We start from the raw sequence: 115343 nt of genomic DNA on the forward strand, positions 1-115343 counted from the left end.
ACATCTATATTTTAATACTCATATTGTCTTTTAATGCTTGTAAAAATAATTCCGAAACGGACAATAAGTTATTAGAACAAATACAAGGCGTCTGGTCAACTAAAATGGCAGTTTTAGATCCTGTTATTTATAAATTCGATCAGGATTCAATATATAATAATAACGGATATTATGATGGGATCTATGAAACCTATGGAAGTCGAGAGTATAAGAAATTTATACCTACTAAATTTTTAGGTAATTCAATCAAACTCTATGTAAAAGATTCAATAGTTAACTATTATGATTCTATCAATAAACCAAAACCATTTTTTAAAATTTTATCAATAAATAAAGAAGAAATGGTTGTTAAATATAATAGTGATTCTAGTCTTGACACACTTGGAAGAAGAAATAATAATACCAAAACTCCATTGGATTATGATCAAATTATTTATACGACAAGTGGTTGTTACGGGAGTTGTAGTATAATAAATATCGCTATTCAAAAAAATGGAACTATAATTAGCGGAAATGAAGCTTTTAATGGAAAAAAAGGCGTTTTTGAAGGTAAATTAGATAAAAAATTTCATCAATTTTTAGAGCAGAAAATTAATGACGCAGATTTACTTTCTTTAAAAGATAATTATGAAGAACAAATTACAGATCAATCAGAAGACTTATTACTTGTTATAAAGGAGAATAAAATTATAAAATCGATACGTGTTTATGCTTATCCTATAAATTTTTCTTATTCGAATTTGGAGTTAGCACTTAGTTATTCGGTTTCGTTAATGAGTAATAAAAAGAAATACCATGAATCTGAATACTTCCCGCTACTAAGTTTAATCAATATTAATGGAAAACAATTAAGCAAAGCACAAACTTTCTTATTTTGGACAGAATTAATGAAGCATCCTTCAAATAAAATATCAATAAAAAATCAACAAACTTATAAAATAGAATTTTATTACTATTATTTTGGTGAAGAATTAGGAGAAATTAATCCTTGTAAATTACTTAGTATAAAAGGAAATGGTCAACAATTTGAATTAACTTTTGAAAATAATCAAAAACATTATTACGATTTAGGATATAATTTTATACAACGATATATAGACTAAAAAAAGCTCCCTAATTAGAAGCTTTTTTTAGTTTATTTTATTTAATTCGATGAATATATTCAATTACTTTATCGTTAAAAATTTGTGGTTGATCGACATTCACGACATGTCCACAATCTTCGATAACAATCAATTCTGAATGTTTGGTATGTGCTTTTGTTAATTCCTGAATCGAAGGCAAAAACATATGATCTTCTGCTCCCATCACATATAAAGTCGGAATATTCAATTCAACTTTTCGAAACCATTTTAGCAACGGATTGACATCCGCAGTAAGTTTGAACCATTTCAAAAATTCTTTTTGATACAATTTTTTCGCTTCATTGATAAATAATAACCTTGATTCTTTGTGCGTATTTTTTGGCATGATAGCGAAAGCAAAAATTCGATACAAGATCAAATAAGGCAACATATGTTTGAACGTATTTCCAACATTAATCAAAAATTGACATTGGAAATTAATTTTCATAATAGCGCCTCCCATCACCATTGATTTGAATCGCTCCGAATAATCTTCTGCCAATTGTCGAATTACAATCGTTCCTAAAGACATCCCAACAAAATGCGTTTTATCAATATTTAAATGATCTAAAACATCAATGACATCTTTTGAAACTGATTTGAAAGTATAACGTTTTTCAAAAAGTGCTTTCAAGTTTTTCTTAGAACGTCCGTGTCCTCTCAAATCCATTAACAAAACATTAAAATGTTTGCGAAATTCACGCAATTGCTTGAACCAAATCGTAGAACTTCCTCCTGCTCCATGAACAAAAGTCACCCATTCTGTACTCGTTGGATGATTATATGTAGTGTATGCTAACAATTTTCTAAATAAGTTTTTGCAAAATTAAACTAAAAACTATGCCAAGCATAATAATTTCTACGTTTTAAGAAATTTTTAATCTTCATCATCGTCGTCATCTATAAAAGAACCTGCCTTTTTCAAGTAAAAAACATCGTTCATTACTTCAGCTTTCACATAATTTAGCTTTTCTTGCTCTTTCATTCGATCCGTAAATAAAGTTCCTGTTAAATGATCGTATTCGTGCTGAAAAATAACCGCTGTAAAACCTTCTACCGTTTCATCATGAAAATTTCCATCCAAATCATAATACTCCAATCGAAGAACCAAGCTTCTATACACTTTTCCGAAAATATCAGGAATAGATAAACAACCTTCACGACCGTGACGAACAATGTCCGAATACCAAGTAATTTTTGGATTGATAATAAACTCAAAAGGTTCGCCTTCTTTATCAAAACGTTGCACCCAAACCGCGTTGCGATTAATCCCAATTTGCGGAGCAGCAATTCCAACACCTTTACTCGCCTCATCTTGTACAGTCGCATACATACGATCGGCCAATAATTTGATTAACGGATCTTTTGGATCAATATCAATAGAAATTGATTTTAAGATTTTTGTATCTGCATCCGAAGTCGTTAATAAAACACGAAAAGGATCATAGGAATTCTTTTCTTTTATTAATGTCGTTTCTGCCTTTGTTAATGGCGTATAAACAATGTTTTTCATATTTTTTGATTGAGCAAATAATGCAGAAGAACAAATCAATAAGCTATAGGTTAATGTTTTTATCATTTTTTAAGTATCAATTTGTCTAAAGAATATTTTCCTGCGCCTGATAAAAATATAACTAAATAATTGATTAAATAGAATAATCCCAATTCTTTTTTACCAAAATCATGATCCGCATGTACGATAAATACCGCAACTAACATTGTAATGATTAGTGGAATCACTGCTAAACGAGTAAATAATCCAACTAAAACTAAAGAAGCACAAAGAATTTCTGCAAAAACCGTTAAACCCAAAGATACTTCTGGTCCAAGTCTAATTGGATCACCAAATTCAAAATTACCATTGACTAATTTTTGTAATTTTCCGAATCCGTGTGTAAACATAAATCCACCAGCAGCTAAACGTACTAATAACAATGATAAATCGATAAATGCAGGTTGATTTCCTAAAAGTTTAAATTTTGTGCTCATTTTTTTTAATTTTTTTCAAATATAAGTTCTAGTTTTTACGTTCACCTTTAAATAGATCAAGAAATCTACATTTTTGGATTAATTTTGGTTAATCTTTCTATTCAAGAATAAAAAAATACAACATATGTTAAAAAACATTGCTTTAATTACGATATTATTTTCAGGTTTTGCATTTGCTCAAAAATCTGAATTACAGCAAAATGATGTTTTAGGAAATCCAACTTTTATTGAAGAATCGATGCAAAAAGCACGTATTCGCATGAAGTTTATCGAAGGTTATGAAACCGAATATTACACAAAATCAACGTATAATAAAGATGGAAATCCAACAAAACGTGATTATTTTGATGAAGCTGGAAATAAAACTTTTGCTGAAACATTTAATTACAATGAATCAAATAAATTGATTTCGAGAGAAATGAAAAACAATGACGAAAGTTTAGTTTTCAATTTTGATTACGAATATACAACAGATGGTTATATCGTGACGAAAAGCGAAAATGATGTCAATGTTTCTAAAACGGAATATAAATTAGATCAAAATCAGAATGTAACTTACGAAAGAGAAACTAATTTATTGGAAGATTCGGATGTTTTTATCGAGAAAACGTTTCAATATCAAAATGGATTTTTAGTCAAAACATTGGTGAAATATAATCAAGGAAATTATACGTTGAATTATAAAAACGACGCGAAAGGCAATCCTATAGAGGAAAATTATGTGGACAAAGACAATAAACAAGTCAATAAATATATTCGCAAATTTGATGAAAACAATAATATTATTGAAGAAACTGTGATTGATGAAGCAGGAAAAGTAAAGAATATTTCCACGATTAAATATCAATATGATAATCATAAAAATTGGGTCAAACGAACACAATTCGTCAAAGATATTGATCAACCAATTTCAAATACAACAAGAACAATACGTTACTAGAAATACAAGAGCCAAGTTAATTTGGCTCTTTTTTATTTGATTATTTAACTAAATGTTTTTAAATTTATTCAAATCAATCATTTAACTTCATATATTATGATCAATAATGTGCAAGAATTTAATCGACTTTTTCAGTTATACCAAAAAGATAATCGTTTCAATTTGTACATTAATGATTATCCAAAAAATGAATTTTTGTATCAATTCTATTCAGATGAAATTGAAGATTTGAATATAGAATATGTTGATTCTACTTCAAATTCTATCAAGAAAATCCATAATTATCGCGCAAAATTAAGTGATTTTTTTCAGCCCGAAGAGCTTCCAACATTAGAGATTAAATCAATTTCTGGTTATTTTAGTCATTTTGATTTTTATTTTATGACCAATGAAAAAACCTTTGTGTTTAATTATATTCATCGCGATTTTTTATCTCAACTAATTGATATTCTTCTTGCTGAATTAGATTGTAATTTTATCAGCCGATTAAAGACTGAACTTTTAATCAATTTAGAGTACGATTAAATTTTTTGTTAAACTTTTTTCAGCGATATTTATTCGTTTTGAGAAGATTATTAAGATTTATTTTTTGCGAAGACTGATCCAAAATATAATGTTTTATGGGAGTCTTATTTTAATTGGACAACAATTGAAACAAGGAAAAATTCGATGTTACAAAGCCCAAACGCTTTTGGAAACACTTGACAGAGTATAAAATATCAATATTCAGAAAAATATACCTATCAATATAATTATGGGTAAAACTTATTTATCTCCATTTATCCATCTCGAAACGGACTGAGAAAATGTTAGAATACAATCCCAAACCGCTGTCTCCAAAGTTTGTCAAAGCATAATCAATCGAGATTCCTTTGTATTTGAAACCTACCCCAACATTTGGCTGAATTTGAGTTTTATCTTTTCCATCAAATTGCGAAATCTTCTGTAAATTGTTCAATCCTCCACGTACAAAAACCATGTCATCATAACCTAATTCAAGACCAACTTGTGGCGAAATCGAAAATCCTTTTCCAGAAATTGCGGCATTCGTTTGTTGAAATTCGATATTTATATCAACCTCTCCCAATAACGAAACTCGTTCATTAAAATCAAAACGCTTTCCAACTCCAAATTGCAATTTAGGCATTGTTAATTCGATATTCTCTCCAGGTAAATCATTCAAAATTGTTGGCTCACCTTCATTATTTGGTTCGTCAATCGTGATTTCTTTTACCTTTTGTTTATTGATACTCCACGCATTGAAAGTTGTTGTAATATCGCGCGCCATCAAACCAAAATACATTTTATTATCGGTACGATATTGCAAACCAAGATCTAAACCGAAACCAAATCCTTGCGCAAATTTCCCAATATGTCGATAAACGATTTTAGCATTTGCACCAAACTGAATATCTTTATTATTAAAGACATTTCCCGCATAAGACATTGTTAAAGCATAGTCTGCTGTAGAAAATTTAGAGATTTTATCGTAATTAATATTTCCTTGATTATCAATTAATTCTGTTGTATTCAAAATATCATCAACACCAAAACGTGTAAACGAAAATGCAATCGTAGAATTACTTTCTCTCAACGGAATTGCAACCGCTGCATAATCAAATTTCGCAATCGACTGAAAATATTCAGCATGCATTGCTGCAGCTTCCCAATCATAGGTAATTTCCGTTAATCCAGCAGGATTCCAATAAGCCGCATTAGCATTTCCAATATTCGCCACAACCGCATTACCCATTGCAAACGAGCGCGCATCTGCACCAATATTCAAAAACTCGTTCGAATATTTGCGTGTGGTTTGAGAAAAAGCAAATTGACTTGCTAGAACAGATAATATAAGGAATGTCTTTTTCAAAATTGATGAATTACGAATATAAAAACTCAAAAATAGTGGTTTTATTGTGTTTAAAAAGGATTCAGATTAATTTTTGTTTGTACTTTTGTGATGAAAAATTCATTTATGAAATTATTTACAATTCCAAATTTTCTAACACTACTTAATCTTTCATGTGGTGTATTATCAGCCATTTTCATGATTTCGAGCAATGCTCAAATCACAACTACCACAGTTACAATTGTGATGGTTTTGATGTTGATTTCATTAGTTGCTGATTTTTTGGACGGAATGGTTGCACGACTAATGAATATTGGTAGCCCGATTGGAAAAGAATTGGATTCTTTGGCAGATTGTATTTCGTTTGGTGTTGTACCAGGATTGATGTTATTTTCGATGTTTAATCATTTTTCAACTGATTTTATTTATGAAAATGAGAATTTAAAAATTGCTGCAATTTCATTATATGCTTTTTTAGTTCCTGCTTTTTCGGCGTTACGATTAGCAAAATTTAATTTAGATGAAGATCAAGCAACGTATTTCAAAGGTTTGGCAACACCATCAAATACCTTATTTATTTTCTCATTATTTTCTATCTATTACAATAATGGACAAATTATAAATCCATCTGTTGATCCGTATTTATTAATTGCCGTTTCTATTGTATTTAGTGTTTTATTAATTGTCGATTTACCATTATTTGCCTTAAAATTTAAAGGATTGAGTTGGGCAGAAAATTATTATAAATACATTTTCTTAATCATTACATTAGGTTTAGTGGCTTGGTTGCAAGTCGCTGCAATTCCGCTAATCATCTTATTGTACATCATCATCTCAATCATTTTCAGAAAAGAAATTACAAAATGAAATTAACTAAAAATATCTGTTTCTTTGATTTAGAAACAACAGGAACTAATGTTTCAAAAGACCGTATTGTCGAAATCTCTATCGTAAAAGCTTTGACAGATGGATCGAAAGAAGTAAAAACTTGGAAAGTTAATCCTGGAATTCCAATTCCACCAGAAACAACTTTAATCCACGGAATTTCTGACGAAGATGTTGCCGATGCGCCTTCTTTCAAAGAGCTTGCTCCTGCGATTATGGAAATGATTAAAGATTCTGATTTGGCTGGATACAATTCAAATCGCTTTGATATTCCGCTTTTGGCAGAAGAATTATTGCGTAACGGGTTTGATTTTGATTTATCAAAACATCGTCCAATTGATGTGCAAGTGATTTATCATAAAATGGAACCTCGTAATTTGAGCGCTGCTTATAAGTATTATTGTGATAAAGATTTGATTGATGCACATTCTGCGGAAGCTGATACAATTGCGACTTACGAAGTTTTGATGGCGCAAATCGAGAAATATGACGAACTTGAAAATGACAATAAATTTTTGAGCGAATTTTCATCTCAACGTAAAACGGCTGATTTAGCTGGATTTATTCAGTACAATGATAAAGACCAAGAAATTATTTCGTTTGGTAAATATAAAGGACAAGTTGTGACGGATATTTTTGCGAAAGATCCAGGTTATTATTCGTGGATTCAGAATGCTGATTTTCCTTTATATACAAAGAAAGTTTTTACACGAATCAAATTACAAAACGGTTTTTAAGCGATGAAAATTATTTGTGTCGGACGAAATTACGTCGAACATGCAAAAGAATTAAATAATCCAATTCCAGAATCTCCAATGTTTTTCATGAAACCAGATTCTGCAATTTTGAGAAAAGGTTTTCCTTTTGTGATTCCAAGTTTTACGAAAGAAGTTCATTTCGAAACGGAAATTGTGATTAAAATTGATCGAGTTGGAAAAATGATTCAGCCTCAATTTGCAGATCGTTATTTCTCAGAAATCGGTTTAGGTATTGATTTTACAGCGCGCGATGTACAACAAGAATTAAAAGAAAAACGTTTTCCTTGGGAAATTGCAAAAGCTTTTGATGGTTCTGCATTTGCTTCGGATTTCTATCCAAAAGAAAATTTTGATTTAGAGAATTTAGCGTTCAAATTAGATCGAAATGGAGAAAACGTGCAAACAGGAAATTCAAAAGATATGATTTTTCATATCAATACGTTGATTGCAGAATGTTCTAAATATTTTACCTTGAAAAAAGGCGATTTAATTTTTACAGGAACGCCAGCTGGAGTTTCTAAAATCAATTCAAAAGATACCTTAGAAGGTTATTTGAATGATGAAAAAGTATTCGAAATAAAAGTGTTGTAATCATTAAAAATGAAAAACATATTTTCATTTATTATTATATTTTTATTGTTTTCTTGTAAAAAAGAAAACAATATTGTTACACCTATAATTCACGAGAATGTAACAACAATGAATTCAATTTCTGATAATTACGATTCGATTACTACAAAAGTGAAGAAACTTGGTGATGAAGAAGCTTATTCAGAATTATTTTATCATTTAAAAGATTCAAATTTTGAAGGTAGAACAGATTCTTTAATGGTTTATTCAAAAATAATGGCAGAAAAATATCACTTTGAAAAAGCTTATATAGATTATTTGGATGCTATAACTGAGAAATATGGAATAGAAAATGATATTGGAAATTATTCAACAATTAATCTTTCACAATTAAAATCTAAAGAAAAGCAGGAAATTATTGATTGGCTTTCTAAAATGGTTGAAAAAGGAATAATTACAGAAAAACAATTTCAAGAAGTTAAAAAATAATAAAAGAGCGAAATTTCGCTCTTTTATTGTTTATACCACTACCTTTAATCAGAAATAAAATTAAAAATGGAAGACTATATAAAAATTGAAGAAAAACTACAAAATGATTTTGATTTATTGAAATCGAAAAAGAATAGAATTAGCAATATCAGGCTTATTGCATTTATTATTTCAGTTGTATTTTTCTTGCTTTATGTTACGTCGAGCAACAATTTATATTTGATTATTTCTTCTATTTTATTTATTGTTTTTATCATTTTAGTAGTTAAAACTTCTAAAATTTCTTCGCAACTTAATTATTCCATCCAAGCATTAGAAATTATTAATCAAATAAAAACTGATAATTCTATCGATCAATTTGTTGAAGATAATTCTCAGTTCAATAATGTTTACAACAAAGATTTAGATATTCTGGAAGGAAATTCGATCTTCAATCGAATCAATAAAACGCAAACTCGTATTGGTAATTTACAGCTCAAACATTTTTTATCGAATTTGATTTTAAACAAATCTGAAATTATTGATAGACAAAATGCTTTTGAAGAATTGGCTGAAAAAAGAAATTGGATTGTGACATTTTTGACGTTTACTAAGCGATTAAACATGAATCAATCTTCAATTTTTGTGTTCGAAAATCGTGTATTCAATACTAATTCAATAAAATTACTTCCAATCATCATTTCTGTTCTGAATATTTTATGTTTTATCGCTTTAGCAATTATTAGTTTTCCGAAAGAAATTGTTTTTTATTGGATTTTGGGTGCAGTTATTATTCCGAATGCAATTTCCATGTTTTATAAGCAACAACTTCGACGAATTGCGGCGTACACGACAATGAAAGCAGATGAATTGGATAATTTATATGAAGTTTTTCGACATATTGAAGAGGAAAAATTTGAGTCAAAACTAAACGCTGAAATTAAAAATAAGTTTGTACATCCTTTCAAATCATCGGATTTAATCAAGACAATTTCTTCAACAAAAGAAACTTTAGATGCAGCAAATTTCCCACTTGTAGGCTTTGTGTTGAATACATTTTTCTTGTGGCGATTACATTATTCGATCAAATTTGAAAATGAAATTCAAAAAACGGTTCATCAAATCAAACCTTGGTTAGATGAATTAGCCAAATTAGAAGCCTTCGTTTCATTTGCACTATTCAACGATAAACATACTTCATTTACATTTCCCGAAATCGTAGAAGAACCGTATGAATTAAAAATTATCAATGGTTTTCATCCTTTATTAGATGAAAAAATAGTTGTGAAAAATGATTTGGAAACCAATCGTCCAAACAATATTGCGATTATTACAGGTGCAAATATGGCTGGAAAAAGTACTTTTTTGAGAACAGTTGGAACAAATTTGGTTTTAGCGATGAATGGCGCAAAAGTGAGTGCAGAAAAAATGTCATTTTACCCAATGGATTTATTTACAAGTATCAGAACGGTTGATAATCTGTCATCTGGCGATTCTTATTTCAAAAATGAGATTAACAAATTGAAAATATTAATTGAACGTTTAGAAAATAATCAACCACAAATCATCATTTTAGATGAAATTTTAAAAGGAACAAATTCGGAAGATAAATTAATTGGTTCGCAGAAATTTTTAGAAAAATTAATCAAATCTCCCACAAAATTGATTGGTTTTATTGCGACACATGATTTGGAATTAACGAAAATGGAAAGTGAAAATCCGGATCATATTATTAATTATTGTTTCGAATTAAAAAACGTGGACAACAATTATTATTCGGATTATAAATTAAGAAAAGGCACAACCAAAATGATGAATGCCATTTTCTTAATGAAACAATTTAGAATTATTGATTAATCTTAAATTGTTAATTTAATTCTTTGATAAAATTCGCATCAATCGCATTAAAATCATCAACAATACAATTTGCTTTTGAAATATCTTGTTGTTTCGAATTTACACTTTTGTAACCCAAACAATACAAACTTGCTCGTAAAGCCGCTTCTACTCCATTTTTACTATCTTCGATAACAATACATTCGCTATGTTCGGACTTTGCTAAATCAGCGGCATGCAGAAAAATGGCTGGATCTGGTTTTGATTTCGGAAAGTTTTCGCCAGAAACTTTATGCGTAAAATATTGATTCAACTCAAAACGATTAAAAACACGATCGATTGTCGATTTTGAAGCCGATGAAGCCAAAATCAATTCAATTCCATTATTGTATAAATCTCTAATCAACCTCTCAACACCATCAATCAAATATAAATCTGGTTTTGTATCAAAAGCTTCATTAAAAATTGTACGTTTTCTCAAAACCAAATCGTTCACTTCATCTTTCAAATTGAATTTATCTTTCAAGATTTGATAAACATTTTTTGTCGATTGTCCTGTAAATGTGGCAAATAATTCTTCCGTAACCGGAATATTTAGTTCTTTATAATGTTCGAAATAAGCATATTTATGTACTGGTTCTGTATCGACGATTACGCCGTCCATATCGAAAATTACAGTTTTAATCATTATTATTTTGTTTCTACAAAATTAACTTTTTTAAGAAAATGATGTAAAAGTTTAAACTTTAGAATGATTTTAAATTAATCGATTATATTACTGATATAAAGGGTTATATCCGAAACCAAACAACAATACTTATGTTAAAACTTAACATTAAGATAACATTTGCACGCTTTTTGTAAAATTCTTGGCATAACAAAGTTAAAACTGAAAATTTGATAAAAATGAAAAAAGTATTATTAGTAGCTGTAATGGCATTAGGAATTTCTCAAGTAAATGCTCAAAACTATAAAAATGCTTTAGGTGTTGTTGTAGATTTAGGAGACGGAGAGACACTCGTAGGTCCACAATTCAAGCACTCTTTTGATGGTAAAAATGCGGGTAACGTACAAGTTATGTTTGGAGATAACATTACTGTTTTAGGTGCAGATTATACGTATAATCAACCTTTTTCTGGTGCAAATGGATTAGGATGGTATGTTGGTGTTGGACCTCAATTATCTTTTGTAGATGGAGGTAAATTTGAGGACAAAACTTATTTTGCAATTCGTCCGCAAGCTGGTTTAGAATACAAAATTCCTTCTGCTCCATTGGCTTTACATTTTGATTGGAAACCATGGTGGAACTTAACAAACGATTCTAACTTCGAAGCTGGTCGTTTTTCTTTAGGATTTAAATACACATTTAACTAATCAAACGTTAAAAATATAGTAAGCCACTCACTTGAGTGGCTTTTTTTATAAGTAAAATCATATAATCTATACATAAATTAATTTTATTCCTCTGAATTAATCGTTATTTTTGAAAGATTTTGGATTTTATCTAAGACCAATTATAGATTAACACTATTATTTGATTATTCAAGATATAATTCCGAATTTTAACTTAGTATTAGATTTAATAACATTTATAGAAGATGAAACAATTAATTGGGACAGGAGTTGCTTTGGTTACGCCTTTTCAACAAGATGGTACCGTAGATTATGCTGCATTAGAAAATTTAGTAAACTATAGTATCGATGGCGGTGTTGAGTATTTAGTTATTTTAGGAACTACTGCAGAAGCAGCAACACTTACAAAGGATGAAAAGAAACAGGTAATCGAAACAATAAAGAAGGCGAATGCTAATCGTGTTCCGATGGTTTTGGGTATTGGAGGTAACAATACGGCAGAAGTTATTAATGAATATCAAGAAACAGATTTAAGTGATTATATCGCAGTTCTTACAGTTTCTCCTTATTATAATAAACCAAATCAAGAAGGGATTTACCAACATTATAAAGCGATTGCAGAAAGTACAGATGCCAACATTATTTTGTATAATGTTCCTGGTAGAACGGGTTCTAATATCTCAGCAGATACAACAATTCGTTTAGCAAATGAATTCAAAAATATTGTTGCAATTAAAGAAGCTTCACCAGATTTCTTACAATCAACAGATATTATTCGTAAAAATACACGCGAAGATTTCAATATTATTTCTGGTGATGATGAATTCGCTGTACCAATGACTTTAGCTGGAGGTTCTGGTGTTATTTCTGTTATCGGACAAGGTGTTCCAACTGTTTTTACAGATATGATTCGTAAAGCAATCAACAAAGAAGTTGTTGCTGCTTACGAAGGTCATTACAAAGTTGTAGAAATTACACGTGCTATTTTCGAGGAAGGAAATCCTTGCGGAATAAAAGCTGTTTTAGATAACAAAGGCGTTTGTAAACCATTTACAAGATTACCTTTAGTTCCAGCATCAGCTAACTTGACAACAAAAATTAACCAATTATTATCAAACATCTAAAAAAATAAAGCTATGATAAAAGATACAATATTAGACGCATTAAACAAACAAATCAAATTAGAAGGAGATTCTTCTCAATTATATTTAGCTATGGCTTCTTGGGCAGAAGTGAAAGGTTTGGAAGGAACTGCAAATTTCTTGTACTCGCATGCAGACGAAGAACGTATGCATATGTTAAAATTAATTAAATTTATTAACGAAAGAGGCGGAAAAGCGTTTGTTCCACAAATTGAAGAACCAAAACAAGATTTCACAACATTGAAAGAAGTTTTTACTGCAATTTTAAATCACGAATGCTTTGTATCTGAATCAATTAACGACATTGTAGGCTTAACATTAGAAGAAAGAGATTATTCAACTCACAATTTCTTGCAATGGTATGTTTCTGAGCAAATTGAGGAAGAAAAATTAGCAAGAAATATCTTAGATAAGTTAGAAATGATCGGATCTGACAAGGGAGGTTTATATCTATTTGACCGTGACGTAGTTACGTTAAGCGTAGACGCAACAGCGGAATAAATCAAAACTTTGAGATTTTATTAAGAGGATAAGAAAAAAATATTTTATACTTTAGTCCTCAAATTTTATTAAATTTGCAGAATGTTTAAAAAACTAAGCTTAGTAGTTTTAATTGGCGCTTCTTTAGTGTCTTGTAACAAGACCTATAACAAAGCGATGAAAAGTACGGATAAAGACGAAATCTTTACATTGGCTACACAATTGTATCAAGATGGTAAATATGATTTGGCAAACGAATTGTATGAAAAAATTTCTACATCATTTGTAGGAACAGAAAAATCTGCGGACATTGCCTATAATATGGCACAAGGTAACTTTAACGAAAAAAGTTTCCGTTTAGCAGGACATCAATTCAAAAGCTTTGCAGGAGCTTATCCTATGGATAGCCGCGCAGAAGAAGCGTTGTTCAAATCTGCATTTTCTTATTACAAAGATTCGCCAAAATATGACTTGGATCAAACAAGTACATATACAGCAATCAGTGAGTTACAAGGATTTATCAATTCGTATCCAGAATCAGCACACGTTGCAGAAGCGAATAATTATATTACAGAACTTAGACAAAAATTAGAGTTAAAGTCTTTCGAAATTTCAAAAGTTTATTACAAAACAATGAAATATAAGGCTGCTGGAGTTTCTTTTGACAATATGGTTGATGAATATCCAGATTCTAAATTTCGTGAAGAAGCAATGATGTATTCATTACGTTCTAAAACAGAATTGGCGTTAAATTTCTCTCGTATCGAGAACAAAGATTTACGTTTACAAGATGCCAGAACGCAATATCTTTTGTTAACAAGATATTATCCGCAAACAAAATTTAAAGCAGAAGCTGATAAATTGATGGAGAAAATCGACAAAGATATGGTTGAGACTAAAAAACAATTAGCTGATATAGAAGTAGCTAAAAAGAAATTTGAAGCTGATCAAGCTGAATTAAGCAAAGAGCAAAATAATAAATAATAGTAAAATATATAAAATTCTTTCATTATGAATTTCAAGGATATCGGTGCAGCACCAACAACACAAACTTATGATCGTAATAAAATCGATGAGAAAACAGGAAACTTATACGAATCGATTGTAATTATGGGTAAAAGAGCAGAACAAATCAACCAAGAAATGAAAACTGAATTAATTCAGAAATTGGATGAGTTTGCTGCACATACAGATTCTTTAGAAGAAGTTTTTGAAAATAGAGAGCAAATCGAAGTTTCAAAATTCTACGAAAGATTACCTAAACCGACTTCTATTGCGGTTAAGGAATGGTTAGACAATGACGTATATTACAGAAATCCAAATGAGGATAAATAATGTCTGTTTTACATAGTAAAAAAATTCTTTTGGCAGTTTCTGCCGGAATAGCGGCCTACAAAGCCGCTTTTCTTGTTAGAGGGCTAATCAAAAAAGGAGCTGATGTTAAAGTTATTATGACGCCAGAAGCTCAAAACTTCGTTACTCCACTTACACTTTCCACACTTTCTAAAAATCCTGTCGAATGGGAATTTTTCGGTGATAAAGGGGATTGGAATAATCATGTGGAATATGCTCTTTGGGCAGATTATATGATTATTGCACCTTGCACAGCAAATACGTTGTCACATATGGCAGATGGAACATGTGATAATTTAGTTCTAGCAACTTATCTTTCGGCTAAATGTCCTGTATATTTTGCTCCAGCAATGGATTTGGATATGTACAAACATCCATCAACTTTAGAAAATATTGCTAAATTAGAATCTTTCGGAAATATTTGTATTCCTGCTGAAGCTGGAGAATTAGCAAGTGGATTAATTGGAGAAGGTAGAATGGCTGAACCTGAAAACATTATTGCGTTTTTGGAAAGTACAATCGAAGCTACTCTCCCACTTCACGGAAAAAAAGTAGTAGTTTCTGCTGGTCCTACATACGAAAACTTAGATCCTGTTCGTTTTATAGGTAATTATTCTTCGGGAAAAATGGGATTCGAGATTGCAAAAGCTGCTGCTAATTTGGGTGCAAAAGTTACCTTGGTTAGTGGTCCAAGTCACGAATCTGTTACAGGTTTTCCTATCGATCGAATAAATGTTGTTTCTGCTCGTGATATGTACGAAGCGATGCACGCTAATTTTGCTGATGCTGATGCTGTGGTAATGTCAGCGGCTGTTGCAGATTATCGTCCAAAAAAAATGGCTGAGCATAAAATTAAGAAAGAAAACGATGATAATTTAATTATCGAATTGGTGAAAAATCCTGATATTCTAAAATCGTTAGGCGAAATCAAAACACATCAATTATTGGTTGGTTTTGCATTAGAGACGAATAACGAAGAAGAATATGCAAAGAAAAAATTAGCCAAAAAGAATCTTGATTTTATTGTTCTTAATTCGATGCAAGATAAAGAAGCTGGTTTTCAGAAGAATACAAACAAAATTACAATTATTGATAAAGATTTATCGATGCAACAATTTGATGCAAAATCAAAAACAGATGTTGCAAAAGATATTTTGAATGTCATTTTAAATAAGTTATAAAATTTATTATGAAGAAATTAGCCTCAATTTTCTTTTCGTCGTGTTTAGCTATTTCGGCTTTCTCGCAAAATATTATTGCAGATGTAAAAGTCGATTATTCTCAGGTTCAGGGATCTAATACACAGGTTTATCAAACTTTAGAAAGATCATTAAAAACGTTTATTAATTCAACAAAATGGACAAATGATCGTTTAAAAACATACGAAAGAATTGAAGCTAGTTTCGTCATCAATGTAACGGAACGTGAGGGAAACAGAATGAAAGGTACTATTTTGGTACAATCTCGTCGTCCTGTTTTTAACTCAACGTACTATACGCCTGTTCTTAATTTATCTGACGATAATTTTACGTTTCAATACCAAGAATCTGAAGAGTTAATTTTCAATGATCGAAAATTCAGTGGAAAAAATTTGACAGATGTATTGACGTATTACATTTATTTAGTTTTGGGATATGATGCAGATACATTTGCGAAAGAAGGCGGAACAGAGTATTTCAAAATGGCGAAGAAAATTGCAGATTTCGGTCAAGCGAACAATAATTTCTCTGGTTGGAGCGAATTAGATGGAATAAAATCGCGCACAGCTTTAATTAACAATATTCTAAAATCGGATAATTCTACACTTCGAAATATTATCTATCAATATCATAGAAACGGCTTAGACATTATGTCTGAAAACGAAGTTCGTGGTAAAAATGCGATTGGAAATACGTTATTGCAATTAGAATTTTACCAAAGAGGAAATTATTCTCAATTTTATCCGCTAGAACTTTTCTTAACAGCAAAAAATAGCGAAATTAGTCAAGTATTTTCAGGCGGACAGGTTTCTACGGTGAATATCGAAAAACTAAAAGGAATTTTAAATTCAATCGCGCCAAAATACAACGACAATTATTGGAATAAATTGAAAAAGTAAATGTTAAAAACTCTTCGCGTTAATAATTTTGCCATTATCGATCAATTGGAGATTGATTTTCATCAAGGTATGACCACAATTACCGGTGAAACTGGTGCTGGAAAATCGATTTTGTTAGGTGCTTTAAAATTAGTTTTAGGCGAACGTGCCGATTTAAAAGCCTTGAAAAATATTGATGAAAAATGTATTATCGAAGCTGTTTTTGAGATAAAAAATCTTGAATTAAATGATTTTTTCGAAGAAAATGATTTGGATTACGAAGACGAATCTATTCTGAGAAGAGAATTATTACCATCTGGGAAATCGCGCGCTTTTATCAATGATACGCCTGTTAAAGTCTCTATTTTGCAAGAATTATCAGAATTATTGATTGATATTCATTCTCAATTTAATACACCTAAAATTTTTGAAGCTGATTTTCAACTTTCGATGTTGGATATTTACGGAGAAAATAAAGACTTATTGAAAGAATATAAGAAGGATTTTAACCACTATATTTCTACGAAGAAAAAGATAAAAGACGCTCAAAATTCGTTAGAAAATCAATCTCAAGATTTAGAATATAAATTGCATTTGTGGGAAGAACTGAACAATGCTTCGCTAAAAAATGAGGAATTAGAAGAGTTGGAAATCGAGATAAAATCTTTGTCAAACGTAGAAGAAATTATTTCGACTTTGAATGAAACTTACCAATTTTTGGAGCATCCTGAAATGGGAATAATTTCTCAATTGAATGAAGCAAGCAATAAATTGAATAAAATTTCGGATTATAATTCACAATACAATTCTATTTACGAACGATTAATTTCTTCTAAAATAGAATTGCAAGATATTTCTGGTGAAATGAGTAGTTTGATAGATTCGACTGAAATTAATCCTGAAAGATTACAAGAAATTACAGATCGTTACGATTTGATTCATAAATTATTGCGTAAACATAATGTGATTTCTGTTGAAGAATTAATTGCAAAACGTGACGAATTAGAAAGTCAAACTTCTGGTTTTGATAATTTGAGTGATTTAATTATTCACTTAAATAAAGAATTGAATTCAATTTCAGAAAAACTTGAAAAACAAGTAATTAAAATTAGAAAAAATAGAATTTCTTCTATCGAAATTATCCGAAAAAATATCTTGAATACGTTGTCACAATTGGGAATGGAAAATTCTCAATTAACCATTCAATTAAACGAAACAACAGATTTTACAGCAACTGGAAAAGATGAAGTTTTGTTTCTATTCTCAGCAAATAAAGGAATGGAACCGCGTATTTTTGAGAAATCTGTTTCTGGTGGAGAACGGTCTCGATTGATGTTAGCGATTAAAAAATTATTGGCAACTCATCAACATTTACCAACGTTGATTTTAGATGAAATAGATACAGGAATTTCTGGAAAAGTTGCAAATGAAACAGGAAAAGTAATGCAAACAATGGCAGAAAATATGCAGCTTTTAGTGATTACGCATTTGCCACAAGTCGCTTCAAAAGGAAATTATCAGCTAAAAGTTTACAAAGAAGTCGTAAACGAAACAACGCAAACAAACGTTATTGAATTATCTCAACAACAACGTTTAGAAGAAATTGCACAAATGATTTCTGGTTCAGAATTGACAGATGCAGCAATCAATCAAGCAAAAGAATTAATGAATTTGAATTAAAATTCTTAAATTATATAAAATCAAAAAAGCTCGAGAAAATTCTCGAGCTTTTGTTTTATATGATTCCGAAATTATTTTGTTAATCTTTCTAACGAATATTCAATCATTGCATCAACTGCTTTGTAAGAATCAGCACTAAATTCACCTAAAATTCTATTTGCAACAATTGCATTTATCGACAATGCTTCATGTCCCATCATTGCTGATAATCCATAAATTGCAGAAGTTTCCATCTCAAAATTAGAGATTCTTAAACCTTCGTAATTAAAAGTTGTTAAACGCTCATTAATATCAGCTGGATTTGGTTGCAATCTCAAATAACGTCCCTGAGGTCCGTAAAAACCACAAGCTGTAGCTGTTACTCCTTGAATTGTTTTTTCAGAAGCTAATTTATCTAATAACAAATCAGATCCTTTTACTAAATATGGACGCGCTTTATTCGGCGACCAATCAACATGTTTAATAAAAGCATCTTCTACCTCTTTATTCATCACCGCTTCACTCCCAACATAATAATGCAAAAGTCCATCTAAACCTAAACCGTGAGAACCAATAACGAAACTATCAACAGGAATATCCGCTTGCAAAGCTCCAGAAGTTCCCATACGAACAAATGATAATTTTCTGAAATCTTTTTTGATCTCACCAGTTTCCAAATCGATGTTAGCCAAAGCGTCTAACTCAGATAAAACAATATCAATATTATCCGTTCCCATACCAGTCGAAATAACTGTTAAACGTTTACCATTCAACGTTCCTGTATGCGTCACAATTTCTCTTTTGCTTGCTGTCTGCTCGATTGTATCAAAATGTCTTGAAACTTTTTCGACACGATTTGGATCACCAACAGTTATAATAGTATCTGCTAAATGCTCTGGTCTTATATTACAATGGTAAACACTTCCGTCTGCATTTAAAACTAATTCTGATGCTGCTTTACTCATGATTTTATAATTAAAAATAAGAGAACAATATACAATTTTTATCAGTAATAATTGTAAAGAAATTATTAACCACCTACTCTTTTCACTTTAAATCCTTTATCTTTCAGGAAAGCCATAATCTTATCGCGATAATCTCCTTGAATGATGATTTGTTCGTCTTTAAAACTACCTCCAACACCCAAAAATTGCTTAATTTCTTTTGCTAAAAGTTTGAAATCTTCTGTTTCTCCTTCGTAACCTTCTATAATTGTATTTATTTTCCCTTTTCGTTTCTCAAACTTACAAATCAATGGTTCTTTCTGAATCCATAACTCATGTTGTTCTTCATTTGATACTTCTTCTGGCTCAGGTATATGATCAGGAAAAAGATTTTTTAATTGATCTTGTAAATCCATAGTATTTGATGTAATCTTTGTAATAAATGGCGTTTTAAATTGGAATTCGTCCATTTGTACCATTATAATTACAAAGATAAAATTTTTATTGCAGTTGTTTTATAAACCAATTTGGAACTTTATCCGAAACTATTTCAAGTTCATTTCTCTTAACTTGTGCAAATAATCTCATTTCTTGAGTTGAATTATCAAAAATATAGCCTTTATCTACAATTTTTAAAGCTGGAAATAAATTCATTAAAGTAGAATGATATCGTTTAATCACCTTTTCATCTGGTACAGCGTGACCACCTTTTTCTACTCTATTTTCAATTCGAGAAATATTAATCAAAGGATCTTCAATACAGACAAAATACATATATGTTTTGAAACCACGATTTTTAGCATCCACTATTTCATCAATTTTAGAAGGATGACTCATTACCGTTTCAAATGAATAAGATTTACCTTTAATCAATAAGTGTTTTCGGATAAATGAAGTAATAAAAGATGCTTCGTAACTATGTGTAGACTTAGATTTATCAACCAAAACATTATTTCGAAACTGCACATCAATTGCTTTTCCTTCATTATTTGCTTTTTCGAATAATGAAATTGAAGCAGGCTCAGCTTTGAAATCTTCAAAATCTTTTTCGGTAAGTTTTAGTTCATATCGATCCAAATCAATAAAACCTTTTGAAGAAATTTCTTTCTCAATCAAATCTGAATTGATAAAATATCCAGCATTAAATTTTGATGAGATTGAATCGAATAAAGTAGACTTTCCAGATCCATTTGGACCAGCAAAAACGCGTAAACGTTTTATTTTAGACATAATTTAGCTCCTTTTTTCAATTCAGCTGGAACTTTTATTCGATCTATTGTTTTAATCACCTTAATTTCTCCATTAGGTTTTCTCTCGATGATTCGATTTCCTTGAACATATTGAACTGATAAATCTAATGCTTCTGAAACTCTAATAGCAGCTTGTGATGCAGATTTAGCTAAACGATTTAACGCTCCTGCTTCTTCTAATTTTAGTATATCTGATTCTTTGTTCATAATAATAGAAATTAAATTAACAATAATTATTCATCAATAAATGTACGCAAATTTAGTGAAACCATTGTAATAATAAAAGCTTGACTTCATTCAAAAGCCTAATCTTTTGAATCTAAATTATATAATTTTTATTAATAGTTATTTGATTAATTTATTCCTAACAGATTAACAATAATCGATATTCATCTTTATTTTCTTTCGGCGCGCGATGTACACAAGGCAAAACTTTTTGTTCTGGATGATCAACTGCCAATCGCCAAAGATTTCCTAATCCTAAATTAATTGGTTCAACACCTGGACGAATTTGATAATGCAAATCAAAGAAATATTCTTTCAAAAAATCTTCAAAACCATCAATGTATCCATCATATAATTCGAATAGTTTTTCTCTAATTTCTGGAATCAAAATTTTTTGTTCCACATCTTCATTTGCAACAATATCACTGGAAGCGCCATAGTAAGTGCACAAAAAAGTATCCGTAGGAATTAGCGAACGATCAACGTGAAATGAATAAACATCTGTCGAAATAAAATCAAATTCAGTATCGCGTTCATAACATTTCAGTAAGTTTAAAGTTGGCGAAGCGCCAAAAACAGTTAATTGTTGTAAATCATTGATCAAAATATTTCTCGCTTTAATTCCTTCATTAGATAAATCTAAATCATTCAAATCAGCAATAGAAATAACAGTAATATCATCCTTTAAAATCAATTGATTCACAATTTCCTCAAAATCACCTTCTAAATTTCGCCGCCAATTTATCGCATTATTTTTCCCAGAAAAAGCTGTATGTACAAGTTCATCAAACGAAGAAACGACAAGAACTTGTTGTTGATTAGAATTATTTTGAGTAATCATATAGCTGCAAAATTACTATTTATCAAAAAATAATTCAGCCTAAAAATTAAATTATTCCGAATGTAAATTCTCCGTTGCAAAAGTTGTATTTTTACCAAAGATTAAAAGACAATGGAAAAAGAAATTATCACCAAAACATTTACATATAAAGGCCACACCAAAACTTTTAGTGCAGAAGTGCAACCTTTACCGCCTTTCAACCCAGAAACGATGGATCGCGTGAAATATGAAGAAACCAAAGAAGCACATTATATGCTTGCCGAAGCGGAAGTTTATAACCAGAAAACAGAATGGTTTTTTAAAATTGAACAAGAATTGCAAAAATAATGAAACGACACTTACGCTAAGTGTCGTTTTTTGTTTAAGTTTAATCCACAAAATTAAAACATGAAACAAATTACTCTAGCATTATTTACACTTATTACGCTTTCGGCTTGTACTTCTAGCAAGACGGTTTTTCATAAAAAATGGACAACAAAACAAGCGCCAGAAAATTTTGTTGCTCGATTTGAAACAACAAAAGGAAATATTGATATCGAAGTTGAAAGAAAGTTATCGCCAAAAGCTGTTGATCGTTTTTATCAATTGGTTAAATACAATTTTTTCGAAGATGGAACTTTTTATCGTGTTGTTCCGAATTTTGTCGCCCAATTTGGAAATACAGACACAATTGTTTCTAATCAATGGAAAAAGTTTATTGTAGAAGATGAACCTGTTATTGCTGGAAATAGTAAAGGAGCTTTGAGTTTTGCGCGCGCAGGAAAAAACTCAAGAGATTTGGATTTGTTTATTAATCTGAAAGATAATCATCGTTTGGATACAATCAATTCCAATGATGTAGTAGGTTTTCCAAGTTTTGGAAAAGTGGTGAACGGAATGAATGTTGTAGAAAGTTTGTATGATGGTTACGCTGGACAAACAATGGAAGATGAAGAAATTTTTAACAGCACAAAATTAATGCGCGAAAGATATCCAAAGCTTGACAGAATATTGAATGCAAAAATCATTAAACTGAAAAAGAAAAACAAGTAAAACAATGTAACATAAAGTTTTAACATGACACAAAAATCAATTTAAATGTTTTGGCATGTACTTTGTAATACATAATACGTTTTTAAAACATATTTTGTGAAATGAAAAAATCAAAATTCTTTAAAGTCGCTGGAGAAGCAGCAATGGCAGCTCAAAAAGACAAATCTTTTTTTGAAAAAGTAAAGGCTTTTTTCAATATGTTAGGTGATTACAAAAAAGGAAGTTATAAACCTGACAACATGAATTTATTTCTTGGATTTGTAGCAACTTTATACATTATTTCTCCTATTGATATTATTCCAGAAGCGCTATTTGGACCTTTTGGTTTGATAGATGATTTTGGGATTTTACTTTTTGGAATGAAATATTTCAACAAAGAAATTATTAAATATCTTGCATGGAGAGATACGCAAAGAGCCTATGCAAATGTTGAAGATGCAAAAATTATTGAGTAGCTATAAATTAAATAGCTATAAAAAATCCGATTGAATTTTCAGTCGGATTTTTTATTTTTAGATTATTCAAAAAATGCTCTCTTTCTCATAAATAAAATTTATTATCTGACGATTATTCATTAGATTTGAGCAATACAATACTAAAAACTAAAACACCTGAATAATGGTAATTATTAATAATTTCGATGAATACAAAGCTTTCGAAGGTAAAGAAATCGGTAAATCTGACTGGCATATAATAAATCAAGAACAAATCAATCGCTTTGCTGATGCAACTTTAGATCATCAATGGATTCATACAGATCCTGAAAAAGCAGCTAACGAAGGACCTTTCAAAAAAACAATAGCGCATGGTTATTTAACGCTATCTTTAATTCCACATTTGTGGGATCAAATTGCGGAAGTGCGCAACATCAAAATGTTAATCAATTATGGAATTGAAAATTTGAGATTTGGACAAGCTGTTTTGGTTGATAGTGAGGTAAGATTAACTGCAAAATTGAAATCTATTACTAATTTGAGAGGAATTGCAAAAGTTGTCATCGAAGCAAATTTAGAAATTAAAGATAATCCGAAACCTGCTTATACGGCTGATGTGGTTTTCCTTTACCACTTTAATGATTAATTAAAGATCAATATAATTTACAAAGCTTCTATTTTTTATAGAAGCTTTTTCTTTTCATAAAATATCGAAGTATCTTGCGCTCGATTTCATATAACATGCAAAAAATTCAAAATAATAAAACCTTAATTTCTATTGTTGGACCAACTGCAATTGGTAAAACCAATTTGGCAATAGAAGTTGCAAAACATTTTCAATCCGAAATTATTTCTTGTGATAGTCGTCAATTTTTCAAAGAAATGAAGATAGGAACTGCTGTTCCTTCTGAGGAAGAATTGACTGAAGTGAAGCATCATTTTATTCAAAATATTTCTATTCACGAAAAATATTCGGTTGGTGATTTTGAGCGTGATGGCTTAGCTTTTTTGAATAATTATTTCAAAACAAATGACATTTGCGTCATGGTTGGTGGATCTGGTTTATATGAAAAAGCGATCACAGTTGGCTTTGACGAATTTCCTGATGTTAATCCTAAAATTAGAGAAGATTTGAATAATGAGCTTGCTGAATTTGGAATTGAAAAATTGCAAAAAGAATTGCAAGAAGTCGATCCAAAGTATTTTGAAGAAGTTGATATTTTCAATAAACAGCGTGTAACACGTGCTTTAGAAATTTTTAGATCTTCGGGTTTACCTTTCTCTAACTTCAGAAATCAAGATTTGAACAAACGTCCATTTAACATAATTAAAATCGGTTTAGAACTTCCTCGCGAAGAAATGTACGACCGAATCAATCGTCGAGTTGATATTATGATGAACGAAGGTTTATTAAATGAAGCAAAAAATTTATTTCCTTTAAAAGATTTGAATGCTTTGCAAACTGTTGGTTATCGAGAATTGTTCGACTTTTTTGAAGAGAAAATTACATTGGATTTTGCAATAGAAGAAATCAAAAAGAATACAAGACGTTTTGCAAAACGTCAAATGACATGGTTCAAAAAAGATGAAACTGTCAATTGGTTTTCTCCTTTCGAACAAGAAAATATCATTAATTTTATATCGAACAAAATATAAATTATGGAAAATTTTGTTGCCATCGATTTCGAAACTGCAAACAATTATCGTAATTCTGCTTGCGCGGTTGGAATTGTAACTGTGACAGATAATGTGATTACAGACGAGTATTACACGTTAATTCAACCACCACAAAATCAATATAATTATCATAATATTTTGGTTCATGGAATTCGTCCCGAAGACACAATTGATGCACCAAGTTTTGAAGACGTCTATTTTGAAATCAAACATCGTTTACAAAATCAGCTTGTTGTTGCACATAACGAATCGTTTGATCGTTCTGTTTTGAAGAATACAATGGAGTTTTATAGCCTCAATTACTCTCAACTTAACCTTGCCGAAAAGTGGGAATGTACATACAGAATTTTCAAACAGAAAGGAATTGTTCCTACAAAATTATCCGATTGTGCTCGCCGATTTAATCTTCAACTCAACCATCATGAAGCTTTATCTGATGCAAAAGTTTGTGCTCAATTATACTTATTAAAATAGTTTTTACTAAAAATTTATCTGATTAATCGTTTAAAAATAATTTTTACAAAAATTACAATAAATTCACATTCAGTAATATAACCATTTACAAATATTTGTAAGTATTTACAATTATTTACAAGTATTTAAAATTGATTAATAACAACTTTAATAATTCACTTTTCTAAGAAAATTTAATAAAGCAAAAATTCTATTCTAAATAAGTTGATTTTATGAAATGAATTGAGAATGCAAAATTTTGAAAATTAACTTTCAAAATTTTATAAAATGAAGTTTAAACTGAAATTTAGTTCTGATAAACCTTTACAAGTTGAAAAAAAAATTAATAATTTAAAAAATTGATTTCAATTGGATTTTTATCGAAGAAGTAAAATAATCACATTATGTATTTAACATAATAAAGAGGGTTACTCTGGGAACATTAATTTCAAAATTGAAAAATTGATTCCTCCCCTACTCTTTTTAAAAACATAAAAAAAGGTTGCATTTGCAACCTTTTCTTATAACATAATAACGCCTTCTATCTTCGAAACTTCTTTGTAATAATTGATTACTGTATCCGCATCAATCACATAAAGTTTAATCGAAATAGATGTATATTTTCTATTTTTTGAAGCTTTGTAATCAAATTCAGCATTCGTTCCTGCAAAAATATCTTTGATTTTTTTCATCGTTTCTTCACTTGAAGGATAAATGAATTTGAACAAATAATCTGTTGGAAATTTTTGTACATCATCTAATCTTTCTTTGAATTTTGCATAAAAATCTTGCTCATTGTGAGAGCTATCTGGTATTTCTTCGAATGTATAATCTCTATTTGTGTCCATATCTATTATTTTTTTGTTACAATGTCAAAAACAATACCACTTCACATTATTGATAAAATATAGAATTAATAAGACATTTTGACATATTATAAATCTTATAATTTCAATCTCATCATATAATCTATTTGTTCATCATCACCAAGTCTGAAAATATGTTGATCGAATTTTTCGAAACCATTCTTTAAATAGAAATTAATCGCTGAAATATTCTTTTCCTTCTGTAATGTGTTTTTCTTCAACTCTTTTTATTGTAATTTCTTCGTTCATTAATGCGAAACAAATTTTAATCCTACAATTGAACTAATTAATATAAAAATAAAGAATATTCTCCAAAAATTAGCAGGTTCTTTGAATACAAAAATTCCAATTAAAACTGTTCCAACAGCGCCAATTCCAGTCCAAACAGCATAAGCAGTTCCCAAAGGTAAAGTTTGTGTTGCTTTGATTAATAACGCCATACTTGCGACCAAACACACTGCAAAAGCACCGTACCACATATACATTTCTGAGCCTGTTGTTTCTTTGGCTTTTCCTAAAGATGATGTAAATCCAATCTCGAATAATCCTCCTAAAATCAATAAAATCCAATTCATTTTGTTAATATTTTACTGCAAAGATGAATTAGAAAAAAATAGTATTTTTTTACAAATGTTAAAAAATTATTCTCTTAAATTTCGGCGCGAATCCTACTTAATGTTACTTGGGAAATTCCTAAATATGACGCGATATAACCTAATTGCACACGATTAATCAAACTTGGATTTTCTTCTAACAATTTTTTATAACGATCAATCGCCGTTCCTAGTTGCCTAGAAACAAAACGCTCTTCAGTTTTTATCAATTCAATTTCAGCAAGTTTTCTTCCCCAATTTGCAATCTCTAAATTAGTTGCGTAAAATAACTGTAAATCAGAAGATTTAATTTCATATAACTCACAATCTTCCATTAATTCAATTGTTTCGTAACTAATTTTATTTTCGACATAACTTCGCATCGATAAAATCAAATCGCCTTCTTTCCCAAACCAAAACGTAATTTCTTTTCCATCGTCTATCGTATACGCACGAACAATTCCTTTTTTGATGAAATATAACTTTTTCTCAACTTTATCGGCATCAATAAGCGTGGTGTTTTTTGATAATCGAATTAGTTGAATTTTATCTGCAATCAACTGAATAGACTGCGAGGAAAGTGGTGAAATTTGATCTAAGATTTGTTCTATTTCCATTATTGAAACTTGTCTAGTAAAAGTAAACAAAAAACTCAACCTAAAATAGGCTGAGTCATTCAAATTAAATTAACACCTGAAGTCTACTTTGCATGTAGACCGCATTCTTTTTTACTATTGTCTTCCCACCACCATCTTCCGGCACGAAAATCTTCACCTTCGTTTATAGCACGTGTGCAAGGAGCACAACCAATACTTATAAAACCCTTGTCGTGTAACGGGTTGTAAGGAACTCTATTTTCTTTCAAATATTCGAAACAATCCCCTGTTGTAAAATCAATCAATGGATTGAATTTGAATAATTGTTTTTCTTCGTCAAACTCTATTTCGTGCATATCATGTCGATTATTCGATTGCTCCGCACGCAAACCTGTAATCCAAACTGATGCTTCATTTAATGCACGATTCAAAGGAATTACTTTTCTGATATAGCAACATTGTTTTCTTAAATCAACCGAATCGTAAAAAGGATTAATTCCATTTTCTTCAACAAAATTTTCTAACTCCTCTGTTGGTGGATAAAATGGTTTAATCTTCGCTTGATATTTAAATTCTGTTTTGTTCCACGTATTGTACGTTTCCTGAAAAACACGACCTGTATCTAAAGTAAAAATCTTAATATTGTCTAATTTTTGACTTAAAATAACATGAGAAATAACTTGATCTTCGAAACCAAAACTTGTCGAAAAAACTATTTTTTCTTTAACGTTGTTATTCAAAAACAATAATTTTTCTTCTAAACTAGTTTGTTCTATTACTTCCTCTAATATTTCTTTCAGTTGATTCATTTTGCATATATAATCTCTATAGTTTTTATAGAGTAATTATTTTTAACAAATGTATCAATTCCAACTTTGTAAACAAAACTAATCTCGACTAATTTTATAGATATAATGCAATATAGAATCAATAAATTATATAAGCTAATTTTATTTATACTTTAATCATTTTCGATAGTTAATTATCATATTCATAAAAAAGAACAAAATTAGTCCAAATTGCCACTAAACAGAGGTTTTCGAAGAGTTTAAATTATTAATTAACTCAAAAATCAATATAATTATTAGGATAAAAATATTTAAAATACCATAAAAATAAATTCTATCTAATCATCTTCGAGAACAAATTATGAATATCGCAAACGAAAAAAGCCAAACTACAAAGTTTGACTTTTTAATTTATATTTTTTATAATGATGAATTAACACAAAAATGGATGAAAATAACCAAACCCAATAACCGAAAAGAGTAAATCATACTCATGCACTTGCAAAATATTTAATCTTGTCAAATGATTAATTCCATAAAAAGACATTAAAACTATAGTTAGAATTGAAATATAAAAACCTACATTTTTTCGGTAAAATATCCATTAAAATAATAATGTAATATTTCCTAACCAACAAAAAAAGTCCAAATAAGGAAAAGTCATCCAACCGACATAAGCATATATATAACCTGAATATTCTTCGAGATCATTAAAAATGAAATGCACAGGTAAAGTCAAACTCACCAAATAATAAGTTAAAATACTTACATATAAAAACAGATTATTTTTCCAATTTAGCTTCAAATTCCTCTATTTGTTTTTCCAATTTTTTATTCACTTTTTTCAATTTGTTTTGAGGACTAAACATCGCATAAACCAGCAAACCTACTCCTACTCCCACAACAGCTCCAATTTTTTCGTTCTTATTAATCGCTTTCGAAATTGCAATTCCTACGGCAGCTCCAGTTGTAACGATTGAAACTGTATTTTCAAAACCTTTTGATTTTGTGTCCAAAACTTCTAATAAATTATTCATAGTTGATTATTTTTTTTTATAGTTGCAATAAATATTCCTAAATATAAATCATTCCAAATTATTTTAAAAATTGTTCGTATTAATTCAAGTGTTTATCTTTGTTCGGTAACATTTTTAGAATGGAAATACAAGACAAAATTTTAGCGCTTCGAGAAGAGCTTACTCAGCATAATTACAATTATTACGTTTTAGATAATCCGACAATTTCTGATTTCGAATTTGATTTGAAATTGAAAGAATTAAAACGATTAGAAGACGAAAATCCTATCTTTTTTGATGTCAATTCACCTACACAACGCGTTGGTGGAATGGTTACAAAAAATTTCCCGACGATTACACACGAATTTAGAATGTATTCGTTAGACAATTCATATTCAGTTGAAGATTTGCAAGATTGGGAAAAACGAATTGAGAAAACGTTAGGTGAAAAAGTAGAATTTGTTTGTGAATTGAAATATGATGGCGCTTCCATTTCTATTTTGTACGAAAACGGCGAATTGATGCAGGCTGTAACGCGTGGAGATGGAACACAAGGTGATGAAATCACGAATAATATTCGTACAATACAATCTGTTCCATTGAAATTGAAAGGAAATTATCCTGAACGATTTTATATGCGTGGCGAAATTACAATTCCGCTCAATAAATTTGCTTCAATTAATGAAGAACGCGCTAATAATGGTTTAGAATTGTATGCAAATCCTCGAAATACTGCTTCTGGATCATTGAAATTACAAGATAATACCGAAGTTGCTAAACGTGGTTTACAATGTTTCCCGTATTATTTTATTGGAAATAATTTGCCTTATTCTACGCAATGGGAAATGCTACAAGCCGCTGATGAATTAGGTTTTAAGATTCCGCATACGTCAAAATTATGTACTTCTTTGGAAGAAGTTTTAGCTTTTGTAGATCATTGGGATATCGAACGTAAAAATTTACCTTACGAAACGGACGGAATTGTGATCAAAGTGAATTCTTTTTCACAACAAGACGAATTAGGTTATACAGCAAAATCTCCACGTTGGGCAATGGCATATAAATTCAAAGCTGAAGCTGCCGAAACCGAATTATTGAGTATTGATTATCAAGTTGGTCGAACTGGAGCGATTACGCCTGTTGCAAATCTTGCGCCTGTTTCTTTGGCTGGAACGATCGTAAAACGTGCTTCTGTCCACAACGAAGATATTATTAAAAAGTTGGATATCCGCATTGGTGATATGGTTTATGTGGAAAAAGGAGGCGAAATTATTCCGAAAATTATTGGTGTCAATACTGATGTTCGCCAACCTGGAACCGAAGAAATCGAATTCATTAAAAATTGTCCTTCTTGCGGAACAGAATTAATTCGTAATGAAGGTGAAGCGCAGCATTATTGTCCAAATGAGAATGGTTGCGAACCGCAAATTATTGGAAAATTAGAACATTTTGTTTCTCGAAAAGCAATGGATATTGAGGGCTTAGGTGGTGGAACTATAGAAATTCTTTATTCTAATAATAAAATCTCAAATATCTCAGATTTTTATAGTTTAAATAAAAATGAGATTATTGGTCTTGAAAAATGGATTGATAATGATTATGCTGGATTAAAGTATAAAAATCAATTACAAGTAGACTTAGTTAAAGCAGTTTTTGCTCTTTCAAAAAAATGGGGAAATCTAACAATAAAAGATAGCGAATTCATAACTAAAAATGTTAAATCATTAAATGAGTTATTAAATATTGAAACAGAAAATAATAAAATTACAAAATTCATCTCTGAACTTAAAAATTCATTAACTAATATTGATTACCAAAATTACTATTCCTTAGAGAATTATGTTTCTCTAAATTTACTTTTAGATATTAAATTTCCAAATATCTTAAATCAAAATTCTGATTTATTTAGTAATAAAATTTACGATATTGATACTATAAAATATATTGACGAATTACTTGTTTGGAATAATAAAAATAATAAAGATTTCGAACAATTTATAATAAGTATTGCTGATAGAAATAGAATTGGTATTAAAGAAAAATCTGCAGAAATTATTTTAAACTCAATTGAAAATTCTAAAAATGTCAATTACGAAAGGGTATTATTTGCTTTAGGAATAAAATTAGTTGGAGAAACAGTTGCTAAAAAAATTGTTAAGAAATTCAATTCTATTGAACAATTAATAGATTCAAGTATTGAAGAATTAGAGTCTATTGATGAAATTGGAAACAAAATTGCATTAAGTATCAAAAATTATTTTTCTAATGAAAATAATTTAAATATTGTACATAAATTAAAAAATTACGGGTTAAAATTTGAACTCGACAATTCATCAATTCCAATATCTAGTATACTTGAAAATAAAACATTTTTATTTACTGGCTCATTAACCAAATTCAATCGAACTGATGCGCAAAAAATGGTGGAAGATCATGGAGGAAAAAATATTTCCGCAGTTTCTAAAAATTTAAATTATCTAGTAGTTGGTGAAAATGCCGGAAGTAAACTAAAAAAAGCAGAAGAAATAGGAACTGTTATCGTATTGACTGAAGACGAATTTTTAAATTTAATAAATTAAATAATGGATACTTATAATGATTTCGTTGCCATTGATTTTGAAACATCATACGGACATATTCCTTGTTCTTTAGGTATAGTTGAATTTTCAAATGGAGAGCCAATTAATGAATATTATACATTAATAAAACCAATAGATTTAAAATTTAATCCAATAAACTCTAGAATAAATGGAATATTTCTTGAAGATGTTTTTAACAAAAAAGAATTTGATGAAATTTGGAATGAAATAGAGCATTTTTTCATTGATAAAAATATTGTTGCGCATAATGCATCTACTGATATAACAATTCTTAATAAAACCTTAGATTATTATAAAATTCACAAACCAGATTTTAAATCATTTTGTACTTTAGAAATTTCTAAGTCTCTATTAGAATTAGAAAATTATAAACTTTCAACTCTTGCTAGTTATTTTCAATTTAATCAAAATAATTATCACAATGCATTAGAAGATGCTTATATATGTGGGCAAATTTTCAATGAATTTAGGGATAATGCATTTGAATATATAAAAAATGATAATAAAAAAAGAATTCGAAAACCTAAATCTAATGCATCTTCTATTAACACTATAAAAACCGATATTCTATTAGGCAAAACGTTTTTGTTTACAGGAACTTTGACTAAATTCAATCGAACTGATGCACAAAAAATGGTGGAAGATCATGGCGGGAAAAATATTTCTGCAGTTTCTAAAAACTTAAATTTCTTGGTTGTTGGCGATAAAGCAGGAAGTAAACTGAAAAAAGCAGAAGAAATAGGAACAGTTGTCGTGTTGACCGAGGACGAATTTTTAAATATGATTAACGACTAATGGAATCAGGATTAATTGCTGTCATTATATTCGGAATTGTATTATTGATTTTGATTCCATTTATCTATTATGGATTGCGAATGGCAGGCTACAACAAATCTGCAATGATAGTTTCGCTTGCGATATTTTTTATTGTGATGATTCCGATCGTGAAATATGGTTACAGAAGTCAAATGTATTCTAATGATGATTTGAAAACCGATTTACACCAAGCTGGAATTGGGTTTAAAGGAAATTTAAAAATTGTTTCGACAGATATTTCTGGAATTAAAAACATGAAACAAGAAACAGTTTTGATTATGGATTCTGCCGATGTCAATACAATTATTAATCGAATAGAAACTGATCCTCGCTTCAAAATTTCTCCAGAAACACTGAGTTTGAAAGAAGAATTAGGCTCGAATGCAAAACATAAAACCAATAGAAATTATCGTTTCAAAGATAATTTTATTTTAGAAACTTACGGAATGTCTGATGATTACACGATTCGATATTCGGAACTGAAATTTAGAAAAGGAAATGACACAGTTTTCTTCAAAAAAGAAGAAGTGTATTAAAAAGATAAAATCCGTCAATTGACGGATTTTTTTATTCAAGATTATTTATTTCTGAGATATTAAAACTATGACTTTTTGAATTTTCAATTTTCCTTTTAATAATAGTGGAATCTACTTTCAATGTGTCAAAATTGAATGTTCGAGGTTCTAAATAATATAATTCTAAAATGGAATCTTTTCTATTAATTGTTCCATATTTATATTGTTTATTAGTAATAGTATCAAAATATATTGTGTCATTTTTCAGATAATATTTACCAACTTCTCGTGAAGGGAAAAAACAAAACGAATTTACAATATAAATACTATCTGATTTAAAATGATAGCTGATACCGCAACTTGCGGTTCCTTCACTAAAAGCAAATAATTTATCCTTACCATAAATTGTATTATCAGTAATTATTCCTGATGGATATAGAAAAACTAAAGTCAAAAAAACAGTGCTAATAAAAACAGGTATTCCTTTTTTGAAATTTCTTTCAGCATCATCAAAATATTTATACTACTTTAGTATTGTAGAAATAATTAATCCTACGAATAAAATAAGCTCTATTAAATATAAAACAATCGCGAAAATTCCAGTTTCATGAATCCAAAAATGTTGTGTATTAATTAATAGAAACAATAACACTAAAGAACAAAAATGAAATGGATATAGTTTGAACATAAAACAAGTTAATCAAATTGTAATATAGCTATTATAAATCATTTATTTATAATTATTTTCCATCTTAATTAATTCATCAAATTCAACTAAAGTATTTTCACTTTCAGTCTTATAATTTTTAGATTTTCCTATAAAATGAATCAATTTTCTATCTTCAAAATAATAACGAGATTCTTCTATTATCGATTTTTTATCATCAAATTCTTTCCAATACAAAGGAAAATTATAAGTTGTATCTTGTTCAAAAACGAAAGATAATTTATCATTCAACAAATAATATTCAGCCAAATACTGTCCAGATTCTCCAAACTTTCGTACTATAATTTTTTCTAATTTATCATTTAAAAAGTAATAATTTATAAAACCTCCTTCAGTAGAGTCATCTGTTTCAACTTCTTTTATTTTTGACCAAATTTTAATTGAATTAATTCGATTAAAATTTGATTTAATTGGATCTAATTTATTTTCAAAATCTTTTGAAATAATAACTTCAGAACTTTTATAATCTTTTTGTTTTTGAGCAAATACATTAAATGAACTAAAAATAATAAACGAAATTAATAAAAGAGTTTTCTTCATTGTACTAAAATTATTTCCATAAAATTCAATAAAATATACTAATTTTCAATCAATAATAATAGTGAATTTTATGCAATTTAGAGTCACTCGTCATACCAATCAAATCAACGAAATAAAAAAATTCTATACTAAAGTTTTAAATTTTGAAATCCTTGGAGAGTTTCAAAATCATAATGGATATGATGGTATTTTTATTGGAAAACCAGATTTAGACTGGCATCTAGAATTTACAACAACTCACGAAAATATCAATCATCACTTTGATGAAGACGATTGTTTGGTATTTTATCCAACAACGCAACAAAAATATAACAAACTCATTGAGCGTTTAGAAATTCATCATATCAAACCAATAAAATCGAAAAATCCGTATTGGAATGAAAATGGAATTTCTTTCTTAGATCCTGATGGATTTGTTATCATTGTTTCACCTTTGAGAATTAAATAATTTGAAAAAATTCAAATTCTTAATAATCCGATGAATAAAAAATTAAATCCTTGGTATAAATTACAACAAGGTAAAATTAAAACTCCAAAATGGTTGTTTACAAGTGATGATTGGAAAACGTGGGATTAAACGTCTTTTTAATACAATATTTAGTCTTAATTTTACACCAAATTAATCGCCGTGAATCGAGAAGAAATAGGAAATCAACTGCTAAATGAAGTTTTACAAATTCAACTTGCCAATAAACCAATCAATTCTAAATATTTAGATTTAAAACGTTTGGTTGAAAATATTGCATTTGAGTTAACAAAAAACGAAGCTTTACAGTTTTCTAACTTTTTCTCGAAGCTATCTTTTATTTGTAATCAATACCAAGTTTCTACTAAAATTCATTCGTTTCGTAAAACTGCTCAACGAATTCTGAGCGAGAAATACGAACCGACAGAACACGAATATTTTACACATTATAAATATATTGCAGATTTTATTTCTTCGATTTATGAAGTAATGATTCCAGCAGAAATTATCTACTATTTTCCTGAAAAAGAATTTTATACAAACAAAATTCTTACTCGAAATCGGGTTAAAAAATTGCGTGTTCAAGTGATTGAAATCAAACGAGATTGTTTGATTTGCGATCATGAAGATAATGAAACAGAAGAAAATATTACAGTTCAAATTGATGAGGATGGCGTAAATGAAAACTTTACTTCTATTGAGGATTTTTGGGTTGGTGCACAATTAAATTTAGTCAATTCGACGATTGATGAAGAAGGAATTTATCATCCACGTTTTATCATTCTCGAACCAGATTATTTGGTTGATATTTCGGCAATTGCTGAATGTTTTCAGGATTATGGAACTTCTGAATTGCATTATATTCAGAAAAAATTTGAAGAAGCGCCAAATAGTAAACACATTCGATTAGGAAATTTTGCCAATTCAGTTGTCGATCATTTTTCAACAGAAAACATTGAAAACACGGACTTTAATGAGATTTTCAAGAATGATTTCAAAAATTATCCATTAGAATATACGGCTTGCAACGATTTGACGAATCCACAAGACTTGAAAGATTATTATCTGGAAGCAAAAGGTCATTTTGACCGTATTCAAAAAGTGTTGACCGAGGATTTTCCTCAATATGATATTTCGTTGGATCGTGCATTAATAGAGCCTTCATTTTTGTGCGAACAATATGGTATTCAGGGTCGTTTAGATTTATTAGACATTAATCCCGAAGGAAAAAATAAAATTATCGAGCTGAAATCTGGTGGTGCACCTTTTCCTGATGATGGAAAAAGTGTCAAGCCAAATCATGCGACGCAGCTCTTTTTATATTACCAAATTATTGGTGTTTTATATGATTTAGAGTTTAAAGATGTCACAAAAAACACCGAAGGTTATATCTTCTATTCGAAAGTATATCAAGGAAATTTACGTTTTGATGTGCCAACTTTAGCGCGAGTTCAACGTATTTTTGATTTACGAAATCGAATAATTATCAATGAAAATCGGTTAGCAAATCATGCATTAACCGATATTGAATCAACTATTTATTCGATTAAACCTGCCAATTTTATCAAACGAAAAATTAATCCTCGTTTCAAAGAAATTTTAGAAGAACAGTTGGATAAATTTATCTATCCGATCAAAAATAGTTCACCGTTAGAAAAAGCTTATTTTTATTCGTTTACGAATTTCATTGCGAAAGAACAATATATGGCGAAACTTGGTTTGGGACAATCCACTTCTAACAACGGTTTGGCGAGTTTGTGGCTGAATACTTTCGAAGAAAAAAATAATAATTTCGAGATTATTTATGATTTAGAAATTGTAGAAAATCATATTTCTGATCCAAAACGAGAAATTAAATTAAAAAGAACCAATCCTGCTAATGATTTTATTTCGATTCGAGAAGGTGATATTTGCATTCTTTATCCTCGGAATAATTTCAAAGATTCTGTTTTAACAAATCAGGTTTTTAAATGTACGATCAAAAGTATTTCGAGAGAATTTATTGTGTTACGTTTTCGTTATCAACAACCAAATACACGATTTTTTGATTCGTTTGATTCAACAGGAAAATGGGCTTTAGAGCGCGATTTCATGGATTCTTCTTTCGTTTCGATGTACCGAAATTTATATGGATTAATTCATTCTTCTAAAGCAAAAAAAGATTTGATTTTAACGCAATCTGTTCCAAAAAGTGAAATGGATTATGATTATTTTAATTCAAATCTTTCGGATGAACAAAATCGAATTCTGAAAAAAGCACTTTCTACAAAAGATTACTTTTTGTTGAATGGACCTCCAGGAACAGGAAAAACATCGATTATCATCAAAGAATTGGTGAAAGAAATCTATGAAAAACAGGATTGTAACATTTTGCTTTTGGCGTATACAAATCGTGCAGTTGATGAATTATGTGAATCGATAAATTCGGCTATTTCTGATCAAATTGAACAAAAATTCATTAGAATTGGGAATGAATTATCTACTTCTCCTGAATTTCATCAAAATTTATTGAATAAAATTATTGAACAAAAAGATGCCGATTTAGAGCAAAAAGGAGAAAAATTTTCGAGAAAAACAATTCAAGATATTATTCGTAAACAACGCATTTTTGTTTCGACCGTAGCTTCGATTTCAAGTAAAAATGATATTCTGAAGTTGAAGAAGTTTGATACCATTATTATTGATGAAGCTTCGCAAATTTTAGAACCACAAATTGTTGGGATTCTACCAAAAGCAGAACGTTTTATCATGATTGGTGATCACAAACAATTGCCTGCAATCGTTTTACAAAATCCTGAATTAGCGAAAACAAATAACGAATTATTAGAAAATATTGGTTTAATTAATCGTAAAAATTCTATTTTCGAGCGTTTGTATGAATTTTGTGAACGAAATAATTACGAAAATGCGTTTGACCAATTGACTTATCAAGGAAGAATGCACGCTGAAATCGCAGATTTTCCGAACAATTATTTTTATGATGGAAAATTAAACGTAGCCTTTGATATTCCAAATTTAAATGATGAAATAAAACAAAGTTTAAATCGTCAACGTGCAGATTTACATTTTGAACATTATAATCAATCAAATAATTTACAAAACTTTATCACGAATCATCGTTTTGCATTTATCAATGTTGACGAAAATCCTTATTTGCCTTCAACGAATGTACAAGAAGCCGATTTGATTGTGAAGTTTGTGCAAGAAATTATTCATTTATATGAAATCAATCAAAAACCATTTGATCCAAAGAAAACAATTGGAATTATTGCACCTTTCCGTAATCAAATTGCATTAATTAAACAGAAATTAGAATTAGCAAATATTCCAAATCATGAACAAATTACAGTTGATACTGTTGAGCGTTACCAAGGAAGTCAGCGCGATATTATTTTGTATAGTTTTGCGGTAACATATCATTCACAATTGAATGCGTTGGTGAATATGAATGACCAAGGAAATGTTGACCGAAAACTAAATGTGGCGTTAACACGTGCAAAAGAGCAATTATTTTTGATTGGAAATCAAACGATTTTGAAAGAAAATCAATTGATTAAAACATTAATTGAGTATTTAGAAAATAAATCTTCACATAAACTTATAATCTAATCAAAATCACTTCATAATTCATTTAAGATTCAGTAAATTTGTGCAACTATTTTTGTAAAATTATGTTGTATCAAAGAAGTAGCGCATTATTCAAAGACGCGCAAGAATATATTCCAGGAGGTGTAAATTCTCCTGTTCGTGCATTTAAATCTGTTGGAGGAACGCCAATTTTTATCAAAAAAGCCGAAGGTGCTTATATTTATGATGAAGATGGACGTGCTTACGTAGATTACATCAATTCTTGGGGACCAATGATTATTGGACACACAGATCCGCGTGTTTTGAATGCGACTGTTGAGCAGATGAAAAATGGTTTTTCTTTTGGTACACCAACTGAATTGGAAACTGAAATTGCGAAATTAATTACTTCTGTTGTACCAAACATCGATATGGTTCGTATGGTAAACTCTGGTACAGAAGCTTGTATGTCTGCAATTCGTTTAGCAAGAGGTTATACAAATCGTGATAAAATTGTAAAGTTTGAAGGTTGTTACCACGGACATTCAGATTCATTTTTGATTAAAGCTGGTTCTGGTGCTGCAACTTTCGGAAATCCAAATTCGCCAGGTGTAACGCAAGGAACTGCAAAAGATACATTGTTAGCCGAATACAATAATTTGGAAGATGTAAAAGCTTTATTCGAACAAAATAAAGACGAGATTGCTGCTATTATTGTTGAGCCAATTGCAGGAAACATGGGATGTATTGTTCCTGAAAAAGGTTTCTTAGAAGGATTAAGACAAATTTGTGATGAAAATGGAGCTTTATTAATTTTTGATGAAGTAATGACTGGTTTCCGTCAAGCGATGGGTGGTTCTCAAGAACGTTTAAACATCAATGCAGATATCGTAACATTTGGTAAAGTAATTGGTGGTGGTTTTCCAGTAGGAGCTTTTGCTGCTCGTCGCGAAATTATGAATCACCTTGCTCCTCTTGGTCCTGTTTATCAAGCGGGAACTTTATCTGGAAATCCAATTGCGATGCGTGCTGGTATCACAACTTTGAATATTATTAATAATGATAGAGCATTATTTAATCGTATTGATAATGCAACAGAAACTTTAGATAACGAGATTTCTAAAATATTTGCTGAGAAAGGAATTCCTGCACATATTAATCGTTTAGGTTCGATGATGTCTGTGTTCTTTACAGAACAAACAGAAATCAAAAACTTTACAGATGTAACGAAATGTAATCACGAAAGATTCAATAAATTTTTCCATCATTTGTTGACAAATGAAGTTTACATTGCTCCTTCTGGATACGAAACTTGGTTTATTTCTGATGCAATTAAAGATACAGAAATCAATAAAACATTAGATGCTGTGAGAAGCTTCGAAGGTTAATAATAAACAAAAAATGCAGTAGTTTTCTACTGCATTTTTTATTAAAATAAATCATCATCGATCATTTTAGCTCCTTTTAAGGTTGCCATATAACGAAGTGCTTTGATGTATTTTTCTATTAATTCAGGATTATCTATTTTGAAAAATATACAAGTATTCAGCCCGTTATACATTGTATTTGAAATAACAACAATTTGATTTTTTGTATCTTTTTTGGATACATCTTTTATTCCACTCCAATTAATTTTCGTATATGCTCCATTGTCGGAATAAGCATGAATTATATCACCGTTAATTTCTAATCTCCTTGCTCCTTCCTGAACTGTGATAGAACTAACGTCATAAACTTCCGCTTTTTTTGTATTCAACCATTCGAGTGTTTGTTCTTCTGTTTGAGCATTTACCCATACAAAGCTGAAAAACAAAAGAATTAATATCAATAAATTTTTCATTTGATATAATTTATACTTTTTAAATATGCAGCATCTGTTTCTTTCGGAATATCCATCCAAACCCAATCAGCTTCATAGTCAGGATCCCAAATTCTTATTTTAACACCAATCAAATTGTCAAGTTTATATTGCAAAACAAAATCCTTTCCAATAAAAATTTTATCATCTGTAATTTTATAACCATCATAGATATAAACCTCTTCGTTCGAGTTTGGAAGATAAAAAAAAGCGGTTTTATTATGAGGATTTAAAACTAGTGTTTTATTTCTCAAATCATCAGGCAGACTGTACATTTTACCATTTTGATCTTCTAACCGAATAAGCCGCCAATTATTTTCAGTCAAAATTTTAATCTTCTCTTTTAAGCTTAAATCTTGTGCTTTCGCACTTCCAACTCCTAAAACGAACACAAATAGTATAATTATTTTTTTCATAACGAAATATTTATAACCAGTTTATTTGAAGTAAATTTCTTTCAATTATAAATGAAATAAAATACCTCAAATGAAGTATTTTTACTTATTGGTTTTCATCAATTTACTCTATTGACTGTATCATGAAGATATAATAGAAATCTGTCTTAAAAATTTAAAGAAAATTACAGAAAAAATATTTTGATTGAATATGCTCAATATTTATTACAAAAAGGAGAGTTGAGAAAGAAGTATCTTGAATTTAGAAAAAAGAAAAAAAAAGAAGCAGAATATGATTATTGATAAAAACTGTCAATTTAGACAGTTTTTTATCAACTAAAATCTCCTATATGTTCCATTTCACTTTCGAAACTTAGCACTTTTGTCGCATATTTTTGCAAACTCTTTTGCTTAATTTCTGATAAAAAATTATTCTTGAATTTACCTAAAGTCAATTCATCATTCACAAATAATTGCAACGAATAAGAAACCGCTCCTGGTTCTACATGAGAAGTTATTTTTCCTAAACGAGCGCCAATAAAACAATTTGATTTCAAATAATCATTAATATGCTCTTTCTGAATCCACTCAAACCAATCGTCATGCACCTCTTGTTCAACAATAAAAGTTGTATTATATAATATCATTATCTAATTTTTTGCAAAGATACAAAGGTTTTCGCATTATATTTTTCTTGAAAAAGAAAGTCTAATCAAGATTTTATGTTTAAATTTACCTATTATTCATAACAAACAAAGATGAACAATACGCAACAATTTATACAAGATAATAAACAACGTTTTCTTGATGAATTAATCGAATTACTTAAAATTCCTTCAGTTAGTGCTGATCCAGCCTACACACAAGACGTAAATGATGCTGCCGAAATGGTGGCAAAATATTTAAAAGAAGCAGGTGCTGATAATGTTGAAGTATGCGAAACAGAAGGTTTTCCTGTTGTTTACGGAGAAAAAATAGTTGACGCTTCAAAACCTACTGTTTTAGTTTACGGACACTACGATGTACAACCAGCTGATCCTTTAGAATTATGGGAATCTGGACCATACGAACCAGTAATCAAAAAGACAGAAATTCATCCTGACGGAGCAATTTTCGCACGTGGTTCTGCTGATGATAAAGGTCAAATGTTTATGCACGTTAAAGCTTTTGAGGCGTTAAACAAATCAAACGAATTACCTTGTAACGTTAAATTTATGATCGAAGGTGAAGAAGAAGTTGGTTCTCCTTCATTAGTAAATTTCGTTAAAAACAATAAAGAGAAATTAAAAAATGATGTGATTTTGATTTCTGATACTTCTATGATTTCAAACGAACAACCTTCTATTTCAGTTGGTTTACGTGGTTTATCTTATGTAGAAGTTGAGGTAAAAGGAGCTAATCGCGATATGCACTCTGGTGTTTATGGTGGGGCTGTTCCTAATCCGATTAATGTTTTAGCAACAATGATTGGAAAATTAATCAATGAAAAAGGTCACATTACAATTCCAGGTTTCTATGAACCAATTCTTGAATTAACTGAAGATGAAAGAGCTGATTTAGCAAAAATTCCATTTGATGTTGAAGAATACAAAAAATCTATCGGTATAGCTGATATTCAAGGAGAAGAAGGTTTTTCTACAATCGAGAGAGCGTCTATTCGTCCTACGTTAGATGTAAACGGAATTTGGGGAGGATATATTGGCGAAGGTGCTAAAACAGTTATTCCTTCTCATGCGTATGCTAAAATTTCAATGCGATTGGTTCCTGGACAAGATCCAGAAGTTGTAACAAAACAATTTGCAGATTATTTCCCAACTTTAGCGCCTTCTTCTGTAGAAGTTAAAGTAAAACCACATCATGGAGGTAAACCTTATATTTTACCAACAAATCATCCTGGTTTTATCGCTGCTAAAAAAGCGTTAGCTGAAACTTTTGAGAAAGAAGCGTTAGCCGAAAGAGCTGGTGGATCTATTCCAATTGTTGCTTTATTCGAAGAAGAATTAGGAACAAAATCTGTTTTAATGGGATTCGGATTAAACTCTGACGTTATCCACTCTCCAAACGAACATTATGGTTTATTCAATTTCTACAAAGGAATCGAAACTATTCCATATTTCTACAAATATTTTAACGAACAATAATTTTCGACAAAATAACTTCTGAAAAGCGAATCAAATTGATTCGCTTTTCTTTTTGGTTTATAGTAGAATGATTAATTTTGAACTTTATTTTTATCAATGAGTAAAAAATTCTTAATTGCGGGTGCAGGAATTGCGGGTTTAACTTTAGCAAAAGCTTTGCAAGACTTAAATTATGATTACGAAATCTTCGAGGCTTCGTCAGAAGTTCGTGGAATTGGGGCTGGTTTTGGTTTGGCTTCTAATGCAATGAAAGCATTTGAAATTCTAGGTTTAGCAGAAGAAGTTGCTCCTTTGGGGCATATGTTAGAAGATTTTGAAATTCAAGATTGGAAAGAAAAAACGATTCTGAAAGCCGATACAGAACGATTAAGAAAAAATTACAACAACGAAAATTTTGCCATTCATCGTGCAGATTTACATCATTATCTAGTCTCGAAAATTGATTCGAATAAAATTAAAACGTCAAAAAAAATAAAATTATTTGAACAAAGTTTTGAGAAAGTTGTCCTTCATTTTGAAGATGGAACTTCTACAGAAGGTGATTATTTAATTGGTGCTGATGGGATAAATTCTACAATTCGTCAACAATTGTTAAAACAGTCGACACCTCGTTATGCGGGATATATTTGTTGGCGTGCCATTGTGGAAGATAAATCGTATAACTCAAAGAAAAGTATCGAAACATGGGGACCAAATGGTCGATTTGGTTTGACTCCTCTTATCAATCATCAAATATATTGGTACGCTTGTGTCAATACAAAACTAAATTCTGAAGTTTACAACTACGCTTTAAGTGATATTAAAAATCAGTTCAAAGATTATTCGGGACAAATCAGAAATACTTTACAAAAAACGAATCCAGAAAGTATAATTGCTACGCCAATTATGGATATAAAACCGATTAATAATTATGCATTTAATCGTGTTTTATTAATTGGAGATGCAGCACATGCAACCACACCAAACATGGGGCAAGGCGCATGCATGGCGGTTGAAGATGTTTGCGTTTTGTATGATGAATTAATCAAAAAAGATACTGATATTTTGTTAGCTTTTGAACATTATAATTTACGTCGTTTGAAACGAACACATTATATTATCGATACTTCTCGTTTGGCTGGAAAAGTTGCTCAAGTAGACAATAAATTTTTGATGAATATACGAAATTTTGCTTTCCGAAATTTACCACAATCTTTGATGCAAAGTCCTTTAGAAGACTTATTGGAAGAAGATTTTATGAAGATTTAGTTTATTCCATTATTAATTTATCTAATAAGTTTTTCATTATTTCTGTTCCGTTTTCTTGGTAAACAAAACCATGATTACCCTTTTCTAATGATTCTAAATGCCAATTTTTGTTATGTTTTTTTAAATAAATTGATTCCACTTCCTCAAATTTAAAAACGTTGTCATCTTTAGCATTCAACATATAAAAAGGTTTTTTGATTTTAGAAAAGTCAATCTCTTCAATTTTTAATTTTGGATCTGCAGAAAAAGCATAAAAACCTTTAAACAAATTCGAATGATTTGTTGCAAACCAAAAAGTTGCTGAACCGCCATTTGACATTCCTCCAAGATAAATTTCTTTCTTGTTTATAGAATATTTTTTTTCAACTTCTTTTACAATCGATAAGACATTTTCAAAAGCTTTTTTTCCAAATGGATACAGAATAATAGCATTGTATTCATCTGCCAAAGAAAATATAGATTCTTGCTCTATTTGATAATTATTATGAGTAAAATTTTCTGTACTCACCACTCCTCCATGCAAATAAACAATCATTCTTGAAGGCTTTTTAGACGAATAACTTTTAGGAATTAAAACCAAATAAGGAACTTTGATAGAATCTACATTGTTTGTATATAAAGCAAATCCTGCATTTGGCTGATCTGTTTTTATTTTTTACTCTATTGTTACTTATACTTTTTAACCAATCTACATTTAATTTTTCTTCACGAAGTTCTTTTTCTTTTAACTTCTCTTTCATCACAGAAACTAAATTATTCCATTTAGGATCAGAATAAATCTTAGAAAAATTTTCATCATTAGAAAGATAATCAACTTCTTCTTTGGTAGAACCTAAACCTTTTTGAACTCCCATTTCTAACCAATCTAATGCTTGATTTGGTTTATTACAATTTACTGACGAGATTGCTCCATAATAAAAATCATAAGGGTTTCGATTTTCATTATTCAGAATTTGTTCAAAAATTTTATGTGCTTCACAATATTTTTTATCTTTTAACAATTCTTGAAGTATAATTGTTTTTTCCTCATAAGATTGAGCATTAATAAAAGTAAACAAAAAGAATATAATTAGTAAGAATATTTTTTTCATAATCATGTTTTTTTAGTGATGTTAATTATAATTCAAAATCAATATAATTAATCCAAACTTGTACTTTATCCATATTTTTATTGAAATTTTCTTTCATAAAAGATGGATTGTAATCTACTTTTTGACTGTATATCAATTTATTATTAGCATAGACTTTTAATTTTTTGTTCAGATTAATCATTTCAGGAGAAATATATAATCGAAATGATTTTACAGAAGATGTTTCAATATCAAATCTATTTTTGGAATAATTTACTTTGATTAAACCTGATTCACGAGGAAAATTAAAAGCCATTTTATCCACATCTTTTATTTGTAGACTATCATTATCATCATATTCTAACCATTTAGTTATTTTGAAATTATAGTTTTTTTGCCACTCTTTTTTAGATGAAATTGTATCCAGTTTTGTGATTTCTATCCAATCAACTTTTCCGTATTTCACATCATCTGTTTCCCAAATTAATTTATTCGGAAATGGATTTCTTTTTCTATTCAACAAATCATCAAACAAAATTTTATACGCAGGCTCTGAACCATTAAATTCTGGAAACCAATGCGGATAACCATTGTATCGATAATCTTTATAATCAATATGTAATGATTGCATCAATGCAGTTAAATCATCATTAGCTTGTGGTGGAAAATAATAATCTAAATCAGTAGAGAAATTTATATAAGAACGATTCAATGCATTTTGAATAAATGTTCCTCCTGTTCTTACAATTGGCTGCGTATTAAAGCCATAAAAACCTGCAAAATAAGTTGGTTGTTTTACTAAATAATTAAACGAACCAGTTGCTCCATTAGAATGTCCCGTTAAAAACATTTTATTATCATCTACATTAATTGTTGATTTTATTTGTCGAACAATTTCTGGAACCATATAAAATCCTTTTTCTGTCATCCAATTATAACGTTTATCAGCTTTAGGAAAAACTAAAATAAAATCATTCTGATCCGCATATTTAGTATAAAATCTATTCCAACCTTTCAAATCTTCATCAGTAGAAAATTTTTCAAATTCACTGAAAAATACAGCTCCATGAAGGAAGATAAGCATAGGATATTTTCTTTCTGGGTTATAATTTTTAGGTAAATGAATAAAATAAGATGACTTTAAAGTATCATTAATTGGAAAGAAAATAGAATAATTTTGTTCTTTTTTCGGTAAATAAGATGAAGAATTTTTCAAACTTTTATAAAGTTTTTTCTTATCTTTAATCTCTAAATTTGTTGATTTCTTAATTCTAAAAAACTCATCATTTGTCAATTGAATACTGTCATAAAATCTTTTAGATTTTTTATTTGAGGTTACTTCTAAATTCTGCCAACGTTTATCATTTAATAGATTTTTGAATTTCACTTTCGAATCTTTATCTAAAATAAAATACCAACCTGGGTATAGTTTCGGATTTCTCTGAATTAACTTTTCTAAAAAATAAAATGTTTGATTTGCTTGACCAATTATGTTAGAAAGTTCAGCCGCATCATATAAATCAAAATTATTGATACTGTCTTTATGTAGATTGAATGCTTTTGTATAATAATCTAAAGCTAATTCCTTCTTGTCTTCTTCAACTAACTTTTCAGCTTTTGAAATTAAACTAGAATATGTTTCTTGACTAAAAATTTGTGTGGATAGAAATAAGATAAGTATAAAGATATAATTTTTCATGGGTTGAATTTTGTGTAAAAATACCATCAACACCCCTAATAAACTTGTAAAATTGGGACATTTTAATCTTTATAAAATCTCCAAAAAGTATCTTCCTCTCCTATTAATTCTCCATTTTTATAAAATTGATTGGGTGATTCAGAAACAAATTTTTTATACAAACGATTAAAATGAGATTGATCCGTAAAATTTAATTTATGCGCAATCGACGTAAATGTTTCATCAGGATTATGTAACAATTTCTCTTCAACCGTTTTTCTAAATAAAACGATTTCATGAAAATTTTTAATGGAAACTCCAATATTTTCTTTGAAAACCCTATTGATATGTTTTCGACTAAAACCTAAATAATCAGCAAGTTGATTAACTGTAAAATCATCATAATGTTTTAAAAATATAATCTATTGAATTTTCTATAATTACATTTTCAATTCTAGTTATTTTATTCAATAAAATAGGCTCAATTATTGAAATAAATTCTTCAGATTTTATGTAATTAAACAAATGATTACACTCTTCTTCATTGAAAAAATCTAAATCATCTATAATACTTGAGAAATCTATATTAATCAGAAATTGATTGATTCCAAAAGGTTTAAAAACAATTACAAAACGTTCAACAGAACCAATTTGTTGAATCTGTAAAACATCTGATCTTAATGGAGTAAAAATTTGAAGAGGAATTCCATTTTGTTTGTAAACAGAATTCCCGTTTATATATTGATGTGATTTGTAAACAGAAATCGTATTATTAAAATGTGGAAAACAATCATATACAGTTAATGTATTATCATGTTTAATATCAACATAATAATAATCAATATACTTTTTTAGTAGTTTGTTATTAGGTTTAAAAGTTCTGAACATTATTTTAAATAATCCCCTACATCAACAGCACATTATCTTCTAATTCTTGCTTCGAAATCTGAAAATGTTTATCAAATTCTTGTTCAAAAGATTCTAAATCCATTGTAATTTCCCAATCACCAAATTCATTTTCGAACAAATCAGTCATATGTTCTTTTAAATCATCTAATTTTTGTTGAATAAATTCATTTTGCTGAATATCTTCTGCATCTTTCTTATCTAATACAACTTGTTGATTAATTTTTCTAAGAATCAAAGTATTAATAAATTCTTCATGTGTATTCATAAAATCCTCAATCGTACCTGTAAATTGTGTCATTTTTAATATTTTTTCCTATCACTTTTCGAGAATAAATATAGAACTATTTTATTAACAAACAATTAAATTTAAGATTTCTATAAATGAGTTTTAACATAAGAATTAACGTCTACTAATTATTGAAATTGGTTGTTTTGAGATAAATTTGAATATATAAATATTGAAAAAATGGAAAACTTTAAACTATCAAACGGGATCGAAATTCCTGCAATTGGATTTGGAACATGGTTATTAGAAGGTGAAAAAGTTATAGAACCTCTAAAAATAGCATTAACAAAAGGATATACACATATTGACACGGCAGCAATCTACAAAAATGAAAAAGAAATTGGAACAGTTTTGAAAGCTGAAAATGTAGATCGTAGCAAATTATTCATTACATCTAAATGTTGGAATTCTGAGCGTGGATACGAAAAAGCAATGGCTGCATTTCAGCAAACATTAACGGATTTACAGACAGATTATTTGGATTTATATTTGATTCATTGGCCAGCAAATGAAACGCAATTTCCTGATAATTGGGCAGAATTGAATGCTGGAACTTGGCGAGCTTTTGAGGAAATTTACAAATCTGGAAAAGCAAAAGCGATTGGTGTAAGTAATTTCAATATCAATCATTTAGAAGCTTTATTTGAAACGGCTGAAATCAAACCAATGGTTAATCAAATTGAGATTCATCCAGGACATTCGCAACCAGAATTAGTCGATTTTTGTAGACAAAACGATTTGTTAGTTGAAGCATGGAGTCCACTAGGTTCGGGAAGAATTTTGGAGAACGAATTAATTGTTTCTTTGGCTGATAAATACAATGTTTCAGTTGGTCAGATTTGTATTAATTATTGTTTGGCGAAAGAAATTTTACCACTTCCTCGCTCCTCTTCAGAAAAAAATATTGAAGCAAATTTAACTTCAAATAATTTTAAATTGAGTGCAGAAGATGTAAAAGCGATAGATGAAATGCCAACTGATGGTTTTTCTGGATTGAATCCTTCAATGGTTGAATTTTAACAAGTTAAACAAATTCACTAAAATAAATTTTAAAAACCTCTGTTTTGCAGAGGTTTTTTCGTTTTAAATCTTCAAAAAATCAATACTTTTACTTTTTAAATGATAAAAAAAATTATTCGATATGAGCCAAAATCCTGAAAATCCATTCAAAACTTATTTTGATCAAACCCTTGAAAGATGTGGTTTTGATGAAGATTTGAAAGCTGGTATTTTATTTTTTTTAGGTGAAAGTATTATTGCTGCGAACACTAATCAATTGATGAATATGTTTGCGGAAGAAGAAAAGATTCAACAAGAATTTCGTCGTTTGTTTACGTTGTATGCTACGCCAAATGCTGACATCAATCCGTTTGAAGCTTTGGATACAGAACCAATAAAGCAAATTATTTATACATACAACGAAATTTATGTCAATGTAATTAGAAATAAATCATTTGATTTTGATAAAGTTATCAATGATAATTTAAAGTCTGAGTTTAAGTTAGATTTTATTAAAGAATTTGAAAATAAACAATATAAATTAGTTACAAATCATAACTTAAATACTTCTTTTTTCAAACAGATTGGAGCGTATCTTAATCAGTTTGAATTGAGTTATGAGGATATTTATTTGGCTGGAATTAATTATTATCAAACGAATCAGAAAGTAGATTTTGAAGGAATAAATGTATTGAATCTAAACATTATTGATAGTTTTTCGCCTTTGTACACAACATTGTTTCATTATCCATTATTGTACACATATTATCCAGCGAATCTGAACGCAAATCATTTGTTTAGTTCGATTTTGCAATTCCTTTATTTACATACCAACACGGATATTGCGAAACATATTCACGCTTTTCACAACCATATTTTCTATGAAAATAATCCAAGAAGAGTTCGTAAAGGTTGGGAATTCGAAGAATTGGAACGTGGCGTTTTGATTTCGCAAACTTTTCATAATGCGTTAAATATTCGTAAGTCTCCTATTTTCGGAACTCGTCCTGATTTTTTAGCTTCGAATAATTATTTATTAAATGAATTGAAAGATCAAAATATTCCGTTGGAGAATTTTAAGGCCTTGATGACCAAAACAATTGAAGAATATTACGAAGCAGATATTGAAGAAGTAGTTGCTGGAAAGCTAAATCATGCTGAATTTTTACAACTTTTAGCAATTATTTTCTACGAAACTTCTGCTAATGCAATGATTATTAAATCATGGAAAAACTAACAATTAATCAAGAAAATCGAATCAAATTAGAAGAACATTTTGGCGAAATTTTGCCAAGATTACCTTTTGAAATGGTTTCATTTTACGAATCGAGTAATTCGTGGGAAGGACAAATTGAATATAATTTGAATTTGAACACGGGAGAATTGACGTACAATACCATCGAAAATGTAAAACATCAAATCGAAATTTTGCCTGAAATGATGCAACGCATCGAAAGTGAAATTATCTTGATGTTAGAAAATTTATAAACTAATATTTTAAAATCTTTTTCTCGATACAAAATTCTTACAGAATTTCACTCGAAATGACGATTTTAATAAAAAGTAATATCATAAGTTAATTAAAATCTCACAAATGTGAGATTTTTTTTTTATCTATTCATCCAATCCATCCAACTATTAATCTGTGTTTTACTGATAAAAATAGCTTGTTCAGTTTCTGATTTTGGTTGAAGATGAATTTCAATTTTTTGACTTGAATGTTTTATTATTTCAGTAATTGCATCAATGTGAACAATAAACTTTCGATTGATTTTGAAGAAAATAGTCTCATCCAATTTATTTATAATATCCTTTATTGTGTCATCATAAATATAGGTTTGATCATCTTTCGTTTTTATAAAAAGATGTTTTCCCGAAGCAAAAAAATAAGCAATTTCGTGTTCTTCTACCGAACGTAATTTGTTACCATTCGTTACCAAAAAACGATGCATAATCTCGGACGGTGAATTTTCTAAAACAGCTATCGATTGTAATGTTGGTGAAATATCAAAACTTGTACGAATTGTTTTAAATTTTTGCAATGCAATATGCAACTCCTCTACTTCAAAGGGTTTCAGAATATAATCAATTGTAAAATGCTTGAAAACTTTCATCGCATATTCATCATAAGCAGTGATAAAAATAATTGGCGTTAGAATCTCAACTTCCTGAAAAATCTCGAAACTTTTCCCATCACCCAAATGAATATCCATGAAGATTAAATCAACCGAATTATCTCTAAAAAACTCCGTTGCTTGCTTTGTTGAGCGCAAAATTGTAATTGAAGAAATATCAACAATCGATTGCTCCTCTAACAGATTTTTTAGATAAGTAACCGCCAATAATTCGTCCTCTACAATTGCAATTTTCATGAATGCAAAAGTATAAAAAAACCGTCTAAATGATGAATAAAGACGGTCTAAAAATGTTATAAATGAGGATTATTGAGCTTAGCTGCTTGTGGAATTTCTATTGTATAACGAACATCATTTTCTTGTAAAATATACTCTTTACCTGAAATTTGATGTATAATTTGTTTTTGATTTGCTCGACGTAAATCGTACCAACGTTGTCCTTCTAACGCAAATTCTCTAAAACGTTCATCTAAAATAAACTTCATCAATTCAGTAGAATTCATCGCAGAAATTTCTGTTTGTAATTTTGCAAAACCAGTTGCTGTATAACGATTTTGTAAAACTGAAAATAAAGTTGCTTTTGCTTGATCTAACTTATTTAATTTCAAATATGATTCAGCTTTGATAAAATATAATTCAGCTACGCGGAAAGACGTTTTGAACTCTGAATTTCCACCTTTGATAACTTTATATTTTGATCCACTTTTCTCAAAATAAAGCGGAAAACGTAGATCATTTTCTGTATCATAACTACTTAACAATTCTGGTGAAGCATATGACATATACTGAATTGCAGGATTCAATGTATTGTCTAAAGCTAAAATAGATTCGGCAGATGTATAATGATTTGGAACTTGTTTTGTTGTGTTCAGATTCACTAAATCACCTTTGATTTTTAATGTAGAATCAGAAAAATCAATTGCTTTTTGCCATTCATTTTTATACAAAGCGATTCTTGCTTCTAAAGCATTTAAAGCTGCATTTGAGAATCTATAATTTAATCCAGCTAACTGCGAATCCATTTTCATCAATTTAGTAGCTTCTTCTAAATCAGACTCAATATGATTATAAACTTCTTGAACAGATGATGGCTTAAGCGTTGCTTCTAAATCTACTTTTAAATTTAGAGGAACTCCTTTGTCTGTACTTGCTGTTGCTGAATTATATGGTTTTCCGTATAAATTCACCAAATCAAAATACGCATACGCACGTAACGCATAAGCTTCTGCTAATAATTGATCTTTTTCAGCAGAATTTTCCATTGTTTTTGGCCCTTCGTTGATGATTTGATTGGCATAAAAAATCACCGTATAAAAACTAACCCAAGGAAATTGAATTGATATTTGATCTGGATTTGTATCCTTCCATTGTGCAATTTCTCGGTACGAAATAAAGTCATTTGAATATTCATTCAATGTAACCTCATCGGTGCGTAAAGCTGTCAAAGACTTGTGTGTTGGATATTTTGAATAAGCATTCGTTAAAACCATACGGTAATCTTCTACCGTTTTTGGAATCACTTTTCCATCTGGTTCAATATCCAAATAATTGTCACAACTAACTACTGTAAAGCTAACAGCAACTATGCTTAATAATAAAAATATTTTTTTCATTTGATTTAAAATTTAGAAAGAAACATTAAGGCCTACTGTTACAGATTTAGCAATTGGTTGTGCATAAATATTTCCGTAAGTTTCTGGATCAAAATAACCTTTGTATCCATTACTAAATACAAATAAATTACGTCCTTCTAAGCTAAAACGAGCGCTTTTGAAACCGACAACCTCAACATATTTATTTGGTAAAGTATAACCTACACGAATACTACTGATTCGCATATAACTAATTTCTTTCGCCCAAATGTCTAATAAATTGTACGCGTTTGCATTGTTTCCTGCAAACCATTTATTCGCCATCCAACTATCGTTATCTCCTTTAATTGGGCTTGTAATTCCTGGAAGTGTAGAACCTGCCTCGAAAATATCTTGCGTATAATTACGACCTGGATCCAATTCCATTCCACGATAAGAAGGTGTTTTCATCACCGTTTGTTTTAAATTGAATGCTGCAGAAATCGTTAAATCAAAATTGTGAATTTTGAAATTATTGATAATACCTCCTGTAAATTTAGGATCGCGATCTCCGATATAAGTAAATGATTTACGTTTTTCTTCGCTTGTTAATTTAGAATCCACAATTTCTCCTGGTAAAAAATCTTCATATAAGTCATATAAAGCAAAGAATTCTTTTGCAGAAACTTTTTCATCTCCTTTCCAAAACATTGGATTTCCGTGTTCATCAAATCCAGCTGTTTTTAAAGCAAAAATTGCATTTACAGGTAAACCTTCTCGAGATGGAATTAAACTATTTTCACGTTGTTGCTCTTTAAGAACTTTACTTTTGTTGTGCGCAAAATTAATTGTTGTCGACCATTTAAAGTTTTTCTTATCAATGTTGCGTGTTGTTAAAGCAATCTCAAAACCTTTGTTTGTCAATTCTCCCCAATTCACCATTGTATATTCAAAACCTGTTTCTAATGGTGTTTCGCGCATACTAATCATATCTGTTCCTTTACGATTATACACATCAACAGCAAGGTTGATACGATTTTTGAAAAGACCTAAATCTAACCCAACATTTGTATTCGTTGTTTTTTCCCAACGTAACAAATCATTCGGTAAATTAATCGCATTGATAATATCTTCTTTATTACCTGGTAAAATTGTTGCATCATTATATTCACCAATAAAGAAAGGTGAAGTATTACGATCAATATTTCCTTGTAAACCATAAGAAGCACGTAAACGAAGATTCGAAATAAAATCGATGTTCTCCATAAACGATTCTTTTGAAACTAACCAAGAAGCAGAAACTGCCCAAATTGGTAAGTATTTATATTTTTTATTAACACCGAATAAATTTGTTCCATCATAACGAACACTACCAAAAATTGTATATTTTCTGTCTAATGTATACGAAGCCGTTGCAAATGTAGATACATAAGCATTTTCTTCAGTCGGCATTTCTCTGTACGTTTCGTAACGTTTTTCTGCTGCAAAACTTGAATTTGGGAAAACGATTGGCGTTCCTGTTTTAGTTATTTTATTGTAACCAAAAGCACGTGTTAAAGTCGTTTCGTTTTGTGTATGACGAATTTCTGTTCCAGCCATCAAGTCAATTTCGTGACGATTGTTAATCGTTGTACTATATGTACCTTGAAGCTTCCAGTTATATTGAAAAAATTCGTTGTCCCAATTTTGTTTAACTCCTCCGTCTGGTAAGAAATACAAATATTGTCCAGATTTATAATAACGCGTTCCTTCTTTCATTTTACGCGTAAAATAAGTTTCTTGTTCTGCGTATTTTCTGTTTTGTTACTATCGTACTGAATTCCGAATTGAGATGTTAATTTTAAACCTTTTGCCAATTGATAATTAAGATCAATAATACCTTTTAACGAACGGTTTTTTAATGTATAATTTGTATTTTCTCTTTCTTCGATAAAATTAAATGGAACAGAACGATCTTCAAATCCATCAATATCGTTGTCATAACGATAAGAACCATCTGCATTAAATGGAGATAAATATGGATTCGCATTTCGTGAATAATTAATTGGATTGATAGACGCATCTGCATCTGTTACAAAAGATTTTTTATCACTTGAAGTTGCAAAAATAGAAATCCCTACATCTAATTTATCGTTAAGTTTATAATTGTTTTTTAAAGTAAGATTATAACGTTCAAAACCAGTTCCGATCGTAGTTCCTTGCTCATCATAATATCCTAATGAGAAGTAATAATCAGAACGATCATTTCCTCCAGAAATACTTAAACCATATTGTGTATTAATTGCATTACGATACAATAATTTTCCCCAATCGGTTGTGTTATTTCGTAAAGAATTAATTTGATTTTGCGTGATAAGATCTAAAGAATTAAAACCTCCATTTCGTAAAGCATTTAATTGACCATTCTTTTGCAAAATTCGCATTACTTCGCCTTTATCAGTACGATACGTTAAATCATCGCGACTAGCAAGCATTAATTCAAGATCAACTTTCTGAGAAGCATTTAGTAAATTTAAACGACCAAAATCTGGACGAGCTGTTACAAATGTATTCGCAGAAAAATTAACCGTCATAGCGCCTTTTTTACCGCGTTTTGTTGTAATCGAAATTACACCATTTGCAGCTCTTGCACCATAAATAGCTGTTGCAGCAGCATCTTTAAGGATTGTAATATCTTCGATATCGTTTGGATTTAATCCAGCGATAGAAAAGTTTTGCAATTGATCGATGTTATCTTTATCGTTAAAGTTTGGCACATCATTTCCTTCTAATGGTAAACCATCAATCACCCATAACGGATCTTGTGGACCAGAAAGAGAAGCCGTACCACGAATTCTAATTTTACTTGGTGAACCAGGCGAACCAGTTTCTGTAGAAACAGCTACACCAGCAATTTGTCCGCTTAACAATTGATCAACACTAGCAACACCAGCTTGTTGAATATCATCCATTTTTACAGTTGATACTGCCGATGTTAGTTTCCGTTTTTCAATTTTTTGATAACCTGTAACAACAACTTCTTTTAAATCATTATTTTCTGGAAGAACTTCACCTAAAGTTGATTTTAAGCTTACATGATATGTTGATAAATCTGTAGAAAGTTCAACTAATTTAGAATCGTAACCTAAATAACTAATTAATACAGATTTTGTACCTGCAGGTACTTCTAATGAAAAGAAACCATCTTCATCTGTAACAGTACCAACCGTTACACTTTCTATAATTCCTTTTTGATCTGTTTTTGTCGAAATTGATTGAGCTTCAATTTTAACAGACGCACCAGCAATTCCAACCAACGATTTTTCGTCTTGAACCGAACCTGTAATCACTCTCTTTTCTTGAGAAAACGCAATACTTGCCGCAAAAAGTGGCAAAAGAATGAGTGTCTTTTTCATTTCTATATCTTACTTTAAAGCTTCTTTAATACGAATAATTAAATCAGCATAATGCGCTTTTGTAGACGCATCTCCATTATTCTTTTTCTTGTTTAACAAAGTCAACACACGTTGCAATTCTGCTCTTTTATAGGTTGTCACTTCCGACACCCTTTTCATAGAAGAATAGTTAATGTTACGCGCCATTTTTTCTTCGTCTAAATAATTACAGATAGTTGGTACTTGTAGGTTTTGGTCAATTGTAAGTCCTGCTACAGTTGTTTTTTCAAATAATTTGTTTGTTGAAACGATTAAGGCATCAACGTAATTTTTTTGAGTCATTTTTTCAAGAATAGTTAAGTTTGATTTTTTATCAAAAGCTGCACTTCTTACTTGATCAAATAAATTTTCAACTGTATAAATTTTTTCATTAGATTTTAATTCTTGGTGTTTCAATTCATTTTCTAACATGCGCAATAAGCGATCGTCAGTAAATAAATTATAAATCAATCCATATTGCATTTCTCTCGCTAATGTATACGGCGTTTGCTCGTAAGGTCCCATTGGCGAATTTTTGATTGCATACGTTTTATCTAAAATATCATTAAAGAATAACCATTTTGGTAATTGAATCACATTTTCGTTTAAATAATTAACTGCTTTACGTTGCATATCTGCAGGAACTGGTTCGTATGCTTTTTTATCAATTCCGAAATAAGTGTTGTTTAAATAAATCCCACCAACATTTGCTAAAACATGATTAGAATATAAATCCCACTGCCCTATTGTTTGGTAATAAAGTTTCCCTGTGTTGATATAGCTTTTTCCATCTTCGTACGTCCATTTCAAGATATTTTCTGAAACACGTTTTAGATTTTTCATTCCATATTCACTTGCCAAAACAGCATCATCACCTAAATCTTCTGATTGAGAACGCGGATCAATTGTACTTAAATAGCTTTGTTGTTCACCATAAAAATACATTGGATCATCTTCGTGCTTTTCAATCATTTTACGAAGCGATGCTTTTTCTGTTTCTTGATTTGGAAACCAACGATATCCCCATTCGATTGCATATTTATCATACAAACCGATTTTTGGCGTAATTGCTGTAACACCATCTTCTGGCTGTGCCACATAATTATAACGCGCATAATCCATAATAGACGGTGCAGTTCCACCCATTTTATCTGTAAATTCTTTCGAACGTAAAGATTCTACTGGATAAGAAAAAGAAGCGCCCATATTATGTTTCAGACCAAATGTATGTCCTACTTCATGAGAAGACACAAAACGAATTGCTTCTCCCATATGTTCATCACTAAATTTATTTCCTCTTGCTTTTGGATCAATTGGACCTGTTTGAATACGCATCCAATCATGCAAAGAAGTCATTACATTGTGCCACCAAATAATATCCGCCTCTAAAATTTCACCACTACGCGGATCAACCACAGAAGGTCCCATTGCATTTGACTTTGGTGAAGCTGCATACGTAATTACTGAGTAACGTACATCATCAATATCAAAATCTTTGTCATCAGCAGTTGGTTCTTTTGCTATAATCGCATTTTTGAAACCAGCTTGCTCAAAAGCAACTTGCCAATCATGTACACCAGCAATAATTTTTTGACGCCATTGTTTTGGTGTCGAAGGATCGATGTAATAAATAATTGGTTTCTTAGGTTCTACTAATTCACCTTTTAGATATTTTTCCTTATCCTCGTCTTTTGGTTCCAAACGCCATTTTGTAATAAAGCGTTGATCTTCCATTTTGTGTTGAGCATCATTAAAAAACCAATGTTTTTCTGTGAAATATCCCACACGATTATCTGCTAACCTAGGTTGCATAGGAGTTGTCGAAAGTAAAACAATATTACTTGTAACACCTAAGGTAACGGCCAAATCTACCCCTCCTTCATTTACACTTGTCGTTAACTGAGACTTAACCACAATGTTTTCTGGAAACGTTTTCACATTTTCCACATACGATAGATTTGCCTTTACCGAACCTCCTAAACCTATGTTCGTTAATACATCATTAAAACTTTTTTGATTTCCATCAAAAATTTTGTTCACTTTAATCGCAACAGCTGTCGAATCGTTATTTTGAGCTTCTATATCAAAAACCTCAATAATCGATTCTGAGAAATTATCCTTTACAGAAGCTGTGATTGCGTCATTTTTAGGCGAAGAAACTTGTGGAACAATTGTTTTTACCCACACTTTTTTAGCTACTTTATCATGATAAAAAGAAATCACTTTGTTTTCGTAATTCATTCCTTTGTTCAAGCCCGCTTCGTTAACTTCCATTGGAACTTGAGACAATTTATTCACAACCAAAAATTGGCGTCCAAATAAACTATCTGGAATTTCGAAATAGATATCAGTTTTTACTTGAATGGTATTAAACAAACCTTTCTTGTAGCTTCCTTTCTTGATTAATTCATCTATTTTTTTAACTTTCGTTACAGTAGAATCCTTTTTCTCTGTTTTATCTTTTTCAGCTTTTTTATCCTCTTTCTTTTGTCCATAAACAACAGCCGAAGACATTGCCAAACCAAGATATAGTGCTAATTTATAATTCTTTCTTTCCTTATTATGACTCATTCGAACATTAAATTATCATTAATTATGGCATAAACTTAAGCGCAGTTTTCTTATAATAATAGTTTTTTGGAGTGAGTGGTTAGTTTTTTGGAGTGAATGGATATTTTGGTTCGATATAGGGTAAAAAACAAATAAATCCTTCATTTTCTACTTTTGTTGAGAAATTATCAACTTGATAAAAATGATAGATTTTTTGTAAATAGTTTAAACCAAATTTCTCATTTTCTGTTGCTTTATTTTTTTTCTGAAAAGTATTTTTGACAATAATCAAATCAGATTTTACAACAATATTTATCGTCAAAGGTTGATCAATTGTAGCAATATTATGTTTTATGGAGTTTTCTACAACAATCTGTAATGCTAAATATGGAATGTTTTTTTCTAAGCTTTTCGAATCTTCAATTTGTAAATCAAAAATCAATTCTTCCGAAAATCTACTTTTATGCAAATCCATATATTGCGCAATAAAATCTAATTCCTTTTTTACAAGCACTACATTCTCTTTTGGCGGAACAATAAGATATCGGTAAATTTTAGAAAGATTCATCGTGAATTTCTGCGCATTCTCTTTGTTCAAACCAATTAACATGTAAAGTGAATTCAACGAATTGAATAAAAAATGTGGATTAATTTGATTCTTTAATTGTTGTAATTGTGTTAGAGTATTCGCGTTTTTAATCTTTTCATTTTCAATTAATAATCTATTTTTTTCTTCAATTATAGATGCTTTTTCTTTATATGTTTTTGATGTTATTTTATTGAATAACAAAAAGATAATTATAATTAAAAAAACAGTCCCTAAGAAAATAAAACCTATATAAAATTTAGTTCGTTCTACATTTTCATCAATGATATAACTCAAATGATTCACGACAATATATCCATCAAAATTTTTGGTGTGTAAAGGTTTTATATAACGCTTAATATCCGTATCTTTTATAAATTCGGACGAAGCATCATTCAACGTATACAAATCTTGTGAAAAATTAGAATTAATTGTACTAGTTATCGTATCGTTTGGCTGGATATCTGTAAAATCGAAAACATTTTTCCCAATAAATTTTTCATCAGGATGCGTAATACAAATTCCATCTTTATTGAAAACATACATATAATTGGACGAAGTTGCATCAACTGTCGTAAAAAAATTATACAAATCAAACAGATTAATCGTCGAACCGTAATACATATTTTGTCCATTAGACAACTTAATAGAATCGTAATTTACCCAATACAACGTGTCTTTATAATCCAATAAAAAATTATCAATCTGTTGATTTTTTGTAGTATATATCGATTGAAATTCTTTAATATTTGGTTGATTGATAGCTTTTGAAAGGATTGATTCATCAGGAAAATAATTTGTTTCTGGAGAATGAATAGAAAACCAATCATGGCGAATTAACTTTCGATTTGAATTTAATTCATTCAAAACCAAAAAATGATCTGCTACATTTTTTTCATTTGTCTTTTTAACAACTTTTTTTAAAACTTCTTGATATTCTTCGATGTTTTTAAACTCAAATTCAACTGCTTCATATTTCCTCAAAAAACTTTTTTTGACAAACTCATCATTATTTTTTTGACTTTCTTTATTAATTAAAAAACTCAATATAACAAGAGCAAAAACAGCAATAACACTTACAATAAGCGCTATAACATAAATGGATTTATTGGATAAATGGACTTGAAATCGAAAAGACAAACTAATTTTTTTGCAAAACTAAGGGAAGCTTTTTAATCTAAAAAATTAGAGAACATTTATCATAAAATGATAATTTTCAAACAATTGACAATATTATATAAACTAAAATCTCCCAAAAGGGAGATTTTTTTATCTTTTTAATCTTATAAGCGTCATTTAGAACTTAACATTAAAACAATTCGATTAAAGCTTGACGAATCGTATCATAAATATAATTTAGATCATCAGTCGAAATACAATAAGGAGGAACTAAATAAATAATATTCCCTAAAGGACGCAATAATATACCTTTCTCTAAAAAGTAAGGATATAGCTTTTCGTGTATATCACTAAAATAAGATGTTTCTTCATTTGTATTCCATTCCAACGCCAAAATAGTGCCGCATTGTCTTATCACTTTTACTTTAGGATGATCTTGAATAGACACAACAAAATGTTGATGTTGATGTACAATATTTGCTATTTGCTGTTGTATAGAAGTCTGTAATAACAAATCAAGACTTGCTAACGCAGCGGTACACGCTAATGGACTTGCCGTAAAAGAATGCCCGTGAAATAACGTCTTATTCAAATCATCAGCATAAAAGGCTTGGTAAATTCTATCTGTACAAGTTGTAACGCCCAAAGGCAAAGTACCACCTGTTAAACCTTTCGAAAAACACATAATATCTGGAACTTCTGTCAAATGATTTACTGCAAATAATTTACCTGTACGACCAAATCCTACAAAAATCTCATCTTGAATCATTAAAATATGATATGCTCTACAGCAACTCATCAATTGATCTAAATATTCAGCCTCATGCATCAACATCCCCGAAGCTCCTTGAACCAAAGGTTCGTAAATAAAACACGCTACTTTAGTTGCAACTTCTTTTATTTGCGATTTAATCGCTTCTATATTTTCTGCATTCGGCGTATCAATAAATATAACATCAAAAAGCTTTTCACTAAAAGGTTCTGTCCAAATTCCTCTTCCACTTACAGACATCGCGCCAAAAGTATCACCATGATAGGCATTTTTGAACGCTAAAATCACAGGTCTATCTTCTTTTTTATTGAAATGATATTGTAAACACATTTTTAATGCTACCTCAATCGCTGTTGATCCATTGTCGCTATAAAATGCTTTCTTTTGATTTTGAGGTAAAAGAGCCAACAAACGTTCAGACAATTCAATTGCAGGTCGATGCGTAAATCCTGCAAAAATAACATGTTCCAAAGTTGTTAGCTGTTCGTGCATTTTTTGTGCAATATACGGATGCGCATGTCCATGCAGCGTTACCCACCACGATGAAACAGCGTCAATATATTGTTTGTTATTTTCATCGTAAATATAACTTCCTTCTCCTCTTACAATTGGAATAATATTATTGGCTTTTTTCATCTGCGTATAAGGATGCCAATTCACCAACTGATCGCGTTCTTTTAATGTGTACATGTCTGAGTTGTTTCTTGTTTAACCATTGGTATTAAACCTAAATTTTCAAACATTTTCATATCCTCTGTTACCCCAGGATTAGGCGTTACCAGTAAGGTTTCACGCTCTCCTGTAAAAATCGAATTCGCTCCAGCCATAAAACACCAAGCTTGTTCAACTTCTGTCATTTCTATTCGACCAGCACTTAAACGCACAATCGAAGAAGGCATCACAATACGAGCTGTAGCAATCATACGAACCATATCCCAAATATCTACTTTCGGATTATTTTCTAAAGGTGTTCCTTTTACTCTTGCTAAAGCATTTACAGGTACAGATTCTGGATGTTTTGACATTGTTGCCAAAGTTAATAGCATAGAAATTCGATCTTGATGCGTTTCTCCTAAGCCAATAATTCCACCCGAACAAACTGTAATCCCAGCCTTTCGCACATTTTGTATCGTATTGATTCGATTATCAAATTTACGAGTAGAAATAATCTCATCGTAATAAGCTTCGGAAGTATCTAAATTATGATTATAAGCATGTAAACCTGCTTCTTGCAAACGAATTGCCTGCTCTTCTGTCAACATTCCTAATGTACAACACACTTCTAATCCCAATTCATTTACACCTTTAACCATTTGGATTATTCGATCAAAATCTCGATTATTTCGTACTTCTCGCCAAGCAGCTGCCATGCAAAAACGTGATGAGCCCGCTTCTTTTGCTTTCTTTGCATGTGCTAATACTGTTGCAGTTGGCAACAAAGCTTCTACTTTAATATCGGTATGATAACGCGCTGCTTGTCCGCAATATGAGCAATCTTCGGGACAACCACCTGTTTTTACAGATAACAAGGTGCATACTTGTACTTCTCTTGCATTGTGCCATTCTCGATGTTTTTTGGATGCGTGATATACTAAATCTAATAATGGTTGATGATAGATTTTTTCGATTTCTTCTTTCGTCCAATCATGGCGTGTTTCGTTTGATACTTTCATTGTATTTTAAATATTAAATTGATGCTTAATTGTTTCTGCTATATTTCTCACTTCGCTTGAATTTATTGAATTGAGTTTTGGTATAATGATGATAGAAATATCCGGAGACAAATGATTTTTTATAACACGAGAAGTGTCTTCATCAAACTCTCCATTAAACACAAAATATTCGATAGCGATATTTCTTAATTTCAGTATTTCAATCGTTAATAATGTATGATTAATACAACCCAAATAATTCGTTGCAACCATAACTACTGGAAGATTAAACTGCTGAATAAGATCAATCATAAAATCTTCTTCATTAATAGGAACAAATAATCCTCCTGCTCCTTCAACAATAAGAGAATTGGTTGTTTTGGGAAATTCAAAATCATTTAAATTGATTTCAATTGCTTCTTCCTTTGCAGATTGATGTGGCGAAGCGGCTTTTTGCAAACAATAACGTTCTTGATGAATTTTCAGTTCTGGAGAAGTTAACGATTTTACCAACAAACTATCTGATGAATCTAAATCTCCCGATTGTATTGGTTTCCAATAATCAGCTTGTAAAGCTTCAGTTAATATTGCTGAAACCATCGTTTTCCCAACTCCTGTTCCTATTCCTGTAACAAATAATTGTTTAGACATTTTCTTTTATCTTTTCTATTAATTGATTAATTTCTTCTTGTGTGTTAAAAGCATGCAAACAGATTCTTAAGCGCTCTCCTCCTTCTACTACTGTAGGTGGAAAAACTGCAAAAGTGTTTATTTCAACCTCTTCTAATTGATTTTGGATTTTGGTTAATTGACTCCTAGACTCAAACTTTAGAATTTGAATTGGACTATTTTTATTTGAAGAACTCGTTAAGCCACTATTTCTAAAATGTGAGATATTATATTGTAAACTTTCTTGAAGCGATTTATTTTCTTTGATAAACTGATAACCTTTTCGTAAACCTGTCACATGAAAATCAGCAATAGCTGTGGTGTAAATAAAAGGTGAAGCATAATTAATGAGATAATCAATCACTAACTGATTAGCTAAAATCGTGGCACCGCTCATTCCCATCGCTTTTCCATAAGTTACAACCGTTGCAAACACTTTGCATTGTAAACCGAATTGATGAACCAATCCGTAACCAAAAACACCAAAAGCATGAGCTTCATCTACCACTAATGCTGCATTGTATTTATTGGCTAATTCAACCAGTTCAATTAATGGAGCACAATCACCATCCATCGAATACAAACTTTCTACCGCGATAAAACAACGCTCTTTTACTCTTTGCAATAGTTTCTCTAAATGATCTAAATCGTTATGTTTAAACTTTGTTTTTTTTGCGTTGGATAATTTAATCCCGTCATGTACTGATCGATGTATATTTTCATCAACTAAAACAATATCATGTCGAGTTAAAAGTGCAGAAAAAAGTGCTAAATTGGCATTATATCCAGATGAAAAAAGTAATGCAGCTTCCACTTTATGTTCATTTGCTATTATCTGTTCCGTTTCTCTTAGGTAATTGGAATTCCCACTAATCAAACGTGCTCCAGTAGAACCATAAAGTAAAGATGGTTGTGCTATAAACTCATTTAAAATCTGCTGATGTAAGATTTCATTTTTAGCTAATCCCAAATAATCATTACTATAAAAATCAATTCCAGAAGAACGAACTTTTAATGTTCTTTTAATTCCTTTTTGTTCTCTTTCGAATAGAGATAATTGCAATGAATTAAAAAATTTCGACATTATTCAATTCATTTTCAATTGCAGAAATCCAATTCATAAATAACACTTCTTCTAGTTGTTTCACTTGATTTGCATAGATATTCCATTCACTATGAAATTCTTTTAATTGTGAAATCATTTCTTCAAGATGACCTTCTTCTTCAACAATAATAGATTTTACCATCACTTTTTGTTGATGCGCCGTCAAAATATCTTGATATATTGGATACAATTCATCTGCCCTCACTTCTATAGCGTAAGTCACAAACAAATAAGCTGCGTATTTTAAATCTTCCCCATCAAGATTAAATTCTTTCTTCAATAAACGACAAACCTGAATATCTAATTGATGTAAATAATACATTGTTGCTTTTGGTGCTAAAAGATAAATAGGCTCATAATTGACACAAGCATCTGGAATTAATTTTATAATTTGCTTTTTCAAATAATAAGCATGGCGATGTTCCTCAGCTGCATGTTTCAATTGGATAAGATTGACAAAAGTTTTGTGTTCACATGCCGAAATTTTTCTTGCTCCTGCATTTTCCATATACGAAAGTGTATTAAGCCACTTTACATGTAATTTTGGTTCTAAAACAATATGATTTAATAATTTTTTCAATTGATTTTATTTTTGACCAAAATTATAAGTCCAACGGATCATATATACACTCCACTTTTATAATAAATAATAGTCCGGTTATATTAAACCTATTTTAGAATCTCTGCAAAAAGTTTTAAATCATCACTATAAAGAAGTTGAATGATGAAAACTATTATTACAGAAAAATTCATTATTCATCTATTAATTCTATCTTTTACGATTAGATTTTTCTAAATAGCTACTTTAATCTTATTTTTGCAAAAATTTTTAAATTGAGTACTCGAGAAAATTGGATAAGTTGCAAGAATTGTAATGGACTTGGAAAAAAAAGTCAAGGAGTTTCGAAAAGGAAACTATCGCGTTATGAATTAGCTGTTGCTCAATCTAAAAAGAATGAAAATTTTATTACTCCAAATAAACCAAAAAGTTCGATGCAGATCTGTACTGTCTGCTCAGGAACCGGTTTGACAACTACAAATGAACATCCATCACCCAACGAAAAAAAATATCCTCATATTGCAATTGTCGGAGCTGGAATTGGTGGAATTGCATTGGCATTAGCGTGTTTACATCGTCAAATTCCTTTTACACTTTTTGAACGTGATCGAGCTTTCAACGATCGTTCCCAAGGTTATGGACTAACGTTACAGCAAGCTAGTAAAGAATTAAAAAAATTTGGAATCCAAACTTTAGAGGAAGGAATCGTTTCTACATTGCATTTAGCACATACTATAGAAGGAAATGTGATTGGCGAATGGGGAATAAGAAAATTGCAAGATAAAGAAGCGATTGAAGCTAAAAACAAGAATAAACATACCAATATTCACATTGCGAGGCAATCTTTACGCTTAGCTTTTTTAAATCAATTAGGTGGCAATAATCAAGTTTTATGGAATCATCAATTAGTCGATTTTAAAGTTGATGATAAAATAGAATTAACATTTGATGTTGATGGAATTCAAAAACACTTTAAAGCTGATTTACTTATTGGTGCAGATGGCATACGAAGTACAGTTCGTCGATTGGTTATAAATGAGGAAAATAGTCCATTACGTTATTTGGGTTGTATTGTTATTTTAGGCATTTGTAAACTGGATGCTTTAGCAAATTTAGAAAATCATTTATTGGATGGTGCAACGGTATTTCAAACAGCAAATGGAACTGAACGGATGTATATGATGCCTTATGATAAAGATTCGGTTATGTGGCAATTTAGTTTTCCAATGTTAGAAAATGAAGCGATAGCTTTGAGTAAAAAAGGTTCAGAGGCTTTAAAGATAGAAGTCGCTAAAAGAACGCATTGGCACTCTCCTATTCCTGAAATTATTGCAGCTACAGAACCCAAACAAATCACTGGATACCCCGTTTATGATCGAGATTTATTAATGTCAAATTTACTAGAAAATGCTGGCTCTGTCACTTTAATTGGCGATGCAGCTCATCCTATGAGTCCTTTTAAAGGACAAGGTGCAAATCAAGCTTTATTAGATGCTTTATTGTTAGCACAAAAAATAACATCAGCTTATAATAATATTCAAAATAAACAGATTAATTTACGTGAAGAAGTTTTACAACAATATGAAAAAGAGATGATGGAACGAAGTAGCGTTAAAGTGAAAAAGTCAGCAGATGCCGCAAAATTTTTACATTCAGATATTGTACTTCAAGAAGGTAACGTAACGTTTGGTTCTAAGTGGTCTTCTACTTTATAATTAATTATTCTAGATTTACTCATTCATAATCAATAAAAAAGGAGTTTTTACCTTTTGATAAAAACTCCTTTATATAAAACAACTACACAAATTATTTCAGGAATTTCTGTTGATATTCTTTTCTATATGCATAATAAAATACAACTGGAAGAATTGTAAAGGATAAGATTAAACAAATAATTAATCCTCCTACAATCATAATTGCCAAAGGCTTTTGAATTTCTGATCCCATTCCGGTAGAAAGTGCTGCTGGTAATAATCCCATCGATCCCATAAGCGCAATCATCACAACAGGGCGTATTCTACTTTTAACACCATTGACTATTGCTTCTTTTAATTGCATTTTATGCTTTAAATTATCTCGAATAACACCAATTAGAACAATTCCATCAATCGTTGCTACTCCAAAAAGAATAATAAAACCTATTCCCGCAGATATACCAAAAATGGTTCCTGTTACCCAAAGCGAAATAAATCCTCCAATAAAAGCAAAAGGCAGTGTTAATGCAGCTATCGCTGTGTCTTTTACATTTCCGAAATTGGTATACAATAATAATAAAATCAAAACTAACGAAATCGGAACGACCATTGCTAATTGTTTTGCTGCACGCTCTTTACTTTCGAATTCACCAGCCCATTCCATGTAATTTTCTTTCGGTAATTTAACTTCTTTCGCCACTACTTTCTTCGCTTCATCGATTGTACTTCCTAAATCACGACCTTCTATACTGAATCCTACACCGATATATCGACTATTTCCTTCTCGATAAATAAAAGCAGGTCCTGTTTGATAACCAATTGTAGCTATTTCCTGCAAAGGAACATTGTTCCCGTTACTTGTCGGAATCAAAATATTTCCAATTTTCTCAGGAGTATCTCTATAAGCTTCCTGAAAACGAAGAATAACATCAAACTGTCGATCATTTTCATAAAACTTAGTAGCTGCTTGTCCACCAATTGTCATTTCAATTACTGCCTGAACATCCGCTGTACTAATACCATATTTCGCCATTTTTGAATCACTCAATTCTATTCTAAGTTCAGGTAATCCAATATTTTTGTAAACATTGATATCCGTTATTCCATTTACTTTTTCGATAGATGAAGCTACCTTATTTGCATATTTTTCTAAATCATACAAATCATCACCAAAAATCTTAATAACTAATGAACTTTTTACACCTGCTACATATTCTTCAACATTATCTTGAATGGGTTGCGAAAATCCAAATACAATTCCAGGATAATGATTCAGTTTATCTCGCATCTCTTGAATAATCTCTTCTTTTGAAACCTTGCGCTTCCAATCTTTTTTATCTTTTAATTGAATATTAAACTCAATATTGAAGAATCCTGTTGGATCTGTTCCATCATTTGGTCGACCTGTTTGTGTTAAAATAAAATCAATTTCATCACAATCTTTCTGCATCAACTCTTTCATCTCTTTTGTTAATCGAGTTGACTCTTGTAAATTGACACTATTTGGTAAAGTTGCACGAATGTAAATTGCTCCTTCATTCAATTTCGGAAGAAATTCTGATCCATAATGTGAGAACTTAAACAAACAAAGAGCTAAAATCCCTAAAAAGATTCCTATTGTTGCTTTTTTATAACGAAATGCAGTTTCATATAATCCAAAAATAGTTTTCTGAAAAAATCGAGTAATAAAGTTCTCTTTCTCCTCCATATTTTTCTTAAAAAGCAACTTACACATTGCAGGAACATAAGTTAGACTCAATATTAAAGATCCTAATAATGCGTATCCTAATGTAAATGCTAAAGGAGAGAACATTTTACCTTCCACTTTTTGGAATGAAAATATCGGTAATAAAGCAACAATAAGAATAAGTAAGGCAAAGAAAATATAAGAAGCTACACTTCCTGCGCTTTTCTTTATAACACCCATTTTACTCATTTTCGCGAAACGTTCTGCTCCTACTTTATGTTGCATTGTAGCTAAAGCAACAAAAACTGTTTCTACAATTACCAAAGTTCCTTCTAACAACAATCCAAAATCCAATGACCCCATTGAAATTAAATTCGCTGGTAATCCTTGTATTTTCAACATAATAATTGCGAACAAAAAAGAAAGCGGAATAACCGAAGCTACAATAAATGTTGATTTCCAATTATATAAAAAAACAAAAACAATTAATGAAACCAATAAAATACCTTCAATAATATTTTTAGAAACCGTATGTACTGTATTATCCACCAATTTGGTACGATCTACAACTGTTTCAATTTTTACATTATCTGGTAAAGTTCTTGTATTTAATTCTTCAATCTTTGCTTTCAGATTTCCAATGACTTCTGATGGATTTTCTCCTCGTAGCATAATAACGATACCTTGAACCATATCATCATTTTCATTATAACCAACTTGTCCCAATCTAGGTTTATTTGAAACAACAACATCTGCTACATTTTTGATAAGAATTGGTGTAGAACCATTTAGAGCAACAGTAATATTTCCTATATCCTCTATCTTATCTAACAAACCAACACCACGAACTACATAAGCTTGATCTCCTTGCTGAATAACATCTCCACCTACATTTATATTTGATTTAGAAACTGCTTCGTAAACATCTAAAGGCGATAAATTATAATTTTTTAATTCGGTTGGATTGATTTTAATTTCATATGTTTTTTCTTCTCCACCAAAACTTACAACATCTGCAACTCCTGATACAGAAAGTAATTCACGTTCAATTACCCAATCCTGAATTGCTGTAACTTCCTTTATTGGCAAATCACTTTTGATCACATAACGAAAAATCTCTCCTGTTGCACCAGAAGGCGGCTCGATATCGGCATCTGCACCTTCGGGCAAATCAACGCCGTTCAACTTATTCGATACGTATTGTTGTGCATAAAAATCATCTACTCCATCTTCGAACTGAACCGTTACCACAGACAATCCAAAAAGTGAAATAGAACGAATATTCGACTTATGCGGAATGCTATTCATCACTTTCGAAACGGGCAAAGTCACCAACTTCTCCATTTCTTCGGCACTACGACCAGGCCATTGCGTAATGATACGCGCTCGGGTGTTCGTAACGTCTGGAAAAGCTTCGATTGGTGTGTGTTTCAACGCATAAATTCCCGTAAATAGAAGCGCAAACGTGGCAAATAAAATGAAAGTGGTGTTGCGTAACGAAAAAGTCACGACCGCTTGTACTAACTTTTTCATCCGATTATTTATTTAATTCTTCGTAAATCATCAAAGCATTTCGTGCAATGACTTTCTCATTTGGTGCAAATTTTTCTTCTACAAATGTGAATTCTTCATTCTGACCAATTGTCGTAATTTTTCGAATTTCCATTGTACAATCGTTTTTATACACCACCACATATTCCTTATTATTCTCGAAAACTTTGGCTTTGTTTGGTATCGCAAACGCATTTCCAACAACATTTTGTTTATCGATAATAATGTCAGCGCTCAAACCTGGCATCAAGTTCAAATCTTGATTTTCTAACACAACACGCGCTTTCAAAACGTGTTCATTTTCATCAAAAACATTGTATATTTTATCAATTTTTCCAATATAAATACGGTCAGGATACGCCATCGATTTCACTTTTACCGCATCTCCCTTTTTTACATATTGCAAATTATTAGCATAAATATTTACCATTACCCAAACTTGTCTTAGGTTTGAAATTGAGAAAAGATTTTCGTCTGAATCTGAAGTAATAGATTGACCAACACTCATATTTTTCTGAACGATATAACCATTTTTAGGTGATAAAATCTGGAATTGACCATTGCCAACTGCACGATACATTTTTAAGGTTGCATTGATTTTATCAATTTCAATTTGCGCAGATTGTAATTCGTGTTCTGCCTCTGTAACTTCGGGTTGAGAAGCCATTCCATCATTCAACAATTCTTTTTTCGACTTGATTTGTTTTCGAATCAAATCCATTTGATTTTGATGATAACGCTTTTGCTGTACCAAATCCAACACTTCGTTCGATTTTACAACTGCCAAAACTTGACCTTGACGCACATAATCACCTAATTCAAAATTCACTTTATCTACCACTCCTTGCAGCAAACTTTTAAAACCAACCAAGTCATTTTCGTTGTATTCAATTTTTCCTGACAAGGTTAATTGTTCGTGAATTGGTTGCTGCAAAACTGGTACAATTTCGGTTGACTTTTTCAATTGCTCGTTCAAACAAAATTTGTTTTCTTTTACCACTTCTTTCTCGGTTTCTTGCTTGTTACAACTACTTAAAACCAAAGTAAAAGCAGCTAAAAAATAAAAAGTTTTTTTCATCATTTTATAAATCTTGTCCAACGATATAATTTAGTTCTTCGAATGTGTTTTGATAATTTTCCAATAAATCCAAATAAGCTTTTTGAGATTCGCGATAAGCCTGCGTAAAATCAATAAATTCTAATAAAGTGATTTGTTTATTTTGGAGATGTTTTTTGTAATTGTCAATCATGGTTAGTTGCTCTTGATTGTTCAATTTTTTCCACTGAATAAGAGCTTTATCCAATTGACTAATTTGATTTTGAAGTCGATCGATCGAAATATCTAACTCAGAATGTAGCGCATTTTTCGTAATTTGTTGTTGATTCAGTACAATTTCTGAAGCTTTGATGTTTCCTTTATTCGTATTAAAAATCGGTAAATCAATGCTTACTCCAACACCAACAAAATCGCGCATAATATTTCCACCTCGATCATAAATTACTTGAAAAGCCAAATCTGGTGTACGTTGTGCTTTTTCTAAAATCAATTGTTTTTCAGCTAAATTGATTTCATTCTCTTGTTTTTTTAACGCTATATTTTGCTCTTTCGCTAATTGTTTAGCATTAAATGGAATTGATTTGGAGTGAGAATTGAATCTTGAAAAATCGATTTCATTTACATTTAAATCTGAGTTTTGCGTTAACAATCGAAGTTTATTGATGTATTCAATTTCTTGATTTTCTAGCTCAATTTGATCTTTTTGTAAACCAATTAATTCGGTTTGAAGTCTGTAAAAATCTGCTTTTGGAACATTTTTTAAATCTGCTTGTCGCTGATATTGTGTCATCATCTGTTCAAATAAATCAACGCTATTTTGTAATTCTTTCTTTTCAGATTGAATACGCGCCAACGAAAAATATGTTTGTCTCAATTCTTTTTTCAGCTCACGCAACAATTCCTCATACTCAAAAAGTGCTGAATTCTTCTCTAATTCTTTAATTGCAACACGCTTTTTTCGTTTACCAGCGGTTTCAATTAATTGCTCTAATTCGACAGAAATTTGTTGATTTTTCCCGTATTTACCGAATAAATAAGGCTGTTCTTCTACATTATAAGTTTTCCAAAGATTAACCTCAGAAATACTCAACGTTGGATTTTGCCATAATTTCTCCTGAATAATTTCAGCATCAATTCTGTCAACATTGAATTTATTCGCAATGAGCGCATAATTTTTTTGTAAAAACGCTGCTTCTAGATTGTCCAACGTTACGTTTTGCGCTTGTGTTTGCATCGCAAAAATAATTGGAATTGCAGTATAATAGATCTTCTTCACTTCTACTCTTTATGAAAATTCAAAAGTAAAAGTGTAAGATTAAGGCGAGTTTTAAGTTAGATTAAAAGTAGATTAGAAAATGAGTTTAACAATCGTTCCTTTAGGTTTATTTGGGACAATTTCGATATCAATTTGATGAAGTGTAAAAATAATATTCGCCATCGAAAGTCCAATACCTTTTCCTTGAAAATCTTGCGTGTTTTTTCCTCGAAAAAAGTTTTGTTTAATTTGTTTGATATCGGTTTCTAAAATACCAATTCCCAAATCGGAAATATGAATTTGTAAACGATGATTGATTTCCAAAAACTGTACTAAAATCGGTTGATTGTTCGAATATTTTATCGCGTTACTTACTAAGTTATTCAACGCAACTTCTAATAATTTTTCGTTTCCTTGAATGGTTAACAATTGATTATTTTCGACTTGTAAATCCACATTTATACGTGCTTGATGATACAAAATAGCATTTTCAATCACTTGCCAAACTACCTCATCAATTCGAATTTGATTAAATTCAAAACTCGTTTTTGCACCCGAAAGCAACATCATTTGGTCTAACGTTTCTTGCAAATCATTCGTATATTGTTTCAGTTGTACAATCACGTTTTCGTATTCTTCGAGCGTTCTTTTTTTATGATTCGTTACTTCTAAAGTTCCTAATAATGCAGTAATTGGCGTTCGTAATTCGTGCGAAACATAATCGATAAAATTCTTTTGTACATTAAAAGTTTGCGCCATTCGATCAATAAAATGATTGTAAGTTTTAATTAAATCCTCAATCTCTGCATACGACTTATTGAGCTTTAAAGGTTCAGTAAAATTCTTTGCATCACGCTCTTTTATTTGCTCAATAATTTTTGTAATCGGTTCATAAGCAATTACTCCTAAAAAATTAGAAAATAGATAAATAAAAATCAACCCAACCAATGAAACCGAAATCAAAATTTGAAGTAACGATTGCATTTGTTCGTTAAATTCTTGTTTAGATTCACGCGTGATTACAACAAAATCACCTTCATTATCACGATAAAAAATTCCGTTATAAAAGAAATCTTTACTTGTAAAAAAATCTGATTTATTGGCACGAATATTTTCTATAAAATTGGTTGAAATATCTTTATTAGACGACATATTTCCATTGTATTTTTTGTTGTTATGATCAACAATTAAAATATTTTTTCGGGAAATCGTCTTCTCTAATTGATTTTTGATATTATTATGTTCTAAAACAGGTAATTCGTCCTTTTCTAAATAATAAATAGAAGCCAAAAGTGTCTTATTCTGCAATGATTTGATCTCTTTTTTCTCCATTTCGGTATAAAAAGAAAAATAAATAATTGTAGAAACAATCAAAATAATGATACTAAAAATAATGACTGAATAAAGCGCTAATCGATGTTTTAACTTCATAATTTAAGCTTTAAACATATAACCAACGCCTTTTACTGTATGAATATATTTCATACCATTTTTCTCTATTTTATTACGCAAATACGAAATGTAAACATCCACAACATTGGTGTGATTATCGAATGTTATTCCCCAAACAGCATTTAAAATTTGGATACGAGTAACGGTTTTATCTATATTTTCGATTAAATAATTCAACAACTTAAATTCACGAGGAGAAAGCTCTGTTTCTTCTTGATTGACAAAAACTTTGTATTGATCCAAATCGATTTCTAAGTCATCAAAAATCAATTTATTTTCAGGAATTTCTTGTGAACGAAACTGATTACGACGCGTTAAAGCTTTGATTCGCGATAATAATTCGTCGAAATGAAATGGTTTTGTAATGTAATCATCTGCACCATAGTCCAAAGCTGAAACTTTATCTTGAACTGTATTTAATGCACTTAACATCAAAATTGGAGTGAATATTTTTTTGTAACGAAGTGTTTGTACAAGCTGAATTCCATCCATTTTTGGTAACATAATGTCACAAATAATCAAATCAAACTGAATCGTAAGAAATTCATCTAAAACAGTTTCCGCATCTTTACAAAGCGTAACCAAATGTCCATTTTCTTCTAATCCTTTGATTAAAAAATCGCTAATTCGCTTATCATCTTCGATTACTAAAATTTGCATATACTTTCCATTTTTCCAAAATTAATGAAATTGATCAAGATGAGATGAATATAGCAAATTTTCTAATTGGATTTTAATTTAAAAAGAACAAAATTCAATAAAAAACGAGCAATAAATTGCTCGTTTTTTATATTCAATAATTCGAAGTCTAATCTCCTTCTCCACTATTTTTCATCGCAGTCAAAAGATTATATGCTCCTTTCGAAACATAGACTTTTCCTGAATTTTGAGGAGATTTTATTTCAATCATTTTATTCGCAGAACCTCCTATTTCTACAAGAACTAATCGAAACTGATTTTTAGTTTGTCTTTCGAACACATAGTCTTTTCCTTCAAACTGAATTACAGCTTCTTCTGGTAAAACATTCGCGTCAAGCGAATTCACTTGCAATTCGATATTGAAATACATATTCGCTGTTAATCGCGTACCATTCGCATTCGTAATTCGTGCAAAAACATCAACCGTTCCATCTTCATTCACTTGATTTGAAATTGAGGTGATTTGCGCATCTAACTTTTGATCTGGTTTTGCATTGGTATAAGCTTTCAAAAATTGACCAATCTGAATGTTACTCAGATCCTTTTCAAATACTTTTACATTCAACAAAGAACGATCTGGATTAATAATTTCTAACATCGCATCTGCTGGCGAAATATATTGTCCTGTATTCGCAAAAACCTGACTCACCATTCCGCTAATCGGTGCATAAACATTGATGGTACGTCGGATATTACTCAACGAAACTGAGGAAGGATTGATATTCATTAATCTTAGTTTCTGTTCCAAGGAACTTTTCTTTACCATCAACGATTGACGTGTTGCTTTCGCTTGTTGCATCACTTTGTCACTTGCTGCTTGCTCTGCATTCAAATCCTTTTGACGAACATAATCTGCACTAGCCTGCTCTAACAAAGCTTTTGTTGTGAGATAATCTTCTTGCATTTGGATATACTGCGGATCTTCTAAAACCACCAAAACTTGTCCTTTATTGACATAATTTCCTGGAATTAGTGCAATTCGTTTCACATAACCACCAAAGGCATTGGTGATAGAAATAGTATTTTCTGGGGTTACTGCCGTCTTTGCATTTAGCCGAATAGTTGTAGGTAAATTCTGATGACGTAAAGAGGTTGTATCAATTTCAAAATTCTTTAATTGAGCATCTGTCAACTTTAAAATTGAAGTAGAAATAGTTGCTTTTTGCTCTACTTCGGGTTTTGTTTCTTCTTTGTTACAACTCATCACAACAAAAGATGTACAAAGCATTAAGATATATTTTTTCATATTATTGTGCAGTATAAAAAGTCATTGCGGCATAAGCCTGATTACGTAGATTCTTTGCTTCTAGAAACTTTGTTTTCACTTCGATGATTTGATTATTCAGAATCACCCAATCCAAAAAATTAATCTCTCCTTCTAGTAATTGACGATTAATTGTTTTTTGTAAATCATTCGCAGCAGGAAGTTGAGTTTGCTCAAAATCTCCTACTATTTCTTCGTAAGCGTTTACTTTATTTTTTAAAACATCAAAATCTTGTTGCAACTTCGATTGTTGTAAAGTATACGCTTGTTTTGCAAGATCAGTTTTAACTTTTGAGGCTTCAATTGACGAATTAATTCCTCTATTAAACAAAGGTAAGCCAACTCCTACTTGAAAAGAATTGTATCGATTTTGATCCAAGTCAGAAAAGCTTTGATTTGAATATCCAACTGTTAAAACTGGAACTTTTTTCGATTTTTCAACTTCAGTTTCTAAAGTAGAAGTCTGAATATTTTCTTCAGCTAATTTTAACATTGGATGTACATTTGAAACAGATAATCCTGCAATTTCACTCCAATTTACACCATCTTTTGTTGGATAAATTTTGAATGATGAATTGGTTAAAAATTGAATTTGTCTTGATTCATTTTCTAATTCATTTTCGACTAATTTCAATTGATTTTGAATCGATTTCAACTGAATAATAGCCGTTGAAACCTCACTTCGGTTTGATTCACCTTTCTTCAAACGTAAATTTGCTTTCTTCAAAAACTCTTGGTAAATCAATTCATTTTCTTTCAATAAATCTTGTTGATATTCTGTATTTTGCATATTGACATACAGATTAGCTAATCGTTGTTTAATTTCAACTTTCGTCAATTGTTCATTTGCTTTAGAAGTACTGATCATTTGTTCGTTCAAAGCTTTTTGACGTTTAAAAACCACAGGAAATTGAAACGATTGCGAAATAGTAAACTTGTTATCAAATTCACCTGAATTCACTTGTCCAAATTCCGCAGCTATATCTAAAGGTGAAAGCGAACGATTGGCAAACACATTTTTCTCGTGATAAACAGTAGTCAATTCTGCTTGTTTAATTTCGAGGTTATTCGCGTCAGCTAACTTGACAACTTCATCAAAACTCATACGTTCTTGCGCATTAGCAGTTGTTCCAAACAAAGCTAGAACTAATAAAATAGCTGTAGGAATTGATTTATGACGAGTTGATTTCTTTTTAAAATGAATATTTTCGAACATAACATATAAAATTGGTAAAACAAATAAAGTAAGGAAAGTCGCGCCCATTAATCCTCCAATAACAACAGTTGCTAATGGACGTTGAACTTCTGCGCCCGAACCATTACTAAGAGCCATTGGTAAGAAACCTAAAGAGGCTACGGCAGCTGTCATTAGAACGGGACGAAGACGAGTTCGTGTTCCCATAATAACAATTCGAGTTGTATTTTTAATTCCGTTATCACGTAGACGATTGTATTCTGATATTAATACAATTCCGTTTAGAACGGCAATTCCAAAAAGTGCGATAAATCCAACTCCAGCACTAATACTAAAAGGCATATCTCGCGCAGCTAAGAATAGTATTCCACCGATTGAAGAAAGCGGAATGGCTGTATAAATTAATAAACTTTCTTTGATTGATTTGAATGCAAAAAATAACAAGACAAAAATCAAAACCAAGGCGACTGGAACAGCGATACCTAAACGAGCTTTAGCATGATTCAAATTTTCGAAAGCTCCACCATAGGTTGTATAATAACCTGTAGGAAGTTTTATTTGAGCATCAACTTTTTGTTGTAATTCTTGTACAACACTTTCTATGTCGCGTCCTTTTACGTTAAATCCAACAACAATTCTACGTTTTGCATCTTCGCGCTGAATTTGATTTGGCGTATTTTTATAATCTACTTTTGCTAGTTGATTCAATGGAATCTGAATTCCAGAAGCAGTAGGAATCAATAAATTTCGAATATCTTCGATATTTTCGCGTTTATCTTCTGCTAAACGAACCACCATATCAAAACGTTTTTCACCTTCGAAAACCATTCCAGTAGATTGTCCTGCAAAAGCCATATTAATAATACGATTTGCTTCTCCAATACTCAATCCATATTGCGCTAATAAAGCGCGATCAAACTCAATCACAACTTGCGGAATTCCATTAATTGGTTCAATATATAAGTCTTGCGCTCCTTTTACAGTATTGATTATTTTTCCTAATTTATCTGCATTATTGGCTAAACTATCTAAATTTTCACCAAATATTTTCACCACCACATCTTGTCGTGCTCCTGTCATTAATTCGTTAAAACGCATCTGAACAGGAAATTGAAATCCCGTTGAAAGTCCTGGAACATCTTCCAAAGCTTTACTCATTTTATCCGATAATTCTGGAAAAGTTGTGGCAGAAGTCCATTCTTTTTTAGGTTTCAATACAATAATCATATCTCCTGTATCCATTGGCATTGGGTCAGTAGGAATCTCTCCACTCCCAATTTTTGTCACAACCATTTCAACTTCAGGAAATTCATCTTTTAAGATTTTTGCAGCTTTGGTCGTATATTCTTTCGTTGTCGTAATATTACTTCCTAGTAAAATACGTGCTTCTACAGCAAAATCGCCTTCTTCTAAAGCTGGAATAAATTCACCTCCTAAACGAGACATCACAAAAACAGCAATAGCAAATAGAGAAAGCACAATTGCTAAAATAATAGTACGAACTTTTAAGGCTTTGATTAAATATTTCTGATGGAAAATCTCAATTTTAGCCATTACACGATCCGATAAATTTGGTTTGACTTTCTTCTTTTTACTTAAGAATAAAGTAGTCATCATCGGAACATAAGTCAACGAAAGAATAAATGCACCAATCAGAGCAAAAGCAACTGTTTGCGCCATTGGTTTGAACATCTTTCCTTCTATTCCTTGTAAAGTAAAAATTGGTAAATAAACGATTAGAATAATAATTTGACCAAAAACAGCCGAATTCACCATTTTTTTAGCTGAAGAACCAACTGTTTGATCCATTTCAGTTTGCGTTAATTTATTCTTCAACCCAAATTTTTTGTTGTGTGCTAACTGATGCATCGCCGCTTCTACAATAATCACAGCACCATCGACAATCAATCCGAAATCTAATGCGCCTAAACTCATCAAGTTTCCACCTACACCAAAAATATTCATCATAATAATCGCGAATAATAAGGCCAGAGGAATGACAGAAGCTACAATAAAACCAGCACGTAAATTACCTAAGAAAAGTACCAAAATAAAGACAACGATTAAGGCTCCTTCAAGTAAATTCGTTTCAACCGTATGAATAGTATTGTCAACCATTTTTTTACGGTCTAAGAAAGGTTCAATAACAACTCCATCAGGTAACGTCTTTTTGATCTCTTCGATACGTTGTTGTACATTCTTAACCACTTCGTTACTATTCGCTCCTTTCAACATCATAACAATTGCACCAGAAACTTCACCTGTATCGTTATATGTCATTGCACCATAGCGTGTAGCAAAACCAGTTTTTACATCTGCAACATCTCTCAATAAAATAGGTGTTCCGCTTTGCGAGCGTTTGACCAAAATATTTTCGATATCTTCTATTTTACCAATTAAACCTTCAGAACGGATGAATAAAGAAGTAGGACCTTTTTCGATATAAGCTCCACCTGTATTTTGATTATTCTCACTCAGTGCATCAAATAAATCATTAATTGTCAGACTAAAAGATTGTAAACGTTGCGGATCAATTGCAATTTCGTATTGCTTCAATTTTCCTCCGAAACTACTCACATCTGCCACACCAGGAACGCCTAAAAGTTGACGACGAACAATCCAGTCTTGAATTGTTCTTAATTCAGTTTCATCATATTGATCTTCGTAACCTTCGGCGGGACGAACAACATATTGATAGATTTCGCCCAAACCTGTCGAAATTGGACCAAGTTGTGGTTCTCCAATACCTTCGGGAATCTCATTTTGAACCTGAATCAATCGTTCACTTACTTGTTGTCGCGCCCAATAAACATCTGTATTGTCATCAAAAACAATGGTTACCAATGATAATCCAAAACGAGAAAAACTACGAATTTCGGTAATCCCACCAATATTAGAATTAGCTTGTTCGATAGGAAAAGTCACTAAACGCTCAATATCTTCTGCACTAAAAGAAGGCGCTACAGTGATAATTTGAACCTGATTAGATGTAATATCAGGTTGTGCATCAATGGGTAATTTTGTCGCATCGTAAATACCAAATATCAACAAAGCCAACGTAAACAAACCCACGATAAATTTATTCTTGATTGAAAAATCAATAATTTTATTTAACATCGTAAAATTGTATAGATTAAAAATGTGCTAAATACAAGTTGTAAATAGCTGAAATTGGATAAATTGAAAGAATCAATCTATCATAAATCTAAAAAAAATCACGCTTGTTTTGGCGGTTGCCAGATAGAATCTAAATAATAAGTATGTAAAAAATCTTCATCAAATATTTTGATTGAAGTGGTAGAAATTTCTTTATCTAAGTGTAAAATATCAAAGAGTTTTATAGGAGAGAAAAAAAAGTCGATATGAACAAACTCAACTTTCATGAAAGGTAATTTTTGGTCAGTTTCCCAATCCGCATCAACCTCATGTCCTCCATAATGATGAACTAAAAAAGTTTTCATTTCATCCAAAAAATCTCCTCCTTTATCATGTTCAATAAAATGAGAAATAAACACAGGCAATTTATATAACTGACAAAATTGAGTTGAAGTCGTTATATAAAAAAAAATAAAAATTTTAGTTGCCCATAGTTTCACGACCCAAATGTACAGTCAATTTTGCTTTCTTTCAAATTTAATTAATGGAAAAATCTCGTTAAACTTACTTAGAAACCTCTTTCTTCGTAAATAAATGAGAAATTACTTCGAGTTTATCATGATCGAATAAACACAAACCTTCAACATAGAAAGGTGTAAAATGAAAACTTTGTTGATCTACGATTCCAAATTCTTTCAGTTTTGGTTCGTAAACGACAAAACCTGTACGCAAGAATGGTTTTTTAGAGACTTTATACAACACAATATCATTGGTAAATAATCGTCGATTTCGTTTATCCAATATATCTATTCCAATATCTATGGTATCAAATTGTAAAGCATTTTCGTGCCAAGAAAACTCGTTATAACCTTTAAAATAGGTCACTCCATCTATCTCCTTCGCAAAACCTTCTACTTTATTTTTGTTTCGTAATCGATAATATCCAATCGTTTTCATCTGGCAAATTTGCAATAAAAAAATTTAAAATAGAAACGAGCAATATTAAAATAGATGATTAAATTTATCATCCGAAAACAACTAACACAATGTACAAAATATATCCACAAAAAAGATACAATGAAACCTTAGCTTTGCTGAAACAATTTGCTCAACCTACTGATAAAATTCTTGATTTAGGAATCAAAAATCCTTTTACAGATGTGATGTTGGAAAATGGTTTTGATGTAAAAAATACAAATGGCGACGATTTGGACTATTATTATAAGGATTTGCAAAATTATGATGCTAACTTTGTAACGGCTTTAGAAATTTTAGAACATTTGGTAAATCCAATGGAAGTGCTAAGAAATTTGCCTGGAGATAAATTATTAGCTTCAATTCCGATGCGTTTGTGGTTTTCGCCTGCTTATCGTAATCAAAATGATGCGCGAGATGTACATTATCACGAATTTGAAGATTGGCAATTTGACATGTTAATGGAAAAAGCTGGATGGAATGTAATACATCGTCACAAATGGACGCATCCATCAAACAAACTGGGAATAAGACCCTTATTAAGAAGAATTACACCAAGATATTATGCTGTCTACGCAGAACGAAAAAAAGACTTTACTTACTAAATACTCTATTGTTATACCTGCACATAACGAAGAAGATTTTATTGCGATTACGCTAAATTCTCTCGTTAATCAAACTGTTTTGCCATATGAAGTGATTGTTGTAAATGATCATTCAACCGATAAAACGCAACAAATTGTAGAAGAATTTACAACAAAATATCCGTTCATCAAATTAAGAAATATATTATCAAAAGGTGAACATCAACCAGGAAGCAAAGTGATACAAGCTTTCTTGAAAGGTTACGAAATCATTGATCCTAATTATGATATTATTGTTAAATTGGATGCAGATTTAGATATTCCGTTTAATTATTTTGAGACTATTTTAACTCATTTTAATCAAGATGAAGATATTGCAATGGTTGGTGGTTTTGCGTATATTGACAAAGACGGAAAATGGATTCTTGAAAATCTGACAGATAAAGACCATATTCGTGGCGCATTTAAGGCTTATCGAAAAAATTGTTACGAAAAAATTGGTGGATTACGCGCACATATGGGTTGGGATACAGTAGACGAATTGTTGTGTAAATATTATGGTTGGAAAGTTGTTACAGACGAATCTTTACACATCAAACATCTAAAACCAACTGGTGCTAGTTACAATAAATCGGCACTTTACAAACAAGGTGCAGCTTATTATGCATTAGGTTACGGATTTTGGATTACATTAATTGCTGGCACAAAATTGGCTTTACGTAAAAAGAAACCCACCTATATTTTGTATTATTTGAAAGGTTTTTTTGAAGCTAAAACCAATGGTACAAAAAAAATGGTAAATCGAGATCAAGAGAAATTCATCCGAGATTATCGTTGGTCGAAAATGAAACAAAAAATAAAAGGTTAAATCTAACATGCGATATTGGTTAACATACACACTATTTATCTTTCCATTCATCAGCTTTGCGCAAAATAAGTTGATTACTGGTTCTGTGGTTGTAGACGAAGGAAACGATTATATTTCCTCAGTTTCTGGTGCTCGTATAGAAAATCTGACGTCAGAAAGTAAGACATATACAAGCCCTTCGGGTTATTATTCTATCCAAGCAAATGTTGGCGACACGATTTTGTTTGAAGCAGATTTTTTGATTCCTAGAAAAATTGTAATCAACCAAAATATTTACAACAAAGGTTTTTTACAAGCACATTTGGATATTGAAACAATTGAATTGAGTGGTGCTACAATTGGTAAAGGTCCTTTACAACCTAAATATCACAAGGATAATAAAACAGATTTGTACGATAAAATGGGACTTGATCAACGTTTACGAGATTTAGAACCTAAAAGAGATATTGCCAAATTCAAACCAATGGATGTTTTAAATCCTGTTCGATTAATTGGTCATATGAATGGTTTTTACCGTGAGCAACGTCGTGTACGTAATTACGAAACAAAACTTTCTCTTGTTCAAGAAGTTAAACATTATTATCCAACAGATTTTTATACGAATCAATTACAAATTCCTGAATATAAAATAGAAGAATTTTTATATTATGTTAATGCACGTTATCCGCTTCAAGAAAAAGTTTTGAGTAGACAATTTGGCACGATAATGATTGATTTAGAGTCTTATGCGAAAGATTATTTGAATGAATTAAATCAAAACAAAAATCAATAATTCTTAATAGATTTTTAAAATTTAGCCAATAAACGTTAACAAAATTGATGCTAATTTATTAAGACTTATCTTCGTACAAATAATTAAACGTATAATCACGAACAATTGAAATCACTATTTACCATTCTAATATTGCTGTTATCGAATTTTATTTTCGCACAAGAAAAATGGGTTCAGGGAAACATTATTATTGATGATTCTGACGATACAGCAGAAGGAGTTTACGTTACAAATCTTAGAACAAATCATACAACAATTTCTAATTTTACAGGAACTTTTCTTATTCAAGCAAAAGTAAATGACACGCTAAAAATACAATCTGATTGGTACGAAAATCGACTAATTATCTTAAGACCAAATTTGTTCAATAAACAAACAATTGTAGTCCATTTAGCTGTTCAGACAATTCAATTGAATACCGCATATATTGGTCAAAAGTTGACAGGAATCCTTGAAAAAGATGTAAAAAATGGGAAAAAAGCTGATGTTGTAACAAAACTTTATAAAAGTCTTGGCGTTAATCCTGATATCAAACCTATAAAAGACACATCTTCGTTGAAAGCTGGATTTTTGAGTGGAGATATTACGTTGACGAGATTGGATATTGGACGTATTTATGATGTTTTTTCTGGTAAAGCAAAACAACGAAAAGCATTGCTTGATTATGAAGATAAGTATGACAAAATTACAAAAATCAAAAATTATTTTGGTGAAGATTATTTCACAAATGATTTAAAAATTCCGAAATTCAAAATCAGAGATTTCATTGAAAATGCATTAACAAATACCGAATCTAAAATAGAATTGAATGATGTAAATTATTTCAAATTACTTCAATTATTTAATTCTTACAGTAAAATATACCTCGACTTTTTATACGGAAAAGTACCAAATAATACGAAAATCATCAAAAAAGATACGATAGACGATTAAAAAAAGAGCTTGATAAATCAAACTCTTTTTTTGGTTTTATAAATTGTGTGAAATTAGTTTTTATAAGAAATCCATTTCACCATTTCTTTCACAGTTGGTTTTTTACCATAAATTAAAATTCCAATTCTATAGATTTTTCCAGCAATATAAACCATAAATATTGTACTGATTAACAGCAAAAATAAGGATAAAGCTAATTGCCAAATCGGAACATCGAACGGAATTCGAGTAATCATTGAGATGGGAGAAGTCAATGGAATCATTGATAACCAAAAAGCAACTGGACCATCAGGATTTTCGAAAGTTGTCATACTTCCGTAAAGTCCAATCATCATCGGAACTAAAGGAAAATATGTGAATTGTTGCGTATCAGTATCATTGTCAACCGCAGAACCAATTGCTGCGAAAACAGAGCTGTAAAACAAATATCCCAAGATGAAATAAGCAATAAAAGCAAAAATGATTAACGGATAATTAAACGTCAACAACACTTCGCTAATTTCTGTTACTTTTTGCATCATATCTGGGTTAGTTTCCGCTAATTGTGCTTGATTCATCATTTGTTGTGACATATCCATTCTCGATGCTGCAATTGCAGGAAATAAAATCAATAACCCCATTGTCATTCCAATCCATATTGCAAATTGCGTCACTGCAACCATTGTCGTTCCTAAAATTTTACCCATCATTAATTCGAAAGGTTTTACAGAAGAAATGATAATTTCTACAACGCGATTATTTTTTTCTTCAACCACAGAACGCATTACTTTTACACCATAAATCATCACAAACATGAAAATAATGTAAGTTAAAAACATCGATAATCCGATTTTCAACTCCATTCCTTTATCTTCTTTTCCGTCTGTAACGTTAAAAACATTCAGGTTAACACGTGCCTTAGAAGCTTCTAAAGCCGCTTTGTCAATACCAGATTTTGCCTGTTTTTCTTTTTCTATTTTATCACTAATCGTTCTCGAAAGTTTTTCACGATCAGTAATTCCAAGATTTCCATTTGTGATTAATTCAGTATTTTTCTCGATATTTTCATAATTTCCATCTGTATTTTTCGGAATATGAAGAATCGCATTCAAATATTCGCTTCCTTTCAAAGTATCTTTGATAGATTTCAACTCTTGAGGCGTGTAAATACTAAACATCATTTGTTTAGTCGATTTAAACGAGGTTACAAACTCTGTACTTTCATCTACAATTGCAATATTTTTCACTTCCGAATTATTCGCAGAACTCAAAAAGAAAATCACCGCTCCTGCCCCAACAATCAACAAAGGCGAAAGAAAAGTCATAACAATAAACGCTTTGTTTTTTACTTGAGAAAAGAACTCGCGTTGTGCAACTAAAAATATATTTTTCATTTGATAATTAGCTTAAAGATTAGGAATTGAACTTTGTTTAACGGCTTCCAAAAACACATCATTCATCGAAGGAATAATTTCTTTGAATTGATGAACTTGCCCAACTTGCATCAATTTATCTAAAATCACATTAGTTGGTGTTTCTTTATTGTATAACAAATTAAATTCAGTTCGTTGATTAATGTTTCGTACATCCGAAATCTCAAATTCATTCGCTAAATTTTGAAGAGAATCAGCGGGAATTTCATTCAATTGAATCGAAAATTTCCCTGTCTTAAATTGATTTCTAACTTCTTCAATTGTTCCATCTAATACTTTATTCGATTGATTAATCAAAGCAACATGATCACACATTTCCTCTACAGATTCCATACGATGCGTCGAAAAAATAATTGTCGTTCCTTTATCTCTTAATTCAAGAATTTCATTCGCAATAATTTGTGCATTTACAGGATCAAAACCACTAAAAGGTTCATCAAAAATCAGCAAAGAAGGATTGTGAATAACTGTAATCACAAACTGAACTTTTTGTCCCATTCCTTTCGACAACTCGCTCAATTTCTTGTTCCACCAAGACATCATATCAAGTTTCTCGAACCAATATTCGGTACGTTTTTTAGCTTCCGCAGAAGAAAGACCTTTCAGTTTTGCAAAATACAGTGCCTGTTCTCCAACCTTCATATTCTTATACAAACCACGTTCTTCTGGCATATAACCAACTTGCCCAATTGATTTTTTTGTCAAGGGTTCTCCATTTAGCAAAATAGTTCCACTATCTGGCGCCGTAATTTGATTGACAATACGAATAAAAGTTGTTTTTCCAGCACCATTTGGTCCCAAAAGTCCATAAATAGAACCTTGTGGAATATTGATACTAAAATTATTAAGCGCAACTTTATCTTTATATTTTCTTGTTAAGCCTTGAGCTTGCAATAAAAATTCCATTTTCTATATCATTTGATTTGTAAAATTAGTAAGAAGAAAGTAAATTTTGTTACAGATTTTAATGAGATTCATTCGGATCCCATACAATTTCTTTAAAATTAATCACTTTATCATTTATAATCTCTACACCTTCATTTTCTAACAATTGTTGCATCAGACTCGAAGGATTAAAATGATGTTTTCCAGTTAACAAACCATTTCTGTTTACAACACGATGCGCAGGAACATCTTCTCGATTATGTGCATGATTCATTGCATAACCAACCACGCGAGCCGAAAATTTTTCTCCTATATATTTTGCAATCAATCCATAAGTAGAAACACGTCCTTCGGGAATTTGACGAACTATTTCATAAATTTTCTCATAAGTATCAGAAATGATTTTTGTCATAATCTAAACATTTATTGTAAATTTAAAGAAAGTAATAGAATATGAGCCAAAAAGTTCCAATTAAATCTCTTTTAAGCCGACCACGTTTTAAGGTTTTTACGCATTTATCAAAACAAGAATTTATTGATTTAATCAAAAAACATCTCGAAACTAATTCTACCGAATATGGAGGTTATGCCAATCAGGAAGTTGCGATGATTCGTGTCCGCAAAGACAAGGATAAATATTGGCACCCGCAATTACAAATCAGAATTGAAGATGACGATGATCATCCTAACTATTTGGTTGTAAGAGGAATTATTGGTCCCCCTTCTAATGTTTGGACATTTTTCGCATTTTTGTATGGTTTGAGCGGAGCTATTTTTATCACCTTAGGCTCTTATGCGGTTTCCGAATATATTGTACAAGGAAATAGTGTATGGATTTGGAGTATTCCTATTGCATTATTGATTACTTTAGGAACCTATTTAGCGAGTTTATATGGTCATTATTTGGCAAAATATCAGCTAGGAAGATTGTATCATTTCGTGAATGAATTGCTTCGTGATGCAGAGTTTTATCAAAATAGCGACGAAATCAAAGAATAAAAAAAGCGACCTAAATAGGTCGCTTACAAGAAATATGTTGAGATAATATATTAATTAGATTACTTTCACATTAACGGCGTTGATGCCTTTTTTTCCTTGTTCTAAGTCAAAAGATACTTTATCGTTTTGAGCTACTTTGTCTGTTAAACCAGAAACGTGTACGAAGTACTCTTTTCCTGATTCGTCATCTTTAATAAATCCGTATCCTTTTTCTTCATTAAAGAATTTTACAGTTCCTTTATTCATAGTATTTTATTTTCGTTGATAAAGATATAAGATTTATTTACAAAACCAATATTAATTTTTAGTTTTTTTTATAACAATTTTTTTAGCCTATAATTTCATTATAATTTTGCTTCAAATCATAATATTTTGGCAGGAATTTATATTCATATCCCGTTTTGTAAACAAAAATGCAGCTATTGCGACTTTCATTTTTCGACAAATCTTCAACATAAATCAAATTTAATTCAAGCAATTAATAAAGAACTTGAGATCAGAAAAGATGAAATTTCAACACCTTTAGAAACGATTTATTTTGGAGGAGGAACACCTTCTATCCTGTCCGAAATTGAATTAGAAAGTATTTTCGAAACGATTTATAAAAATTATTCAACCAAAAATTTAAAGGAAATTACACTCGAAGCGAATCCTGATGATTTGAATAAAGAAAAACTTAATTTCTTAAAATCAACTCCGATTAATCGTTTTTCGATTGGTGTTCAATCATTTTTTGAAGAAGATTTGAAATTAATGAATCGAGCACATAATGCACAAGAAGCTGAAACTTCAATAAAATTGGCGCAAGATTTTGGTTTCGAAAATATCACTATTGATTTGATTTATGGTTCTACGACCACAACCAACGAAATGTGGAAGCAAAATTTGCAAAAAGCAATTGAGCTGAATGTTCCACATATTTCTTCTTATGCGTTAACAGTCGAAGAAAAAACAATTTTAAATCATCAAATCAAAAAAGGAATCACAAAACCGGTTGATGAAGATCGTCAAAACGAACAATTTCAACTTTTAGTTGACACTTTAACTTCGAATGATTTTATTCAATATGAAATCTCTAATTTCGGAAAAGAAGAGTATTTTTCTTTACACAATTCTAATTATTGGAAAGGAATTCATTATTTAGGAATTGGACCTTCTGCGCATTCTTATAACGGAAAAACTCGTGCTTGGAACATTGCAAATAATTCTAAATACATACAAGCTATCAACGAAAATAATCTACCTCAAGAAATTGAAGTTTTAAATGAAGTAGAAAAATTTAATGAAATGATAATGATAGGATTGAGAACAATTTATGGAATAGATTTAAATCGAATTAATTCAGAATTTTCTCAACCTTTAGTTAATTCTTTTCATCAAGAACTCAATCAATTAATCAACGAAAATTTAGTCGAAAAGAAAGAAAATAAAATTATTTTGAAACCCGAAGCAAAATTTTTCGCAGACGGAATTGCTTCTAGATTATTTTACATCAATTAATTTGTTAAATTTGCGATATGAATGATAACAGACCAATTGGTGTTTTCGACTCTGGAGTTGGTGGTTTGACGTTTGCAAAAGAAATAAAACGTCTGCTACCAAACGAAAGTTTGATCTATTTTGGCGATACTCAAAATTTGCCTTATGGAGAAAAATCGAAAGAAGCGATTACACAATTTTCGGTAGACATTACTAATTTTTTAATAGACAATAATTGTAAAGCGATTTTAGTTGCATGTAATTCTGCAACCGCTAATTCGTTGAAAGAAATTAGAGAAGCTGCAGGAAAAGATGTTCCTGTTATCGATGTTATTTCGCCTGTTGCGGAGAAAGTTTCGTTCGAATTAAGAGAAAAAATAGGTGTTATTGCAACAAAAGCAACTGTAAATTCGGGCGCGTACAAGAAAGCAATTCGTCGTCGAAATAAACATATTACGGTTATTGAAATGGCTACTCCTCTCTTAGTACCTGTTATCGAAGAGGGTTTTACAAATTCTACGATTTCTAAAGCAGTTTTAGAAACGTATTTATTGAACAAAAAATTAGAAGGAATTGATTCGATTATTTTAGGATGTACGCATTATACACATCTGGAAAAAGAAATCAATCAAGTATTTGAAGGAAAAGTTGATATCGTAAATTCACCTTTAATTGTCGTGAATCAAGTAATTTATCAATTGGCAAAAGAAGGAAAATTGGCTGCGAAAGATACTGTTGCAAACTATACATTTTATATTTCTGACAATACAGATAATATTATAAAAGTGGCAAAAAAATTCTTTGGAAAAGATATTCAATTAATTGAGAAAAATTTAGAAACGAAATAGAACCGACCATTATTTGTCGGTTTTTTTATAAAATATTACGAACAAACAAAAACAAATCATTACATGGAAAAATCAGCAGAATTAATTGCATTAGAAGAAAAATACGGAGCGCATAACTATCACCCACTTCCAGTTGTATTGGAAAAAGGTGAAGGTGTTTACGTTTGGGATGTTGATGGAAAAAAATATTTCGACTTTTTATCAGCTTATTCAGCTGTTAATCAAGGTCACTGTCATCCTAGAATTATTAAAGCGTTGAAAGATCAAGCCGAAAAATTAACGTTAACTTCTCGTGCTTTTTATAATGCGGAATTAGGAAAATACGAAAAATTTATCACAGAATTATTCGGTTTCGATCAAGTATTGCCAATGAATACGGGTGCAGAAGCTGTAGAAACAGCGCTAAAAATTGCTCGTAAATGGGGTTACGAAAAGAAAGGAATTCCAACTGGTGAAGCGATTATTGTAGTATGTAAAGACAATTTCCATGGTCGTACAACTACTATTATTTCTTTCTCGAATGATGAAGATGCACGTAAAAATTTCAATCCTTACACAAGTGGTTTCGAAGCTGTAGAATACAATGATGTTGAAGCTTTGAAACAAATTTTAGAAGAAAAAGCAGATAAAATTTGTGGATTCTTAGTAGAACCAATTCAAGGAGAAGCTGGTGTTAATGTACCTTCTGAAGGATATTTGAAAGCTTGTGAAGAATTATGTAAACAACATAATGTTTTATTTATCGCGGACGAAATTCAAACAGGAATCGCACGTACAGGAAAAATGTTAGCAATCGATCACGAAAATATTGATGCTGATGTTTTAATCTTAGGTAAAGCCGTTTCAGGTGGAGCTTATCCAGTATCTGCAGTTTTAGCAAATGATGAAATAATGAATGTCATCAAACCAGGACAACACGGTTCTACTTATGGAGGTAATCCATTAGCTGCGGCTGTTGCTACAGAAGCTTTGCAAGTTGTTTTGGACGAAAAATTAGCTGAAAATTCTGAAAAATTAGGACAAATTTTTAGAACAGAAATCACGAAAATGGCTGAAGAATTTCCATTATTCAAATCAGTTCGTGGAAAAGGTTTATTAAATGCAATTTTAATCAACGATACACCAGAATCTGAAACAGCATGGAATTTCTGTGTTGCAATGAAAGACAACGGATTATTAGCCAAACCTACACACGGAAACATCATTCGTTTCGCTCCTCCTTTAGTGATGAACGAAGAACAATTACACGAATGTTTAGCGATTATTCGTAAAACTGCACAAGAGTTTAATAAATAATCAACAATAAAATGATATAGAAAAAACCTGATGAAATTTCATCAGGTTTTTTTATATTCGAAACTTTAAATAACACTATGAATTCTTTTAAAATAAACGTTTCTGAAACGTACAAAAAGGCGCAAAAAAAATCGGCAGTATGGATTGCTCTTTTCTTGATTACTCTCTTCTTTTCTACAATTTTGAGCATCATCATTTTCATAATTTGTGTTTGTGGAGGAATCGCTATCGTCATTGCTAAACCAATGTGGATTACCATTTTTTTAGGTTTGGGACTGTTGGCTTTAGGAGGTTTAATCGTTTACTATAATATTAAATTTATTCTAAATATTTTCAAAAAAACAGCTACAAATGGAATTGAAATTTTTGAAACAGATCAACCAGAATTATTCAAATTAATAAAAGCAACCGCAGATAAAGTTGGCACAAAACATCCCAAAAAAGTATTTATTATTGATGATGTAAATGCATATGTTTCCTATTCGAACAATTTGCAAAGTTTAGTTTTTCCAACAAGAAAAAACTTATCTATTGGCGTTGGTTTGCTTCATGGTATTTCTCAAAATGAGTTAAAAGGAATTATTGCGCACGAATTTGGGCATTTTTCTCAAAAATCAATGACAATTGGTAGCCATGTTGGAAATGCGACCAAAATTATGGAAGATATTTTATACAGTAATCAAACCTTAAAATTTGATGTTGATAATTTAGGTCAAATTAATGGAATTGTTGGTTTTATTTCAATGGGCGCTGTTGCTTACAATAAAATGATTGAATCTATTTTGAAAATAATTCACAAAAAATTAGAATTCAATTATCTAAAATTAAGTCGAGAAATGGAATTTCATGCTGATCAAATTGCAACAAATGTTGTGGGAATTGAGACGATGAGCAAACCATTATTGAGAATAGAATTGTATCAATTTGTTTACCAAGAATTAGCTAATTTTTATACAAATTTACAAGATGATAAAAAGTTTTCGACTAATATTTATCAAAACATGAATCAATTAGTTGACTTTTATATCGATGATTACGAACTTTCTTTAGAAAATAATTTAGCTATTGTTGGAATTAATGAATTTAATCAAAATCATTCTTTACTACAATTTGAAGATTTATGGTCGACACATCCAGAAATGGACAAACGTTTGGCAAATATAGCGTCTACAAATCATCATTCTAAAATAGATAAATCTCCAAAAGCAATTACATTACTTCAAAAAAATAATGAATTTGAAGAAGAATTTACATTCAATTTTTTCTTTCAATTAAATTTATACCGTGTCAATGAAATAAATAATTCAGAATTTATTGAAACGTTTAAAACCATTTATAATAAATACAATTACCCTAAAGTTTACAATCATTTTTTTACAAATTATGATTTACATTTTGATCGAATTAAAGAAGTTGATTTAACGAATAAACAACAAAATATTCCTACGAATGAATTGTTTTCGGATGAAAATATTTTAGTTGCAAAACAATATTTAGCTTTACAAATTGATTTACTTCAATTAGATTTTTTTACTGGTCAAAAAAAGCCGCAACCATTCAAATACAACAATGTTGTTTACAATAAAAAACAAGATGTACTGAAAGTTAAAGAAGAATTAGAGCAAATAAATAAGGAAAAAGAAGCTGAGTTCTCAGAATATTTAGACAATATCAAAATATTTTTCAAATCTAATTTAGATGAACAAAAAACTATTTTGTTAGAAGATTGCATCAAAGTTGAAGCAGATTTATCAGCAAATATTCAATTGGTAAATGAAATTAGAACTCATATTAATTTTGCAACAAAACCCATTCATGAAAAGCTAAGAATCGAAGCTTTAACAGTTTTGAATAATCAAATAGAGCAACTTAAAAATGTAACAAAAGATATTCTACAAAGTGAAATCGCAAAGGAAAAAATAACTATTCGAGAAATTGAAAATGCACAATATTTTATAGATGAAGATTGGATTTTCTTTTTTGACTCTACAGGTTATAACAACAATGCTTTTGAAAATTTAATCGAAAATTTATACTTTGTAGATCAAGTTTCAAATAACTTATTGTTTCAAAAAAAAGCTGCTTTCCTAAAAGAATACGAACCATTATTAGACTATACATCAAAAACAAAAGCCTCTTAATTAGAGGCTTTTGTTTTATATCTTAAGGTGCTAAACGCTCTTTTTTCCAATCAAAATCGTCTTGTAAAACATAACGAACTCTATCGTGTAAACGACTTGGACGTCCTTGCCAAAACTCTATCTCAGTTGGGCGAATCAAGAAACCTCCCCAATGTGCTGGACGAGGAATTTCTTTTCCTTCGTATTTTTTTTCTAATTCCAATTCCTCTGCCGTCAAATCTTCGTGCTCATCAATCACAGAACTTTGCGCCGAAATCCAAGCACCTAACTGGCTACTTCTTGGACGTGTTTCGAAATATCCATCCGAATTATTATCCGAAGTTTTTTCAGCCACACCTTTTATAATAATCTGTCTTTCTAGAAATGGCCAAAAAAATGACAAACAAACTTTCGGATTTTCTAATAAAGCTTTTCCTTTCTGACTGTTATAATTCGTATAAAAAATAAAACCTTCGTCCGTATATCTTTTCAATAAAACAACACGCGTTCTCGGAAATCCATCTTCACCAATCGTTGCAACAGACATCGCATTTGCTTCATCCACTCCATCCGATTCTTCAGCTTGCAGAAACCAATCACGAAATTGTTCGATCGGATTTTCTCTTAACGAATCAAAATTCATCGACTGTTTTTCGTAAACTTTTCTTTTATAACTTAAATCTTGTTTCATTAATGATTATTTTATATTTTTAAACAGCTAATTGTATATTTCGTTAAGATTTACGTAACAAAACCGAAACAAAAATGTCTATCAAAAGTATAAAAAAAGGAGCTATTTTGGTCGCAAAACCAACATTAAGTAACGATATTTTTCAGAGAAGTGTAATTTTAATTACAGAACACTTAGAATCTGGAAGTATTGGTTTTATTCTTAATCATTCTTCTCATATTCCGATTAGTATTTTTGTATCTGAAATGGAGTCTGCATCTATTGTTTTTGAAGGTGGACCTGTCGATAAAGAAAACATCTATTATATTCACAAACGACCTGATTTAATCAGAAATAGTGAAAAAATTACTGAAAATTTATATTGGTCTGGCGTGTATGAAGATGTGCGTGATGCAGTAAATCAGAATTTGATTAGTCAAGATGAAATCAAGTTTTTTATTGGATATTGTGGTTGGGCACCAAAGCAAATCAAAGATGAATTAAACAATAATTCGTGGGCTGTAACGGATTTGGATTTTGATATTTTTGAGCGTTGGGATGCTGATTTGTGGAAAAAATTGATGAAACAGCTTGGAGGTGAGAACTTAATTTGGCTAAACACCCCCGCTGATCCTTCTATGAATTAATCAATTATAAATACTTAAAAATCGATTTTGTTTTGTCTAAAGTGTATTCTTTTTTACGATTTTTGGTAATTGGTAAAATTCCAATTCCATCAATCAAAATGAAAACTTCTTCTGCCTTCTGAATTTCAAATGGAAAAATTTCGACTTCTTCTACTTTAAATTCTTCGGCTTTATTAATTTTTGTAATGAAATTATTTCTCAAAACACTAGTAATAACACCTTCTTCTTTTTTCGGTGTACGAATCGTTTCTCCATTCACAACAAAAATATTTCCTCGTAAAGAACGCGCCATTTTTTTGTTTGCATTTACCAAAATAATATCAGCATAATCATTCTCTAAACGATAGATTTCTGCAATATTTTCTTCTGGACGATACGTATTCACGAGTGAATAAAATGCAGTATTGATCGCATAATCTTTGTAAACATCAATTTCGTTTTCAGCTTGTAAAAACTCCCAATCATTTTCACTATTTTCAATGGAAATCAAATAATTGATGGATGCTTTTAGATAATCTTCCTCATCATTTCTGAACGCAAAAAATTCTACTTTCCCTGATTTGGTCTGATTTGCTTCTGCTAATAAATTGATTTGTTCTTGAAAAAATTCTGGTGTAAAATCTAACGGAATATTCATGCGGTAAATACGCATAGAAGCCATTAGATTGAAATAATGATCTTCCCAATCAATAATTTCACCATTTACAAATCGTAAAATTTCTTTTACAGCATCACCATTACGAAAAGCTCTGTTCTGAATTCCTATTTCTGCATTTGCTTTTTCGACAATAACACCACCTAAGTTAATTTTCAAAATAATAGATTTTAAACAGATCCTAAGATTTTTTTAAGATCTTCAATTTGACTTTCCCACAATTGTTTTGATTCTTCTACTTCGTCTTCATCAGCAAAATCTGTAATAACTAATGATACATCGTTCGTTAAATCGTCTTCTACAATTGTTAATTCGAAGAAATATTTTGTGTCTTCATCATATTCCCATTGAAAGCGCACGTATCCATCTTGCTTAGATTTCATCAAAAATGCAGATTCTTCGTGTCCATCCCAAATAAAAGTATATTTTTCTCCACGAGAATTTACGTTATCTGCAAACCATTCTGATAAACCTGAAGGGTTTGAAATATAGTTATATAGCAAAGACGGTGAAGACTTGATTGAAAATTCTACTTGATATTTCTTTTTTGGCATAATTCTATTTTATTGAAGTCGCAAGATATAAAATGAATTGTATCTACCAAAGAAAATCAAAATAAGTTTTGTTATAAAATCAAAAAAAAATTACCTTTGCAAAAATTAAAATTTAGGCGAGGTAGCTCAGATGGTTAGAGCGCAGGATTCATAACCCTGAGGTCGGCAGTTCGATTCTGCTCTTCGCTACAAATAAAAAGCCCAAACAGACAATCTGTTTGGGCTTTTACTTAACTACTAAAACCTATACTAATCTAAATAACCTACTACTTGATAAGCTCTTGTTCCTCTATTGTAAATTTTTTGGTACAAAACACCTCCAAATTCATACAGATATTCTCCTCCATAATCTACTCTTTCATATCCTGCTGGTAACGCATATACGATAGCACCTAGTGGAGCTTGAACTACTTCATAATAATTTCTATTTGGGCTGTAATAAACACCTTCGTAGAAATAATATGGATTTCTATTACCAATATTAATTGTTACATAACCTACTGGTAAAATATTAATTCTAAATCCTACATATGGCATATATCTCACATATCCATTGTTATAAGGACGATAGTAAATACCATTGTTTCCGTAGAAGTTATAACTGTTATACGAATACTTGTTATAGTTTCTTACATTCACATTAGAAACTGGTCGGTTTCCTCTGTTGTATGAGCTAGAATTTATACGAACTGGATTGTTGTAGAAATCTCTGTTTTTTAAACTCTCAGATCTATTGCCTTGATTTCCTTGGCTATTTTTTACTATTATTCCAATCTTTATTAGAACTTGGTCTGCTACCTACAATAGCAGTATTATTTCTATCTATACGTGTACTAGTTTCACGTTCTGTTCTATTTGTAGAATTTTTCCAAGATTCATTCGTAGAATTTCCACGACCTATTCTTTCTGTTCTATTTCCTTCAATACGGCTAGTTCTATTTTCTGTTCTAGCCATTTCAGAGCGTCCATTCCCTTGACTTCTTGAAGTTGCTTCTCTTGAAGAAGAACTTCTCTCACCACCTCTTTGACCTCTATCTTGAGCATTTACACCAACAGCTAACATGGCTGTAAAAGCTACTCCTAAAAGTGTAAATTTAATTTTTTTCATCACCCAACTTTTTAATAAATTAAGACATTTCTCCTAATACTATTTCCGAGCCATAATTATAAGTTTAAACCATAGAAAATGTTATAACAATCAAAATAATTTATAAGCCATTCAAATTCAATGAATTGCATTAACAATTTTGTTTGACAATTTTGTTAAATATTTTTATTCCTGACATCGTTTGTATTGATTTCTGAATTGATTACTTTTGTTTTTAAGAAATTATATAAAATGATTGACGTTAAAAATGCTTACATCGCCTTTATTAGTTTACAAAAAGTTGGACATAAAGTTCGAGAAGAAGCTAACATTTTTGCCGATAAAACACTAGAATACGATGAATCTAAGGAAGAACAATTGGTTCCTTTCTTATTAAGTCCGTTCAAAAAAACACTCGAAATTAATCGTTTCACGCATTATACAGAAAAATTAGAATTTAATGTTTTGTACAATCAATGCAAGCAAATGTTTGATGAAGAAATAGATTTTATCGATTTTTCGCAAGAAGTTTTAAGTCATTTATACGAGAAATCATTACATCCGCAGATCAAAAGTGGTGAAGTTTTTATTGCCCTTTTCGAAAATATGATGTTCGACGGAATTCCTTGCCGTGGAATTGGAATTTATAAATTAGAGAATAAGAAGAAATTCTTGCGTTTTGACGAATCACGTGGTTTAGATTACAACATTTGGAAAGGTTATAAGCTAGAAGGAATCGACAAAGCCTGTCTTATTCTTGATGCTTATCGCGACGAAGGTTTCCGCGTCTACTCTATCGATGATAAAAATGTGGAGTCAGAATATTGGAAGAAAAATTTCTTGGAAATTGATTTGATTAAGGATAACAATTACCATACGAAGAAATATATGGAGTTGATTACAGATTTCTCGAATGATTTTCTTTTGGATAAAACAGACAAAAAACAACAAGCAGAATTTATCTCAAATTCGATAAATGTGTTGAATTCGAATGAAGTTGTAACGAATGAAATTTTTGAAGATCAAGTTTTGAAACCTTTCGAAATTATTGATGAATTCAAAGAATATAAGAAAGATTATAGCGAAAATAATCGTGTTGAATTTGTGGAAGCTTTCGAAGTTTCAGTTCCAACTTTGATGAAAGAATCTAAGAAAATTAAAAGTGAAATTAAATTAGATACAAAGATTAACATCAAATTAGATTTGACAAATCCTGATGCAGCTGAAGAATATTTGGAGCGTGGTTTTGACGAAGAAAAGAAAATGTATTATTATAAAGTCTATTTCAATTCTGAACAATAAATTAAAGGCTCCTATTTTGGAGCTTTTTTTTTGATATTAATTCAATTTCAAAATACATTGATAATTCAAAATCTCAAAACCATTTTTCAGCCAAAAGCCTTTTGCAGATTGATTTTCCGCTATAAATTCTAATTCAATATAAGCTTGATCATTCAAGAAATTCATCGCTTCTTCAACCAATTTAGAAGCGATATTTTGATTGCGATAATTTGCATCGACATATAAAGAATCTATTCTTCCTTTTGATTTTATCGCAAAATATTTCGGGCGAAGATGTTTCGAACAAATGATATATCCCGCCAACTGATTTTCTATTTCAGCTACAAATACTTTTATGTTTTGTTGTTGTAAAATTCCCTTGAAAAAATCATCTATATCATGTTTGTAAGTCAAATCTATTTGATATAATGCATTAAACTCTTGATGATGTTGTAACAATTTTATCATCATTCTTTTCAATTCAGCAATATCATTTTCTGTAGCAATTCTTATCATATCTAAAAATAAAAAAATCCAGTTAAAAAACTCTAACTGGATTTATTAAAACTATTGTTTATCTAATTTTATTTTGTCTTGACCTTGTTGCAACTGATACAACTCAATAATATCCTCAATCGGATAATTGAACCAATCAACTTGTTTTTTGATTTTCGAATTTTGATCTAAATACAAATATGTCGTGAATTTCATCGCTGGAAACTTCATTCCATTATAGGTATAAGGCGAAAATTCTCCGCTTGCAATAATCATCGAATCGTTAGAAAATAATTCATTTACTTTCAATAATTTATTGTTTTCATATTGCATTGTTTGATCACTCCAACGAATAATATCATTCAATAAATAACGCGGATCTACCGTAGAACCTCCCGAATATTGTGCCACATTTTCATATACCAAACTATCGTTGTAAAAAGATAACATTTTTTTATAATCTTTTCGAGATGAATAATTTTCGAAAAAACGTTTTCCTAATTCATCATTTTTACTGGCTGAAGAAGAATTACAACTTACTAAAAAAGTAATTGCAATAAGACTTAAAATCCACGTAAATTTTATTTTCATTTATCTGAAATTCTTGTTAAATAATTTTCACCATTATCATCAGCCATTCCATCTTCATTGAGAATCATAATCTCCGAATTGTCTGACCAACGTAAAAATTGAAAAGGTAATTTTTTCTTTTTTGAATCGATTTCCATCAACGATCCATCGTCTTTTTTGAACAATTCTCCATCATAAGATTGACCTTTGTACTCAGCAGTAAATTTGTCATCTGCTAATTTCAGAACGATTTTATCTCCAAAATATTTTCCTTCAAAAACTCCTTTGTAAATAAGCGTTTCGCTCGTAAAAACAGAATTTTTCTCTAAAGACAATACGTCTTCATGCGACAAACCGTCCGAACTTTTATCGACTTCTACATTATCCTTTTTACATGAAAATAAAAAGAATTGACTGATAAATAGTAGAAAGACAATTTTTTTCATCTGAGATGAATTATTTTTTCACGAATTGTTCAACATCTTTTCTCGAAATTGGATCATCACCCAAAATCAATAAACGTTCAACAACATTTCTTAACTCACGAATATTTCCTGACCAATCTAATTCTTTCAAAGCATCATACGCTGAATTATCAAAAGATTTTTGACTTGTTGTATCAGTAATAAAATGTTCAACCAAAGCAGGAATATCATCTTTACGATCATTAAGTGCTGGAACATTAATGATAATTACCGCTAAACGATGGTATAAATCCTCGCGAAAACGACCTTCCTCAATCTCTTTTCGTAAGTCTTTATTTGTTGCAGCAATTACACGAACATTTACATTAATCTCTTTCTCAGAACCAACTGGCGAAACTTTTCCTTCTTGTAGCGCACGCAAAACTTTTGCTTGAGCAGAAAGACTCATATCCCCTATTTCATCTAAAAAAATTGTTCCTCCATTTGCCAATTCAAACTTACCTTGCTTGTCTTTCACAGCTCCGGTAAACGACCCTTTCACGTGACCAAATAATTCACTTTCAATTAATTCCGCTGGAATTGCCGCACAATTCACTTCAACCAAAGGTTTTACATTACGATTACTTTTCTCGTGTAAATGATGAGCAACCAACTCTTTACCTGTTCCATTTGGACCAAGAATCAATACACGAGCGTCTGTAGCAGCCACTTTATCTATAATTTGTTTTACTTCTGCAATTGCAGGAGCATCACCAATCATTTCATATTTTTTAGCAACTTTTTTCTTTAAAGCTTTATTTTCTTTCTTCAATTCTTTATTCGAAGACAGCAACGATTTACGGTCTAAAGCATTACGAACAGTCGTCAATAATTTATTAAGATCTGGTGGTTTTGAAATAAAATCGTACGCACCTTTTTTGATCGCATCTACAGCCAAATCAACATCTCCGTGCCCCGTTATCATCACCATTGTTAAATCAGGATTGTATTCCATCGCTTCCGATAAAACTTCCATCCCATCTTTCAACGGCATTTTTATATCACTTATAATTAAGTCGTATTCTTTTTCTTTTATTTTTTCAAGCCCTATAGCTCCGTTTTCAGCTTCATCCACATTCCATTTTGGATTTTCGTCCATTAAAATGCTTTTCAAAACGTTGCGAATTGCCTGTTCATCTTCGATTAATAAGATATTTGACATCGTTTAGATCGTTTATTTTTGTAAAATTAAAATAGACTCAAAGATAATTGAAATTATTATTTTTGAGTCTACTTTTGATATAGATTTTAATACTTTTTTTAAGATGTTTTCACTTTTCGTGCATTTTCTAAACCTAATTCTTTTATAGAAACTTCTCTCATTTCTATTTTTCGAATTTTCCCTGAGATAGTCATAGGGAATTCTTGTACAAACTTCCAATATTTAGGACGTTTGAAATGAGCAATGGATAAACAATAAGCCTTCAATTCGTCTTCTGTTACACTAATACCATCTTTCACTTTCACCCAAGCCATTACTTCTTCTCCATATTTGATACTTGGAACGCCAATAATTTGAACATCAGAAATTGATTCATGTTCGTACAAAAAATCTTCAATCTCTTTTGGTGAAATATTTTCTCCTCCTCTGATAATAATATCTTTAATTCGTCCAGTAATATTAATATAACCATCAACATCCATAGTCGCTAAATCACCAGTATGCAACCAATTATTTTCGTCAATAACTTGCGCAGTTGCTTCCGGATTGTTCCAATATTTTTGCATGACGGAATAACCTCTTGTACAAAATTCACCAGCAATTCCACGAGGTAAAATATCTCCTGTTTGCGGATCAATAATCTTAATTTCTAAATGATCTTGAACTGTTCCAACCGTCGAAACTTGCTTTTCTAAAGGTGTTCCGATAATAGTTTGTGTAGAAACTGGCGAAGTTTCTGTCATCCCATAACAAATCGAAACTTCTTTCATATTCATTTTAGCTTGCACTTTCTTCATAATTTCAATCGGACAAGGCGAACCAGCCATTACACCAGTTCTCAAAGATGTTAAATCGAAACGATCAAAATTTGGTAATTCTAATTCCGCAATAAACATCGTCGGAACTCCATAAAGTGATGTACACTTTTCCATTTCGACTGCATTTAAAGTCTTTGCAGGATCAAAACTATCCGAAGGAATTACCATACAAGCGCCATGCGAAGTACACGCCATATTACCAATTACCATTCCGAAACAATGATAAAATGGAACAGGAATACAAACACGATCACGATGCGTATAATTTAATCGAACACCAATAAAAAAACCATTGTTCAATAAATTATGATGCGTTAAAGTTACTCCTTTTGGAAAGCCTGTTGTTCCAGATGTATATTGAATATTTACAGCATCATCAAACTGAACAGATTGCTCTATTTGATGCACTTCTGAAGTCGAAATTTCTTCTCCTTTAATCAAAAAATCATCCCAATTTTCTTCAAAAATAATGATATGTTTTAGTAATTTCGCATTCTCTTTTACATTATTCAACATCACTTTATACTCACTTGTTTTGAAGCTTAAAGAAGCAAAAACTGCAGAAATTTCAGCTTGATTTAATACAAATTCGAGTTCATTTTCACGATAAGCAGGATTCAAATTAACCAAAATCATTCCCACACGGGCCGTTGCATATTGTAACAATGTCCATTCCGCACGATTTGGCGCCCAAATACCTACGCGATCTCCTTTTTGCAAACCAATTGCAATCAATGATTTTGCTATTTGTTCGGTTTGTGAATAAAATTCTGTATACGTCGCTCTATAATTTTGATCTACGCAAACCAAAGCCTCTTGTTGCGGATATTTTGCAACTGTATTTCGTAAATTTTCGCCAATTGTTTCTCCTAAAAGAGGATATTGTGATGCACCACTTGAGTATGATAAGTTAGAAATCATGCGCTTATATTCTATGTTTTTAAAATTACTTTCCAACTCAAACTTAACAACGATTTTCAGGAAAATAAATTTATCAAATACAAGATTTATGATTTCTAAAAGAATCGTATTTTTTTATTAAAATCAAAAATGAATTCAAAAAAATGAAGGTTTATTTTTAACAAATACTTAAAATAACTCCATCAAATTATCCTTAAATTGTAAAAAATTACTGAAAAATGAATACAATAAACCACGACAATTATACTTCTATTTACGATGGAATAGAAGTTGTAGATGCTTTACAGACACGTATTGCTGACATCAAGAAAACATTAATAATTGTAACAGAATTAGATAAATGGGATTATGCATATGCAGAAGGTAAATGGACGATCAAAGAAATGATACAACATTGTATAGATTGTGAACGTATTTTTTCTTATCGTGCGCAACATATTGCGAGAGAAGATTCTCAAACGTTGAATTTCTTTGATAAAAATGCCTATGTGTTGAATTCGAACGCAAATGAAAGAAAGCCTGAAGAATTAATAAAAGAATGGACTAATTTGATGAAAGCAACTTACTTTCAGTTTGAATCTTTTAATGATCAAACTTTAAACAAAATAGGAAAAGTTGGTAATCGAGAGTATTCTGTTGAGAAAATCGGTTATGTAATGGCTGGTCATTCCATCCATCATATGAATGTAATTAATGAACGATATTTATAAAAAAAGTCAGCTTCTAAAAAGCTGACTTTTTTATTTCGGCATCACATTATAAGTTGGATCTTCTTCGATATTTACCTCAATAACGCTTTTTGCATTTTCTAATAATCGAATAGAATCTTTACTCAAATGTCGCAAAATTACAATTTTATCTTGTTGTGCATATTTAGATGTAATAATATGTAAAGATTCAATTGCACTCATATCAACTATTCTACTCTCTTTCAAATCTATAACAATTATTCTTGGATCAGAATTAATTTCAAATTTCTCTAAAAAAGTAGAAGTCGAACCAAAGAAAAGTGGTCCATAAATCTCATATATTTTTCGTCCATTTTCATCAACAAATTTACGTGCTCGAATACGTTTTGCATTATCCCAAGCAAAAACCAAAGCTGAAACGATAACACCAACAAAAACAGCCAAAGCAAGATTATGTAACACAATCGTGATAATCGCCACCAAAATACTCACAAACACATCCGATTTTGGCATTTTTGTTATTAATTTAAAAAAGCCCCATTTAAAAGTCGAAATTGCAACCATCATCATTACACCAACAAGTGCTGCCATTGGGATTTTCTCAATCACTGGAGCGCCAATTAGAATAATAATCAAGATTGTTATTGCGCCAATTGCTGGTCCTAATCTCGAACGAGAACCTGCATCTAAATTAACAAACGTCTGAGCAATCATTGCACAACCTCCCATTCCACCGAAAAATCCATTTGTAATATTTGCAGCACCTTGCGCCAAACATTCTTTATTCGACGAACCTTTCGTTTCAGTCACCTCATCCACCAAAGTAAGCGTTAGCAAAGTTTCAATTAACCCAACCGAACCCATAATAATCGAATAAGGCAAAATAATTTTCAAGGTTTCTAACGTAAACGGAACACTCGGAATATGAAAACTTGGCAGTTCTCCTTTGATACTCGCAATATCACCAACAGTCTTTGTATCAATATGAAATCCGATTACCAATAGAAAAGTCACAAGAATTGCAACCAAAGAAGCTGGAATAATTTTCGTTAATTTCGGAAAGAAATAAACTATCAGAACTGTAATTAGCGTCAATCCAGCCATCGTATAAAAAGGTGTACCACTCAACCAACTCGTTATTCCATTCGTAGTTGATTTGAATTGTTCTATTTGTGACATAAAAATAACAACCGCCAAACCATTTAGAAAGCCATACATAACAGGTTGAGGAATTAAACGAACAAATCTTCCTAATTTGAAAACACCAACTACTATCTGGAAAACTCCTGCTAAAGCAACCGCAGCAAAAATATATTGCTCACCATACGTAGCATTCAACGCGATTAAAGTGATAACGGTAGCACCTGCTCCACCCGCAACCATCGCTGGTCTTCCTCCAAAAACCGCCGTTACAATTCCCATGATAAATGCACCATATAAACCTATTAAAGGTGATAAACCAGCTAAAATTGCAAACGAAAGCGATTCAGGAATCATTGTCATAGCAACAGTTAAGCCGGCTAATATTTCGTTTTTATAATTTATTTTTTGATTGAATTTTAAATATTCAGCAATCGACATCAGAAGTTTTATTTCATGCAAAAGTAACAATTACTACGCATCTAAAATTAGTAAAAAGCTAGATTAAATATCCAATTACATACTAATGGTTGAAGTGATTAATTAATCAAAATAAGCAATAATTAAAGCTACTTTACAAATGTTAAATATTTCATAATAAATATTTAACAATTAGGATATATAGCAAATGTATTTTTGAGGAAATTAATTTCTCATGAAACATCTTTTAAAACTCTCCTTATTCATTTTAGGTCCATTTGTTTTGGCTCAAAGTGGCGTTATTTCGGGAAAAGTTGTAGATTCTAACGATCAATTTTCGTTACCAGGAGCTACAATTCGCATCGAAAATTCGAATAAATATACCGTATCTGATCAAAATGGTAATTATCAATTTCTAAATCTTACACCTGGAATTTATACGATTTATATTGATTATTTGGGATACGAAACCATTTCCAAACAAATAGAAGTTACCGAAAATAAAACGGCTGTTATTGATTTTTCTCTAAACGCAGGTTACAACGAACTGAATGAAGTTGTTGTGGTTGGAGATTATTTAAAAGGGCAAGCAAAAGCATTGAATCAACAAAAAAATAACGGAAATATTACCAATATTATTTCTTCGGATCAAGTTGGTCGTTTCCCTGATTCTAACATCGGTGATGCGTTGAAACGTGTGACTGGAGTAACGATGCAAAACGATCAAGGTGAAGCCAGAAACATTATCATTAGAGGTTTATCGCCTGAGTTAAATTCGGTCATGTTAAATGGAGATCGTATTCCATCTGCCGAAGGTGATAACCGAAATGTACAAATGGATTTGATTCCTGCGGAAATGATTTCATCTATCGAAGTGAACAAAACTTTGACACCAGATATGGATGCAGACGCAATTGGTGGAGCTGTAAATTTGATTACGCGTGCTGTTCCAAACAAAGAGCGTATTTCTATAACGGCTTCTGGTGGTTATGCACCAATTCGCGAAAAAGGCTTGTACAATTCAGCTTTTTTATATGGAAATAGATTCTTTGACAAGAAATTAGGTGTTGTCGTTTCTGGAAGTTATCAGGTTCAAAATTTTGGTTCGGATAATATCGAAGCTGTTTGGGATAAAGATGAAAATAAATCCTATTTATCACAATTTCAGATTCGTAAATATGACATTCAACGTGTAAGAAGGAGTGCTTCATTTTCTGCAGATTATCAGTTTAATGAAAACAATAGAATTGATCTTTCTGCTATTTACAATTGGCGTGACGACCGAGAAAACCGTTATAGAGTAACTTATCGCGATTTAGAATTTGATGAAAAAACAGGAACTTACAAAGGAAATATTCGTCGTGAAACAAAAGGTGGAATTGATAATAACCGCAATAAAAATGCGCGTTTAGAAGATCAACGCGTTTACAATGTTTCGTTGCGAGGAGAGCATTTATTATCACCAAAAATCGATATGGATTGGGCGGTTTCTTACTCAAAAGCGAGCGAAGATAGACCAAATGAGCGCTACATTGATTATCGCGTAAAAGGTGTTACATTTAATGAAGATTTATCTGATGCAAAATATCCGAATGTAACGACAACTTCTGCAGAAGATTTAACAAAATTCAAAGTTGGTTCGTTATCAGAACAACACGATTATACAGATGAAACAGAGTTCGGTGCAAAGCTTAATTTCAGAGTTCCGTTAAGTGTTATCTCAAATCAAAAAGGTCGTTTACGTTTTGGTGGTCGCCTTCGTTTGAAAGACAAAGAGCGCGAAAATATTTTCTATTCGTACGAGAGCATAGATGGAATGGGAAATTTGAGTACTCAAGATCCTGTAAATTGGTCAAGCAATCGTTTCAATGCTGGTAAAAAATATCAAGCAGGATATTTTTATTCAAATCACCAATTGGGAAATTTAGATTTAAACAATACAAATCTATTCGAATCTAACTTAGAACCTTCTGAATATCTTGCTTCTAACTACAAAGCGAAAGAATATATTTCGGCAGGATATGTTCGCTGGGATCAAGATTTATCATCTAAAACATCTTTGATTGTAGGTGTTCGTATCGAAAATACTTCTATAGATTATACTGGGAATTATGTGCAAGATGAGGAAGATTTGATTGGAGAAATCAAACACAAAAACGATTATACAAACGTTTTACCAAGTCTTTCTTTGAAACATAAATTTACAAATGATTTTATTTTGAGAGCGGCTTTCACAACAAGTATTGCACGACCGAATTATTACAGTTTAGCACCTTTTGTAAGTGTTTTGAAAGAAGATACAGAGCTTTTTGCAGGTAATCCAAATCTGAAAGCGACCTACGCCATGAATTATGATTTGATGGCTGAAAATTATTTCGAGAATATCGGAATTGTTTCGGGAGGATTTTTCTACAAAAAATTAAACGATTTCATCTATACCTACAAAAACAATACATTTACAACAAATGATTTCCAAACGCTTTTTCCTGACATAGCAAACCCAGTTCCTGCTGGAGAAAATTGGAAAATGACACAAGCTAGAAATGGAGATCACGTGAATGTTTTCGGATTTGAGGTAGCATTTCAGCGTCAATTAGATTTTATTCCAGGCGAATTTTTCAAACATTTGGGAATTTATCTTAACTATACATACACCGATTCAAAAGCGAAAGGTATTACCAATGAAGATGGTGATTTGAGAAAAGATCTTGATTTACCTAAAACAGCTCCACACATGTTCAATGGTTCGTTAGCATTCGAGAACAAAAAGTTTTCTGCACGTGTTTCGGTTAATTATACTGCCGCTTATTTAGACGAGATTGGTGGAAATGCTTTCGAGGATAGTTACTATGACAAACAATTATTTTTAGATGCAAATGCGTCGTATAAATTCTCGAAGCAATTACGAATTTTTGCAGAAGCAAACAATTTAACAAATCAACCTTTACGTTACTACCAAGGAGTTTCGAGTCAAACAATGCAACTCGAATATTATCAACCACGTTTTACTTTAGGTCTAAAATTTGATTTCTAAACAATTATGAAAAAAATATTCATCACATTATCACTCTTCACTATTCTATTTTCTTGTGAATCCTCTAAACTGGCTCCAGTTCCTACAAATGCAGTAAAACCAACTGTTACAACAGAGCAAACACCAAATGACACTGATGATCCTGCAATTTGGATCAATTATCAGAATCCTGAAAAATCACTTATTATTGGAACAGACAAACAAGAAGAAACGGGCGGTTTATATGCCTATGATTTGAATGGTAAAATCGTAAAACAAATCGTTCCACTTAATCGTCCAAATAATGTAGATGTGATGTATGGTTTTCCTCTGAATGGAAAAAACGTAGACATTGCAGTACTTACCGAACGTGCAAACAATAAAATTAGAATTGTTTCGCTTCCAGATTTTAAATTGATTGACGATGGCGGAATCGAAGTTTTCAAAGACGAAACATTACGCGACCCAATGGGAATTGCGCTATACAAAAGCAAAAACAACAAGTTTTATGCAATCGTTGGTCGTAAAGATGGTGTAAGTGGCGAATATCTACATCAATATGCATTAGAAAACAAGAATGGAAAAATAGAAGCTACTTTGGTGCGTAAATTTGGAAATTATTCGGGTAATAAAGAGATTGAAGCCATTGCTGTTGATGAAGAATTAGGCTTTATTTATTACGCTGACGAAACAGCAGGAATTAGAAAATATTATGCTGATCCAGAAAAAGGAAACGAAGAAATTGCATTTTTTGGGCAAAAAGATTTTAAACGCGACCACGAAGGAATTGCAATTTATAAAACCAATGCAACAGATGGCTATATCTTAATTTCGGACCAACAAGCAAATTATTTTAATGTATACAAACGACAAGGTGAAGCTTCAAATCCGAATGAACACAAATTGATTGCTAAAATCCCAGTTTCTACTATCGAATGTGACGGAGCTGATGCTATAAACTTCAATTTTGGAACTAAATTCCCAAAAGGTTTCTTTGTTGCTATGAGCAATGGAAAAACATTCCAAATCTATGATTGGCAAATAATTCAAAACGAAATTGATAAACAAGCAAAATAATTATACATTCACACATAAAAAATCCGAGCTCATAGCTCGGATTTTTTAGTTATATAGCAGCACCTTTTTTGTCAATATAACATCATTTGCACTTATATTTTTTTGTAAACAAAGCCAATCAAAACAAACTTTATGAAAATTTTCTACATATTTTCTACATAAAAACTTCTACTCCACTTCATCGAACAAACATCGAACAAACATCGAAGAACAAATATAGAATAGATATAAAACCATCGAAGAACTATCGAAGAATCATCGAAAAAACAAACACATAAAAACAGTACATAACTTATAATCAATTGATAATCAATTAATAGAAAAGACAAAAACAGATAACCAAGGAAAAAGAAAGAAAAATAAGGAAAAAACCTGACAATTAGAGAAATTTTAAGAAAATAGAATTTTTGTCAATATATATTGCTGAACTTTAGCATAATAACCCCTAAAAAAATAAAACAATGGGAAAAATTTATGATTCACTTTTAGCAGGCTCTTCAGGACGCACAGGGCGTATAGTTGTAGCAAATGTAAATGGTCACGAGATTTCAAGAATCAGACCTAAAAAAAGAACCAAAGCACCATCAGAAAAACAATTACTCGTTCAGCAAAGAATGAAACTTGCCATAGACTTTATGACCTCATACAGAGCCTATGCTTGCAAACACTATGGTTATCGTACAGGCATGCGATCTTCTTACAATCAAGCGTTTACCAACATCACAACAAACCTTGTAATAGACTATTCAACAGCCACTATAACACCAAATTACCAAAATATTTGTTTCTCCAAAGGTGCATTATTAGCCGCCATTCCATTATCTATTACTTTAGTATCAGCCGCAATGGTCGAGATAAACTGGCAGAACAATGCTTCACCCACATCAGACACAGCTACAGATATGTTGCAAATATTAGTAGCAGTAGAAAACGAAAACAATACATTTTTTATTGAAAATGCAACAGAACGAATGAACGAAACTTACACTTTAAGCCTATCCAACTTTCAAATAGGTAAAACCCTACACTTTTGGATTGCCTTCCGTTCACAAACAGAAGACCAAGTGTCAAACTCAGTTTATTTAGGTGCCATTAGTACTTAAAAACATATTCCTAAGGCTAAAATAATCTAATCATATTTAGCCTTAGGAATATTAAAGTTAAATGACCCACATAAAATTGTCAATCATTATACCTCTTCAAAATATCCAAAAACAATAAACTCCTCAAATAGTAGTTCTTAGAACCTAATCTAAAAAACTTAATCTCACCTTTTTTGCGACACCTATCCAGAGTCTTTTCAGATATACCAAACAATTCAGCAACCTCTTGATCCGTCATCAACTCATCTTTAGTCAATTTAAAATCCTTTGTACTATAACGTTCTACAAACTCCGCATAGATTTGCTGAAGTTCCAAAAATGTAAATTCTGTTTCCTTCATACTACAGCTTTTATAAAAACAATACACATTGGTAATTATTTAATAATGACTAATTTACAAATAAATAAAATATAATACCATATATTAAGCATTTAACTCACAAAGCTTGTTGTATAAATGAAGAAAATAGCCTCTCAAGAAGATAATAAGGCTGTAATCATCCAAGACTCTAAAATCACAAAATGAAAAGAATCTTTTTACATGAAAAATGCACAACTGAAATAAATTTAGTTAACCAAAAAAAAATCCTATTCGAAACAAATAGGATGTATTCTGCTAAATATTTTAATAAAATTACTTGTAGTTAATGAATTGCGAAGGATAATCTGTTTCAATAATATCTGGTCGAGAAATTAAATGCTGAATATAACCCCTTGCCCTTTCTATATCGGTTGGCAATTTATCCGTAGAAGGCGCAATGGCAATCATCACCATAACACCTTTTTTACGCAAATAAGCTATCATTTCTTTTTGTTCTTCTTTCACTTCCAAACCAATCCAAGCAATCATTCTATCATACGAAACATTTAGTTTCTCAAAACTTTCAACATCTTTCATCGAATGAAAAGGTTTCATAAACATTACATACTCAAGATGTTTTGCATAATAAGCAACCTCATCATCTTTTCGCAAACCTAAAACTACATTAGGATAAGGATTTTCTTTCAGAAATTTCACATAAGTTGCATACGGAACACCTTTATTATCCAATTGAAAAATAGTTTTTCCTTGACTCCAATCCAAAGCTTCTTTTAGTGTCGGAATTTTAAAATCAGTCAACTTTCCTTCCCTATCTTTTAATTTCGCATGTTTTATTTCAGCATAGGTATAATCTTTTACCTTTCCTTGCATATTTGTCGTACGATTCAAGGTATCATCGTGCATCAAAATAAGAACAGAATCTTTTGTAAGTTGAGGATCTATCTCAAAAAAAGAAGGCATAATAGACAAGGTTTTCTCAAAAGCCTCAATACTATTTTCTGGATAACCAGGCATCATTCCTCCTCTATGCCCCGAAATTATAATAGGTTTATTTTGATCTTGTTCAAAATATGATTTCAACTCATCAAAATTCTTAATATCAACCGTATGCAACTGAGCATTAGCCACAGCAACTGTGGCTAAAACACTCAATAAACTAATTATTCTTTTCATAAAAATGATAATTAAAAACTATATCTAAATCCTATCTGAATTTGATAAGGACTAAACGCATAACTTGTTTTTCCTGTATTAGTATTTACATTATATACAAAATGCTTCTCTGTCGCATCAAAACTTTTAATTGAATAAATATTTTGCTTTCCAATACGAGGACCAACACCCCAATCTTTACTCAATAAATTCGCTACATTGAAAATATCAAAACCAACTTCAAATTTATGCTTCTCAACAATATTGAACTTCTTTGTTAAACGCAAATCAAACGTTCCAGCAAACCCATTAATACCTCCATTTCTTTCTGCTATTTTTCCAAAACTTTTGCGGATATAATCTTTTGTATGTTTTTCTACTTCTGGATTATCTAAAATTGCCTGAATTCCTTTCTTTAAATAATCTGGTGTTGATGCACTATTTGGATCATAGATATAAGCCAAATCATTCGAATTCACAAAATCTCCATTCATGTTACCATTCACTGCCAACGAATAACGAGTTCCTCCTATTCCACTAAAACGAATACCAGCAGTCATTCCCCAAAAAGTTGGTGATTGTCCATACACAACCAGTTTATGACGGAAATGTGTATCAGAATAATTCATTTTACTTAAATTTCGAGGATCTTCAGCAACCATCAAACTCAACGTCGCTGTATTCGCAACATTACCATTATAAGAAGTATTATCTTTCGAATCATTCCAAGTATATGAAACAGAAATCTGTCCATCCTTGAAATAACGATACATACCATCTAACACAAATGCATATTGATCTTTTTTACCATCACTAATTAATTCTAAAACACGACCCAAGTCTTTCGTTTTACGTCCATTTACCCAATTGGCAGCTCCATTTGTAGGGTTTATTGTTGACGCTGGCACATAAACACCACGATTCGCCTCTTCTGCAATTCTAAAAAATGGTTCATCAACCATATTACGATCCACATACATATAGTTGTTACGCGCCCAGTTAGCATAAGCACTAATTCCTACACGCAAACGATCACTAAAAAAATGGTTATAAGAAGCATTTAACTTATACACCGTTGGCACTTTCGCATCTTTACTATTCGCATTTATTGTGATTAATTTTTCAATATTAGGATTATTGAACAAATCTTTTCCTGGAGCAGTATCAGGATTTTGTCTATAACCGATAAAATCTGGCGTTGGCACTAAAGCTCCTTCAATATCTACAGCAGCAACCTTTGTTCCATCAAATAACATATTATTAATCATAGAATAAGGATTAAGTGAAGAACCAAAAATTCCTCCTCCAAATTTCACGAAATCTTTTCTATTTTGATTAACATCCCACGTCAATTGAAAACGAGGTTGTATTTGCCACGTATTGATTTTATTATCTGTTCTAACACCCAATTGTTTATCAGCAACTTCATTATAGTTTGCGCCATTCAAGTATTGCATATTCTCTACACGCAAACCAGCCATTAAGTCTAAACCAGGAGAAAGCTCTGTTTCCATTTGTCCATAAACCGCAGAACTTAGTTGATTAATAACTGTAGAAGGATCATCCGTCAATCTAATCTCTCTTGCATAACGATAAGGTGTCATGTTCTTAAAATTGTCCATACCAGTAAAATAAAAACGTCCGTTCATTTCACTACCATACACATTTACCATTCTGTAATACGAGAAATCTCCACCAAAAGTATATTTGATATTATTTCGGTTGATATAAATATTATTCACCAATTGCACAACATCTCCTTTAAACCATTCTGGAGAAAAGCGTTGTCCACCTAACTGAATATTTGTAAACTGATTTTTACCATTAATCGTAGAACTAATTCCTTCTACAATCGCACGCGGAATAGATGCAGTTGGTAATTCCTTTGATGCTAATACAGATTGGTTCTCTAAAAAATACTGAACTTTTAATTCATTTGTAATATCATCATTAATATCAGTTCTCAACGATAACATCAAACTATTATCAGTTTTCTTACGATCAATATACGATTCGTACATATTGATTCTTGTATTATCACCTTCTGATAATAAATCTTTTTCGTGTACAAAATTATTACGAAGCGTTAATAAATTTCTTGCATTAATCTGCCAATCTAAACGTAAAAATGCAGCATTTGTATCTTTATTCTTGTTAAATGATCCAAATTGAGGATTATTTGAAACGCCATATTTTTCACGCGCAATACTCAAAAATTGATCTAAAGTAGATTGTGTTACATTAAATAAAGCTTCGTCACTTTCATTATTAATATTTGCAATGAATAATGGACGTTTATCAACTTGTCGATCCCAAGCAACAAAAAAGTGTGCTTTATCTTTCTTGATTGGTCCTCCCAAAGAAAAACCATATTGATAAGTAGAGAACTCATTATCTCGTTTATTTCCACGAATATCATACGGACTCGAAAGCCAATCTGTACGACCATACAAAAATGCACTTCCTTGCATTTTATTCGTCCCAGACTTTGTAACAGTACTAATTGTTCCACCACCAGCACGCCCGTTTGTTACATCATATTCATTTGTTACTACTTTAAATTCTCGGATTGCTTCCATTGAAATAGAATAAGAAGATGAGGTAGAACCTCCAGCTATTGTTCCACGGTTAGACATTCCGTCTATCGTATAATCTACCGAAGATGCTAATTGTCCACCAATACTTGTTCCATTGCTCAACGGAGATAAATCTATTAAAGAAGTGAAATTTCGTCCATTTACAGGTAAAGTTTGTAAATCTTTTGCCGATACAGAAGTAGACGCACCAACTTGTTTAATAGAACTTTTTAAAGTTTGCCCACTTACCATCACTTCATTCAATTCAGTCGTTCCATTTGTAAATTTGAACGGAACCCAAATTAAATCTCCTTGATTCAAACTATAACCTTCTAAGATCTCCTCACCATGCTCTTCCGAAATAATAGTAACCGTATAAGGAAAACCTAATGGCAACTGCTTTAAGTTATACTCTCCTTTTTCATTCGTTTTCGTAGAAGCTGTAAATCCTGTCGTCATTTTTCACAACAATGGTTACATTGTGCAAATCCGAACCATTAGCATCAGTAATTTTTCCCGATATACCTGCTAAATCTCCCTGTGCATAAACTGCAGTAGTTGCTCCCATCACAAAAACAACTGCTGATAGTTGAAATAAATTAAGTTTCATGTATATGTTTTATTTGAAACCCAAAATTATTTTTTACCTCACAATATGGTGTTACTTAATAATTAAGAAAGCTTTAACTAAAAGTCATAAAAAAGTTAACAGTTACAAGAAATTTAAACGTTTAATAAACCTTAAGAATTTGGTTTTAAGATTTAAAAAAGTATTTAAAGAAAATAATATGTTAAAAATCCGAGCATTCGCTCGGATTTAATTATACGATTATAGCTTTTTTTCGTGTAGATTTCTTCATTCTATACATAACGTAAATAATTACAGATAATAGAAATGAAAAAATAAAGTATCGGATTGCTAACCCATTTTGAGTATCAACTTTACCAGTACTTGAGATAATAAAACTTGTAAGCGAAGTAATAATATACGTCATTCCTCCCATCAAACCACCAGCAACACCAGCATTTTTAGGAAAAGCCATCATATTTGAAGTAAAGAATGATGTGAATAAAATTCCCGAACAAATATGAATGAAAAACGCAAAGAATAATAAAACAAATAGATTTTGAACAAAGAAACCTGCGATAATCAAAAGAGAAATCAAAACTAATTGTACAATAATAGGTAAAGCTATACTTTCTTTAAAGTCAAGATGCATTCTTTTCTTTCCTACAAATCCGCCAATCATCCACGAAAAACC

The 115343-nt window shown here is 30.7% G+C and carries 111 protein-coding genes, 1 tRNA gene and 5 pseudogenes (1 of these 117 running past the window's edge); 51 read left to right on the forward strand and 66 right to left on the reverse strand.

What is annotated here, in order from left to right; translation table 11 throughout:
- Window positions 1-1103 (forward strand): DUF6438 domain-containing protein (locus N5D46_RS00005; protein ID WP_280048860.1); only part of this gene is annotated, 1103 nt, incomplete at its 5' end.
- Window positions 1104-1140: 37 nt separating this feature from the next.
- Here N5D46_RS00005 and N5D46_RS00010 read toward each other — a convergent pair.
- The 3 genes from N5D46_RS00010 to N5D46_RS00020 form a co-directional block, all read right to left on the reverse strand.
- Window positions 1141-1926: an alpha/beta hydrolase gene (locus tag N5D46_RS00010; protein ID WP_125349375.1), complete on the reverse strand. Its 786-nt coding sequence runs from the start codon at window positions 1924-1926 to the stop codon at window positions 1141-1143.
- Window positions 1927-2001: 75 nt separating this feature from the next.
- A complete protein-coding gene (def, locus tag N5D46_RS00015; RefSeq protein ID WP_280048861.1) occupies window positions 2002-2703 on the reverse strand; it encodes a peptide deformylase in 702 nt (233 codons plus the stop codon).
- Window positions 2700-3113 (reverse strand): DoxX family protein, encoded by a 414-nt coding sequence (locus N5D46_RS00020; protein ID WP_125349377.1) that lies wholly within the window; start codon window positions 3111-3113, stop codon window positions 2700-2702. Before N5D46_RS00020 ends, def begins: the two co-directional genes overlap by 4 nt.
- Before the next feature lie 124 nt (window positions 3114-3237).
- On the opposite strand from N5D46_RS00020, the gene N5D46_RS00025 reads away from it, so the two are divergent.
- Both N5D46_RS00025 and N5D46_RS00030 read left to right on the forward strand, forming a co-directional pair.
- Window positions 3238-4053, forward strand: a complete 816-nt coding sequence (locus tag N5D46_RS00025; protein ID WP_280048862.1) for a hypothetical protein — start codon at window positions 3238-3240, stop codon at window positions 4051-4053.
- Between the two features lie 96 nt (window positions 4054-4149).
- Entirely contained in the window at window positions 4150-4578 is a 429-nt protein-coding gene (locus tag N5D46_RS00030; protein ID WP_280048863.1) for a hypothetical protein, read from the forward strand.
- A 244-nt stretch (window positions 4579-4822) separates the two neighbouring features.
- Here the strand turns inward: N5D46_RS00030 and N5D46_RS00035 are convergent, their stop codons facing one another.
- Window positions 4823-5923, reverse strand: coding sequence for a PorV/PorQ family protein (locus tag N5D46_RS00035; protein ID WP_260391952.1), 1101 nt, complete (start codon window positions 5921-5923; stop codon window positions 4823-4825).
- Between the two features lie 105 nt (window positions 5924-6028).
- Between N5D46_RS00035 and N5D46_RS00040 the strand changes: the two genes are divergently transcribed.
- From N5D46_RS00040 to N5D46_RS00060, 5 genes are all read left to right on the forward strand, one after another.
- A complete protein-coding gene (locus N5D46_RS00040; RefSeq protein WP_280048864.1) occupies window positions 6029-6769 on the forward strand; it encodes a CDP-alcohol phosphatidyltransferase family protein in 741 nt (246 codons plus the stop codon).
- Complete coding sequence (locus tag N5D46_RS00045; protein ID WP_180904396.1) at window positions 6766-7524, forward strand: 3'-5' exonuclease; 759 nt, start codon at window positions 6766-6768, stop codon at window positions 7522-7524. The genes N5D46_RS00040 and N5D46_RS00045 overlap by 4 nt, the downstream gene beginning before the upstream one ends.
- A 3-nt stretch (window positions 7525-7527) precedes the next feature.
- A complete protein-coding gene (locus N5D46_RS00050) occupies window positions 7528-8136 on the forward strand; it encodes a fumarylacetoacetate hydrolase family protein (protein WP_038334221.1) in 609 nt (202 codons plus the stop codon).
- 9 nt (window positions 8137-8145) lie between these two features.
- Window positions 8146-8604: a hypothetical protein gene (locus N5D46_RS00055; RefSeq protein WP_152606127.1), complete on the forward strand. Its 459-nt coding sequence runs from the start codon at window positions 8146-8148 to the stop codon at window positions 8602-8604.
- Window positions 8605-8670: 66 nt separating this feature from the next.
- Window positions 8671-10440, forward strand: coding sequence for a hypothetical protein (locus tag N5D46_RS00060; RefSeq protein WP_280048865.1), 1770 nt, complete (start codon window positions 8671-8673; stop codon window positions 10438-10440).
- A 10-nt stretch (window positions 10441-10450) separates the two neighbouring features.
- Here the strand turns inward: N5D46_RS00060 and N5D46_RS00065 are convergent, their stop codons facing one another.
- Complete coding sequence (locus N5D46_RS00065; RefSeq protein WP_280035666.1) at window positions 10451-11107, reverse strand: HAD family hydrolase; 657 nt, start codon at window positions 11105-11107, stop codon at window positions 10451-10453.
- 218 nt (window positions 11108-11325) lie between these two features.
- On the opposite strand from N5D46_RS00065, the gene N5D46_RS00070 reads away from it, so the two are divergent.
- From N5D46_RS00070 to recN, 8 genes are all read left to right on the forward strand, one after another.
- Window positions 11326-11793: a hypothetical protein gene (locus tag N5D46_RS00070; protein WP_280048866.1), complete on the forward strand. Its 468-nt coding sequence runs from the start codon at window positions 11326-11328 to the stop codon at window positions 11791-11793.
- Window positions 11794-12017: 224 nt separating this feature from the next.
- A complete protein-coding gene (gene dapA, locus N5D46_RS00075; RefSeq protein ID WP_280048867.1) occupies window positions 12018-12896 on the forward strand; it encodes a 4-hydroxy-tetrahydrodipicolinate synthase in 879 nt (292 codons plus the stop codon).
- A gap of 12 nt (window positions 12897-12908) precedes the next feature.
- Window positions 12909-13415, forward strand: a complete 507-nt coding sequence (locus N5D46_RS00080; protein WP_125349386.1) for a ferritin — start codon at window positions 12909-12911, stop codon at window positions 13413-13415.
- Between the two features lie 81 nt (window positions 13416-13496).
- On the forward strand, window positions 13497-14378 hold the full coding sequence (bamD, locus tag N5D46_RS00085; RefSeq protein WP_038334250.1) for an outer membrane protein assembly factor BamD: 882 nt from the start codon (window positions 13497-13499) through the stop codon (window positions 14376-14378).
- A 27-nt stretch (window positions 14379-14405) separates the two neighbouring features.
- Window positions 14406-14729, forward strand: a complete 324-nt coding sequence (locus tag N5D46_RS00090) for a DNA-directed RNA polymerase subunit omega (protein WP_019973784.1) — start codon at window positions 14406-14408, stop codon at window positions 14727-14729.
- Entirely contained in the window at window positions 14729-15928 is a 1200-nt protein-coding gene (gene coaBC, locus N5D46_RS00095) for a bifunctional phosphopantothenoylcysteine decarboxylase/phosphopantothenate--cysteine ligase CoaBC (RefSeq protein ID WP_280035658.1), read from the forward strand. Before N5D46_RS00090 ends, coaBC begins: the two co-directional genes overlap by 1 nt.
- An 8-nt stretch (window positions 15929-15936) precedes the next feature.
- Window positions 15937-16845, forward strand: a complete 909-nt coding sequence (locus N5D46_RS00100) for a DUF4835 family protein (protein WP_115000576.1) — start codon at window positions 15937-15939, stop codon at window positions 16843-16845.
- Window positions 16846-18504, forward strand: coding sequence for a DNA repair protein RecN (gene recN / locus N5D46_RS00105; RefSeq protein ID WP_280048868.1), 1659 nt, complete (start codon window positions 16846-16848; stop codon window positions 18502-18504).
- Between the two features lie 71 nt (window positions 18505-18575).
- Here the strand turns inward: recN and N5D46_RS00110 are convergent, their stop codons facing one another.
- The 5 genes from N5D46_RS00110 to N5D46_RS00130 form a co-directional block, all read right to left on the reverse strand.
- Entirely contained in the window at window positions 18576-19448 is an 873-nt protein-coding gene (locus N5D46_RS00110) for a nucleoside phosphorylase (protein WP_115000579.1), read from the reverse strand.
- A 65-nt stretch (window positions 19449-19513) separates the two neighbouring features.
- On the reverse strand, window positions 19514-19843 hold the full coding sequence (locus tag N5D46_RS00115) for a translation initiation factor (RefSeq protein ID WP_115002063.1): 330 nt from the start codon (window positions 19841-19843) through the stop codon (window positions 19514-19516).
- A gap of 85 nt (window positions 19844-19928) precedes the next feature.
- Window positions 19929-20657 (reverse strand): hypothetical protein, encoded by a 729-nt coding sequence (locus N5D46_RS00120; RefSeq protein ID WP_280048869.1) that lies wholly within the window; start codon window positions 20655-20657, stop codon window positions 19929-19931.
- Window positions 20645-20884 (reverse strand): hypothetical protein, encoded by a 240-nt coding sequence (locus N5D46_RS00125; protein ID WP_038334320.1) that lies wholly within the window; start codon window positions 20882-20884, stop codon window positions 20645-20647. The genes N5D46_RS00120 and N5D46_RS00125 overlap by 13 nt, the downstream gene beginning before the upstream one ends.
- A 157-nt stretch (window positions 20885-21041) precedes the next feature.
- Window positions 21042-21743 carry a DUF1826 domain-containing protein gene (locus N5D46_RS00130; protein ID WP_115000583.1) on the reverse strand — a complete coding sequence of 234 codons (702 nt, stop codon included), beginning with the start codon at window positions 21741-21743 and terminating at the stop codon, window positions 21042-21044.
- Window positions 21744-21854: 111 nt separating this feature from the next.
- Here N5D46_RS00130 and N5D46_RS00135 point away from each other — a divergent pair, with 111 nt between their 5' ends.
- The 6 genes from N5D46_RS00135 to N5D46_RS00160 all read left to right on the forward strand — a co-directional run bounded on the left by N5D46_RS00135 (window position 21855) and on the right by N5D46_RS00160 (window position 25360).
- Window positions 21855-22070: a hypothetical protein gene (locus N5D46_RS00135; RefSeq protein ID WP_038334324.1), complete on the forward strand. Its 216-nt coding sequence runs from the start codon at window positions 21855-21857 to the stop codon at window positions 22068-22070.
- Window positions 22071-22130: 60 nt separating this feature from the next.
- Window positions 22131-22775, forward strand: coding sequence for a peptidylprolyl isomerase (locus N5D46_RS00140; protein ID WP_280048870.1), 645 nt, complete (start codon window positions 22131-22133; stop codon window positions 22773-22775).
- Window positions 22776-22876: 101 nt separating this feature from the next.
- Entirely contained in the window at window positions 22877-23230 is a 354-nt protein-coding gene (locus tag N5D46_RS00145; protein ID WP_115000587.1) for a YkvA family protein, read from the forward strand.
- Between the two features lie 163 nt (window positions 23231-23393).
- Window positions 23394-23855, forward strand: coding sequence for a MaoC family dehydratase (locus tag N5D46_RS00150; RefSeq protein WP_038334338.1), 462 nt, complete (start codon window positions 23394-23396; stop codon window positions 23853-23855).
- Window positions 23856-23950: 95 nt separating this feature from the next.
- Window positions 23951-24865 (forward strand): tRNA (adenosine(37)-N6)-dimethylallyltransferase MiaA, encoded by a 915-nt coding sequence (gene miaA / locus N5D46_RS00155; protein WP_125349391.1) that lies wholly within the window; start codon window positions 23951-23953, stop codon window positions 24863-24865.
- Between the two features lie 3 nt (window positions 24866-24868).
- The gene (locus N5D46_RS00160) at window positions 24869-25360 is read left to right on the forward strand and encodes a 3'-5' exonuclease (RefSeq protein WP_038334348.1); all 492 of its coding nucleotides are present in this window, start codon (window positions 24869-24871) and stop codon (window positions 25358-25360) included.
- Between the two features lie 500 nt (window positions 25361-25860).
- Here the strand turns inward: N5D46_RS00160 and N5D46_RS00165 are convergent, their stop codons facing one another.
- From N5D46_RS00165 to N5D46_RS00190, 6 genes and pseudogenes are all read right to left on the reverse strand, one after another.
- A complete protein-coding gene (locus N5D46_RS00165; protein ID WP_038334352.1) occupies window positions 25861-26187 on the reverse strand; it encodes a DUF493 family protein in 327 nt (108 codons plus the stop codon).
- A gap of 95 nt (window positions 26188-26282) precedes the next feature.
- Window positions 26283-26402: pseudogene (locus N5D46_RS00170) on the reverse strand (GNAT family N-acetyltransferase); the annotation flags it as partial.
- A 51-nt stretch (window positions 26403-26453) separates the two neighbouring features.
- The gene (locus tag N5D46_RS00175; RefSeq protein WP_125349392.1) at window positions 26454-26780 is read right to left on the reverse strand and encodes a multidrug efflux SMR transporter; all 327 of its coding nucleotides are present in this window, start codon (window positions 26778-26780) and stop codon (window positions 26454-26456) included.
- A 74-nt stretch (window positions 26781-26854) separates the two neighbouring features.
- Window positions 26855-27415: a Crp/Fnr family transcriptional regulator gene (locus N5D46_RS00180; RefSeq protein ID WP_280048871.1), complete on the reverse strand. Its 561-nt coding sequence runs from the start codon at window positions 27413-27415 to the stop codon at window positions 26855-26857.
- Window positions 27416-27498: 83 nt separating this feature from the next.
- Entirely contained in the window at window positions 27499-28203 is a 705-nt protein-coding gene (locus tag N5D46_RS00185) for a phosphoadenylyl-sulfate reductase (protein ID WP_280048872.1), read from the reverse strand.
- Window positions 28204-28964: 761 nt separating this feature from the next.
- On the reverse strand, window positions 28965-29219 hold the full coding sequence (locus tag N5D46_RS00190) for a hypothetical protein (protein ID WP_280048873.1): 255 nt from the start codon (window positions 29217-29219) through the stop codon (window positions 28965-28967).
- Window positions 29220-29338: 119 nt separating this feature from the next.
- On the opposite strand from N5D46_RS00190, the gene ligA reads away from it, so the two are divergent.
- The 4 genes and pseudogenes from ligA (at window position 29339) to N5D46_RS00210 (ending at window position 33150) form a co-directional block, all read left to right on the forward strand.
- A complete protein-coding gene (gene ligA / locus N5D46_RS00195) occupies window positions 29339-31777 on the forward strand; it encodes an NAD-dependent DNA ligase LigA (protein ID WP_280048874.1) in 2439 nt (812 codons plus the stop codon).
- 3 nt (window positions 31778-31780) lie between these two features.
- Window positions 31781-32245, forward strand: a pseudogene (locus N5D46_RS00200) (exonuclease domain-containing protein); the annotation flags it as partial.
- A gap of 93 nt (window positions 32246-32338) precedes the next feature.
- A pseudogene (locus tag N5D46_RS00205) lies at window positions 32339-32593 on the forward strand (BRCT domain-containing protein); the annotation flags it as partial.
- Window positions 32593-33150: a hypothetical protein gene (locus N5D46_RS00210; RefSeq protein ID WP_038334375.1), complete on the forward strand. Its 558-nt coding sequence runs from the start codon at window positions 32593-32595 to the stop codon at window positions 33148-33150. The pseudogene N5D46_RS00205 and the gene N5D46_RS00210, both read left to right, overlap by 1 nt.
- Before the next feature lie 31 nt (window positions 33151-33181).
- On the opposite strand, the gene N5D46_RS00215 is transcribed toward N5D46_RS00210, so the two are convergent.
- Entirely contained in the window at window positions 33182-33583 is a 402-nt protein-coding gene (locus tag N5D46_RS00215; RefSeq protein ID WP_280048875.1) for a hypothetical protein, read from the reverse strand.
- A 276-nt stretch (window positions 33584-33859) separates the two neighbouring features.
- The gene (locus N5D46_RS00220) at window positions 33860-34396 is read right to left on the reverse strand and encodes a hypothetical protein (protein WP_280048876.1); all 537 of its coding nucleotides are present in this window, start codon (window positions 34394-34396) and stop codon (window positions 33860-33862) included.
- A gap of 70 nt (window positions 34397-34466) precedes the next feature.
- Here N5D46_RS00220 and N5D46_RS00225 point away from each other — a divergent pair, with 70 nt between their 5' ends.
- From N5D46_RS00225 to hemL, 3 genes are all read left to right on the forward strand, one after another.
- Window positions 34467-34844 carry a VOC family protein gene (locus tag N5D46_RS00225; RefSeq protein WP_125349524.1) on the forward strand — a complete coding sequence of 126 codons (378 nt, stop codon included), beginning with the start codon at window positions 34467-34469 and terminating at the stop codon, window positions 34842-34844.
- 180 nt (window positions 34845-35024) lie between these two features.
- Window positions 35025-38471 carry an AAA domain-containing protein gene (locus N5D46_RS00230; protein ID WP_280048877.1) on the forward strand — a complete coding sequence of 1149 codons (3447 nt, stop codon included), beginning with the start codon at window positions 35025-35027 and terminating at the stop codon, window positions 38469-38471.
- A gap of 62 nt (window positions 38472-38533) precedes the next feature.
- Window positions 38534-39817: a glutamate-1-semialdehyde 2,1-aminomutase gene (gene hemL / locus N5D46_RS00235; protein ID WP_280048878.1), complete on the forward strand. Its 1284-nt coding sequence runs from the start codon at window positions 38534-38536 to the stop codon at window positions 39815-39817.
- Between the two features lie 41 nt (window positions 39818-39858).
- Here hemL and N5D46_RS00240 read toward each other — a convergent pair whose 3' ends face one another.
- The 3 genes from N5D46_RS00240 to N5D46_RS00250 form a co-directional block, all read right to left on the reverse strand.
- Window positions 39859-40269, reverse strand: coding sequence for a hypothetical protein (locus tag N5D46_RS00240; RefSeq protein WP_280048879.1), 411 nt, complete (start codon window positions 40267-40269; stop codon window positions 39859-39861).
- Window positions 40266-40703, reverse strand: a complete 438-nt coding sequence (locus N5D46_RS00245; RefSeq protein WP_280048881.1) for a hypothetical protein — start codon at window positions 40701-40703, stop codon at window positions 40266-40268. The genes N5D46_RS00240 and N5D46_RS00245 overlap by 4 nt, the downstream gene beginning before the upstream one ends.
- A 311-nt stretch (window positions 40704-41014) precedes the next feature.
- Window positions 41015-41329 carry a DUF4286 family protein gene (locus N5D46_RS00250; RefSeq protein ID WP_280048882.1) on the reverse strand — a complete coding sequence of 105 codons (315 nt, stop codon included), beginning with the start codon at window positions 41327-41329 and terminating at the stop codon, window positions 41015-41017.
- A 111-nt stretch (window positions 41330-41440) separates the two neighbouring features.
- On the opposite strand from N5D46_RS00250, the gene N5D46_RS00255 reads away from it, so the two are divergent.
- Together N5D46_RS00255 and N5D46_RS00260 are read left to right on the forward strand one after the other, a co-directional pair.
- A complete protein-coding gene (locus N5D46_RS00255) occupies window positions 41441-42823 on the forward strand; it encodes a dipeptidase (RefSeq protein WP_280048883.1) in 1383 nt (460 codons plus the stop codon).
- 96 nt (window positions 42824-42919) lie between these two features.
- Window positions 42920-44071 carry an FAD-dependent monooxygenase gene (locus tag N5D46_RS00260; protein ID WP_280048884.1) on the forward strand — a complete coding sequence of 384 codons (1152 nt, stop codon included), beginning with the start codon at window positions 42920-42922 and terminating at the stop codon, window positions 44069-44071.
- 1 nt (window position 44072) lies between these two features.
- Here the strand turns inward: N5D46_RS00260 and N5D46_RS00265 are convergent, their stop codons facing one another.
- The 6 genes from N5D46_RS00265 to N5D46_RS00290 form a co-directional block, all read right to left on the reverse strand.
- Window positions 44073-44606, reverse strand: coding sequence for a dienelactone hydrolase family protein (locus N5D46_RS00265; protein ID WP_260391972.1), 534 nt, complete (start codon window positions 44604-44606; stop codon window positions 44073-44075).
- Between the two features lie 28 nt (window positions 44607-44634).
- Window positions 44635-45162, reverse strand: coding sequence for a hypothetical protein (locus N5D46_RS00270; RefSeq protein WP_125349515.1), 528 nt, complete (start codon window positions 45160-45162; stop codon window positions 44635-44637).
- Window positions 45163-45187: 25 nt separating this feature from the next.
- Window positions 45188-46840 carry an alpha/beta hydrolase-fold protein gene (locus tag N5D46_RS00275; protein WP_125349514.1) on the reverse strand — a complete coding sequence of 551 codons (1653 nt, stop codon included), beginning with the start codon at window positions 46838-46840 and terminating at the stop codon, window positions 45188-45190.
- Window positions 46841-46902: 62 nt separating this feature from the next.
- The gene (locus N5D46_RS00280; protein WP_125349513.1) at window positions 46903-47241 is read right to left on the reverse strand and encodes a helix-turn-helix domain-containing protein; all 339 of its coding nucleotides are present in this window, start codon (window positions 47239-47241) and stop codon (window positions 46903-46905) included.
- Window positions 47219-47707: a hypothetical protein gene (locus tag N5D46_RS00285; protein ID WP_125349512.1), complete on the reverse strand. Its 489-nt coding sequence runs from the start codon at window positions 47705-47707 to the stop codon at window positions 47219-47221. The genes N5D46_RS00280 and N5D46_RS00285 overlap by 23 nt, the downstream gene beginning before the upstream one ends.
- A 16-nt stretch (window positions 47708-47723) precedes the next feature.
- Complete coding sequence (locus tag N5D46_RS00290; RefSeq protein WP_125349511.1) at window positions 47724-48026, reverse strand: hypothetical protein; 303 nt, start codon at window positions 48024-48026, stop codon at window positions 47724-47726.
- A gap of 168 nt (window positions 48027-48194) precedes the next feature.
- Between N5D46_RS00290 and N5D46_RS00295 the strand changes: the two genes are divergently transcribed.
- The 3 genes from N5D46_RS00295 (at window position 48195) to N5D46_RS00305 (ending at window position 50501) form a co-directional block, all read left to right on the forward strand.
- Window positions 48195-49034: an aldo/keto reductase gene (locus tag N5D46_RS00295; RefSeq protein WP_280048885.1), complete on the forward strand. Its 840-nt coding sequence runs from the start codon at window positions 48195-48197 to the stop codon at window positions 49032-49034.
- 121 nt (window positions 49035-49155) lie between these two features.
- Window positions 49156-50250, forward strand: a complete 1095-nt coding sequence (locus tag N5D46_RS00300) for a hypothetical protein (protein ID WP_280048886.1) — start codon at window positions 49156-49158, stop codon at window positions 50248-50250.
- Window positions 50238-50501 carry a hypothetical protein gene (locus N5D46_RS00305; protein ID WP_125349508.1) on the forward strand — a complete coding sequence of 88 codons (264 nt, stop codon included), beginning with the start codon at window positions 50238-50240 and terminating at the stop codon, window positions 50499-50501. Before N5D46_RS00300 ends, N5D46_RS00305 begins: the two co-directional genes overlap by 13 nt.
- Before the next feature lie 122 nt (window positions 50502-50623).
- Here N5D46_RS00305 and N5D46_RS00310 read toward each other — a convergent pair whose 3' ends face one another.
- From N5D46_RS00310 to N5D46_RS00355, 10 genes and pseudogenes are all read right to left on the reverse strand, one after another.
- Window positions 50624-51385: a LytTR family DNA-binding domain-containing protein gene (locus N5D46_RS00310; RefSeq protein WP_280048887.1), complete on the reverse strand. Its 762-nt coding sequence runs from the start codon at window positions 51383-51385 to the stop codon at window positions 50624-50626.
- Window positions 51386-51441: 56 nt separating this feature from the next.
- Window positions 51442-52761: a RagB/SusD family nutrient uptake outer membrane protein gene (locus N5D46_RS00315; protein WP_219035281.1), complete on the reverse strand. Its 1320-nt coding sequence runs from the start codon at window positions 52759-52761 to the stop codon at window positions 51442-51444.
- A gap of 12 nt (window positions 52762-52773) precedes the next feature.
- A pseudogene (locus N5D46_RS00320) lies at window positions 52774-56114 on the reverse strand (SusC/RagA family TonB-linked outer membrane protein).
- A 9-nt stretch (window positions 56115-56123) separates the two neighbouring features.
- Complete coding sequence (locus tag N5D46_RS00325) at window positions 56124-58646, reverse strand: zinc-dependent metalloprotease (RefSeq protein WP_052217814.1); 2523 nt, start codon at window positions 58644-58646, stop codon at window positions 56124-56126.
- A 136-nt stretch (window positions 58647-58782) separates the two neighbouring features.
- Complete coding sequence (locus N5D46_RS00330; protein ID WP_280048888.1) at window positions 58783-60252, reverse strand: histidine kinase; 1470 nt, start codon at window positions 60250-60252, stop codon at window positions 58783-58785.
- A 325-nt stretch (window positions 60253-60577) separates the two neighbouring features.
- Window positions 60578-61849, reverse strand: coding sequence for an adenosylmethionine--8-amino-7-oxononanoate transaminase (gene bioA, locus N5D46_RS00335; protein ID WP_125349503.1), 1272 nt, complete (start codon window positions 61847-61849; stop codon window positions 60578-60580).
- Window positions 61837-62832 (reverse strand): biotin synthase BioB, encoded by a 996-nt coding sequence (gene bioB / locus N5D46_RS00340; RefSeq protein ID WP_125349502.1) that lies wholly within the window; start codon window positions 62830-62832, stop codon window positions 61837-61839. The genes bioA and bioB overlap by 13 nt, the downstream gene beginning before the upstream one ends.
- 6 nt (window positions 62833-62838) lie before the next feature.
- Window positions 62839-63462 carry a dethiobiotin synthase gene (gene bioD, locus N5D46_RS00345; RefSeq protein WP_125349501.1) on the reverse strand — a complete coding sequence of 208 codons (624 nt, stop codon included), beginning with the start codon at window positions 63460-63462 and terminating at the stop codon, window positions 62839-62841.
- On the reverse strand, window positions 63455-64564 hold the full coding sequence (locus tag N5D46_RS00350; protein WP_125349500.1) for a pyridoxal phosphate-dependent aminotransferase family protein: 1110 nt from the start codon (window positions 64562-64564) through the stop codon (window positions 63455-63457). Before N5D46_RS00350 ends, bioD begins: the two co-directional genes overlap by 8 nt.
- Window positions 64548-65165 carry a hypothetical protein gene (locus N5D46_RS00355; RefSeq protein WP_125349499.1) on the reverse strand — a complete coding sequence of 206 codons (618 nt, stop codon included), beginning with the start codon at window positions 65163-65165 and terminating at the stop codon, window positions 64548-64550. The genes N5D46_RS00350 and N5D46_RS00355 overlap by 17 nt, the downstream gene beginning before the upstream one ends.
- Window positions 65166-65419: 254 nt before the next feature.
- Between N5D46_RS00355 and N5D46_RS00360 the strand changes: the two genes are divergently transcribed.
- Window positions 65420-66859, forward strand: coding sequence for an NAD(P)/FAD-dependent oxidoreductase (locus tag N5D46_RS00360; protein ID WP_280048889.1), 1440 nt, complete (start codon window positions 65420-65422; stop codon window positions 66857-66859).
- A 91-nt stretch (window positions 66860-66950) separates the two neighbouring features.
- Here N5D46_RS00360 and N5D46_RS00365 read toward each other — a convergent pair whose 3' ends face one another.
- The 9 genes from N5D46_RS00365 to N5D46_RS00405 all read right to left on the reverse strand — a co-directional run bounded on the left by N5D46_RS00365 (window position 66951) and on the right by N5D46_RS00405 (window position 81051).
- Window positions 66951-70058 (reverse strand): CusA/CzcA family heavy metal efflux RND transporter, encoded by a 3108-nt coding sequence (locus N5D46_RS00365; RefSeq protein WP_280048890.1) that lies wholly within the window; start codon window positions 70056-70058, stop codon window positions 66951-66953.
- Window positions 70059-70062: 4 nt separating this feature from the next.
- On the reverse strand, window positions 70063-71154 hold the full coding sequence (locus tag N5D46_RS00370; protein WP_280048891.1) for an efflux RND transporter periplasmic adaptor subunit: 1092 nt from the start codon (window positions 71152-71154) through the stop codon (window positions 70063-70065).
- A 4-nt stretch (window positions 71155-71158) separates the two neighbouring features.
- Entirely contained in the window at window positions 71159-72409 is a 1251-nt protein-coding gene (locus tag N5D46_RS00375) for a TolC family protein (RefSeq protein ID WP_280048893.1), read from the reverse strand.
- 72 nt (window positions 72410-72481) lie between these two features.
- Window positions 72482-73819: a HAMP domain-containing sensor histidine kinase gene (locus N5D46_RS00380; RefSeq protein WP_280048894.1), complete on the reverse strand. Its 1338-nt coding sequence runs from the start codon at window positions 73817-73819 to the stop codon at window positions 72482-72484.
- Between the two features lie 3 nt (window positions 73820-73822).
- Window positions 73823-74500 carry a response regulator transcription factor gene (locus N5D46_RS00385; RefSeq protein ID WP_125349494.1) on the reverse strand — a complete coding sequence of 226 codons (678 nt, stop codon included), beginning with the start codon at window positions 74498-74500 and terminating at the stop codon, window positions 73823-73825.
- 148 nt (window positions 74501-74648) lie between these two features.
- A complete protein-coding gene (locus N5D46_RS00390) occupies window positions 74649-75785 on the reverse strand; it encodes an efflux RND transporter periplasmic adaptor subunit (protein WP_125349493.1) in 1137 nt (378 codons plus the stop codon).
- A gap of 1 nt (window position 75786) precedes the next feature.
- On the reverse strand, window positions 75787-80115 hold the full coding sequence (locus tag N5D46_RS00395) for a CusA/CzcA family heavy metal efflux RND transporter (protein ID WP_280048895.1): 4329 nt from the start codon (window positions 80113-80115) through the stop codon (window positions 75787-75789).
- A 98-nt stretch (window positions 80116-80213) separates the two neighbouring features.
- Window positions 80214-80519: a hypothetical protein gene (locus tag N5D46_RS00400; RefSeq protein WP_125349491.1), complete on the reverse strand. Its 306-nt coding sequence runs from the start codon at window positions 80517-80519 to the stop codon at window positions 80214-80216.
- Between the two features lie 139 nt (window positions 80520-80658).
- Window positions 80659-81051: a hypothetical protein gene (locus tag N5D46_RS00405; protein ID WP_125349490.1), complete on the reverse strand. Its 393-nt coding sequence runs from the start codon at window positions 81049-81051 to the stop codon at window positions 80659-80661.
- 89 nt (window positions 81052-81140) lie between these two features.
- Between N5D46_RS00405 and N5D46_RS00410 the strand changes: the two genes are divergently transcribed.
- From N5D46_RS00410 to N5D46_RS00425, 4 genes are all read left to right on the forward strand, one after another.
- Complete coding sequence (locus N5D46_RS00410; RefSeq protein ID WP_125349489.1) at window positions 81141-81674, forward strand: methyltransferase; 534 nt, start codon at window positions 81141-81143, stop codon at window positions 81672-81674.
- The gene (locus N5D46_RS00415; RefSeq protein ID WP_115000295.1) at window positions 81634-82521 is read left to right on the forward strand and encodes a glycosyltransferase family 2 protein; all 888 of its coding nucleotides are present in this window, start codon (window positions 81634-81636) and stop codon (window positions 82519-82521) included. The genes N5D46_RS00410 and N5D46_RS00415 overlap by 41 nt, the downstream gene beginning before the upstream one ends.
- 7 nt (window positions 82522-82528) lie before the next feature.
- Window positions 82529-83293: a hypothetical protein gene (locus tag N5D46_RS00420; RefSeq protein ID WP_147279985.1), complete on the forward strand. Its 765-nt coding sequence runs from the start codon at window positions 82529-82531 to the stop codon at window positions 83291-83293.
- A gap of 105 nt (window positions 83294-83398) precedes the next feature.
- Complete coding sequence (locus tag N5D46_RS00425) at window positions 83399-84226, forward strand: hypothetical protein (RefSeq protein ID WP_280048896.1); 828 nt, start codon at window positions 83399-83401, stop codon at window positions 84224-84226.
- 53 nt (window positions 84227-84279) lie between these two features.
- Here the strand turns inward: N5D46_RS00425 and N5D46_RS00430 are convergent, their stop codons facing one another.
- Genes N5D46_RS00430 through N5D46_RS00440 form a run of 3 tightly spaced genes read right to left on the reverse strand, consistent with a single transcriptional unit; the run spans window position 84280 to window position 86935 of the window.
- Window positions 84280-85599: an ABC transporter permease gene (locus N5D46_RS00430; protein WP_115000391.1), complete on the reverse strand. Its 1320-nt coding sequence runs from the start codon at window positions 85597-85599 to the stop codon at window positions 84280-84282.
- A gap of 12 nt (window positions 85600-85611) precedes the next feature.
- Window positions 85612-86544, reverse strand: a complete 933-nt coding sequence (locus tag N5D46_RS00435) for an ATP-binding cassette domain-containing protein (RefSeq protein ID WP_038330560.1) — start codon at window positions 86542-86544, stop codon at window positions 85612-85614.
- Between the two features lie 58 nt (window positions 86545-86602).
- Window positions 86603-86935, reverse strand: a complete 333-nt coding sequence (locus N5D46_RS00440; RefSeq protein WP_115000393.1) for an MGMT family protein — start codon at window positions 86933-86935, stop codon at window positions 86603-86605.
- A gap of 41 nt (window positions 86936-86976) precedes the next feature.
- On the opposite strand from N5D46_RS00440, the gene N5D46_RS00445 reads away from it, so the two are divergent.
- The gene (locus N5D46_RS00445) at window positions 86977-87522 is read left to right on the forward strand and encodes a hypothetical protein (protein WP_115000395.1); all 546 of its coding nucleotides are present in this window, start codon (window positions 86977-86979) and stop codon (window positions 87520-87522) included.
- A gap of 54 nt (window positions 87523-87576) precedes the next feature.
- Here the strand turns inward: N5D46_RS00445 and N5D46_RS00450 are convergent, their stop codons facing one another.
- Entirely contained in the window at window positions 87577-87768 is a 192-nt protein-coding gene (locus tag N5D46_RS00450) for a cold shock domain-containing protein (protein ID WP_038330556.1), read from the reverse strand.
- 126 nt (window positions 87769-87894) lie between these two features.
- Between N5D46_RS00450 and hemW the strand changes: the two genes are divergently transcribed.
- The 4 genes from hemW (at window position 87895) to N5D46_RS00470 (ending at window position 93286) form a co-directional block, all read left to right on the forward strand.
- Window positions 87895-89022 (forward strand): radical SAM family heme chaperone HemW, encoded by a 1128-nt coding sequence (gene hemW, locus N5D46_RS00455; RefSeq protein WP_280048897.1) that lies wholly within the window; start codon window positions 87895-87897, stop codon window positions 89020-89022.
- A 17-nt stretch (window positions 89023-89039) separates the two neighbouring features.
- On the forward strand, window positions 89040-89849 hold the full coding sequence (gene murI / locus N5D46_RS00460) for a glutamate racemase (RefSeq protein ID WP_125349482.1): 810 nt from the start codon (window positions 89040-89042) through the stop codon (window positions 89847-89849).
- A 63-nt stretch (window positions 89850-89912) separates the two neighbouring features.
- Complete coding sequence (gene rocD, locus N5D46_RS00465; protein ID WP_125349481.1) at window positions 89913-91145, forward strand: ornithine--oxo-acid transaminase; 1233 nt, start codon at window positions 89913-89915, stop codon at window positions 91143-91145.
- A gap of 77 nt (window positions 91146-91222) precedes the next feature.
- Window positions 91223-93286: a M48 family metallopeptidase gene (locus tag N5D46_RS00470; RefSeq protein WP_280048898.1), complete on the forward strand. Its 2064-nt coding sequence runs from the start codon at window positions 91223-91225 to the stop codon at window positions 93284-93286.
- Between the two features lie 22 nt (window positions 93287-93308).
- On the opposite strand, the gene pdxH is transcribed toward N5D46_RS00470, so the two are convergent.
- Window positions 93309-93956, reverse strand: coding sequence for a pyridoxamine 5'-phosphate oxidase (gene pdxH, locus N5D46_RS00475; RefSeq protein ID WP_280048899.1), 648 nt, complete (start codon window positions 93954-93956; stop codon window positions 93309-93311).
- 74 nt (window positions 93957-94030) lie between these two features.
- On the opposite strand from pdxH, the gene N5D46_RS00480 reads away from it, so the two are divergent.
- Window positions 94031-94582, forward strand: a complete 552-nt coding sequence (locus N5D46_RS00480) for a YqgE/AlgH family protein (protein ID WP_219033938.1) — start codon at window positions 94031-94033, stop codon at window positions 94580-94582.
- Window positions 94583-94586: 4 nt separating this feature from the next.
- Here N5D46_RS00480 and N5D46_RS00485 read toward each other — a convergent pair whose 3' ends face one another.
- Window positions 94587-95396 (reverse strand): aminotransferase class IV, encoded by an 810-nt coding sequence (locus N5D46_RS00485; protein WP_125349477.1) that lies wholly within the window; start codon window positions 95394-95396, stop codon window positions 94587-94589.
- A gap of 11 nt (window positions 95397-95407) precedes the next feature.
- Window positions 95408-95791: an START-like domain-containing protein gene (locus N5D46_RS00490; protein WP_038330532.1), complete on the reverse strand. Its 384-nt coding sequence runs from the start codon at window positions 95789-95791 to the stop codon at window positions 95408-95410.
- Between the two features lie 115 nt (window positions 95792-95906).
- Between N5D46_RS00490 and N5D46_RS00495 the strand changes: the two genes are divergently transcribed.
- A tRNA-Met gene (locus N5D46_RS00495) sits at window positions 95907-95980 on the forward strand.
- A gap of 60 nt (window positions 95981-96040) precedes the next feature.
- Here N5D46_RS00495 and N5D46_RS00500 read toward each other — a convergent pair.
- Window positions 96041-96430, reverse strand: a complete 390-nt coding sequence (locus N5D46_RS00500; RefSeq protein ID WP_280035869.1) for a DUF6515 family protein — start codon at window positions 96428-96430, stop codon at window positions 96041-96043.
- Between the two features lie 112 nt (window positions 96431-96542).
- Window positions 96543-96902, reverse strand: a complete 360-nt coding sequence (locus N5D46_RS00505) for a hypothetical protein (protein WP_280048900.1) — start codon at window positions 96900-96902, stop codon at window positions 96543-96545.
- A 228-nt stretch (window positions 96903-97130) separates the two neighbouring features.
- On the opposite strand from N5D46_RS00505, the gene N5D46_RS00510 reads away from it, so the two are divergent.
- Window positions 97131-98180 (forward strand): nucleoid-associated protein, encoded by a 1050-nt coding sequence (locus N5D46_RS00510; RefSeq protein WP_038330727.1) that lies wholly within the window; start codon window positions 97131-97133, stop codon window positions 98178-98180.
- 36 nt (window positions 98181-98216) lie between these two features.
- Here the strand turns inward: N5D46_RS00510 and N5D46_RS00515 are convergent, their stop codons facing one another.
- The 5 genes from N5D46_RS00515 to N5D46_RS00535 form a co-directional block, all read right to left on the reverse strand.
- Window positions 98217-98675 (reverse strand): N-acetyltransferase, encoded by a 459-nt coding sequence (locus N5D46_RS00515; RefSeq protein ID WP_280048901.1) that lies wholly within the window; start codon window positions 98673-98675, stop codon window positions 98217-98219.
- Window positions 98676-98726: 51 nt separating this feature from the next.
- On the reverse strand, window positions 98727-99245 hold the full coding sequence (locus tag N5D46_RS00520) for a hypothetical protein (protein ID WP_280048903.1): 519 nt from the start codon (window positions 99243-99245) through the stop codon (window positions 98727-98729).
- The gene (locus tag N5D46_RS00525) at window positions 99242-99670 is read right to left on the reverse strand and encodes a hypothetical protein (RefSeq protein ID WP_280048904.1); all 429 of its coding nucleotides are present in this window, start codon (window positions 99668-99670) and stop codon (window positions 99242-99244) included. Before N5D46_RS00525 ends, N5D46_RS00520 begins: the two co-directional genes overlap by 4 nt.
- Window positions 99671-99680: 10 nt before the next feature.
- Window positions 99681-100850 (reverse strand): sigma-54 dependent transcriptional regulator, encoded by a 1170-nt coding sequence (locus tag N5D46_RS00530; protein WP_125349474.1) that lies wholly within the window; start codon window positions 100848-100850, stop codon window positions 99681-99683.
- Between the two features lie 98 nt (window positions 100851-100948).
- Complete coding sequence (locus N5D46_RS00535) at window positions 100949-102589, reverse strand: AMP-binding protein (protein ID WP_038330517.1); 1641 nt, start codon at window positions 102587-102589, stop codon at window positions 100949-100951.
- Between the two features lie 218 nt (window positions 102590-102807).
- Here N5D46_RS00535 and N5D46_RS00540 point away from each other — a divergent pair, with 218 nt between their 5' ends.
- A complete protein-coding gene (locus N5D46_RS00540; protein ID WP_115000407.1) occupies window positions 102808-103299 on the forward strand; it encodes a DinB family protein in 492 nt (163 codons plus the stop codon).
- A 30-nt stretch (window positions 103300-103329) separates the two neighbouring features.
- On the opposite strand, the gene N5D46_RS00545 is transcribed toward N5D46_RS00540, so the two are convergent.
- On the reverse strand, window positions 103330-104859 hold the full coding sequence (locus N5D46_RS00545; protein ID WP_115000408.1) for a SulP family inorganic anion transporter: 1530 nt from the start codon (window positions 104857-104859) through the stop codon (window positions 103330-103332).
- Window positions 104860-105073: 214 nt separating this feature from the next.
- Here N5D46_RS00545 and N5D46_RS00550 point away from each other — a divergent pair, with 214 nt between their 5' ends.
- From N5D46_RS00550 to N5D46_RS00560, 3 genes are all read left to right on the forward strand, one after another.
- Window positions 105074-107872, forward strand: coding sequence for a TonB-dependent receptor (locus N5D46_RS00550; RefSeq protein WP_280048905.1), 2799 nt, complete (start codon window positions 105074-105076; stop codon window positions 107870-107872).
- Window positions 107873-107878: 6 nt separating this feature from the next.
- Complete coding sequence (locus tag N5D46_RS00555; RefSeq protein ID WP_280048906.1) at window positions 107879-108928, forward strand: phytase; 1050 nt, start codon at window positions 107879-107881, stop codon at window positions 108926-108928.
- A 461-nt stretch (window positions 108929-109389) separates the two neighbouring features.
- Window positions 109390-110031, forward strand: a complete 642-nt coding sequence (locus N5D46_RS00560) for a DUF6266 family protein (protein WP_125349470.1) — start codon at window positions 109390-109392, stop codon at window positions 110029-110031.
- A 79-nt stretch (window positions 110032-110110) separates the two neighbouring features.
- Here N5D46_RS00560 and N5D46_RS00565 read toward each other — a convergent pair whose 3' ends face one another.
- From N5D46_RS00565 to N5D46_RS00585, 5 genes and pseudogenes are all read right to left on the reverse strand, one after another.
- Window positions 110111-110371: a helix-turn-helix domain-containing protein gene (locus tag N5D46_RS00565; protein ID WP_125349469.1), complete on the reverse strand. Its 261-nt coding sequence runs from the start codon at window positions 110369-110371 to the stop codon at window positions 110111-110113.
- 294 nt (window positions 110372-110665) lie between these two features.
- Complete coding sequence (locus N5D46_RS00570; RefSeq protein WP_280048907.1) at window positions 110666-111526, reverse strand: glycerophosphodiester phosphodiesterase family protein; 861 nt, start codon at window positions 111524-111526, stop codon at window positions 110666-110668.
- An 11-nt stretch (window positions 111527-111537) separates the two neighbouring features.
- Window positions 111538-114540: a TonB-dependent receptor gene (locus N5D46_RS00575; protein WP_280048908.1), complete on the reverse strand. Its 3003-nt coding sequence runs from the start codon at window positions 114538-114540 to the stop codon at window positions 111538-111540.
- Complete coding sequence (locus N5D46_RS00580) at window positions 114503-114649, reverse strand: hypothetical protein (RefSeq protein ID WP_280048909.1); 147 nt, start codon at window positions 114647-114649, stop codon at window positions 114503-114505. The genes N5D46_RS00575 and N5D46_RS00580 overlap by 38 nt, the downstream gene beginning before the upstream one ends.
- Before the next feature lie 253 nt (window positions 114650-114902).
- Window positions 114903-115343, reverse strand: a pseudogene (locus tag N5D46_RS00585) (MFS transporter); it runs 774 nt beyond the window's last position.

The organism is Empedobacter sp. GD03865 (assembly GCF_029840775.1).
Classification (GTDB): domain Bacteria; phylum Bacteroidota; class Bacteroidia; order Flavobacteriales; family Weeksellaceae; genus Empedobacter; species Empedobacter falsenii_B.

Bases quoted from the DNA above. Each gene is read 5' to 3' on its own strand.
- N5D46_RS00530 (WP_125349474.1), bottom strand. From the start codon at position 100,850: ATGTCAAATATCTTATTAATCGAAGATGAACAGGCAATTCGCAACGTT.
- N5D46_RS00255 (WP_280048883.1), top strand. From the start codon at position 41,441: ATGAACAATACGCAACAATTTATACAAGATAATAAACAACGTTTTCTT.
- N5D46_RS00410 (WP_125349489.1), top strand. From the start codon at position 81,141: ATGTACAAAATATATCCACAAAAAAGATACAATGAAACCTTAGCTTTG.
- N5D46_RS00470 (WP_280048898.1), top strand. From the start codon at position 91,223: ATGAATTCTTTTAAAATAAACGTTTCTGAAACGTACAAAAAGGCGCAA.
- N5D46_RS00560 (WP_125349470.1), top strand. From the start codon at position 109,390: ATGGGAAAAATTTATGATTCACTTTTAGCAGGCTCTTCAGGACGCACA.
- N5D46_RS00445 (WP_115000395.1), top strand. From the start codon at position 86,977: ATGAGCCAAAAAGTTCCAATTAAATCTCTTTTAAGCCGACCACGTTTT.
- bioA (WP_125349503.1), bottom strand. From the start codon at position 61,849: ATGTACACATTAAAAGAACGCGATCAGTTGGTGAATTGGCATCCTTAT.
- N5D46_RS00225 (WP_125349524.1), top strand. From the start codon at position 34,467: ATGCAATTTAGAGTCACTCGTCATACCAATCAAATCAACGAAATAAAA.
- N5D46_RS00115 (WP_115002063.1), bottom strand. From the start codon at position 19,843: ATGGATTTACAAGATCAATTAAAAAATCTTTTTCCTGATCATATACCT.
- N5D46_RS00540 (WP_115000407.1), top strand. From the start codon at position 102,808: ATGAATACAATAAACCACGACAATTATACTTCTATTTACGATGGAATA.
- N5D46_RS00160 (WP_038334348.1), top strand. From the start codon at position 24,869: ATGGAAAATTTTGTTGCCATCGATTTCGAAACTGCAAACAATTATCGT.
- N5D46_RS00220 (WP_280048876.1), bottom strand. From the start codon at position 34,396: ATGAAGAAAACTCTTTTATTAATTTCGTTTATTATTTTTAGTTCATTT.
- N5D46_RS00525 (WP_280048904.1), bottom strand. From the start codon at position 99,670: ATGAAAAAAATTGTCTTTCTACTATTTATCAGTCAATTCTTTTTATTT.
- N5D46_RS00275 (WP_125349514.1), bottom strand. From the start codon at position 46,840: ATGAAAAATTATATCTTTATACTTATCTTATTTCTATCCACACAAATT.
- N5D46_RS00150 (WP_038334338.1), top strand. From the start codon at position 23,394: ATGGTAATTATTAATAATTTCGATGAATACAAAGCTTTCGAAGGTAAA.
- N5D46_RS00300 (WP_280048886.1), top strand. From the start codon at position 49,156: ATGAGCCAAAATCCTGAAAATCCATTCAAAACTTATTTTGATCAAACC.
- N5D46_RS00125 (WP_038334320.1), bottom strand. From the start codon at position 20,884: ATGAACAAAGAATCAGATATACTAAAATTAGAAGAAGCAGGAGCGTTA.
- N5D46_RS00175 (WP_125349392.1), bottom strand. From the start codon at position 26,780: ATGAATTGGATTTTATTGATTTTAGGAGGATTATTCGAGATTGGATTT.
- N5D46_RS00415 (WP_115000295.1), top strand. From the start codon at position 81,634: ATGCTGTCTACGCAGAACGAAAAAAAGACTTTACTTACTAAATACTCT.
- N5D46_RS00120 (WP_280048869.1), bottom strand. From the start codon at position 20,657: ATGTCTAAAATAAAACGTTTACGCGTTTTTGCTGGTCCAAATGGATCT.
- N5D46_RS00185 (WP_280048872.1), bottom strand. From the start codon at position 28,203: ATGAATCAACTGAAAGAAATATTAGAGGAAGTAATAGAACAAACTAGT.
- dapA (WP_280048867.1), top strand. From the start codon at position 12,018: ATGAAACAATTAATTGGGACAGGAGTTGCTTTGGTTACGCCTTTTCAA.
- N5D46_RS00180 (WP_280048871.1), bottom strand. From the start codon at position 27,415: ATGGAAATAGAACAAATCTTAGATCAAATTTCACCACTTTCCTCGCAG.
- N5D46_RS00265 (WP_260391972.1), bottom strand. From the start codon at position 44,606: ATGATTGTTTATTTGCATGGAGGAGTGGTGAGTACAGAAAATTTTACT.
- N5D46_RS00135 (WP_038334324.1), top strand. From the start codon at position 21,855: ATGGAAAAAGAAATTATCACCAAAACATTTACATATAAAGGCCACACC.
- N5D46_RS00050 (WP_038334221.1), top strand. From the start codon at position 7,528: ATGAAAATTATTTGTGTCGGACGAAATTACGTCGAACATGCAAAAGAA.
- N5D46_RS00395 (WP_280048895.1), bottom strand. From the start codon at position 80,115: ATGTTAAATAAAATTATTGATTTTTCAATCAAGAATAAATTTATCGTG.
- N5D46_RS00575 (WP_280048908.1), bottom strand. From the start codon at position 114,540: ATGACGACAGGATTTACAGCTTCTACGAAAACGAATGAAAAAGGAGAG.
- N5D46_RS00030 (WP_280048863.1), top strand. From the start codon at position 4,150: ATGATCAATAATGTGCAAGAATTTAATCGACTTTTTCAGTTATACCAA.
- N5D46_RS00435 (WP_038330560.1), bottom strand. From the start codon at position 86,544: ATGGAATTTTTATTGCAAGCTCAAGGCTTAACAAGAAAATATAAAGAT.
- N5D46_RS00390 (WP_125349493.1), bottom strand. From the start codon at position 75,785: ATGAAAAAATATATCTTAATGCTTTGTACATCTTTTGTTGTGATGAGT.
- N5D46_RS00285 (WP_125349512.1), bottom strand. From the start codon at position 47,707: ATGTTCAGAACTTTTAAACCTAATAACAAACTACTAAAAAAGTATATT.
- N5D46_RS00145 (WP_115000587.1), top strand. From the start codon at position 22,877: ATGAAAAAATCAAAATTCTTTAAAGTCGCTGGAGAAGCAGCAATGGCA.
- N5D46_RS00290 (WP_125349511.1), bottom strand. From the start codon at position 48,026: ATGACACAATTTACAGGTACGATTGAGGATTTTATGAATACACATGAA.
- N5D46_RS00515 (WP_280048901.1), bottom strand. From the start codon at position 98,675: ATGATAAGAATTGCTACAGAAAATGATATTGCTGAATTGAAAAGAATG.
- N5D46_RS00580 (WP_280048909.1), bottom strand. From the start codon at position 114,649: ATGGGAGCAACTACTGCAGTTTATGCACAGGGAGATTTAGCAGGTATA.
- N5D46_RS00405 (WP_125349490.1), bottom strand. From the start codon at position 81,051: ATGAAAACGATTGGATATTATCGATTACGAAACAAAAATAAAGTAGAA.
- N5D46_RS00100 (WP_115000576.1), top strand. From the start codon at position 15,937: ATGAAGAAATTAGCCTCAATTTTCTTTTCGTCGTGTTTAGCTATTTCG.
- N5D46_RS00315 (WP_219035281.1), bottom strand. From the start codon at position 52,761: ATGAAAAAAATATTTTTATTATTAAGCATAGTTGCTGTTAGCTTTACA.
- N5D46_RS00270 (WP_125349515.1), bottom strand. From the start codon at position 45,162: ATGAAAAAAATATTCTTACTAATTATATTCTTTTTGTTTACTTTTATT.
- N5D46_RS00045 (WP_180904396.1), top strand. From the start codon at position 6,766: ATGAAATTAACTAAAAATATCTGTTTCTTTGATTTAGAAACAACAGGA.
- recN (WP_280048868.1), top strand. From the start codon at position 16,846: ATGTTAAAAACTCTTCGCGTTAATAATTTTGCCATTATCGATCAATTG.
- ligA (WP_280048874.1), top strand. From the start codon at position 29,339: ATGGAAATACAAGACAAAATTTTAGCGCTTCGAGAAGAGCTTACTCAG.
- coaBC (WP_280035658.1), top strand. From the start codon at position 14,729: ATGTCTGTTTTACATAGTAAAAAAATTCTTTTGGCAGTTTCTGCCGGA.
- N5D46_RS00210 (WP_038334375.1), top strand. From the start codon at position 32,593: ATGGAATCAGGATTAATTGCTGTCATTATATTCGGAATTGTATTATTG.
- N5D46_RS00080 (WP_125349386.1), top strand. From the start codon at position 12,909: ATGATAAAAGATACAATATTAGACGCATTAAACAAACAAATCAAATTA.
- rocD (WP_125349481.1), top strand. From the start codon at position 89,913: ATGGAAAAATCAGCAGAATTAATTGCATTAGAAGAAAAATACGGAGCG.
- N5D46_RS00325 (WP_052217814.1), bottom strand. From the start codon at position 58,646: ATGTCTTCGGCTGTTGTTTATGGACAAAAGAAAGAGGATAAAAAAGCT.
- N5D46_RS00055 (WP_152606127.1), top strand. From the start codon at position 8,146: ATGAAAAACATATTTTCATTTATTATTATATTTTTATTGTTTTCTTGT.
- N5D46_RS00110 (WP_115000579.1), bottom strand. From the start codon at position 19,448: ATGAGTAAAGCAGCATCAGAATTAGTTTTAAATGCAGACGGAAGTGTT.
- miaA (WP_125349391.1), top strand. From the start codon at position 23,951: ATGCAAAAAATTCAAAATAATAAAACCTTAATTTCTATTGTTGGACCA.
- N5D46_RS00480 (WP_219033938.1), top strand. From the start codon at position 94,031: ATGTCTATCAAAAGTATAAAAAAAGGAGCTATTTTGGTCGCAAAACCA.
- N5D46_RS00510 (WP_038330727.1), top strand. From the start codon at position 97,131: ATGATTGACGTTAAAAATGCTTACATCGCCTTTATTAGTTTACAAAAA.
- N5D46_RS00295 (WP_280048885.1), top strand. From the start codon at position 48,195: ATGGAAAACTTTAAACTATCAAACGGGATCGAAATTCCTGCAATTGGA.
- bioB (WP_125349502.1), bottom strand. From the start codon at position 62,832: ATGAAAGTATCAAACGAAACACGCCATGATTGGACGAAAGAAGAAATC.
- bioD (WP_125349501.1), bottom strand. From the start codon at position 63,462: ATGTCTAAACAATTATTTGTTACAGGAATAGGAACAGGAGTTGGGAAA.
- N5D46_RS00385 (WP_125349494.1), bottom strand. From the start codon at position 74,500: ATGCAAATTTTAGTAATCGAAGATGATAAGCGAATTAGCGATTTTTTA.
- N5D46_RS00370 (WP_280048891.1), bottom strand. From the start codon at position 71,154: ATGAAAAAAACTTTTTATTTTTTAGCTGCTTTTACTTTGGTTTTAAGT.
- def (WP_280048861.1), bottom strand. From the start codon at position 2,703: ATGATAAAAACATTAACCTATAGCTTATTGATTTGTTCTTCTGCATTA.
- hemL (WP_280048878.1), top strand. From the start codon at position 38,534: ATGTTGTATCAAAGAAGTAGCGCATTATTCAAAGACGCGCAAGAATAT.
- N5D46_RS00450 (WP_038330556.1), bottom strand. From the start codon at position 87,768: ATGAATAAAGGAACTGTAAAATTCTTTAATGAAGAAAAAGGATACGGA.
- N5D46_RS00065 (WP_280035666.1), bottom strand. From the start codon at position 11,107: ATGATTAAAACTGTAATTTTCGATATGGACGGCGTAATCGTCGATACA.
- N5D46_RS00430 (WP_115000391.1), bottom strand. From the start codon at position 85,599: ATGAAAAATATATTTTTAGTTGCACAACGCGAGTTCTTTTCTCAAGTA.
- N5D46_RS00240 (WP_280048879.1), bottom strand. From the start codon at position 40,269: ATGAAAAATTTATTGATATTAATTCTTTTGTTTTTCAGCTTTGTATGG.
- N5D46_RS00165 (WP_038334352.1), bottom strand. From the start codon at position 26,187: ATGGACACAAATAGAGATTATACATTCGAAGAAATACCAGATAGCTCT.
- N5D46_RS00130 (WP_115000583.1), bottom strand. From the start codon at position 21,743: ATGATTACTCAAAATAATTCTAATCAACAACAAGTTCTTGTCGTTTCT.
- N5D46_RS00040 (WP_280048864.1), top strand. From the start codon at position 6,029: ATGAAATTATTTACAATTCCAAATTTTCTAACACTACTTAATCTTTCA.
- N5D46_RS00310 (WP_280048887.1), bottom strand. From the start codon at position 51,385: ATGAAAATTGCAATTGTAGAGGACGAATTATTGGCGGTTACTTATCTA.
- N5D46_RS00350 (WP_125349500.1), bottom strand. From the start codon at position 64,564: ATGTCGAAATTTTTTAATTCATTGCAATTATCTCTATTCGAAAGAGAA.
- N5D46_RS00420 (WP_147279985.1), top strand. From the start codon at position 82,529: ATGCGATATTGGTTAACATACACACTATTTATCTTTCCATTCATCAGC.
- N5D46_RS00565 (WP_125349469.1), bottom strand. From the start codon at position 110,371: ATGAAGGAAACAGAATTTACATTTTTGGAACTTCAGCAAATCTATGCG.
- N5D46_RS00090 (WP_019973784.1), top strand. From the start codon at position 14,406: ATGAATTTCAAGGATATCGGTGCAGCACCAACAACACAAACTTATGAT.
- bamD (WP_038334250.1), top strand. From the start codon at position 13,497: ATGTTTAAAAAACTAAGCTTAGTAGTTTTAATTGGCGCTTCTTTAGTG.
- N5D46_RS00520 (WP_280048903.1), bottom strand. From the start codon at position 99,245: ATGAAAATAAAATTTACGTGGATTTTAAGTCTTATTGCAATTACTTTT.
- N5D46_RS00140 (WP_280048870.1), top strand. From the start codon at position 22,131: ATGAAACAAATTACTCTAGCATTATTTACACTTATTACGCTTTCGGCT.
- N5D46_RS00020 (WP_125349377.1), bottom strand. From the start codon at position 3,113: ATGAGCACAAAATTTAAACTTTTAGGAAATCAACCTGCATTTATCGAT.
- N5D46_RS00260 (WP_280048884.1), top strand. From the start codon at position 42,920: ATGAGTAAAAAATTCTTAATTGCGGGTGCAGGAATTGCGGGTTTAACT.
- N5D46_RS00490 (WP_038330532.1), bottom strand. From the start codon at position 95,791: ATGCCAAAAAAGAAATATCAAGTAGAATTTTCAATCAAGTCTTCACCG.
- N5D46_RS00555 (WP_280048906.1), top strand. From the start codon at position 107,879: ATGAAAAAAATATTCATCACATTATCACTCTTCACTATTCTATTTTCT.
- murI (WP_125349482.1), top strand. From the start codon at position 89,040: ATGAATGATAACAGACCAATTGGTGTTTTCGACTCTGGAGTTGGTGGT.
- N5D46_RS00025 (WP_280048862.1), top strand. From the start codon at position 3,238: ATGTTAAAAAACATTGCTTTAATTACGATATTATTTTCAGGTTTTGCA.
- N5D46_RS00305 (WP_125349508.1), top strand. From the start codon at position 50,238: ATGGAAAAACTAACAATTAATCAAGAAAATCGAATCAAATTAGAAGAA.
- N5D46_RS00440 (WP_115000393.1), bottom strand. From the start codon at position 86,935: ATGACAAAAATCATTTCTGATACTTATGAGAAAATTTATGAAATAGTT.
- N5D46_RS00070 (WP_280048866.1), top strand. From the start codon at position 11,326: ATGAAAAAAGTATTATTAGTAGCTGTAATGGCATTAGGAATTTCTCAA.
- N5D46_RS00535 (WP_038330517.1), bottom strand. From the start codon at position 102,589: ATGATTTCTAACTTATCATACTCAAGTGGTGCATCACAATATCCTCTT.
- N5D46_RS00060 (WP_280048865.1), top strand. From the start codon at position 8,671: ATGGAAGACTATATAAAAATTGAAGAAAAACTACAAAATGATTTTGAT.
- N5D46_RS00380 (WP_280048894.1), bottom strand. From the start codon at position 73,819: ATGAAGTTAAAACATCGATTAGCGCTTTATTCAGTCATTATTTTTAGT.
- N5D46_RS00550 (WP_280048905.1), top strand. From the start codon at position 105,074: ATGAAACATCTTTTAAAACTCTCCTTATTCATTTTAGGTCCATTTGTT.
- pdxH (WP_280048899.1), bottom strand. From the start codon at position 93,956: ATGAAACAAGATTTAAGTTATAAAAGAAAAGTTTACGAAAAACAGTCG.
- N5D46_RS00190 (WP_280048873.1), bottom strand. From the start codon at position 29,219: ATGAATAATTTATTAGAAGTTTTGGACACAAAATCAAAAGGTTTTGAA.
- N5D46_RS00365 (WP_280048890.1), bottom strand. From the start codon at position 70,058: ATGAAAAAGTTAGTACAAGCGGTCGTGACTTTTTCGTTACGCAACACC.
- N5D46_RS00245 (WP_280048881.1), bottom strand. From the start codon at position 40,703: ATGAAAAAAATAATTATACTATTTGTGTTCGTTTTAGGAGTTGGAAGT.
- N5D46_RS00250 (WP_280048882.1), bottom strand. From the start codon at position 41,329: ATGATATTATATAATACAACTTTTATTGTTGAACAAGAGGTGCATGAC.
- N5D46_RS00570 (WP_280048907.1), bottom strand. From the start codon at position 111,526: ATGAAAAGAATAATTAGTTTATTGAGTGTTTTAGCCACAGTTGCTGTG.
- N5D46_RS00545 (WP_115000408.1), bottom strand. From the start codon at position 104,859: ATGTCGATTGCTGAATATTTAAAATTCAATCAAAAAATAAATTATAAA.